Raw genomic sequence first — 115,343 nt, 5'->3', positions numbered from 1 at the left:
GGCAACTTCCTGGGCCGGCTGGATACCGTGGTGCGCGAACGTGAGCAGCAGCGCCCGGCCGGCAGTTACACCACGTCGTTGTTCGAGGGCGACATCCGCCGCATCGCGCAGAAGGTGGGCGAGGAGGGCGTCGAAACCGCGCTGGCCGGGGTCGTCCAGGACGATGACGCGCTGCTGGGTGAGTCGGCCGATCTGCTGTTCCATCTGACCGTGCTGCTGCGTGCGCGTGGCCTCTCGCTGGACGACGCGGTGGCAGTGCTGGCGGCGCGCCACGCGGGGTAAGCCCGGGCGGCACATCGTTTAACGTCGGTGAAACGCGGTGCAGGCGATGATGTGCGGCTCTACAATCCCCCACCCCCGATCGGACCGCCCTCGATGACCCGTACTGCCGCCTGGCTGGCTTGCCTGCTGTTGATGACTTCGCCTGCCTGGGCTGCCGGCACGACGATTACCGGCAAGGTCTATCAGGAGCGTGACGGCAAGCCGGGGCGCGGGCCGACCGATCCTGGCCTGGCCGGTGTGCAGGTGTCCAACGGCGAAACGATCGTGCGCACCGCCGCCGATGGCAGCTACAGCCTGCCAGTACGCGAGGGCCAGACCGTGTTCGTGATCAAGCCGGACGAGTACCGCTTCCCGGCCGCCGCCAATGGGCTGCCCTCGTACTGGCGCCACTATGCGCCGCAGGGCTCGCCGAAGCTGAAATACGACGGCATCCACGCCACCGGCGGCGCGACCCGCAACTGGGATTTCGCGCTGGAACCGGCCAAGGGCACGGACGCGGCGCGCAACGGCTTCGAGATGCTGGTCTTCACCGATTCGCAGACCGCCAGCCGCCAGGACATCGGCTACTACCAGCGCGCCATCGTCGATCCGATCATCGGCAAGCATCCGGCGCGGCTGGGCACCACCCTGGGCGATATCGTCAATGACGATCTGAGCCTTTACCCGGACATCAACAAGGTCACCGCGCAGCTGCAGGTGCCGTGGTTCCACGTGCCGGGCAACCACGACCTGGACATGGATGCCGGCAACGACGCGCATTCGCTGGACAGCTGGCGCGCTGTATACGGCCCGGATACCTACGCGGTGGAAGAGGGCGGGGCGAGCTTCGTCTTCCTCGATGACGTGGTCTACGACCCCAAGGCCAAGCCGAGCTATGTCGGCGGCCTGCGCGCGGACCAGTTCACCTTCCTCGGCAACTATCTGAAGGGCCTGCCACGCGATCGGCTGATCGTGCTCGGCATGCACATCCCGCTGTTCGATGCGTCGCCGGGCCGCGAGACGTTCCGCCATGCCGATCGCGCAAGGCTGTTCGCGCTGCTCAAGGACTTCCCGAACGTGCTGGTGCTCAGTGGCCACAGCCACACCCAGCAGCACTACTACCACGGTGCCGCCGAGGGCTGGCAGGGCAGCAGGCCGCTGCACGAGTACAACGTGGGCGCGGCCTGCGGCGCGTTCTGGTCGGGCGTGAAGGACAGCAGCGGCACCCCCGATGCAACCATGAGCGATGGCACCCCGAACGGCTATGCGGTGCTCTCGGTCAAGCCCGGTGGTGACTATGGCCTCCGCTATTACGTGGCGCGCGCACCCGACGATTACCAGATCGCCCTGCACGCGCCGAAGGTGCTGCGCCAGGGCGCGTACCCGGCCTGGGGCGTGTACGCCAATGTGTTCATGGGCCAGGCCGATTCGCTGGTGGAGTACCGCGTGGACGACGGCGCCTGGCAGCCGATGAAGCGCGTCGAACAGCCGGATCCGCGCCTGCTGCAGGAAAATGTCGCCGACGATACCGCCGAGCGCCTGCGTGGTTTCGACCGCTCGCCGGAAGCCACGCCGTCGCCGCACCTGTGGCGCGGCGCGCTCCCCACCCACCTTGCCGTGGGGGAGCACAAGGTGGAAGTGCGTGCGGTGCAGGGCGATGGCCCAACCGCGACGGCCAGCACCAGCTACCGCCTGCAGACCGCCAAGCCCTGATCGCGCCGCGGTCGTTTCAGTACGGCGCTGTATGGCAGGTGTGGCTTTGCATTCCCCCGGCGATGCCTGAGAATCGCCGGGATTCAATCGATTCAACCAAGGCAAGCGAGTGAGCGCAGCGGTACCGGTTCCGGCTCAACCTGAGGTGTCGCGGACGGCGGCTCCGCGGGATTCCCACTCTGACACGCTGATCGTGGCCGATGTTGGCGGCACGTTCGCCCGCGTCGCGCTGGCCACCGTGTGCGCGGGCGCTGCGCCACGGCTGAGCGGCCTGCGGCGTTATGCCTGCGCTGATCACCCCGGCCTGGCCGCGATCCTGGCCGACTTCATCGCCAGTCTGCCGGCAGCGCCGGACAGTGCGGTGGTCGCGATCGCCGGGCTGCTGGACGGTGATCATCTGGTCAACACCAATCTGCCGTGGCCGGTGTCGGTCGCGCAGACCCGTCACGATTCTGGGCTGGTGTCGCTGGCGCTCATCAACGATTTCGAAGCGGTCGCCTATGCGATCCCGCACGTAGCGCCGGAATCCATGGTGGCCCTCAACGGCGAACCCGACGTGGGCCCGCGATGGCCCGCGCTGGTGCTGGGCCCGGGCACTGGACTGGGCGCGGCGCTGCGTTTCGAGGGCGGCGAGCGTCCGGTGCTGGCCAGCGAAGCCGGCCACGCCGCGTTGAACGCCTGCAATCCGCTGGAACTGGAGGTGCTCTCGCGCCTGCTGCAGCGCTGGGAGCACGTGGACAACGAGCGCGTGCTGTCCGGGGGCGGCCTGATGAACCTGTATCCCTGCCTGTGCGATATCCGTGGCGCGACACCGCGCTGGACCAGCACGGAGGCCCTGATCGCGGCCGCGCACGAAGGCGACGATCCGGTGGCGGTGGAGACGCTGGAGGTGTTCTGCGCCTGGCTGGGCAGTCTGGCCGGCGATCTGGCCACCACCTTCGGCGCGCGCTCGGTCTATCTGGCCGGCGGCATCTCCACGCGCGTGGACCGCTTCCTGCGCGATGGCCGCTTCCGCGAGCGCTTCCTGGCCAAGGGCGTGATGCAGGAGGTGCTCCGCCAAGTGCCGATCTGGCGCGTGGACCACGGCGAACTCGGCGTGCTCGGCGCGGCGGTCTGGCATGCGGAGCATCGCTGTATCGTCGCGTAGTTCTTCCATTGTCCGATAACTGGAGACGTACCCATGACTGACCGCAGGCGATTTCTCCAGGCCAGTGCCCTGGCGGCCGGCGCCCTCGCGCTGCCGACGCTGCAGGCACGCACCGCCACCGGCGCGCGCGTCGTGTCCACCTGGGATTTCGGCGTAGGGGCCAACCAGGTGGCCTGGAAAACGCTGTCGGCCGGCGGGTCCGCGCTTGATGCGGTGGAAGCCGGCGCACGTTGGGCCGAGAGCGACCTGTGCAACCCCACGGTCGGGCGCTGTGGCAATCCGGATCGCGATGGGGTGCTGAGCCTGGACGCCAGCATCATGGACGGCGACGGCCGCTGTGGTTCGGTGGCAGCGCTCAGCGATATCGCGCATCCGGTCTCGGTGGCGCGCCGCGTGATGGAGCAGACCCCGCACGTGATGCTGGTAGGCGAGGGGGCGCAGCAGTTCGCGATGCAGCAGGGTTTCGAACGCAAGAAGCTGCTCACCCCGGAAGCCGAGAAGGCGTGGCGTGAGTGGCTCAAGACCGCGCAGTACACCCCCGAGATCAATGCCGAGCGACGCAGCCGCCCCGGCGACAGCAGCAACCACGACACGCTGGGCATGCTCGCCATCGATGCCCAAGGGCGCCTGGCCGGTGCCTGCACCACCAGTGGCATGGCGTGGAAGATGCACGGCCGCGTCGGCGACAGCCCCATCATCGGTGCGGGCCTGTACGTGGACAACGAGGTGGGTGCGGCGACGGCCTCGGGGGTGGGTGAGGAAATGATCCGCAATGCCGCCTCCTTCCTGGTGGTCGAGCTGATGCGCCAGGGCCGATCACCGGCCGAGGCCTGCCGCGAGGCGATCGCCCGGGTGGTGCGCAAGCGCCCGGAGGCAAGCAAGACGCTGCAGGTCTGCTTCCTCGCGTTGAACAAGCACGGTGAGGTCGGTGCCTATGCGCTGCATCGCGGCTTCGTCTATGCAGTCTGCGACAAGGACCGGCAGGACGATCTGCGCGATTCCGCTTCGGTGTACACGAGCGAGCAGACGTGAGCGCGCGGCGGCGGGTGCTGGAAATCGCCTCGAATTCGGTGGCCTCCGCATTGGCCGCGCAGCAGGGTGGCGCGGATCGGATCGAGCTGTTCGACAACCTCGCCGAGGGCGGTACCACGCCGTCGCAGGGCAGCATCGCGGTTGCTCGGGACCGCCTGCAGATTCCGTTGTTCGTGCTGATCCGGCCGCGTCCCGGCGATTTTCTTTACACCGGGCTGGAGACCGAGATCATGCTGCGCGACATCGCGTACTGCCGTGCGCTCGGCTGCGATGGCGTGGTGATCGGCGCCCTGGATGCCGACGGTGGCATCGACATGGCGTTGTGCCGTGAACTGGTGGCCGCGGCAGGCCCGCTCGGCATCACCTTCCACCGTGCGTTCGATGCCGCGCGTGATCTGCCGGCGGCGCTGGAGCAGATCGTGACGCTGGGCTGCCAGCGCATCCTGAGTTCGGGCGGGCAGGCCAGTGCCCTGGCCGGTGCGGATGTCCTGGGTGGGCTGGTCGCGCAGGCCGGTGACCGGATTTCGCTGATGGCCGGCGCGGGGATCACTGCGGACAACGTCATCGAGGTGGCCGACCGCAGTGGGTGCGTTGAACTGCACGCCTCCGCGAAGACGACGCAGCCGTCGGCAATGCGTCACCACAATCCCGCGTTGACCGGGTTGTCACCGGACTGGACCGTCACCGACACGGCGCAGGTCAGTGCACTGCGCGCGGCGCTTGATAATAGGGACGGAGGTAGTTAATCCGTGACGCACGGCCGCAATTAACTACCTCCGTCCCTGTTAAGAAAAGCGCCGTAAAAAAAACGGCAGCCGCCTGTAAGAGCGCAGCTGCCGTGGAGGACCGTTGCCCCGCCTGGAGGCGGGGCGGGTGATGCTTAGAACTTCCAGTTCACGCCGAAGTACAGCTGGCGGCCGGCGTAGATGTTGGACAGCAGGCGGGCTTCGCTGTCACCGCCGATGTAGCTCCGCAGCTCGGACTTGGTGGCGTTCAGCACCGAGGCGGTGACCGTCCAGTCCGGGGTGATGTTATACGCCACGTTGAGGTCGAGCTGGTCGTAGGGCTTGGTGTAGGTGGTCAGGCCGTTGTTCAGGCCGCCCACCACTTCGCCACGGCGGTTGTACGAAGCGCGGGCCAGGATCGTGTCGTTCTCGTAGAAGATCGTGACGTTGGCCTGGTTCTTGGCGCTGCCCACCAGCGGCGACGCGCCGATTTCTTCGCCATCCAGCACGATCGAGGCGAGGTTGGTGTCGTTGTAGGTGTAGTTGGCCTGTACGCCGAAGCCCATGTCGAAGGTGTACTGACCGTACACTTCCACGCCCTGCGAAACGCCATCACGACCGTTGGCTTCCGTGGCGTACTTCTGCACGGTGACCGTCTGGCCGCCGACCGTCATCTGCTGGTCGCGCACCACCGGTACCGTGAAGTTGTCCACGTTCTTGCGGAACAGCGCCACACCCGCGGCGGAGCCCGGCTTGAAGTACCACTCCACGCCGAGGTCGAACTGGATGGCTTCGAACGGTTCCAGGTTCTTGTTGCTGCCGGAACCGTACCAGCCCGGGGTGTCAGTACCGCCGGCGACGCGGCGGTCGTTGCTGTATTCCTCGCTGATGTAGTTCAGGCCGCCCGGGTAGGCGATGCTGGTATAGCCCGGACGTGCGATGACCTTCGACGCTGCACCGCGCAGCACCAGGCTGTCGGTGATGTCCCAGGCGATGTTGAAGCTCGGCAGGAAGTCGGTGTACGTCTTGTCGAGCGAGCTGAGCGTGTAGACCTTGTCGCGGACCTGGTTGTCCGGCAGGCGCACGAAGCCGCCCTGGCAGCGCAGGGTCGGATCCGCGGCCGGATCATCGCAGCTCATCGGCGAGCCGTTGGCGTTGTCGACGAAGTAATCGTTGAAGCGCTCGACCGAATCGCTGGACTGGGCGAACTGCTCGGTACGCACCACGCGCACGCCGACGTTGCCGCGCAGGCGTTCGGTACGGAAGTTGGCCTGGAAGTAGCCGGAGTAGATCTTCTCGTTGACGTCGTAGACGAAGTCTTCTTCGGTGCGGTTGTGCGAGCCGCCGTAGGTCTGGTTGAGGTAATTGATGTAGGCCGGGTAGTTGATGCCCGGGAACACGTTGGCGTTGAAGCCACCCGCGATGTTGCTGATCGGGTTGGACAGGAAGAAGCCCGGCTGCGCATCGCCGGCGGTCGAATCGCAGCCGGCCTGGTAGCGGTTGTTGTCGTAGTCGGACGGGTCCAGACCCTGGCACACCCAGTAGGTGTTGCCGGTGTTGCGGTGGACCTTGCCGTCACGGTACTTGGTGCCGAACTGGATCGAGTCGAGCCAGCCGGTCTCGAACAGCTTGGTGAAGTCGGCCTGGAAGTAGTTCTGCTCGACCTCGGTCTGCATCCACGACGAGTCGGTCGAGCCGGTGTCGACTTCGGCGATGCCGGCCATCAACTGCTGCTGCAGGTCCGGCGAGAACTGGACCGACGGTGTACCGGTCAGGTCCCATGCGGTGTACTGATTGCCCGACAGGTAGTCCGCACCGACCTTGCGGCGCGGCTTGGCCGACATGCGGAAGTTCATCGACGGGCCACCCTCGGACCACGTACGGCCACCGGTGAACGACGCCTTCCACAGCGGGCTGATGTCCCACTCGACGGACAGGTCGGCGGTCTGCGAAAGCGCCTTCTCCTTGCTGTAGCCACCGGTCAGCTGCGGGGTGGGCAGGGTGCAATCGTCCGGACCCCAGCCGCCCGGCGCCAGGCCGGCCGCTGCAGCCTGTTCTTCGCTGCAGATGTAGGCCTTGCCCGGCAGCTTCTCGAACTGTGCGCCGGTCACGATGCTGCCGCTGGGATCGAAGTCGAGCCCGTTGAGCAGCCGGCCGCCGGCCCAGTTACCGTCGCCGTTGTAGCGGGCCATGCTCCACTCCGGCACCTTGAGCATGTTCTGGGTGTAATCACCCTGCAGCTCGAAGCGGAAGTAGTTGGCGGTCAGGGTCAGGTTGTCCAGCGGCTTGAACTGGAAGGTCAGCTGGCCGCCCTTGCGCTCGCGCTTTTCTTCCTTCACGGCGAAGTTCACCGAGGTCGGCATGAAGAAGTCGCTGTAGTTGCCGCCGGTCTGGTTGTTGAAACCGGACTGCCCCCACCAGTAGTGGATGCCATCCTGCGGCAGCGCATTGCCGTTGGCATCACGCGCGTCGCCGGCGCCATACCACTGATAGTCCTCGGTGCTGGCTTCCATGGTGCGGCTGGTGCGCTTCTGCTGCGTCACGCCAACCAACACACCGAAGCGTTCGTCCTTGCTGTGCCAGGAGTAGAGCGCCGAGGCCTGCGGATCGATGTCGTGGCTGGTGTCCGACGAGGTGCCTTCCAGGTTCACGTACCCGGAGTTGGCTTCCATATCGAGCGGACGGCGGGTGTGCAGGATCACCGTGCCGCCGATGCCGCCTTCGTCGATGCGCGCTTCCGGCGATTTGAACAGTTCCGCGCTGGACAGCATGTTCGACGGCAGCAGCGTGTAATTGAACGAACGCGACGCCTCGTTGTTGGTTTCCGAGGTGGCGACGTAATTGCCGTTCAACTGGGTGAGGGTCAGGTCGGGCGCGAGGCCGCGCACGCTGACGCTCTTGCCTTCGCCGCCGCTGCGCGTGATCACCACGCCGGGCACGCGCTGCAGCGCGTCGGCAACGTTCTTGTCGGGGAACTTGCCCACGTCCTCAGCGGTGATCACTTCGACCACGGCGTTGGCGTCGCGCTTCTGCTGCAGGCTCTTTTCGATGGCGTAGCGGTAGCCGGTGACGGTCACGCTGTCGAGCGTGGTTGCATCAGGGGTCCCGGTCGCGGCCGGGGTCGCTTGTTGCGCGAACGCGCTGGCGGGCACGACGGCCGCGGCCAAGGCGCTTGCGATGGCCGCGGACAACGTAACGCGGCGGTGCATGCGTGACATCTTCATTCCACTCTCTCCCTCTCCTGGATTGAAACGGTGGCGATACGAATTCTTTGAATCGATCTAATGTTTGAAGCCCATGTTCCAGAGCGTCGAGTTGCCTGGCGCGTCCCGCATGCATCGCGTGGGGCAGTCCCCCGGCTCCCCACTTCCGGCAATCGTGACCGTTTTAAGTTGGATCGATCTAAACGATTGGCGGGGGATTTTTAGCACGACCGCGCGGGCGAAGCATGCTGCTCCGCAATATGGATTCCCGGGGCGCTTTCGCTTGGCGAGGGCACTATCCCCGGCGGCACAGGCCGGACCGCCCCAGCGCTGTGGGTGGGCCGCTGACCATGAATCGGAGTTCCCACCCGGGGTGCCCCGGGAAGAGTGCGCAACGGCATGGGCAGTGAATGGCCGCCCCGGGCAGGGTCATGTTGCAGCGCAGAATGCATCGCCTGAAATTCCCGTGCTTTACTTAAATCGATCTAAATTCACCGGGGTGTGGATTGGGTCGCCCAGTCCAGGGAACCCGCGGCGCCCACCGCCAAAGGTTCCCGCTGCCGCCACGTCCGCCAAGGAGTCCGTGTCCGTGACCCGTTTTTCCAACCGTCCTTCCGTTGTTCCCGCCGCCCATGCCGTCCCGGCCCGCCGCCGCCCGCTGGCCGGCCTGGCCTGCCTGCTGGCACTGAGCTGCGCGCCGCTGTTGCTGCAGGCCGCGCCCGCTGCACTGGAGCGCGAGGTCAACACCTTCATCGGCAGCAAGGACGATGGCAATACGTTCCCGGGCGCCTCGGCGCCATTCGGCCTGATCCAGGTCAGCCCGATCGGCGAGCACTACGCCGGCTGGCGCTATGACGATCCCAAGATCCGCGGCTTCGGCCACTCCTTCCTGTCCGGCGCGGGCTGCTGGGAGCAGGGCGGCCAGGTTTCGGTCCTGCCGGTGACCGGCAGCATCGGCCCGGGCGGTGACTTCAACACCGACGACGCCAAGAGCTTCGACCACAAGCGCTACGCTTCCAGCTACACCCATGACGGTGAAGTCGGCCAGGCCGGCTACTACAAGGTGCGCCTGACCAATTACGGCGGCATCGATGCCGAGGCCACCGCGCGCACCCGTGCCGCGGCCGAACGCTACACCTTCGCCGCCGACGCGACGACCGGTCATGTGCTGGTCAACCTTGGCCAGGCCAACGAGCGCCATTCGGTGATCGGCAGCGTGGTCGACGTGGTCGGCGACCGTGCCGTGGAAGGCAAGCTGGTCACCAAGAGCTTCTGCGGTGGGCATCAGTACACCACCTGGTTCCGCATCGAGTTCGATCGCCCGTTCAAGGCGTTCGGTACCTGGGGCGAGGGCGGCGGCCTGCCGGGCGCACGCCATGGCATGGAAGGCGAACTCAAACCCAGCGGCGCTTGGCTCAGCTTCGACCTGGCCAAGGGCCGCGCCGTGACCGCGGTCAGCGCGATCTCGCACGTGGATGCCGAAGGCGCGCGTGCCAACCTGCGCAGCGATGGCATGCAGGGCGAGCGCCTGCTCGGCTTCGATCAGATGCGCCAGCTGGCGCAGCAGCAGTGGCGCAGGGAACTGGCGGCGGTGCGCGTACAGGGCGGCAGCAACGATGACCGCACCGTGCTGTACACGGCGCTGTACCACGCGCTGCTGCAGCCGCTGACCGGCAGCGATGCCGATGGCCGCTACCGTGGCTACGACGACGCCATCCATCGTGCCGAAGGCTGGACCTACTACGAGTACTTCTCGCTGTGGGATACCTACCGCGCACAGAACCAGTGGCTGGCGCTGACCAAGCCGGAGGTCGCGCGCGATATCGGCCGGACCCTGCTGGCCATCGAAGCGCAGGGCGGCTGGCTGCCGCGTTGGGGCTATGCCAACTTCGAAACCAACATCATGACGGGTGATCCGGTCACGCCGTTCCTGGTGGACCTGTGGCGCTTCGGCGCGCTCGCCGGCCGAGAAGGCGAGGCTTATACCGCGCTGCGCAAGAACGCGTTCGAGGTGCCGCCGATGAACTCCCGTCATGCAGGCCGTTCGGGCAATCCGAGCTACCTGGCCAATGGCTACGTGCAGTACGACCGCGCCTTCCCCTCCAAGGGCATGGACGTGGATCCGCACCACGGCGGCTCGGCGACGCTGGAATACGCGCTGGCCGACTGCGCGCTGGCACAGATGGCCGATGGCCTCGGGCATGCCGCCGATGCCGGCGTGCTGCGCGAGCGCGGCCGCAACTGGCACAAGGTGTGGGACCCGTCGGTGCGGGACGAGGAGGGCGACTTCAACGGTTTCCCGCGTCCGCGCATGGAAGATGGCGCGTGGTACCTGCCCGCCGACGGCAAGTACAGCCCGCGCTCGCACCATGGTTTCCATGAAGGCACCGCGTGGCAGTACCAGTGGCTGGCGCAGCAGGACGTGCCCGGCCTGGTCCAGGCCATGCACGGTCGTGAGCAGGCGGCCCGCCGTCTGGATACGTTCTTCGCCTATGACGCACTCCTGAAGTCGCCGCTGACCGCCGCGCGCAAGGAATGGGTGGTCGGGCCCTACAGCTATTACAACCAGTACCGCTACAACCCCAACAACGAGCCGGACCTGCACGCGCCGTGGATGTACACCCTGATCGGCCAGCCGTGGAAGACCGCGACCGTGGTGCGCGCCGCGCAGCAGCTGTTCACCAACGCCCCCAACGGCGTGACCGGCAATGATGACCTGGGCACGATGTCGGCCTGGTACCTGTTCAGCGCGCTCGGCCTGTATCCCGCGGTGCCGGGCAGCGGCGAGTTCCTGCTGCATACGCCGCGCTTCGCCCGTGCCGAGATCGATCTGGGACAGGGCAAGACACTCACCTTGAAGGCACCGGGCGCCGATGGCCGCCAGCTGCAGTACGTCCAGAACGTCCAGGTCGACGGCCGCGCGCATGCACCGGTGTGGCTGGACTGGGCGCAGCTGCAGCGCGGTGGCACCATCTCGTTCGCGCTGGGCAGCACCGCCCCGGAGAACGGCTGGGGCACGCAGGCCGAGGCGCTGCCGGCCTCGTTCTGCGCCACCCCCGGCGCAGTGCTGGAATGAGCGGCGCACCCGCCTGCGCCGAGGTCGGCCCCCTGGGGCTGACCGCCGGCACGGGCGCGGACCGCTGGCCAATGCGATCGTTTAGGCTTGCACCTTGCTTGAGGAACCCGACGACCCGATGAAAGACAAGGCCACCCCCGCCGGCAAAGGCACGCGCGCGGTCACCGTGACCGACATCGCCGAAGCGATCGGCGTGTCGCGCGCGACCGTGTCGCTGGTGCTGCGTGGCAGTCCCCTGGTGAACGTCGACACCCGTGCCAAGGTGGAGGCCGAACTGCGGCGCCAGCGCTACGTGTACAACCGCGGCGCGGCCAACCTGCGTCGGCGCACGTCCTCGAGCGTGGCCCTGGTCATCAACGACCTGTCCAACCCGTTCTTCGCCGAATTCGCCTCCGGGGTGGACGAAGCGCTGGGCGGCAAGGGCTTCGTGACCCTGCTCGGCAGCACCGGTGAATCGCCGGAACGGCAGCAGGCCGTGCTGACCACCTTGATGGAGCACATGCCGGCCGGGCTGATCCTGTCGCCAGCCGAAGGCAGCGATACCGGGCAGCTGCGGCAGGTGCTCGGCCATGCCAACGTGCTGTTGTTCAACCGCGAACTGCCCGGCGCAGAGTGGGACTTCCTGACCCTGGACAACCAGCAGGGTGCCTACCTGGCCACCCGCCATCTGATCGAACAGGGCCACCGCCGCATCGCGTTCTATGGCGGCCATGCGGTGTCCAGTTCGTGCCATCAGCGTCGTACCGGGTATGCGCAGGCGCTGGTCGAGGCGGGCATGCCGGTGCAGCCGGCGTGGCTGATCGAAACCTCGCCCAGTCGCCTGGATGCGGCCGCGCGGACCGGCGAGCTGTTCGCGCTCGGTGACGTGCCGACCGCGGCGGTCTGCTACAACGACAGCGTCGCACTGGGCCTGATGCTGGGCCTGGCCTCGCGCGGCGTGCAGCCGGGCCGCGACTTCGCGGTGACCGGTTTCGATGACATTTCCGAGGCCTCGGTGGCATCGCCGCCGCTGACCACGCTGACCGTCAACCCGCGCGAGCGCGGGCGGCAGGCAGCCGAACTGCTGTTGCTGCGTCTGGACCATCCCGACGCTGCGCCGGCCCGTACCGTTGCACCGGTCCAGCTCCGCGTTCGCGAGAGCAGTGGCGCGATGACCGTCTGATGGTTCCCCCAATCACCTGCTCGCGCACTGAGGCGCGTACCTGAATGCCCATCTCTCCTACGCCCCGCCTCCCATCCTCATCCTCCGCTGCGCCCGTGGTGAACACGCGTGTCGCGCTGGCCGTGGCGACCACGATCTTCTTCATGTGGGGCTTCCTCACCTGCCTCAACGACATCCTGATCCCGCATCTGAAGGCGGTGTTCGAACTGAACTACGCCCGCGCGATGCTGGTGCAGTTCACCTTCTTCGGTGCGTACTTCCTGATGTCGCTCCCGGCCGGCCGGCTGGTCGCGCATCTGGGCTACAAGAAGGGCATCGTGGCCGGCCTGGCGATTGCCGCGGTCGGTGCGCTGGGCTTCTGGCCGGCCGCCGAACTGCGCGTGTATGAAGCCTTCCTGGGCGCCCTGTTCGTGCTGGCCACCGGCATCACCGTGCTGCAGGTCGCGGCCAACCCGTACGTGGCGCTGCTTGGCCCGGAGCAGACGGCCTCCAGCCGCCTGACCCTGGCCCAGGCGCTGAACTCGCTGGGTACCGCGATCGCGCCGATCTTCGGCGGGCTGCTGATCCTGGGCAACACGGTCAAGAGTGCCGACGAGATCGGCGCGCTGCCGGCCGCCGAGCAGATCGCTTACCGCGTGCAGGAAGCGCAGTCCGTGCAGGGCCCGTACGTGGGCCTGGCCGTGGCGCTGTTCCTGCTGGCGGTGTTCGTCTATCTGTTCCGCCTGCCGGCGCTGACCGAGACCACCGAGCAGGCCGATACCAGCAAGCACACCCTGATGGATGCGCTGCGCCATCGCCACGTGCTGTTCGGCGTGCTGGCGATCTTCTTCTACGTGGGTGCGGAAGTGTCGATCGGCAGCTTCCTGGTCAACTACCTGTCGCTGCCCAACATCGGCGGCTTCACCGAGAAGGAAGCCACCCATTACGTCTCGGCGTACTGGACGCTGGCGATGATCGGTCGGTTCGCCGGCTCGGCGATCATGACCCGGTTCTCGCCGCGCGTGCTGCTTACCCTGTTCGCGGGCATGAACGTCGCACTGCTGGCGCTGACCATGCTCAGCCAGGGGCAGGTCGCGTTGTACTCGATCGTGGCGGTGGGTCTGTTCAATTCCATCATGTTCCCGACCATCTTCGCGCTGAGCATCGAACGCTTGGGCACGCTGACCAACAAGGCCTCCAGCCTGCTGATCATGGCCATCGTCGGTGGCGCGGTGGTGCCGTACCTGCAGGGCCTGCTGGCCGACAGCATCGGGCTGCATGAGTCCTTCATCCTGCCGCTGCTCTGCTACGGCTACATCATCTTCTACGGCCTGTCCGGTTCGCGCCCGGCCGTCGGATTCCGCCAGGGAGCTTGAGGCCACGATGTCCAAGATTGTTTGTTTCGGCGAGATTTTGATCGATCTACTTGCCCAACCGCCGGCCACCCCGGACACCCCGCGTGCTTTCCTGCAGTACGCCGGTGGCGCACCGGCCAACGTCGCGGTAGCGGCTGCAAGGCTCGGTGCGGATACCCATTTCGCCGGCATGCTCGGCCAGGACATGTTCGGCGACTTCCTTGCCGAGAGCCTGGCCAGTGCCGGCGTGGCGACCGACTGCATCGTGCGCACCGACGCGGCCAAGACCGCGCTGGCGTTCGTCGCGCTGGATGCCAGCGGCGAGCGTAGTTTCAGTTTCTACCGCCCGCCGGCGGCTGACCTGCTGTTCCGCAGCGCGCACTTCCACCCGAACTGCTTCGACGGTACGCGCAGCTTCCACGTGTGCTCCAACAGCCTGACCGAGGCGGAGATCGCCGATGCCACGCTGGAGGGCATGCGTCGCGCCCGCCAGGCCGGTGCGATGGTCAGCCTCGATCTCAACCTGCGCCCGGCGCTGTGGCCGACCGGTGTCGACCCGCTGCCGCGGCTGTGGGAAGCGCTGTCGCTGGCCGACCTGGTCAAGCTCTCGCGTGAGGAACTGGAGTACCTGGCGGCCTCGGTGCCCGGCGGTGATGCCGCGGTGGTCGAGCGCCTGCTCGCCGCGCAGGCCCAGGCGGTGGTGATCACCGACGGCGCCGCACCGATCCGCTGGCATACCCGCCACGCCCACGGCGTGCTCACCGGCTTCCGCGTCACCACGGTCGATTCGACCGCGGCCGGCGATGCGTTCGTCGGCGGCCTGCTGTTCGGGATCGGCGAGCGCGGCGGTGACGGCGCCGGTTTCGCCGCGTTCTGCCAGGACCCCGCCGGGTTGGTGGAGGCGATCCGCTTCGGCGCGGCCGTCGGTGCATTGGCCGTGACCCGCAAGGGCGCTTTCGCCGCGATGCCCAGCCTCAATGAAGTCCAGCAACTGCTGCAGCAACAACAGGATGACGCCGCATGACCACGCCGGTTCCGCCGACCCCCGACTTCCGCTCGCCCGCGTTCCTGCGCGCCCACATCGCGCAGACGATGGCGTTCTACCAGCCGCATGAAATCGACCCTAAGGGCGGCTTCTTCCATTACTACCGTGACGATGGCAGCGTGTATGACGCCAGCCACCGTCATCTGGTCAGCAGCACCCGCTTCGTGTTCAACCATGCGATGGCCTACCGCGAATTCGGCAAGCCCGAGGACCTGGCGGCGGTCGAGCATGGTCTGCGCTACCTGCGCGAGGTGCATCGCAACCCGGCGACCGGCGGTTATGCGTGGACGCTGCGCGATGGCGTGGTCGAAGATGCCACCAACCACTGCTATGGCGTGGCCTTCGTGCTGCTGGCCTACAGCTGCGCGCTGAAGGCCGGGATCGGCGAAGCGAGGTCGTGGATGGACGAGACCTGGCAGCTGCTGGAAGCGCGCTTCTGGGAACCGGCGTTCGGCCTGTACAAGGACGAAGCCGACGCCGAATGGCACTTCAGCGACTACCGTGGCCAGAACGCCAACATGCATATGTGCGAGGCGATGCTGGCCGCGTTCGAGGCGAGCGGTGAGCAGCGCTATCTCGATCGCGCGCTGCTGCTGGCCGATCACATGACCCGTCGCCAGGCGGCGCAGGGCGATGGCCTGGTGTGGGAGCACTACGACCCCCAGTGGCAGATCGACTGGGACTACAACCGCGACGACCCCAAGCACCTGTTCCGCCCGTGGGGCTTCCAGCCGGGCCACCAGACCGAGTGGGCCAAGCTGCTGCTGATCCTGGATCGCCACGTGCAGGCCGACTGGCTGGTACCGACGGCGCGGCATCTGTTCGATGTCGCGGTGGAACGCAGCTGGGACGCCGGGCGCGGCGGGCTGTATTACGGCTTCGCGCCGGATGGCAGCGTCTGCGATGACGACAAGTATTTCTGGGTGCAGGCCGAATCGCTGGCCACCGCCGCGCTGCTGGCCAAGCGCACCGGCGACGCCGTGTACTGGGACTGGTATGACAGGTTGTGGGGCTACGCTTGGCAGCACATGATCGATCATCGCCATGGCGCCTGGTATCGCATCCTGGATGCGGACAACCGCAAGTACAGCGACGAGAAGAGCCCGGCGGGCAAGACCGATTACCACACCATGGGCGCCTGCTACGAAGTGCTCAACGTGGTGCGTTGATCGTCGGATCGCCAGTGGGTGTCTGAACGTGCCGGCCGAGAGCCGGCCGGCATAAGCGGGTCAACAACGAGGCAGGCTGCCATGCGTCATTTCCGTGTCGTCCGTGCGGCCTGCTGGCTGCTGTTGCTGCTGGTGGGATCGTGGGTGCTGCCGGTGACGGCAGCGCCGCTGCAGGCCCAGTGGAGCTTCCGCCTGTTGCCCGGCGATGCCCAGCTGCGCGCCCATCCACAGTTGGCCGGCTGGCGCACCGCGCAGGTGCCTGGCGCGGTGCATACCGACCTGCTGGCACAGGGACAGATTCCCGATCCGTACGTTGGCGCCCCCGAGGCCGGCCTGCAGTGGATCGGCCTGGCCGACTGGGAATACCGTGCGCAGTTCGATGTGGATGCGGCGACGCTGGCGCGCGCACATGCCGAGCTGGCGTTCGAAGGCCTGGATACGTTCGCGACCGTCACCCTCAACGGCCAGCCGCTGCTGCAGGCGAACAACAGCCATCGCACCTGGCGTGCACGGGTCGACGGCCGGTTGCGCGCCCGCGGCAATGAACTGCGCATCGTGCTGCGCTCGCCGATCCGCACGCTGCTGCCGGACGTGCAGGCGATGCCGCACAAGATCGCCGGCAACTATCCCTCGCCCTATGGCGATGAACCCAAAGACGCGATGGTGGGCAATTTCGTGCGCAAGCCGGGCTACCACTTCGGCTGGGATTGGGGCCCGCGTTACGTGACCGCCGGCATCTGGCGGCCGGTGCGGCTGGAGAGCTGGGACGCGCAGCGGCTGACCGCGGTGGCCGTGCAGACCCGTGCCCTGGATGCGGCCCGCGCGGACCTTGAGGTCGCGGTCGAGGTGGAGAGTGCGGCGGCGGGCACCGCCGCGGTGCAACTGGAGGTACTCGATCCGGACGGCAAGCGCGTGGCGCGCATCGACCGCAGGGCGATGCTGCAGGCGGGCGACAACCGCATCACGATCCCGGTGGCGCTGCAGAATCCGCGGCGCTGGTGGCCGGTCGGGCAGGGCGAGCAGGCGCGCTATACCGTGCGCGCCACCCTGGCATCGGGGACCGCCGATGCGTCCCGCATCGAGCAGCGCACCGGCCTGCGCACCGTCGAACTGCGGCGGGAGGCGGACCGCAACGGTGGCCAGAGCTTCGCGTTCGTGATCAACGGCGTGCCGATCTTCGCCAAGGGCGCCAACGTGATTCCGTTCGACATGTTCCCGGCGCGCGTGGACGAGGCTCGGATCCGGCGCGAGCTGACCGCGGCGCGCGATGCCAACATGAACATGCTGCGCAACTGGGGCGGTGGTTACTACGAAGACGACGTGTTCTTCGACATCGCCGACGAGCTGGGCCTGCTGGTCTGGCAGGACTTCATGTTCGGGGGCGGCATGCAGCCCGGCTACGATCCGGCGTTCCGCGCGAACGTGGTCGGCGAAGCGCGCGACAACGTGCGGCGCCTGCGCCATCACCCCAGCGTGGTACTGTGGTGCGGCAACAACGAAGAAGAGACCGCGTGGAAGGACTGGGGCCATGGCCGTGACCTGACGGCGGCGGATCCCGTGTTCGCCGCGAAGGTCTGGCAGGGCTACGTGGACCTGTTCGGCAATGATCTGCGCCAGGTGGTGGCCGAGGAGGGACTGGGCGTGCCGTACTGGTCGAGCTCACCGGGCAACGACCTGGACGAAAAGGCCAACGATTCCACCCGCGGCGACAAGCACTACTGGCAGGTGTGGGGCAATCCGGCGCTGCCGGTGACCGCCTACCTGCGCGAAACCCCGCGTTTCATGTCCGAGTATGGGCTGCAGGCCTGGCCGGTGTTGCGCACGCTGGACGGCGTCATTCCCGCCGACGAGCAGCAGGTCGACAGCCCGACGGTGCGCGCGCACCAGAAATTCATGGCGGGCGAGGGTAACCAGCGCCTGCTCAAGTACATCGAGGAGGAGTACGGCACGCCCCGTGATTTCCCGGCATTCGTGTACCTGAGCCAGGTGATGCAGGCCGACGGCATCCAGCTCGCAGCCCTGCATCACCGTGCCTCACGGCCGTACACGATGGGCTCGCTGTATTGGCAGCTCAACGATGTGTGGCCCGGGGCGTCGTGGTCGAGCATCGACTACGCTGGACGCTGGAAGGCGCTGCATTTCCACGCCCGGCGCTTCTTCGCCGACCACGCGGTGGCGGCGCTGCGCGACGACGGCACCACCCGGGTGAGTCTGCTCAATGATCGCCAGCAGGGCCTGCAGGCGACATGGCGGCTGCGCGTGATCGATCTCGATGGCACGCTGCGCAGTGAACAGCGGCATGCCGCGGCCCTGCCGCCGTTGTCCGCGTTGGAGGTGGGGCGATTTGCCGATGCCGACCTGTTGAAGGGGGCCGATCCGACCCGCACCGTGGCGGTGGTCGAGCTGTTCGACGGCGGGAAACGGCTGTCGCAGCAGGTGGTGTATTTCGTGCCGGCCAAGGCCTTGGCGCTGTCACGGCCGGCCATCGACAGCGCATTGCGCGCCGACGGCGACGGCTATGTGTTGACGCTGCGCTCGCCCACGCTGGTGCGTGCACTGTGGATCGCGTTCGATGGGCGGGATGCCACGCTCGACGACAACGCACTGGACCTGGTGCCAGGCAAGGTGGTGACGATCCGGCTGCGCGCCGATGCGGATCTGGCGACGCTGCAGAAGGCGCTGAGGCTCACCTCGTTGGTCGATACAACCGCCGCCCTGTAGCGGCGGGAGCTGGCCAGCGCGTGCGGCGCGTGAGCTATCCTCCAACGTATCGTTGACCAGGCCACGCACGTGTTTGCAGCAGACCAACGCATCATCCAGAGCAGGTGGCAGGAAGAAGCGTATCCCCGTCGGGATTCACTTGCTTTCGCGAATGGATTTTACTGCCTGTTCGAAACGTCCGAGCAGCACCCGGGGGTGATGGAGAAGACATGGATTCCGGCGTCGGATGCGTGGCAGGTGGGCGCCCATGGTTGTGAGGGGCTGGCAATACTGAGTGCCATCACGCTGTCGACAGACACGCTGATCACCTGTGGCGAGTGCTGCGCCGCAGGTGAAGATGGCTTCATCGCAGTGAGCGAGGCCGCGACCAATAGGTTGATCTGGCTGCTGGTACTGAGCCGAACGGACCCGTTCGTCGCCCTGGCGCTGGAGGAGGATTGCGTTCGAGCCACCTCGTCGGGCGGCACAACGGTCCTCATCCCGTTGGACCGCCCGGACCAGCTATCCATCGCTTGGGGATGAAGAGGCTGGGTGCCGCAATCGCGCGGAAGGCATCCACGCATGAATCATGCTACGTGCCCGGCGGCAGCCGCTCTCCACATGGCGATGCGTTCATTGGATTGGCGCCCCATGGAGCCGCGTGGATCTACCCGGTTACAGCGTGATCTGCTGGAAATTCTCGACGCGGTCGTGGCCGTGCGTGGCCTCACCACTGCGTGGCAGCGGGTAATCGTCCAGGCGGTCGATCAAACGTGTCTGCAGGCCGGCCTCGCGCGCAGCATCCAGCTCTTCCACCACATCGGACAGGAACAGGATCTGCGCGGCCGGCACGCCGATCGCCTCGACGATGTGGCGGTAGCTGTCCGCCTCGCGCTTGCCGCCGACTTCGGTGTCGAACCAGCCCGAGACCAGCCCCGTCAGGTCACCGGCCTCGCTGAAGCCGAAAAACAGCTTCTGCGACGGGACCGAACCGGACGAATACACGTACAGCGGCTTGCCCTCGGCATGCCAGCCCTTCAGCACGGCGGCCACTTCCGGATAGAAGTGCGCCTTGTAGTCGCCGTTGCGGTAACCGGCTTCCCAGATCATGCCCTGCAGCGCCTTGAGCGCGGTGTGCTTGCGGTCCTGGTCGATCCAGCCCTGCAGCGTTTCCACGATCAGGCTGTCCTGGCAGGCGCCGCCGATCTCGACCGCCACCGCGTCCAGCCAGCGGCGCACCTGCGGCTCCTGGCCATGCGCGGCGACGAATGCCGGCAGCGCCTTGCGCGCATACGGGAACAGCACGTTCTTGACGAACGAAATGCTGCTGGTGGTGCCCTCGATATCGGTGAGGATGACGGTCGGATGCGGCATGGATCAGTCGGCCTGGTGCTGTGCGGGGTGGTAACGCGGGAAGGTCTGGGCGATGTCGCTGCCGGTGAAATGGCCGACCCAGCCATCCGGCTCGGTGAAGAAGCGGATCGCCACGAAGCTCGGCTCCTCGCCCATGTCGAACCAATGGGTGATGCCATCGGGCACGGCGATCAGATCGTTCTTGACGCACTCGATCTCGTAGACCTTGCCGTCCACGTGCAGGGTGAACAGCCCGGAGCCGGCGACGAAGAAGCGGACCTCGTCTTCCTTGTGGAAGTGCTCGTCCAGGAACTTTTTGCGCAGCTCGGCGCGGTTCGGGTTGTCCGGTGCGATCGACGCGACGTCCACGCTCTTGAAGCCGTGCGTGGCAACCAGCCGGTCGATATCGACCTTGTACGCGGCGAAGACCTCGTCCTGGCTGGCACCCGGCGCGACCTCATGGGCCGCCTGCCAGCGCTCGAAGGTGACGCCGATCGGCTTGAGTTCGGCGGCGATCGCCTCGCCATCCCGGCTGTCGAACAGCGGGACATCCGGGGCGGTGTCATCAAATATGCGGAGTCGGCTCATGGCGGCGGCATCGAGGCGAAGAGGGGAAAGAAAGGGTACCAGTGCGGCGCCGGGGTGGGGGCGACGCACTGATGCCGAAGCGCGGAATACAGATTCTCTTCAGGAATCTGAGCGCGATCCGCCGCGCAGCTTGCGCAGTTCCAGCTCACAGTGCAGCAGGAATTCGAAGGCTTCCATGTGGCGGCGCGCCTCGGCCATGGTGCGGCCCCACGCGTACAGGCCGTGGCCGTCGATCAGGTAGCCCCACAGCGGCTGGGTGTCGAGCAGGGCATCGACCTGGGCCGAGAGCACGTCCATGTCCTGGGTGTTGGCGAACACCGGCACATCGACCGCCATCTCGTGGGTGCTGTTGCCGTGAAACGCCTTCAGCAGCTCGTAGCCTTCCAGCCGGATGTGGCCCTGCGGTGCATACAGGCGCGAGGCGATGGTCTGCACCGGCGAATGGGTGTGCAGCACGCAGCCGATCTCCGGGAAACGGCGGTACAGCTGGGTGTGCAGCAGGGTCTCGGCGGAGGGGCGCAGCGGGCGGCCGACGGCCTTGCCGTCGAAATCCACCACCATGATGTCGTCCTCCACCAGCCGGCCCTTGTCCTTGCCGGAGACGGTGATCGCGGCATGGCGGTCATCCAGCCGGTGGGAGAAGTTGCTGCTGGTGGCCGGGGTCCAGCCGGCGTGGGCCAGCTCGCGGATGTTGTCGATCAGCAGCTGGGCCAGTTCGCTCAGGCGCGCGGTGTCGTACGGGAAGGTGGGGGTGCTCATGGGGCTATTTTACGGCGCTTCCATCGATTTCGCGCGCTCGGCGGTAGTGCCGGCCGCTGGCCGGCTCCTCATGAGCGCTTTGGGTGCACGTGGAGCCGGCCAGCGGCCGGCACTACTTGCGCAAGCGGCTATGGCGATAACCGTAGCTGAAGTAGATCGCGAAACCACCCAGCGTCCAGAAGCCCATCAGCATCCAGTTATGCGCCGTCATCGCCGTCAGCAGCGCGATGCAGCTGAGCACGCCCAGGCTGCAGATCAGCCACGCCATCGGCATCCGGAACGGACGCGGCAGGTCCGGCTGGGTGCGGCGCAGGATCAGCACGCCCGCGCAGACCGCCGCGAACGCGATCAACGTGCCCATCGAAGTCAGCTCACCGAGGACGTCGAGCGGGAACACCGCTGCCAGCAACGCGATGCTGATGCCCGTGATCACCGTGTTGATGTGCGGCGTGCGGTACTTGGGGTGGATCTTGGTGAACAGCGGCGGCAGCAGCCCGTCGCGGCCCATGATCATGAAGATGCGCGGCTGCGCGATCACCATCACCAGCACCACCGAGGACAGCCCGATCAGCGCGCCGATTTCCACGACCACGCGCAGCCAGCCCAGTTGCGGATGCGCCGCGACCGCGGTCACGACCGGCTCGTCCGTGCCCAGCAGCTGGTACGGCACCAGCCCGGTCATCACCGCCGCCATGGCGATGTACAGCACCGTGCAGATCACCAGCGAGAGCATCATGCCGATCGGCATGTCGCGCTGCGGTTTGTGCGATTCCTGCGCGGCCACCGAGACCGCCTCGAAACCGATGTAGGCGAAGAACACCATCGCCGCACCGCGCAGCACGCCATCGAAGCCGTACTTGCCCGGGCCTTCGTTCTCCGGAATGAACGGCGTCCAGTTGGCCGGATCCACGTATTTCCAGCCCACCACGATCACCAGCAGGATCAGCGCGGTCTTGAGCACCACCATCGCCATGTTCATGGCCGAGGATTTGCTGATGCCCACGTAGCACAGCCAGGTCAGCAGCAGCACCAGCACGGCGGCCGGGATGTTGGCGATGGCGCCGGTCGGGCGCAGCTGGCCATCGAGTGGCGCACTGACCAGCGCGGCCGGCAGATGGATGTCGAAGTGACTGAGCAGGCTCAGGAAATAGCCGGTCCAGCTGACCGCCACCGCCGAGGCGGAAACGCCGTATTCGAGCACCAGCATCCAGCCGATGAACCAGGCCGAGAGCTCGCCGAACGTGGCATAGGTATAGGTGTAGGCACTGCCGGAGACCGGCACCATCGCCGCGAACTCGGCATAGGCCATCGCGCAGAACGCGCAGCAGATCGCGGCCAGTACGAACGACAGCATGATCGCCGGGCCGGCATGGTTGGCCGCGGCCTGGCCGGTGATCACGAAGATGCCGCCGCCGATGACCGCGCCGATGCCCAGCGCGGTCAGGCCCCAGGGGCCGAGGGTACGGCGCAGGCTCAGGCCGTTGGCGTCTTCATGGGCGGCGTGCGGATGCTTGGTGGCCCACAGTTGCTTGAACATGGTTTGGAATTCTTCTCAGGCGCGACGTATCAAACGACCGGGCCGGCACTGGGCCGGCCCGGCAGCATTCAGGCGGACTTCTTGTTCAGCTTGCTGTGGCGGATGCCGTAGCCGAAGTAGATGCACAGGCCCAGCAGGGTCCAGGCCACGAACAGGTGCCAATGCACCACGAACGCCTGGTAGAACAGGAACAGACAGGCGAGCGCGCCTACCGGGCAGATGATCCACACCAGCGGCACACGGAACGGCCGTTCCAGCTCCGGGCGCGTGTAGCGCAGGATCAGCACGCCGATGCATACCGTGGCGAACGCCAGCAGGGTGCCCATCGAGACCAGCTCGCCGAGCACGTTCAGCGGCACGGTGCCCGCCAGGGTGGCGGCGATGGCACCCACCACGATCGTGCTCCAGTACGGGGTGCGGAAGCGCTTGTGCACCTTGCCGAAGATCTTCGGCAGCAGGCCGTCGCGGGAGATCGTGTAGGCGATGCGGGTCTGGCCCATCATCATCACCAGCACCACCGAGGACAGGCCGGCGATCGCGCCGATTTCCACCGCGGTCTTGAGCCAGGACAGGGTCGGGTAGGGCTCCAGCGCGGTGGCGACCGGCTTGTCGGTGCCCAGCAGGTGGTACGGCATCATGCCGGTCAGTACGGCGCAGACGATGATGTAGACGATGGTGCACACGGCCAGCGAGCCGAGCAGGCCGATCGGCATGTTGCGCTGCGGATCCTTGGTTTCGCCGGCAGCGGTGGAGACCGCATCGAAGCCGATGTAGGCGAAGAACACGATGGTCGCCGCACGGAACACGCCGCTCCAGCCGAACTCACCCGGCACGCCGGTGTTCTCCGGAATGAACGGGGTCCAGTTGGCCGGGTCCAGATGCGCCGCACCGAAACCGATGAACAGACAGATCACGGTGACCTTGATCGCCACGATGATCGCGTTGACGAAGGCCGACTGGGTCACGCCGACGTACAGCAGGCCGGAGACGGCCGCCACGATCAGCACCGCCGGCAGGTTGAACAGCTTGCCGGAGGAGATGAATTCATGGCCGGTCCAGGCGATGGGCGCGGCGCTCAGCGCATCCGGGAACGGCATGTTGAGCGTGGTGGTAATGAAGCTGATCAGGTACGCCGACCAGCCCACCGCGACCGAGGCCGAGGCGAACAGGTACTCCAGCACCAGGCACCAGCCGATGAACCAGGCCATGCCCTCACCGAGAGTGGCGTAAGAGTAGGAGTAGGCGCTGCCGGAGACCGGCATCATCGCCGCGAACTCCGCGTAGCACAGGCCGGCCAGTGCGCAGGCGAAGCCGGCAAACACGAACGACAGCATCACTGCAGGGCCGGCGTGGTTCGCCGCGGCCTGGCCGGTGAGCACGAAGATGCCGGCACCGATCACCGCACCGATGCCGAGCAGGATGAGGTGTTTCGCTGTGAGGGTCCGTTTCAGTGTGGGCTCGCCGTCCAGGCTGCCTTCGATGGGCTCGCCGGCATCGACGTGCGGTGCCGGTGCGACCGGTTTGACCCTCAACAGAGACTTCAGCATGCAGTGCTTCCCTAAATGAACAAAGGTGAGGCGCGCGGTACATTGCCGCACGCCCTGATGGCGACTGGGCGCCCCAGCGGTGCGGGGCCCGCTGTACCTTAGCCAAAGCTGAAGCCGCTGTACAAGCACAAATGCAGCATGGCCGAGCGATAATCGGCCAAATCCGCACGATGCCCGCGCCTGCCATGTCGTTGAACCCCGAATCCATTGCCATTCCTGACGCTGCCCTGCGCAGTCAGCTTGACGCCTACGCCCGCCGACACCCCGGGGACGCGGCGCTCGCTGACGAATTCAGCACATTGCTGGACGATCCGGAAAACCCGTTCCTGCGCGAGCGCCTGGCCGGGCACTTCACCGGCAGCGCATGGCTGGTCAGTGCCGACGGGCAGCGCGTGCTGCTGACTCACCACCGCAAGCTGGACCGCTGGCTGCAGCTGGGCGGCCATGCCGACGGCGAGCGCGATCTGGCCCAGGTCGCGCTGAAGGAGGCCGAGGAAGAGTCCGGGCTGACCGCGCTGGTGCTGGAGGATGGCGAACTGTTCGACATCGACAAGCACTGGATCCCCGAACGCAGGGACGTGCCCGGGCATTGGCATTACGACGCCCGCTACGTGGTGCGGGCGCTGGGCAGTGAGCAGTTCGCGGTCAGCGAAGAGTCGCTCGCGCTGGCTTGGCGCGATATCCGTGACGTGGCCAACGCAGCGATCGAGACCCCGGATGGCGACGATTCCCTCCCGCGCATGGCCAAACGCTGGCTGGCGGGGTGATTTAACAGGGACGGGGGTAGTTATTAACTACCTCCGTCCCTGTTAATAAAGAACGCGGGTGCGCAGCGTGCCCGGGATCGCCGCCAGCTCGTCGCGCACGGCGCCGGCCTGGGCTTCGCTGGCGGTGATGTCGATCACCACGTAGCCGACCTTCGGATCGGTGCGCAGGAACTGGCCGTCGATGTTGACGTTGTGGCGCGAGAAGATCTCGTTGACCCTGGACAGCACGCCCGGCACGTTCTGGTGGATGTGCAGCAGGCGCAGGCTCTCGGCGTGCTCGGGCAGGGTCACTTCCGGGAAGTTGACCGCCGAGAGGGTGCTGCCGTTGTCGCTGTAGCGCACCAGTTTGGCCGCCACTTCCACGCCGATGTTGTCCTGCGCTTCCAGCGTGCTGCCGCCCACGTGCGGGGTCAGGATCACGTTGTCGTGGGCGGTCAGCGGGGAGACGAAGGCATCGCCGTTGCCCTTGGGCTCGACCGGGAACACGTCCAGCGCCGCGCCGCCGAGATGGTCCGAGCGCAGCGCCGCATCCAGCGCATCGATGTCGACCACGGTGCCGCGCGCGGCATTGATCAGGTGCGCGCCGGGGCGCATCCGCGCCAGTTCATCGGCGCCGATCATCCACTGCGTGGCCGGGGTTTCGGGCACGTGCACGGTCACGATGTCGGCGCGCGCCAGCAGGTCGTCCAGGCTGATCGCCGCCCGGGCATTGCCCAGCGACAGCTTGGTTTCCACGTCGTGGAAGATCACCTGCATGCCCATCGCCTCGGCCATCACGCCGACCTGGGTGCCGATGTGGCCATAGCCGATGATGCCCAGCGTCTTGCCGCGTACTTCATGGCTGCCGGCCGCTGACTTGGACCAGCCACCGCGATGGCACTCGGCGTTCTTCTGCGGGATGCCGCGGGTCAGCATGATCGCCTCGGCGATCACCAGCTCGGCCACGCTGCGGGTGTTGGAGTAGGGCGCGTTGAACACCGGGATGCCGGCCAGTTCCGCCGCCTCCAGGTCGACCTGATTGGTGCCGATGCAGAAACAGCCGACCGCCATCAGGCGCTTGGCATGCACCAGCACATCCGCGCTCAGCTGCGTGCGCGAGCGGATGCCGACGATGTGGGCCTCGGCGATCCGGGCCTTGAGTTCGTCTTCGGGCAGCGCCTTGCTGTGCAGTTCGATCTGCGAATAGCCGGCCGCGGTGAACACGTCGATCGCGGTCTGGCTGACCCCCTCGAGCAACAGTACGCGGATATCCTGCTTCGGGAACGAGGTCTTTTTCGGCGACATGGGCGGCGTGCGACGTGTGGCGGCGGGAGCCCCCAACTATGCCAGAAGCCGACGTCGATGGTGCGGTGCGCCAATCGACGCCCAGACAGTTTCAGATGCACCTATCTGGGTAGGGCTGGCGAGGGCGATCGACGCCCTGGCGACTGGACGCGGCCGGTAGCGGCTGGCAGGCTTGCGGGCTCCCCCGGCACTGCCAGACGCCCCATGACCGATCCGCGCCTTGATTCGCTGTTGCACGATTGCCCCGGGCTGCGCCTGAAGACCGATCCGGCCGATCTGGAGCACTACGGCCGCGACTGGACCCGCCGCTGGACGCCGGCGCCACTGGCGATCGCGCTGCCGGGCACGGTCGAGGAGGTGCAGGCGATCCTGCGCTGGGCCAGTGCCCGCAACGTGGCGGTAGTGCCTTCCGGCGGCCGGACCGGCCTGTCCGGTGGCGCCGTCGCAGCCCATGGGGAACTGGTGCTAAGCCTGGAACGGATGAACAAGCCGTTGGCCTTCGATGCTGTCGACCGCACCCTGACCGTGCAGGCCGGCATGCCGCTGGAGGCGGTGCACAACACGGCGCTCGAGCACGGGCTGATCTACCCGGTGGATTTCGCCGCGCGCGGGTCGTGCTCGATCGGCGGCAACATCGCCACCAACGCCGGCGGCATCCGCGTGATCCGTTACGGCAATACCCGTGAGTGGATCGCCGGGCTGACGGTGGTGACCATGGCCGGGGAGCGGGTCGAGCTCAACAAGGGCCTGATCAAGAATTCCAGCGGCTACGACTTCCGCCAGTTGCTGATCGGCTCGGAAGGCACGCTCGGCGTCATCGTGGAAGCGACGCTGAAGCTCACCGACCCGCCGCCGGCCAGCAACGTGATGTTGCTTGCGCTGCCCTCGTTCGAGGTGCTGATGCAGGTGTTTGCCGCATTCCGCGAACGGCTGCAGCTGCAGGCGTTCGAATTCTTCACCGACCGCGCGCTCGAGCACGTGCTGGCGCACGGTGCGCAGGCACCGTTCGATGAGGTCCATCCGTATTACGTGGTGACCGAGTTCGCTGTGGGCGATGAGGCCCAGGAAGCCGCCGCGATGGCCGCCTTCGAAGACTGCATGACGCACGGCTGGGTCAGCGATGGCGTGGTCAGCCAGAGCGATGCGCAGGCCGCGCAGCTGTGGCGGTTGCGCGAAGGCATCACCGAGGCCGTGGCGCGCTACAAACCCTACAAGAACGATGTTTCGGTGCGGATCTCGGCGATGCCGGCGTTTCTCGCCGAAACCCAGGCGCTGATCGGGCAGGCGTACCCGCAGTTCGACGTGGTCTGGTTCGGACACATCGGCGACGGCAACCTGCACATCAACGTGCTCAAGCCGGACGGCACCGCGGATGCCGAGTTCCTGACCCAGTGCGAGCATGTCACCAAGCTCCTGGCCGGCGTGCTGAGCCGGTTCGACGGCAGCATTTCGGCCGAGCACGGGATCGGCCTGGTCAAGAAGGGCTATCTGGACAGCACCCGCAGCGTCGCGGAAATCGCCTTGATGAAGGCGGTCAAACGCGCGTTTGATCCCCAAGCGCTGCTGAATCCCGGCAAGGTCTTCGACCTCTGAGACAAGACAGGATTTCACGCAGCCTATACGCTCTGTGCTTTCCACCACGAACGACACCCTGATGATGCGTCCGATCCTGCTTCTTGCCGCGCTTGCCCTGCCGCTGTCTGCGATGGCGTCCAGTTTTGCCGGCAGCTCCGCCGGCTCCGCATCCGGCGCGTCCTCGGCCGGTTCGTCCAGCTCGGGCGATGACAAGATCGTGCTCGATGCGCGTGATGACGCCGCGGCCTTCGTGGCCAGCGACGGCGCCATCCGTGGCGCACGCCTGGAAGCGGCGCTGCTGCACCTGCGCGAGCAGGGTGCCGCGCAGCAGGCCAGTGACATGGCGCTGGCCAGGACCCTGCTGGCACGCTGATGCAACCCGCCGGTCAGGTCCGCCGCTGGCGCTGGGCGGTCCTGATCGCGTGGCTGGCCGCGCCTTGGGCGCACGCCGCGCTGCAGCTGGAACTGCAGCCGCAGGGATTGAACACGGCGCAGATCGTCGCCGCCGAGCGCGCCCTGCAGCAGGTGCGCACGCGCCTTCCTTCCGGGTGGCAGGCACGGTTCCAGCAGCCGGTCCTGGTCCGCTGGTCGGACGCGCTGCCGGCCCATGTGCACGGCCGTGCCCGCAACGGCACGATCACCCTGCAGCGCGCACTGCTCGACAGCGTGCAGGAGGATCAACCATTGCCGCGCCCGCTCGAGGCGGCACTGATCCATGAACTGACCCACGTGCTGGACCGTTCGCCGCAGGGCGGCTGGTCACGCGACGCGCGCCTGCGCGATCTGGCCGGCTGGCAACGACGCCCGTGGAAACTCGGCCGCACCGGCAACGCCTTCAGCGGACGCAGCCCCGATGATTACGAGCGTGCCAGCCCGGCCGAGTTCCTGGCGGTCAACGCCGAGCACCTGGTGCTCGATCCCGGGTACGCCTGCCGTCGACCGGCCGTCGCCGCGTGGTTCGCCGACCATCTGGGGCCGACCGCGCACACGGTCGACTGCGACACCCGTCTGCCGTTGATGCAGGCCGAAGAGGAGGCGGGCGCTGCGACGCTGCTCGAGCTGGATCCGGCGCGGGTTTACGGCGTCGACTACCTGCTCGCCGAAGGCAATGACCAGCTGATGAGCCGCTGGGGCCACAGCATGCTGCGGCTGGTGATCTGCGCGCCGGGACGACCACGCGGGCCGGCCTGCCGGATGGACCTGTCCCATCACCGCGTGCTGTCCTACCGCGCTTTCGTCGGCGATGTGCAGATTTCCAGCTGGCGCGGGCTGACCGGTGCCTATCCCTCGCGTCTGTTCGTGCTGCCGCTCAACCAGGTCATCAACGAATACACCCAGCTCGAGCTGCGGGGGCTGTCCTCGGTGCCCTTGGCGATGGATCAGCAGGACATCGCCAGCCTGCTCGAGCGTGTCGCGCAGGTGCACTGGAGCTACGACGGGCGCTATCTGTTCGTCAGCAACAACTGCGCGGTGGAGACCGGCAAGCTGCTGCAGGAAGGCGTGCCGCGCCTGGCGTCGCCCGGTTTGAACCGGCTCACCCCGCGCGGCCTGCTGACCCGCCTGGAGCGCCTGGGCGTGGCGGATGCCAGCGTGCTGAACGATCGGGGGCAGGCGACCCGGCAGGGCTATTACTTTGCGTCGGCGGAAGCGCATTACCAGCAGCTGTTCGATGTCGCCCGCCGGCAGCTGCCGCTGGGCACGGCGAACGTCGGCGACTGGTTGCGGCAGCCGGCCAGTGAGCGGGCACGCTGGGTGGAGCAGGGCGATCTGCGCGTCACGGCGGCCCTGTTGTTGCTGGAACAGGCGGCACTGCGCCGCGAGGAACTGCGTGCGCGCGATGTCCTGAAGCGGCTGCTCGGCGATCCGGACGCGGGCGATGCCGCGGCGCGCGACACGCTGCGCGCGTTGCTCGAGGACACCGGCCAACTGGTCAGCCCGGCGGCCCTGGTGAAGGGTGGGGGCTACGGCCTGCCCTCCGCCGGTGAGCGCGCGATGGCCGCCGAGGCCGCCGTGCAGCTGAGTGCGCAGGGCGCGCCGGCCTGGAAGGCGCTGCAACGGCAGTTGAAGCAACGCCTGCCGGTGCGGCAGCAACGCGAGCTGGCCACGATCGACAGCTCGCTGGTCCGGCTTGGCGCGCGGATGCGCGAACTGGCCCGGGAAGACGGCGTTACTGCCGCGGCAGCTCGATGACGAAGCGCGCGCCGCCCAGCGTGCTGGCTGCGCAGGCCACATGGCCGCCATGCGCATCGGCGATTGCCTTGACCACCGCCAGCCCCAGCCCGCTGCCACCGCGCTGACGCGAGCGCGAGCCATCACCGCGCAGGAAGGGATCGAAGATCTGCTCACGCAGCACTGCATCGATGCCGGGACCTTCGTCGTCGATGGCGATCTGTACGTGGGTGGCGGTGTCGTGCACGGCGATGCGGACCCTGCCGGGCGTGGCGTAGCGCCGCGCATTCTCCAGCAGCGCCATCAGCGCCTGGCGGACCCGGGTCGGGTCGCAATGCGCCGGATGCTCCTCGCGTGAGGTTTCCAGCTCCAGCACGAAGCCGCTGCTGCGGAAGCCCGGGTCGACCAGGGTCATCACCGACTGCACTTCCTGCACCACATCGTTGCGGGCGCGGCGGACATCCAGGCGGGCGCTGTCGGCCAGGCTCAGCACCCGCAGGTCCTCGATCAGCCGCGACAGCCCTTCGACCTGGGCCAGCAGGCTGCGGAACTGGCCTTCATCCGGGGCGAACACCCCTTCGGCCAAGCCCTGCAGGCGGCCGCGCAGGATGGTGACCGGCGTGCGCAACTCGTGCGCGATCGCCGCGTGCCACATCACCCGGTCCGCCTCGATGTTCTGCAGCCGGCGCGCCATCGCGTTGAAGTCGTCCACCAGCAGCGCCACTTCGCCGAGCGAGCGATCACTGATCGCGGCGCGCGCGCCCAGGTCGCCATCGGCAAGCCGGCCGATGCTGTCCACCACCGCATTGAGCGGGGTCAGGATGCGCTGGGACAAGCGCACCGAGGCAGCGACGGCCAGGGTCAGTCCGATCAGGGTCACGCCCACCATCCAGACCAGCTCGGGGCCGCTGGGCACCCAGCTGACCGGCTCCGCGGCGCCACCGGGGTAGAACGCCACCAGCACGGCATACAGCAGGTAGGAGCTGAGGATCACCATCACGATGACCGCCAGCACCATCATCGACATCGACAGCACGATGTGCCGGCTCAGGCCCGAGCGGCGCATCAATGGTCCGCCGCCAGCCGGTAACCGACGCCGCGCACGCTGGCCGGCACGTTGGCCAGGCCGACATCATCGAGTTTGCGCCGCAGCTTGCTGACGTGGCTGTCCACGGTGCGCTCCAGCGCTTCGCTTTCCGGCAGGCACGCGTGCATGAGTTCGCTGCGGCTGAAGATGCGCATCGGTGCCAGCGCCATGCAGTGCAGCAGTTTGTATTCGGTCAGGGTGAGCAGCAGTTCGTGGCTGTAGCCATCGCCTTCGACATGCACAGCGTGGTGCTCCGGATCGATCACCAGGCTGCCCACGCGCAGGATCTCCGGTGCGCTCGGGCGCGGCGCATTCAAAGTGCGGCGCAACACTGCGCGCACCCGCGCGGCGACTTCGGCCGGGTTGAAGGGCTTGACCACGTAATCGTCCGCGCCCATCCGCAGCGCGGTGAGCTTGTCCAGGTCCTGGTCCAGCGCGGTCAACATGATCACCGGCGTATCGCCGCGCTGGCGCAGCGTGTTGAGCACGGTCCAGCCGTCCATGCCCGGCATCTGCACGTCGAGCAGGACCAGGTCCGGCCGCGCGCTGCGATGCAGGGCGAGGGCGCCGAGGCCGTCCTGCGCGCGCAGCGTGCGCAGGCCTTCGCGCGCGAGGTAGGCTGCGACGATGTCGGCGATCTCGGGTTCGTCCTCGACAATCAGGACCAGGGCGTTGAGCGAATGATCCCAGCGCGCGGTGGGTGCGCCGGGTGAATCGGAGGCGGGCATGCAGGGCAGGGCCGGAAGGTGCTTGTGCTCCATCGTATCTCCACACTTCCTCCATCGAAACCCCACCGAGCCCGCGCAGACTGCCGCCATCGTGATTTCAGCCGGTGTTCCGGCCCTGTGCTGCGGATGAAGAACTCCAGATGGATGCCCGCCCTTGGGGCGGCGAACGAGACACGGCGCGTGCGCGGTGGGCGCATGACGCTGCGACGATGGCGGGTGCACACATGAACGCGCTCCTGCAACCGGCACACGTCGAGGCAGCCGAGGCGCGGCTCTGGGATGCGCTGGTCCAGTGGCAGCCGCAGCAGGTGCGTGCGCTGCTGTCGCCGGCGCTGTTCCTGACCGACCACGCTGGCCAGCGCCAGGATGCGTCCCCGCTGCTGGCCGGCTGGAACGCGCGGCGCATCCGCATCGCCGCGATCGAGCGGCAGCAGACCGAGCACCTCGCCTGCGGCGCGATGGTGCTGGTCACCGGCGAGCTGCGCATCCACCTCGATGGCGAGCACGGCAGGCGCCTGCACACGATGCGCCTGCTACGGGTCTGGACGCGCAGCAGCGCCGCGCCGGGCGTGCATCTGCTGTCGATGTGCGTGCTCCCTGCATCGCCACCGCTGCACTGAACCGCGCGTTCAGCAGGGCGGTTGGGGTCAGCGCCGCTTCACCTGTTCTCACGGCGCGGCAGGTACGATCAAGTGTTGTCGACGTTATCGCAAGGAGTTCCTCATGCGCGCATCTCCCTGGTTGTTGAGCCTGGCCGTTACCGGCGTACTCGCCGCCTGCCAACCGGCCACCGAGAGCAGCCCCGCCGCCGACGGCAGCGAAGCGCCGCCCCCCCTCGATGCCTCCACGGCCGATGAGCGCAGCTACGCGTTCCGCTGTGGCGAGCTGGAAGTGCATGCCACCTACCGCGGCCAGGATTCGGCGACGGTGGTGGTGGGTGACCGTACCTTCGCGATGTCGTCGCAGCCGGCCGCGTCCGGTGCCAAGTACGGCGATGGGCAGGGCAACGAATTCTGGACCAAGGGCACCACCGACGGGATCCTGATCCTCAAGGGCGAACCGGATCGCACCTGCACCGGCACCGGCGAGCAGGGCGGCGAAGCGCCGCCGGCCAATGCCACGGCCACTGCGGATGCCGATGCGGCGGGCGGGTTCCGCGCGACCGGGAACGAGCCCGGCTGGCTGGCCCAGGTCGGTGCGGGTGCGACGCCGGCGCTGCACATCGAGATGGATTACGGCGAGCGCAAGCTCGAGATTCCGAGCCCCACGCAGGGCCGTGATGGCTGGTCCGGTACCGCCGCGGATGGCACCCCGGTCAAGCTGACCTTCCAGCGCACCGTGTGCCAGGACGATATGAGCGGCCAAGCCTTCGGGGCCACGGCGATGCTGACGGTCGGTGCGCGCCAGTACCATGGGTGTGGCGATTTTGCCGGTGCGCCGTCGCTGGCCGCCAAGCCCTGATCGATCCGTTGCCACCGGATGCGCGCGTGCGCGTCCGGTGAGGCGTCACATGCCGCGCGGGCAGGGATTGGGCAGCGCGCGGCTGCGGGTATCCAGGACCAGTTCGTTGCGGGTGCCGAGCAGCATCAGTTCGGTGTGCACCAGGCAATTGTCCGCATGGCGCTGCAGAAGCTGGTTGAACAGCCTGGCGCGGTCGTCGCAGTACTCGTGGATCGCATACGCCAGTTCGCGGGCGCGGTCCTCGTCGTAGGCTTCTTCGCCGGCGAAGTGCTGGCACGCGCTTTCGCGGCCCAGGAACGCCTGCACGTCGCCCGGCATCGCGCAGTACATGCGGATGTCTTCGGCCACGAACAGCTCGGCAGGCACGTCGCAGCGTGCATTGCCGGTGGTATCGACCGCTGCCGCGGCGGCCGTGGTGTCGGGGTCCAGCGTCTCGCTCTCCACTGCCCGCGGCGAGCACGCCGCGAGCAGCAGGAGCAGGACGGTCGGTGCGGACCGCTTAGTCGGCACGGCCGGCGAATTCACCGGTGGTGGTGTTGACCAGCACGCGCTCGCCGTTGGCGATGTACTCCGGCACCATGATCTCGATGCCGGTGCTGAGCTTGGCCGGCTTCGGGCGCTTGGTGGCGGTGCCGCCCTTGAGCTCCGGCGGGGTCTCGACCACTTCCAGCACCACGCTGGTCGGCAGCTGTACGCCCACCGGGGTCTCGTCGATCACCTGCACGTAGATGCCGGTCAGGCCATCGGTGATGTAGCCGGCGTCATCGCCGAGCACGTCCGCGTCGACCATGTACGGGGTGTAGTCCTCGTCGTCCAGGAAGACGAAGGCGTCGCCATCCATGTACGAGTAGGTCGCCTGGCGGCGCAGCAGTTCGACTTCCGGCAGGTTGTCGTCGGCATCGAAGCTGGAATCGAGCTTGTTGCCGCCGGGCACGCTGTACATGATGAAACGGAAGCGGACATTGCCGCCGCGGCCCTGCGGGGAGCTGCGTTCGATGTCGCGGATCTGGTAGACGCCGTTGTTGAATTCGACGACGTTGCCTTTCTTGATGTCGCTGGCTTTCATGGGAATGAAGGTCGGTTCGTGGAGGTGGCGGGTGCCGGAACCGGGCACCCAGCGGGTTGCGTGCTCGCTTACTTCGGCGCCAGACGCACGGCGCCGTCAAGGCGGATGGTCTCGCCGTTGAGATAGGTGTTGCCCAGGATGTAGGCGACCAGGCCGGCGAAATCGTCCGGCTTGCCCAGGCGCGGCGGGAACGGGATGGAGGCGGCCAGCGATTCCTGCACGGCCGGCGGCATGCCGTCGACCATCGGGGTCCAGAAGATGCCCGGGGCGATGGTCATCACGCGGATGCCGAAGCGCGACAGCTCGCGGGCCATCGGCAGGGTCATGCTGACCACGCCGCCCTTGGAGGCGGCATAGGCGGCCTGGCCGATCTGGCCCTCATAGGCAGCCACGCTGGCGGTGTGGATGATCACGCCGCGCTCGCCGTCCTCGCCCGGGGTGTTGTGCTGCATGCGGTTGGCGGCGGCTTTGGCGACGTTGAAGCTGCCGACCAGGTTGACCATCACCGTGCCCTGGAAGTTGGCCAGCGGCATCGGCGCTTCCTTGCCGAGCACGCGGCCGGCGCCGAGGATGCCGGCGCAGTTGACCGCCACGTTCAGCCCGCCCAGGAAGTCGCCGGCGGCCTCGATCTGCGCGGCCACGGCGGCTTCATCGCTGACGTTGGTGCTGTAGTAGCGCGCATTGGCCTGGCCCAGTTCGGCCACGGCGGCGGCACCCTTCTCGTCATTGAGATCGAACAGGGCCACCTTGGCGCCGTGGGCGACCAGGTGCTGGGCCACGGACAAGCCGAGGCCGGAGACACCGCCGGTGATGACGGCGCGGACAGAAGACAGCTGCATTGCACGATCCCGCTGGTTCAAGAACCGCCGATTCTAACGGAAGCGGTCGCGATCACTGTTGTGCACTGCCCACGGCGACCCTCGCGCGCAACGCCAGCCGCCGGGCGAACTCATCCGGTGCCAGTCCCGGCGCGAACAGGAAGCCCTGGCCGACCGAGACCCCCAGTGTCTGCAGGAACTGGCGCTGGGCCTCCGATTCGATGCCCTCGGCCACCAGTCCCAGCCCGAGGCTGCGGGCGATCCCGCACACGGCTTCGCAGACGGCGACATCCGAGCGGTTGCCTGGGACCCCCTCCACGAACAACTGGCTCAGTTTGAGTCCGTGGATCGGCAGCCGGCGCAGGTAGTTCAGCGCGCTGTAGCCTTCGCCGAAGTCGTCGATGGTGAGCAGCACGCCCATCTCACGCAGCTGCGCGAAGGTGCGCAGGGTGTCCGGCGCGTCCTCGATCAAGACCCGTTCGGTGAATTCCAGCTCCAGCGCGCTGCCGGGCAGGTGGAACTCATCCAGCACCGCGCGCACGTGCCGGGCCAGATCTTCGCCGACGAACTGCCGGTAGGACACGTTGACCGCCACCCGTACGATGCCGAGCCCGTCGTCCTGCCAGCGGCGTACCTGCCGGCAGGCCTCGCGCAGCACCCACAGGCCGATCCGGACGATGTCGCCGGTGTTCTCGGCATGGCCGATGAAGATATCCGGGCGCAGCTCGCCCAGCTGGGTGTTGCGCCAGCGGATCAGTGCCTCGGCGGCGATCAGCTGGCCGCTGTGCAGGTTGACCTGCGGCTGGTACACCAGATGGAACTCATCGTCGTCCAGCGCGCGGTGCAGGCGGCTCTCGATCTGCAGGCGATCGTGCTGGCGCTGGGCCAGCTCGGGCGAGAATACCTGCCAACCGTTGCGGCTGCGCCGCTTGCAGTCGTACATGGCGATGTCGGCGTTCTGGATGAGCTGCTGCGGGCGCAGTCCGTCCTGCGGCGCGCGCGCGATGCCGATGCTGGTGGTCACCGGAAACTCGTCGGCGCCGAAACGGAACGGCGTGCTGAAGGCGCGGGTGATGGCCTCGGCCAGCTGCTCGGGCTGGTCGGCCTGGTCGCGGGTATCGCAGACCACCAGGAACTCGTCGCCGCCGAACCGCGCCAGCAATCCTTCGGTACCGATCGCGGTGGCGATGCGGCGGGTGGCATCGATCAGCAGTTCATCGCCGGCGTTGTGGCCGAGCAGATCGTTGACGATCTTGAAGCGGTCCAGATCGATGTAGAGCACGGCGACCCGGCAGTGCGTCGGGTTGGCCATGCGCGTGGCCAGGTCATTGAGCACCGCGTCGCGGTTCATGATCCCGGTGAGGGGATCGGTACGCGCCTGGATGCGCAGTGTCTCCTCGGCCTGCTTGCGCGCGGTGATGTCCTGCACGGTGCCGGCGATGCGCGCGGCATCCACATCCCCGGCCTCGGCCTCGCCGATCATGCGCACCCAGAACGAGTGACCGTCGCTGCGCTGGCCCTGCAGTTCCAGCTCGAAGGAGACCTGTTTGTCGATCACGTCCAGCAGGGCCTGCTGCAGCTGCGAACGGTCATCCAGGCGCAGGCATTCAAGCAGTTCGGCCATGTCGCGCATCGGCAGCGCCTGGCCGAGGATGCGGGTCGCCTCGTCGGTCAGGTACAGGCGCTGCAGGCCACGGTCCCACTCCCAGCCGCCGATGTGCGCCAGTGACTGCGCGCGGTCGAACAGGGTGTTGTTCCGTTTGAGTTCGGTGATGTCACTGAACAGCGCGAACACATGGTCCGGTGCATCGCGTCCGTTACCGTACACCGGCACGTTGGTGGTGGAGATCCAGATCATCCGTCCGCGCGGGCGGTGGTACAGGCCGACGATGGTGCTGCGCACGATGCGGCCGCTCTGCAGCGAAACACTGGCCGGCCACTGCTCGCGGGTGAGCGGATGCCCGTGCTCGTCCACGCTGATCCAGTCTTCCGGTGCCAGCATCGCCTGCAGGCTGCCGCCATTGCCGGCCGTGCCGAGGATGCGGTGCGCGGCGGGGTTGGCGGACACGACGCGCAGCTGGCGGTCGAACAGGATCACGCCCTTGTCGATCGACTCCATCAGCAGCCGGTAGCGCGATTCGGCCTGCCAGCGGCTGCTCAGATCCCGGGCCACCGCCACGATGCAGTGCTCGCCCTGGTGTTCGAAGCCGGCCGAATGCACCTCGACGGGAAACCGGCTGCCGTCGCCGCGCATGTTGGTGACTTCGATGACATAGGTTTCGCCCCGGTGCAGGGCCTCCCAGACCGGGTCCAGATGGTCGCCGGGCAGGTCGGGGTTCAACAGCTCGATCGGCTGCCCGACGATCTCCTCGCGGGGGCGGCCGTAGGCGCGCACGCCGGCCTTGTTGAGGTCCAGCACCACGCCGCTTTCGCTGAGGATGCTGACCGGGTCCGGGACCGCATCGAACAGCGCGGCATAGCGACGCAGGGCCAGCTGGCGCTCGTCCATGGCTTCCTGCAGAGCCTGCTGGACATTCTCCAGCAGGCCGCGCAGCTCACCGGGCGAGCGGGCCAGTGCATGTTCCAGGGCGGCCAGCGCGTGGACGTGGGCGGTGAGGTGATCACCGACCGCAGCGTCCTTGCGCCGGCCGCCGCTTTTCATGTCGCCGCCAGCGCCTTGCCAGCCTTGCTGCCGGTCTCGCGCCCGAGGCGCGCGGCCAGCCAGCGCCCCGTGGCGGCCAGCGCCGGCAGATCGATGCCGGTGCGCATGCCGATGCCGTGCAGCATGTAGACCACATCCTCGCTGGCGACGTTGCCGCTGGCGCCCTTGGCATACGGGCAGCCGCCCGCACCGGAGACGGCCGAGTCGACCACGCGCACGCCTTCTTCCAGGCAGGCATCGATGTTGGCCAGCGCCTGGCCATAGGTGTCGTGGAAATGCACGGCCAGCGCGGCCATCGGCAGCTCGCTGGCGACGGCCTTGAGCATCGCGCGTGCCTTGCGCGGCGTGCCGACGCCGATCGTGTCGCCGAGCGAGATTTCGTAACAGCCCATGTCGTGCAGCGCACGGGCGACGCGCACCACCTCGCTCACCGCGACCTCGCCCTGGTACGGGCAACCGAGCACGGTGGACACGTAGCCACGCACCTTGACCCCGTCCGCCTTGGCCCGCTCCAGGATCGGCGCGAAGCGCGCCAGCGACTCTTCGATGCCGGCGTTGGTATTGGTCCGGTTGAACGTCTCCGAGGCGGCGGTGAACACCGCCACTTCCTGGACGCCCACCGCGCGGGCCCGGTCGTAGCCCTGTTCGTTGGGCACCAACACCGGGTAGTCGATGCCGGGACGGTGGTCGATCCCGGTGTAGACCTCGGCGGCGTCGGCCAACTGCGGCACCCAGCGCGGGCTGACGAAGCTGGTGGCCTCGATGGTGCGCAGCCCGGTAAGCGAGAGCTGGTGGATCAGCTCGATCTTGTCGGCGGTGGCGACCGGCTGGGCTTCATTCTGCAGCCCGTCGCGCGGGCCGACCTCGACGATGCGGACGAAATCATCCATGGGCCAGTCCTCCGCGAACGGAGCGACGGACGACCAGCAGGGGGCGGGGCGGGGTAGAGGTCACGGAGATTCCTGTCAGACGAAAGGCGGCCCACGGTCCCCGGCAGGCCACGAAAAGGGGATACGCGGGATGGGCGGCAAAGCGGCCATCCCGCCGGCGTGGGGCGGTCAGCCGGGGTGGTGGCAGACCGCTTCGATGTTGTTGCCGTCCGGGTCGAGCACGAACGCCCCGTAGTAATCGGGGTGGTAGTGCTCGCGGATGCCGGGGGCGCCATTGTCGGTGCCGCCGGCCGCCAGTGCGGCGCGGTGGAAGGCGTCCACGTCGGCGCGGCGGCCGGCGCTGAAGGCCACGTGCACGCCCCCGTGGGCACCGGGCGCGTTGCCGATCCAGAAGTCCGGCTTGCCCGTGCGGCCGAAGCCGGCATGGTCGTGATCGCCGGTCTGGGCGGCCGACACCTGCATCACCACCGAGATGCCCAGCGGGGCCAGGGCCTGCTGGAAGAACGCCAGGCTGCGCGCGAAATCGGCGCAGCGGATGCCAACGTGGTCGAGCATGACGCTTTCCTCAGTCCTGGGTGACCCAATGCGGGGCGCGTTTGTCGAGGAAGGCCCCAAGGCCCTCCTGGCCTTCGGCCGAGACCCGCAGGCGGGCGATCAGGGCCGCGTTGTCGCGGTCGGTGGCATCGCGGTCGCGGCCCAGCGCGACCCGGCGGACCAGGTCCTTGGCCGAGGACGAGGCCACCGGGCCGGCCTTGTCGAGCAGGCCAAGCTGGCGCTGGACGGCCTCGTCGATCCGTTCCGGCTCGATCAGCTGGTGGACCAGGCCGATGCGCAGGGCGGTCTCGGCATCGAAATGCTCGCCGGTGGCGAACCAGCGACGCGCCTGGCGGGGCCCGATCGCATCGATGACATAGGGCGAAATCACCGCGGGCAGCAGGCCCAGGCGGCTTTCGGTCAGCCCGAAGCGGGCGCTGGTGCTGGCGATGGCAATGTCGCAGCAGGCGACCAGGCCGACCCCGCCACCGAAGGCGGCGCCCTGGACGCGGGCAATGGTCGGCTTCGGCAGCTCGTCCAGGGTCCGCATCAGGCGGGCCAGGGCCAGCGAGTCCTGGCGGTTGTCTTCCTCGCTGGCGGCGGCCATGCCACGCATCCACTGCATGTCCGCGCCCGCCGAGAACGAGGCGCCTTCACCGGCCAGCACCACCGCGCGGACGTGGTCGTCGCGGCCGGCGGCCTCCAGGGCGGCCGTCAGCTGGGCGATCAACGAGGCGTCGAAGGCGTTGTGCAGGGCCGGGCGGTTCAGCCACAGGGTCAGCACCGAGGCGCTGCGTTCAATCCGTAGTGCATCACTCATGGGTCGGCTTGCTCCGTTACATGTACAGATCATAGCGGGCCATGGGTCACGGGCAATGCCGCGGCGCGTCGATGGTAGAATTGATAACCATTCCTATCATCGAGAAGGCGCTCCGTGACGTTGTCCGATCTGGCGCTGTACAGCTCCGCCGTGGTGGAGTCCGTGCAGGAACTACACGCAAACGATGCGATCGCCCGCCGACTGAAGGAGCTTGGCTTCGTCAAAGGGGAAGAGGTGCGTCTGGTCGCCCGTGGTCCGGTCGGCGCCGAGCCGCTGCTGGTGCAGGTCGGGTTCACGCGCTTCGCGCTGCGCCGCAGTGAGGCCGCCCGCATCGTGGTCACCGCCCTGCAGGCGCGGGAGGCCCACGCATGAGCGCCGCGACCAACGCCCTGCGCATCGCCCTGGTCGGCAACCCCAACAGTGGCAAGACGGCGCTGTTCAACCAGCTGACCGGCAGCCGCCAGAAAGTGGCCAATTACACCGGCGTGACCGTCGAGCGCAAGGAAGGCCGCCTGCGCGCACCGTCAGGCCGTGAGTTCGCCGTGCTCGATCTGCCCGGCGCCTACAGCCTGCAGCCGGCCAGCCTGGACGAGGCGATCACCCGTGATCTGTGCCGGGGCTTCTACCCCGGCGAGGCTGCCCCGGACGTGCTGCTGTGCGTGATCGATGCGACCAACCTGCGCCTGCATCTGCGCTTCGCGCTGGAGCTGCGTGAGCTGGGCAAGCCGATGATCGTGGCGCTGAACATGGTGGATGCGGCCGAGCGCCGCGGCATCAAGATCGACGTGCAGGCGCTGGAACAGGCGCTGGGCGTGCCCGTGGTGGAGACCGTGGCGGTGCGTCGCAATGGCGCGGCCAGGCTGGTCGAGCGCCTGGATGCGATGGTGCCGCACCTGCAGGCGCCGGTGGCAGTGCCCGCGGCCGACACCGATTACCACGCCCAGGTGCGCGACATCCTCTCCGCCTCGGTGAGCATGCCGACGCGTACGGCGAAGATCGACGACGCGCTGGACCGCTGGCTGCTGCACCCGGTGTTCGGGCTGCTGACCCTGGCGGTGGTGATGTTCCTGATCTTCCAGGCCGTCTACGCCTGGGCCACCCCGGTCATGGACCTCATCGAGGCCGGCACCGCCGCGCTGGGTGGGTGGATCGGGGGCGCGCTGCCGGAAGGCCCGCTCAACAGCCTGCTCACCGACGGCATCATCGCCGGCGTGGGTGGCGTGATCGTGTTCCTGCCGCAGATCCTGATCCTGTTCGCCTTCATCCTGGCGCTGGAGGAGTCGGGCTATCTGCCGCGCGCGGCCTTCCTGCTGGACCGCATGATGGCCGCGGCCGGCCTGTCCGGGCGCTCGTTCATCCCGCTGCTGTCCAGCTTCGCCTGCGCGGTGCCGGGCATCATGTCCACCCGCAGCATCCAGGACCCGCGCGACCGGCTCGCCACGATCCTGGTCGCTCCGCTGATGACCTGTTCGGCGCGCCTGCCGGTGTATGCGCTGCTGATCGGTGCCTTCATCCCGCAGAAGCAGATCTGGGGCGTGTTCAACCAGCAGGGCCTGGTCCTGTTCGGGCTGTATGCGGCCGGCATCGTCAGCGCGCTGCTGATGTCGTGGACGATGAAGAAGTGGCGCCGCGACAAGAGCGAGCATCCGCTGATGCTGGAACTGCCGTCCTACCGCATCCCGCACCCGCGCGATCTGGCGGTCGGGCTGTACGAGCGCGGCATGATCTTCCTCAAGCGCGTGGGCGGCATCATCCTGGCGCTGACCATCCTGCTGTGGGTCCTGCTGTCGTTCCCGGGGGCGCCGGAGAACGCCACGATGCCGGCGATCGACTACAGCTTCGCCGGCCAGATCGGTCACGCGATGGCGGTGTTCTTCGCGCCGCTGGGCTTCAACTGGCAGATCTGCATCGCACTGATCCCGGGCCTGGCCGCGCGCGAAGTGGCGGTGGCTTCTCTGGCCACGGTGTACGCACTGTCGGCCGCTGATGACGATGCAGCCAGCCAGGCACTGACGCCTCTGATCAGCGATGGCTGGTCGCTGGCCACCGCGCTGTCGCTGCTGGTCTGGTACATCTACGCCCCGATGTGCATCTCCACGCTGGCCACGATCAAGCGCGAGACCAACTCGTGGAAGCAGATGGGCTTTGCCACGTTCTACCTGTTCGCGGCCGCCTACATCGCCTCGCTGATCACCTACCAGGTGACCGTGGCCCTGGGCGGCGGCTGATGGAGACCGGCCTGCTGCTGCAGTACGCCGTGATCGCGCTGGCCGTGCTGGTCAGCGCGTGGGTGGTGATGAAGAAGCAGTTCCCGGGCACCGTGCGCCGGGCGCGCGGGGCGATCGCGCTGGGGCTCGTCAAGCCGCAGCGTGCCGCCTGGCTGCAGGCGCTGGGCCGCAGGATCGCGCCACCGGCCACGGGTGGCGGTGGTGCGTGTGGCGGCTGCGACAGTTGTGGGCCGACGCCGCCGAAGCAGCACTGAGGGGCGGGATCCACGCCTTGCGTGGATTCCCTGCAGGAACACAGTCAGCGGCCCTGGTTGCCCAGTCGCTCCACCTGCCGCAACCAGGCCTCACGCTGCGCCAGCGTGGTGCTGCGCACCGGGCCAAATCCGCTGATCCTGACCGGCTTGATCCCGCAGAATTCCAGGATCGTGCGGCGGATCTGCTGATAGCCCGGCATGCGGTACACCCAACGGTAGTACCAGGGCGGGGTGTCGAGGGTAGTGATCACCCGCGCGCTGCGCCCACTGAGCAGCCGGTCCCACCACACCGAATCCTTGCGATAGCGGAACGCGACGCCAGGCAGGAAGGCACGGTCAAAGAAGCCCTTCAACAGTGCCGGCATGCCGCCCCACCAGGTCGGGTAGACCAGCACCAGGTGGTTGCACTGGGCAATGGCGGCCATGATCTCCTGCAGGTCCGGCTCCAGCGGCTGGATCTGCCGGTAGCCATGGCGCAGGACAGGATCGAAATCGGCCTCGCCCAGGGCGAACAGGTGGACGCAGTGCCCGGCCGCCTGCGCGGCGTCCCGGTAGCGCTCGGCCATTGCGCCGCACAGGCTGTCACGGTCGGGGTGGCCAAGCAGGATGACGATGGAGCGGGACATGGGCGAACTCGCAGGAGGGGAGCGCAAGCCTGCGGTCTGCCCCATGGGGCAGAGTCAAGCGGCCCGGCAGTCGCCAGCAGCCATGCAGCTTTCCAGTGCGCCGGTATCCCCGTGGACGACGAGTTCGGCCACCTCATCGCGTAGAACGCTGAGTGCCTGGTCAAGCTGGTGGAGGCGCTCCATGTCTGCGCGCACCGCCAGTTGGCGCGTGACCAGCAGTGTCTGCACGCGGGGCCAATCGATGCCGCCATCGGCACGACGCAGGCAGGCCACGTCGGCAAGGCGGAACCCCAGCGTCAGCGCCTGGCGGATCAGCTGGACCAGGTGGAGATCCTGTTCGCTGTAGTCGCGGTAGCGATTCACCCGCGGGATCGGCGCCAGCAGGCCCCGTGCTTCATACAGGCGGATGGCCTTCTGGCTCGCGCCGCTGCGTCGGGCGATGTCGGAGATGCGCATGGATCAATCCCGCATCCGACCGCCATGCACCGCCAGGTGATGGCCGAGGTCGGGTGCGCTGCGGGTGACGGGAAGGCGCTGCGAACGCTGCATGGAGAGGCTGCCAGAGGGACCGGTCGGCCAGCGTAGCAAGCCGCGGGTGGTTTTCCTCTTGTACATCGTCGTTGCCACCCGCTAGCCTGCGGGCATGACTACCACTCCCCTACGTTTGCTCGTCCACGGTGCGTCCGGCCGCATGGGCCAGGCACTGCTCCGCCTTGCCGCCGACACTCCCGCCCTGCAGGTCGTGGCAGCGGTCACCCGCCGCTCGCCGGCCCAGCGCGTGGTCGAGGGCGTGCCGCATTTCGCCAGCAGTGAGCTGGCCGGTGCGCCCCAGTTCGACGTCGCCATCGATTTCAGCCTGCCCGAGGGGTTCGATCCGGTGCTGGCGCTGTGCGTGGAGCGCGGTGCCGGCTTCGTCTCCGGTACCACGGGCATCAGCGAGGCGCAGCGCCAGGCGCTGATCCAGGCGGCAGGCCGGATTCCGCTGGTCTGGGCCTCCAACTTCAGCCTGGGCGTGGCGGTGCTGGACGAGCTGGTCGAGCGTGCGGCCGCCGCCCTGAAGGGCTGGGACTGCGACATCGTCGAATCCCACCACACCCAGAAGAAGGACGCGCCCTCGGGCACTGCCCTGACCCTGGGCGCAGCGGCGGAGAAGGGCGGGGCCGAGCCGCACTACGCCAGCCTGCGCGCCGGCGACATCGTCGGTGAGCACCTGGTCCAGTTCACCGGGCTGGGCGAGCGCATCGAGCTGACCCACCGGGCGACCAACCGCGACATTTTCGCCCGAGGGGCGCTGTTTGCCGCCCGCCAGCTGCCGGGCCGTGCGCCGGGCAGCTACCGCGTGCGCGACCTGGTGGATGGGGCCACGCCGCCGCCTGCCGTCTGAATGGGGCCCGGGGGGGCCAGCGGGGCGCGCGCCTGAACCGGCGCTGCGCCCTTTGTCGGCCTGAACAGGGCAATTGCACGCGGATACTGGCGTCGCACCCGGCTTCCCTTTACAATTCCCGCTCGCCGAATCACGACAGCCGGACCGGTCCAGAACCGCAGTCCGCGCTTTTTTGCAGCCGCTTTTTCGTGAAGCGCAGGCGTGACTTCGGCGACCCCTCGGTAGCCAAAGTGAGATTTCCGTGACCCAAGCCGCAATCCTCGTCCTCGAAGACGGCACCGTATTCGAGGGCGAATCCGTAGGCGCGCCCGGCCTGTCCGTCGGTGAGGTGGTGTTCAACACCGCCATGACCGGCTATCAGGAAGTGTTGACCGATCCTTCCTACGCCCGGCAGATGGTCACGCTGACCTACCCGCATATCGGCAACACCGGCATGACCGACCAGGACGATGAAGCGGCCAAGGTATGGTCGGCCGGCCTGATCGTGCGCGATGTCCCGCGCCGCCCGAGCAATTGGCGCAGCCAGGTGTCGCTGCAGGATTGGCTGCTCCAGCGCGGCGTGGTCGCCATCTCCGGCATCGATACCCGCAAGCTGACCCGCATCCTGCGCGAGCGCGGCGCCCAGAACGGTGCGCTGATGGCCGGCGAGGGGCTGAACGTGGACACGGCGCTGGAAGCGGCGCGCAAGTTCCCGGGCCTGAAGGGCATGGACCTGGCCAAGGTGGTCAGCACCGACAAGAGCTACACCTGGACCGAGGGCCAGCTGGATCTGGACAGCAACGCCTTCGTCAACGCGGCGCCGCGCTTCAAGGTGGTCGCCTATGACTTCGGCGCCAAGCTGAACATCCTGCGCATGCTGGCCGAGCGCGGCTGCGAGCTCACCGTGGTGCCGGCGCAGACCCCGGCCGCCGAAGTGCTGGCGATGCATCCGGACGGCGTGTTCCTGTCCAACGGCCCGGGCGATCCGGAACCGTGCGATTACGCGATCGGCGCGATCAAGACCTTCCTGGAAAAGAAGGTGCCGACCTTCGGTATCTGCCTGGGCCACCAGCTGCTGGCGCTGGCCTCCGGCGCGAAGACGGTCAAGATGGGTCACGGCCATCACGGCGCCAACCACCCGGTCCAGGATCTGGACAGTGGTCGCGTCATGATCACCTCGCAGAACCACGGTTTCGCGGTCGATGAAGCCTCGCTGCCGGCGACCCTGCGCGTGACCCACCGCTCGCTGTTCGACGGCACCAACCAGGGCATCGCGCGCACCGACGTGCCGGCGTTCTCGTTCCAGGGCCATCCGGAAGCCTCGCCGGGCCCGCACGATGTCGGTCCGCTGTTCGACCGCTTCGTGGCACTGATGGCCGAGGCGAAAGCTTGATGCGCAGCCTCGCGCTGCTGCCGTTGCTGTGGTGTGTCACGGGTGTGGCGCAGGCTGCGCCCGCCGCCGATGCCGACGTGGCGGCGGTGGTGAAGACGCTGGGCCTCGGCACGCTGGGCGCCACCCTGTCCAGCCTGGTGATCGACACCACGCCGGCGCTGAAGGCGCTGCCGGAGGCTGATCAGCAGTGCGCGCAGGTACCCGTGCGCGATCTGCTGGATGCGCAGTTCCGTGGTTCCATCATCACGGGTCTGGGCAGCGATGGCGACGCCGTGATCGCCGAGTGGGCGCGCTTCCTGGCCACGCCGGCGGGCAAGGCGCTGGCGGGCGGCTTCGCCAATTCCACGCCCGAGAACACCGAGGCCAAGGCCGCTGCCGGCCTGGCCGGGCCGGACCGCGCACAGCTTGCCGCCTTCATCGGCAGCCCGGCCTATCGCCGGCTGGTGGCGTCGTTCGAGAGCGGGCCGGCGATGCCGGACAATCTGGGCGCGCAGTTGGCCAAGCCGCTGCAGGACCAGTGCCGGATCGTGCTGAACCCCGACGATATTTCCTGATCGACAGCGTGCGATCACCCCCATCTGCCTCGCTGTCCAGACTTAGAGAAGACAATGCCCAAGCGCACTGACCTTAAAACCATCCTCATCATCGGTGCCGGCCCGATCGTCATCGGCCAGGCCTGTGAGTTCGACTACTCCGGCGCGCAGGCCTGCAAGGCGCTGCGCGACGAGGGTTACCGCGTGGTGCTGGTCAACAGCAATCCGGCCACGATCATGACCGACCCGGAGATGGCCGACGCCGTCTACATCGAGCCGATCAACTGGCAGACGGTCGAGAAGATCATCGCCAAGGAAAAGCCCGATGCGTTGCTGCCGACCATGGGTGGCCAGACCGCGCTGAACTGCGCGCTGGACCTGGCCGACAACGGCGTGCTGGAGAAGTACAACGTCGAGCTGATCGGTGCCAAGCGCGATGCCATCCGCATGGCCGAAGACCGCGAGCTGTTCCGCGTGGCCATGGGGGAGATCGGCCTGGAGTGCCCGTCGGCCGCGGTCGCGCACACGCTGGAAGAAGCGATCGATATCCAGACCCGCGTCGGCTACCCGACCATCATCCGCCCCAGCTTCACCCTGGGCGGCAGCGGTGGCGGCATCGCCTACAACCGCGAAGAGCTGGTCGATATCGTGACCCGCGGCCTGGAGCTGTCGCCGACCACCGAAGTGCTGGTGGAAGAGTCGGTGCTGGGCTGGAAGGAATTCGAGATGGAGGTGGTGCGCGACACCGCCGACAACTGCATCATCGTCTGCTCGATCGAGAACCTGGACCCGATGGGCGTGCACACCGGTGACTCGATCACCGTGGCCCCGGCCCAGACCCTGACCGACAAGGAATACCAGCGCCTGCGCGATGCCTCCATCGCCGTGCTGCGCAAGATCGGCGTGGATACCGGCGGTTCGAACGTGCAGTTCGGTATCAGCCCGACCACCGGCCGCGTGGTCGTGATCGAAATGAACCCGCGCGTGTCGCGTTCCTCGGCGCTGGCCTCCAAGGCCACCGGCTTCCCGATCGCCAAGGTCGCGGCCAAGCTGGCCGTGGGTTACACCCTGGATGAATTGAAGAACGAAATCACCGGCGGCCTGACCCCGGCCTCGTTCGAGCCGTCCATCGATTATGTCGTCACCAAGATCCCGCGCTTCGCCTTCGAGAAGTTCCCGGCGGCCGATGCGCGCCTGACCACCCAGATGAAGTCGGTGGGCGAGGTGATGGCGATGGGCCGCACCTTCCAGGAGTCGCTGCAGAAGGCGCTGCGTGGCCTGGAAACCGGCAAGATCGGCCTGGACCCGACCGGCCTGGACCTGTCCAACGAAGACGACATCACCACGATCAAGCGCGAGCTCAAGGCCCCGGGCCCGGAGCGCCTGTTCTTCGTCGGTGATGCGTTCCGCGCCGGTTTCAGCGTGGAAGACGTGTTCGCGCTGTCGCACATCGACCCGTGGTTCCTGGACCAGATCGAAGAGATCATCCAGGCCGAGGCCGGGGTGGCCGCCGATGGCATCGATGCGCTGGACGCCGCGCGCCTGCGCAAGCTCAAGCGCGCCGGTTTCTCCGATGCTCGCCTGGCCGAGCTGACCGGCACCAACGAAGCGGCCGTGCGTGCGCTGCGTCGTGCCCACAAGGTGCGCCCGGTATACAAGCGCGTGGATTCCTGTGCCGCCGAGTTCGCCACCAGCACCGCGTACCTGTACTCGACCTACGAGGACGAGTGCGAAGCGGCGCCGAGCAACCGCGACAAGATCATGATCCTGGGCGGCGGTCCGAACCGCATCGGCCAGGGCATCGAGTTCGACTACTGCTGCGTGCACGCGGCACTGGCGCTGCGCGAGGATGGCTTCGAAACCATCATGGTCAACTGCAACCCGGAAACCGTCTCCACCGATTACGACACCTCCGACCGCCTGTACTTCGAGCCGCTGACGCTGGAAGACGTGCTGGAGATCGTCGAGCTGGAACAGCCGAAGGGCGTGATCGTGCAGTACGGCGGGCAGACCCCGCTGAAGCTGGCGCGCGCGCTGGAAGCCAATGGCGTGCCGGTGATCGGCACCTCGCCGGACTCCATCGATCTGGCCGAAGACCGTGAGCGTTTCCAGCAGCTGGTCGACAAGCTCGGCCTGAAGCAGCCGCCGAACCGCATCGCCCGCAACGACCAGGAAGCCCTGCTGCTGGCCCGCGAGATCGGCTACCCGCTGGTGGTGCGCCCGAGCTACGTGCTGGGCGGCCGTGCGATGGAGATCGTCTACGGTGAATCCGATCTGGCCCGCTACGTCCGCGACGCGGTGAAGGTCTCCAACGATTCGCCGGTGCTGCTGGACCGCTTCCTCGACAACGCCGTGGAAGTGGACGTGGACATCATTGCCGACAAGGACGGCAACGTGCTGATCGGCGGCGTCATGGAGCACATCGAAGAAGCCGGCGTGCATTCGGGCGATTCGTCCTGCTCGCTGCCGCCGTACTCGCTGTCCGCCGAAACCCAGGCCGAGCTGCGTCGCCAGGTCGTCGAGCTGGCCAAGGCCCTGAACGTGGTCGGCCTGATGAACACCCAGTTCGCGATCCAGGCGGGCGAGAACGGCGAAGACATCGTCTACCTGCTGGAAGTGAACCCGCGTGCCTCGCGCACCGTGCCGTTCGTCTCCAAGGCCACCGGCATGCCGCTGGCCAAGATCGGTGCGCGCTGCATGGCCGGCAAGACCCTGGCCGAGCAGGGCGCGACCAAGGAAATCGTGCCGGGCTACTACTCGGTCAAGGAAGCGATCTTCCCGTTCGCCAAGTTCCAGGGCGTCGATCCGATCCTCGGGCCGGAGATGCGCTCCACCGGTGAGGTGATGGGCGTGGGCCGCAGCTTCAGCGCCGCCTTCGCGCGTGCGCAGGAAGCCGGCGGCATCAAGGCGCCGCCGCTGGGCAAGGCCTTCGTCTCGGTGCGTGATCCGGACAAGAAGCGCGTGCTGCCGGTGGCCAAGGCCCTGATCGAGCGTGGCTACACCCTGGTTGCCACCCGTGGCACCGGCGCGTGGCTGCAGGAGCACGGCATGGACTGCGAGATCGTCAACAAGGTTGTCGAAGGCCGTCCGCACATCGTCGATTCGATCAAGAACGGCGAGATCGTCTACATCGTCAACACGACCGAAGGTCGCGCGGCGATCAACGACTCGTTCTCGATCCGTCGCGAAGCCCTGCAGCATCGCGTGACCTATTCGACCACCATCGCCGGCGCCATGGCGCTGGTGCAATCACTGGAATTCCGCGGGACCGGCCCGGTCTGGTCGCTGCAGGAACTGCACAAGGAGTTGAACGCATGAGAGCACCGATCACCCTGAAGGGCGCGCAGCGTCTGCGCGAAGAGCTTGACCACCTGAAGTCGGTCAAGCGCCCGAAGGTCATCGCGGCGATCGCCGAGGCACGCGAGCACGGCGATCTCAAGGAGAACGCCGAGTACCACGCCGCGCGCGAAGAGCAGGGTTTCATCGAAGGCCGCATCAAGCAGCTGGAAGGCGAGCTTTCGCATGCCGAGATCATCGACATCACCAAGCTCAACGCCGGCAGCAAGGTGGTGTTCGGCGCCACCGTCGAGCTGTCGGACGTGGAAAGCGATGAAGAGAAGCGCTACCAGATCGTGGGTGACCTGGAAGCGGACATCAAGCTGGGCCTGATCGCGATCTCCTCGCCGCTGGCGCGTGCCTTGATCGGCAAGCTGGAAGGCGATGCGGTCACCATCGACGCACCGGCCGGCCAGCGCGAGTACGAAATCGTCAGCGTCCAGTACCTGGACTGACGGCGATGGCCACGGCGACGTTGTTGCTGCCGGCGCGCAGCCGGTTTCCGGCGGCGCCGCTGCCCGATGACGTCGCCAAGGCGCTGGGGCGTGCGGAACGCCGCAGCGCCGAGGCGGGCGAGCGCGCCCAGCTGCGTCGGCACTTCCAGACGCAGCCGGACGCGTGGTCGGCCGCAGCCCTGACCCGCCAGCTGGATGTCGGCGACGCCGACGGGGCGGTATGGCTGCGGGCCGATCCGGCCAACGTGGTGCCGGACATGCATGGCGCACGCCTGATGGGGCACGGGGATACCCTGCGGCCCGATCTCGCCGATGTGATGCATCTGCTGCCGGCCTTGCAGCCATTGTTTGCCGGCTACGGTTTCGTGCTGGATGCCCCGGTGCCGTCGCGGTGGTACCTGCGCCTGCCGCCCGGCACCACGCTGCCGGTATTCGCCGAGCCCGATGAAGTGCTCGGCGATGATCTGTTCGCCCATCTCCCCGAAGGCGATGCGGGCCGCCGCTGGCGCGCCCTGCTGACCGAGGCGCAGGTGGTATTGCATCAGCACGCGTGGACCCAGCAGCGCGTGGCCGATGGCAAGCGGGCGATCAACTCGTTGTGGTTCTGGGGCGGCGGTGCGCTGCCCGAACGCGTGACCACCGCGCATGCCCAGGTCCGCAGCCGCGATGCGCTGCTGCAGGCGCTGGCCAAGGCGGCAGGCCTGCAGGCCGATGGCGAGCAGACCGTGGATGCCCTGGTGGACCTGCGCCAGCTGCGTTCGCTGGAGCAGTTGGGCAACGATGCGATCCGGCCGCTGTTGGCGGCGATCGCGCGCGGGGAATTGACGCGGCTGGTCCTGGATTTCGAGGACGGCACGTGCGTGGAGATCGACAAAGGCCAGCGCTGGCGGTTCTGGAAGAAGCCGGTGCAGCTGCACGACCTCTGAGTCCGTCGAAGGACAGCCGGCCAGTGGCCGGCTCCACCGGACAGGCTGCGCCATCCACGCATGGCTTGGATCTACCTCGTGCTGCTGGTATCCACGCATGGCGTGGATCTACCGTTGTGATGCCCGTATTCCGGGGTAGATCCACGCCATGCGTGGATGCGTTCCCCGGGCAGTATCATGGTCGCGCACGTCATTGATCGAGCCCGTTTTGACCCAGTCTGAAGCACCCCGTATCCAGCGCCGTCCTGCCGCCGCCGTCAGTGAGTGGCCGTCATCCATGTTGCCGTTGCTGCAGCGGTTGTACGCCGCGCGCGGGGTTACCGATGCCGCGCAGGCACAGCCGAAGCTGGCCCAGCTGCACGCGCCGGATCTGCTGGGCAGCATGCAGGCCGCGGTAACGCTGCTGGCCGATGCGATCGCCAACAACGAACGCATCCTGATCGTCGGTGATTTCGACTGTGATGGCGCCACCGCCTGTGCGGTCGGCGTACGCGGCCTGCGCATGCTCGGCGCACACGACGTGGTGCACGCGGTGCCCAACCGCATGCTGCACGGCTATGGGCTGTCGCCATCGCTGGTGGCCGAACTGGCTCCGCTCAATCCCGGCCTGCTGGTCACGGTCGATCACGGGATCGCCTGCCACGCCGGCGTCAACGCGGCCAAGGCACTGGGCTGGAAAGTACTGGTCACCGATCACCATCTGCCCGGCGAACACCTGCCGCCCGCGGATGCGATCGTGGACCCCAACATCAGCGGCGATGCCTTCCCGAGCAAGGCACTGGCCGGCGTCGGGGTGATCTTCTACGTGTTGATGGCGCTGCGTCGCCATTTGCGCGAGCAGGGCGCATTTGCCGCGACGCCGGAGCCGGACCTGCTGACCCTGCTGGATCTGGTCGCGGTGGGGACGGTCGCCGATCTGGTCGCACTGGATGACAACAACCGCGCCCTGGTCTCGGCCGGCCTGCGCCGGCTGCGCAGCGGCAAGGGCTGCGTCGGCCTGCAGGCGCTGATCGAGGCCAGCGGACGCGATGCCTCGCGCCTCACCGGCAGCGACATCGGTTTTGCGCTCGGCCCACGTTTGAATGCGGCCGGCCGGCTGGAAGACATGGCGCTGGGCATCGAACTGCTGCTCACCGAAGACCGCGCCCACGCGCGTGAGATCGCCACGACGCTGGAGTCGATCAACACCGAGCGCCGTGCGGTCCAGCAGTTGATGACCGACGACGCGGAGCTGGCGGTGTCCCGTGCGGTGCTCAGTGCCGAGGGTGTGCGCCCGGTCGCGGCCTGCCTGTTCGATGCCGAGTGGCATCCGGGTGTGGTCGGGCTGGTCGCCTCCAAGATGAAGGATCGCCTGCATCGCCCGGTGATCGCCTTCGCGCCGTCCGAGCCGGGCGGCGATTCGCTGCGTGGCTCGGCGCGCTCGATTCCCGGCTTCCACATCCGTGATGCGCTGGCGCTGGTCAACGCCGCGCACCCGGGCCTGATCGACAAGTTCGGTGGCCACGCCATGGCCGCGGGCCTGAGCCTGCCGCACGCGAAGCTGCCCGCGTTCGAGCAGGCCTTCGTGGACGTGGTGGAGCGCACGCTGGATCCGCTCTCGCTGCAGCAGCTGCTGCTCACCGACGGCGAGCTGTTGCCGCAGGAGCTGGATTTCGCCCATGCCGAGGCGCTGCGCCTGGCTGGGCCATGGGGGCAGGGCTTTCCCGAGCCGCTGTTCGATGGTCACTTCCAGGTGGCGCGCTGGCAGGTGCTCAAAGAAAAGCACCTCAAGCTGAGCCTGCGCGTGCCGGGCCGCCCCGAGCCGGTCAGCGCGATCCACTTCAGCGGCTGGACCGGCAATGCGCCGGCCAACCACGTCCACATCGCTTACCGGCTGGTCAGTGATGACTACCGGGGAGGCGGCGCGATCCAGCTGATCATCGAGCACTGCGCGGATGCCTGACAGGCTCCCATCGCCCACCGAACGTTTCGACCTGCAGAGCCGCATCGTGCTGCAGGGTGACGAGACCGCACGCACCGAACTCTCCGCCCGCGAGGGCTTCGAATTCCCGGACCTGGACGGCTCGCGCCAGAGCGTGGCGTGGCTGCTGCGGCACGAACTGGCCGCACGGATCGAGGGCGGAGACGGCGCGTCCACCGGTCCGATCACCGTCGACGACGCGGTTGCCGCGGTGATGGCGCGGCTGAGCAGGACCCGCTGCGTGGCCACGGACTACCAGCCATCGGACGACCCGGACGATTACCGGGATGCGGACGATCAGTCCGGCGCGCTGGCGTACACCTGCCAGCTGCCCGATCCCGCAACGCTGCGCCCCGTGCATGCAGCGCTGCGTGCGGCGCAGGAAGGGAAGGATCGCCAACAGGCCGCGCAACGCCTGCTGGCCGCCTACGTTGAACACCTCTCCAGCGCACCGGACCGGCCCGTGCACGCCCACCACGCCGTATTCTCGCGCCCGTACTCGGCCGACCACGCCGTCATGCAGAGCATGGCGATCATGGAAACGATCCTTCCCGCGCTGTTCCCCTTCGACGGCTGGGAAGACGACGACGGCTGAGCATCGCCGCGCGTGGCAGCGTAATGGCTTACTCCTGGACCTCGGTCACCAGCGTAGGCATCTCCCAGGCGCCACCGGCGGCCACCAGCCGGCACAGGCCAGTGCTGCTGTCAGCGGTCCTCACGAACTCCGTGCCGGTCCAGCCCCAGGTGGTGGAGTACCAGCAATCGCCGAGGCCACGGCCCTTGTGCGCCTCCTGGATGGTGCGTACGTCATCACCTACGGCTGCCGTGGTGACCAGCCGCGGCTGGTACGGCGCGCGGTCGTTGATCACCCAGTAACCATCACCGGTGTTGTACGCGGCGCGCCAGCAGCTCAGCGACACCAGCAGTTTGTCGGCGCTGAGCCGCTGCACCGTCAGTGCCTCGGGTTCGCCATCCGGCGACAGGCTGCCGCCGGGTCCGAGCGCTTCGCAATCGTCGGCCGAGGTCACCGCGGCGAGGGCGGCGCGCAGCGCAGGTGATGCGGCCAGCGCCTCGTCTGCCGGGCGGGTCGCCACCGGCTTGCCCAGCCGCACGACCGGCACCGGCAGTGCGGGCGGCACCGAGGACTCGGCGAGGGTGCCTTTGCGCATCAGTGCGCCCGGCGTGCCCAGGCGGCCCTGGAATGCATCCATCTTCAACAGCACGGCCGACGCCCCTTTATCGGACACCGTCCAGCGTGCGCCGTCGTCGCCGATCAGCTCGATCCGGCTGTTGCGTGCCAGCGAAGCGAGCAGGGCCGCGAGCTGCTTCGCGGAAAACGTGGCGGTGCCCTCGGCGGCATCGAACTGCATCGGGCCCAGCGAAGCGCCATTGATCTGCAGGCTGAGCCGCTGGGTGGAGGTGTTGTCGTCGTACTGGCCAAGCATCAGTTCGGCATGCACCGGCTGGTCCGGCCCGCCCGCGCGGGTCAGCAGGATCGAGACCGGGTCGCCACCATTCTCATCGGCCTGGTAACCGGCGGCGCGGCAGGTGCGGGTGTTGTCGCAGGCCAGCATCCAGTCGCGGTGGCCGAACGTCACGCCCTCAACGGGGGCGGCGGCGTAGCCGGGCAGGGCAAGCCCCATCAACAGCGGGGCGGTCAACAACAGGCGCATGCGGCATCCTTGGTCCATCAATCCGTGGAGGGCGATCTTGGCCCAGCACGGATGAGGCGTCCATGACCGGAACGGGCGGTTGCCAGCGCTCAACCCCGTTGTGGATCGCCATGCGTTCAAGGAAGTGTCATCGGATCAGGAGCGTCACATGGGACTCGCACTGCGCAGTATCGGTCTGCTCGCTCTTCTGTGCTGGCAGCTGCCCAGCGTCCACGCCGAGGCGCGGCGTTTCCCGCCGCCACGGCCGCCCATCCTGCAGGTGGCGGGCGCCGAAGTGCCGGTCCGGCTGACCGAGGCGCGTATCGACAGCCGTGTCATGGCGGGACTGGGCGAAACCACGATCGAGTTGACCTTCCACAATCCCAATGCCCGGGTGCTGGAAGGGCAGCTGGCGTTCCCACTGGCCGCGGGCCAACAGGTGGCCGGGTTCGCACTGGATATCGGTGGTGAGCTGCGCGACGCGGTGCCGGTCCCCAAGGCGCAGGGCCGCCAGGTCTTCGAGGCGATCGAGCGTCGCCAGGTCGATCCGGGGCTTCTGGAGCAGACCGCCGGCAATCAGTTCCGGCTGCGGCTCTATCCCATCCCGGCCCGCGGTGAGCGTCGCGTCCGTCTAGTGCTGCGCGACAGCCTGCCGACCGTACCGCAGGGCCTGCAGTGGTCACTGCCCGTGTTCTTCGCACGGCAGGCGGAGCAGGTGACGGTCCGGCTGGAGGCCAGCGGGACGGGCCAGCCGGTCGCCGTGGGCGTCAATCCCCTCGGGTTCACGTTGAAGACCGGCGCCTATGCGGCGCAGTGGCAAGGGCGCGGCGCGGATCTGCCTGCACACCTGCAGTGGAGCCTTCCGCTCGCGCGCAGCACGGACGTGGTCACTGGCCTGCATGAGGGGCAGCGCTATCTGCTGGCCAGCGTGCCGGTTCGCACGTCCACCGCTGCGCGTGTCCTGCCTCGGCGCATCGGCCTGCTGTGGGATGCATCGGGCTCGGCCGGTACACGCAACGGTGCGGCTGAACGCGCTGTGCTGGATCGCTACTTCCAGGCCTTCGGCAGCGGCCAGGTCCAGTTGACCGTGCTGCGTGACCGCAGCGAAACGCCGCGGGAGTTCACCATCAACAAGGGCGACTGGTCGGCACTGCGCGAGTACCTGCGGGCGCTGCCCAACGATGGCGCCAGTGCGCTGGGCGACTGGACCCCCAACCCCGCCATTGGCGAGTACCTGCTGGTCAGCGATGGCCTGGCCAACTACGGCAGCCAGACGCTGCCCACGCTGTCGCGCGATCAACGCCTGTATGCGCTGAGCAGCGCCGGTGCGAAGACCGACACACCGCGCCTGCGCGCTTGGACCAGCGCCCATCATGGCCAGCTGCTGCAGGTGAGCAGCGAGGCGGAGGTGCCAGGCGTGATGCCGCTGCTGCTTCAGCAGCCGGTCGAGGTCGGCGAGGTGCGGGCACGTGGCGTGGAGGACGTGAACGTGGATGCCTCCAGCGCCACGCAGGGGTGGATCCGCGTTACCGGCCGCGTGCTGCGTCCCGATGCGACGGTGCTGCTGTCTCTGCGCGGTGGCGGCAGCGAGCCGCAGCCGATCACCCTCGACGTCGCGGACGCACGCGTGGCGGAAGGCGGCCTGGTCGCCCACGCGTGGGCGAATGCCCGGTTGGGCGCACTGGCGGCGGACCCGGCCGGGGCGCCGGCGGCCAAGGCGCTGTCGCAGCAGTTCGGAGTGGTGACCGCCGATACCTCGCTGCTGGTTCTTGAAACGTTGGAGGATTACCTGCGCTACGGCATCCGTCCGCCGGCCCCGTTGCGCGCAGCCTACGACCAGCGCCATGCAGTGACGGTGGCGGATGTGGCAAGCGAGCGGAAGCGCCGCCTGGATGGCATCGCCCGCCAGTTCGCCGAGCGCGAGCAGTGGTGGAATACCCGCTGGCCCAAGGATGCGCCACCGCGGCCCAAGCCGGACGTGCACGCCGTCGCCGCGCCAGTCGCCATGGCGATGGCCGCGCCACCGCCGGCACCTGCGGCGCCGATGGCGCCGGACCGTGTCGAGCTGACTGCGTCGGCGGTTGCCGATGAGGCAGAGGCCACCACTGAACGTCGCGCCAAGTCGGCACCGAAGGCCAACAACGGGCAGATCACCCTGACCCTGGCACCGTGGGCACCGGATTCGGCCTATGCACGCCGCCTGCGCGATGCCAAGCCGGCGCAGCTGTATCCGCTGTATCTGCAGGAGCGCGAACAGCACGCCGGCAGCAGCGCCTTCTATCTGGACGTGGCCGATCTGCTGCTGGCCAGCGGACAGCGCGACCTGGCCCTGCGCGTGCTCTCCAACCTGGCCGAGATGGAACTGGAAAACCGCCACGTACTGCGCGTGCTCGGCTATCGCCTGATGCAGGCCAAGGCGCCGGCACTGGCCGTGCCGGTGTTCCGCCAAGTGCTGGCGATGGGCGAGGAGGAGCCGCAGAGTTTCCGTGACCTGGGTCTGGCGCTCGAAGCGGCGGGTGAGTACCAGGCGGCGGTGGCATCGCTGTATGAAGTGGTGGTGCGCCCGTGGGATGGCCGCTTCGACGGCATCTCGCTGATCGCGCTGGATGAGCTGACCCGGCTGATCGCCCGCGAGCGCGTCGACGCCTCGGCCATCGATCCGCGCCTGCGCCGTGCGATGCCGCTGGACCTGCGCGTGGTGCTGAGCTGGGACAGCGACAACAGCGACATGGACCTGTGGGTCACCGATCCCAATGGCGAGCGCGCGTATTACGGCAACCGGCTGACCTACCAGGGCGGGCAGATGTCGCAGGACTTCACCGGCGGCTATGGCCCGGAGCAGTTCTCGTTGCGTGATGCCAAGCCCGGCATCTACAAGATCGAAGCGAACTACTTCGGCAGCCGCGAGCAGCTGGTCACCGGGCCCACCACCTTGATGCTGCGCCTGAGCACCAAATGGGGCAGCCGCGACCAGCGTGACCAGCAGGTCACGCTGCGGTTGAAGGACCGGGCGGAGACGGTGCTGGTCGGGGAGTTCGAGGTGAAGTAGCTGCTCAGCTCGTTTCCGGTGATCCCGCCGCTGCACCACGGGCGGCGGGACGGATCGACGGCAACCGCTGCCGGCGCAGCCCGAACAGCGGGCGCAGCCAACCAACGCGCCGGATCAGCCCTTCGTGCAGCAGCAGGCAAGCCGCCACCGTCCCGGCCACGACCAGCAGCGGCTCCCACCACGGCCCCAGCTGCAGCGGCTTGAGCCAGAACAGCAGCGCGATGATCAGGCTCTGGTGCAGGATGTACCAGGGATACACCGCCTCGGTGCAGTACGGCAGCCAGCGGAACGGGCGATCCAGATACACCTTGGCCCAGCCGAGCAGGGTCAGCAGTACGGCCCACAGGTACAGCGACTGGCTGGCCATCACCTGCAGCGTCCAGACGCTCTCCGGCCATTGCCGCAGCAGCGAATCGGCAGGCAACACCCGCCCCAGGATACGGATGCCGAAGTACCAGCCCGCCGCGATGATCGCCACCCACAGGGTGATCCGGCGCAGTTCAACCACGCGTGCCCAGAACGGCGTGGCGCGGCCAAACAGGTAGCCCGCCAGGAACACCGTGCCGTACTTGGCGTGCTGATACCAATCGCCGAACAGCAGGTTGGTCGAGGGAAACCGGGGATCGAGCCAGGCCACCCAGCCGAAGGAGAGCAGCGTGGGCAGCCCGATCAGGATCGGCGCGGGTGCCCGGGCATAGCGCTCCACCGCGCGGCGCACCGCAGGGGTATCCAGTACCGGCATCAGCAGCGCCAGCACCAGTGTGTAGACCCATAGGTAGGCCAGGTACCACAGGTGGTTCCAGGTGATGCGCAGCTGCCAGCCGGCAAACGTGTCCTGCGGCCAGGCCGGCATCAGCCAGTAGCGCAGCAGGAAGGCGCCGAAGCCGGGCTCGATATGCCCGTTGGTCACTGCCTCGCAGTACGGCTGGATCGGCACCACCAGGGCCATGCCGAACAGCAGCGGCAGCAGCAACCGCCACGTGCGCAGCACGGCAAAGCGCGTGATGTGCGCCTCGGGCCGCATCAGGGCGATGGCGATCCCGGAGAGCAGGAACAACAACGGCATCCGCCAGCGGTTCACCAGCAGCATCGGCCACTGCAGCCACTCGGCGGTGTACTCGCTCTTGAGATGGAAGCCCCAGCCATCCACGTAGGCCATGGCGGTGTGATAGAGGATGAGCAGGGCGAAGGCGAGCACGCGCAGGGCGTCGATGTCGTGGCGGCGTGGCATGGACGGGGCAGGCAGGAAAGGAGACTGCACGGTGCGCAGTCGCCGCGCGGTCCGCCATGGCGGAGGGGCCTGCCGCCGGGGGCAAGTGACGAATGGCGGTCGCCAAGGGACGGGTGGGGCGCACTACCATGGCGGGATGAGTCAGGCTGACGACCCTTTGCGAATGGATGATTCAATGGCGAACGGACGTGCCGCGCGGTGGCGGCCGGGTGCGCGGATGCTGGTGTGGTCGGTGATCCTGCTGACCACGGCGGTGGCGAATGCGCTGGTGGAAGTGATGGATGCGGGTCGCCGTGGCGAAGACCTGGGCCTGTGGCAGCCGATGATCTGGGAGCTGAGCAGCGTCACGATGATCCTGCTGACGCTGCCGGTCCTGTGGTGGGGCTGCCAGCGCTGGCCGCTGCACGCCGATACCTGGAAGCGGCGGCTGCCGCTGTACCTGCTGGCCAGCGTGGCGTGGTCGCTGGTGCATGTCACCGGGATGATGGGGCTGCGCCATCTCGCCTATGCCGCGCTCGGCTACCACTACCAGGACGATGCCACCTGGCCGGTGCGCCTGATGTACGAGTACCTCAAGGATGTCCGTGCGTTCTTCACCTTCGTGGCGATCGAGCACTTCTTCAGCTGGTTCGGGCGGCGCCGGCAGGGCGAGGCGCATCTGCTGGCCGCGCCGGACGATGCTCCGCCGGTGGACGCCGTGGAGCGTCCAGAACGGTTCCTGGTGCGCAAGCTGGGCCGCGACTTCCTGGTCGCCACCGGTGATATCGAGTACGCCCAGGCGGCCGGCAACTACGTCAACCTGCGGGTGCGCGGGCACGATTACCCGCTGCGCAGCACCATGGCGGCGCTGGAAGAACGATTGGATCCGGCGCTGTTCGTGCGTGCCCACCGCAGTTGGCTGGTGAACGTGCGGCACCTGGTCTCGATCGAGCCGCTGGACGGGGGCGAGGCACTGCTGCACATGGACGATGGCGGCCGGGTACCGTGCAGTCGCCGGCAGCTGCCCTCGTTCCGGCAGGCGCTGGCCGTGCAGCCACCGGCCTGATCCTGCCGGGCTTGACCGGCACCCTGGCGGAGCAGGGTGCCGGCAGGGAACTCAGCGCTTGCTGTCTTTCTTGATCATCGCGTCGATGCGCCCGGCGCGGGCTTCCGAGCCCGGGTGCGAGGACATCAGGCCGCCATCGCTGGACAGCTTGCGGAACATGCTGGCCAGTGCGGCGGGATCGTACTGGTGGCGCTTCATGAAGCGGTAGCCGTACTCGTCGGCGGCGCTTTCTTCCTTCTGCGAGAACTGCGCGTTGACGAAGCCTTCGGCCAAGGCGCCGAGCTGGCCCTGGGTCAGGGTGGCGACGTTGGCATTGCCCGAGGCGGCCAGCGTGTCGCGACCGGCCGAGGCCAGCAGCGCGGTACGCATCTTGGTCTTGGAGTGGCCCAGCTTCACGTGGCCGATCTCGTGGCCGATCACGCCGCGCACTTCGTCGTCCGAGGCCATGTCCATCAGGCCGGAGTACACGCGCACGCAGCCGTTGGCCATGGCCCAGGCGTTGACGTCTTCGGTCAGGTAGACCTTGAAGCTCAGGCTCATGCCGTCTTCATTGGCCAGGCCCTGGGTGATCTTGGCCAGACGCTGGGCGTACGGATTGTTGGCGGGGGCGACCTTGTTCTGCTGGTCCATGTAGACGCAGGCTTCGTCGGCGGCCTTGGCCACGTCCTGGTCGGACAGGGTGAGCGCCTGGCCGGCTTTCAGGCCGGTGCTGGTCAGCTGCTTGAGGTCCAGGGCCGAGGCGGTGGTGGAAGCGGTCAGGCAGGCGAGAGCCAGCAGCAGGGCGGAGGATGACGTCCTCATCGGGGTGGTGCTCCATGTAGTGCGTTGGGGGAACCGCAGGGCAGGGCGCCGCGCGGCGGGGCGGAAGTCTACCGCCTGGCCGGCCGTCCGTGTTCAGTGAAGTCGTTTTTACCCAGCCCCACGCGACGCCCGGCGCCCCGGCCACCGCCGGAAAGCCCCGGATAGGCTATGATGGACAGTCTTTTCGCACGCATTAATCGCCGACATGATCGAGCTCAATCCTGTCCGCCAGCGCATCACCGATCTCACCGATCGCGTGCTCTCGCTCAGGGGGTATCTTTGACTACGACGCCAAGAAAGAGCGTCTGGAAGAAGTAACCCGGGAACTGGAAAACCCGGATATCTGGAACAACGCCGAGTACGCCCAGAACCTTGGCCGCGAACGCGCCAATCTGGAGAAGACCGTCGGCGGCATCGCCACGATCCTCGACGGCCTGGCCGAGTCGGGCGAACTGCTGGAACTGGCTGAAAGCGAACAGGACGAAGAAACCGCCCTGGCCGTGGTCAGCGACCTGGACAAGTACCAGAAGCACGTCGAACAGCTGGAATTCCAGCGCATGTTCTCCGGGCAGATGGATACCGCGGCGGCCTTCGTCGACATCCAGGCCGGTGCCGGCGGTACCGAAGCCCAGGACTGGGCCGAAATCCTGCTGCGCATGTACCTGCGCTGGTGCGAATCGCGCGGCTGGAAGACCGAGCTGATGGAAGTCTCCGGCGGCGACGTCGCCGGCATCAAGTCGGCCACGCTACGCGTGGAAGGCGATTACGCGTATGGCTGGCTGAAGACCGAGACCGGCGTGCACCGCCTGGTGCGCAAGTCGCCGTTCGATTCGGACAACCGCCGCCACACCAGCTTCACCTCGGTGTTCGTGTCGCCGGAAGTCGATGACAACATCGAGATCGACATCAACCCGGCCGACCTGCGTACCGACGTGTACCGCTCCTCCGGCGCGGGTGGCCAGCACGTCAACAAGACCGAATCGGCGGTGCGTATCACGCACATCCCGACCAATACGGTCGTGGCCTGCCAGACCGGTCGCAGCCAGCACCAGAACCGCGACAACGCGATGAAGATGCTGGCCGCCAAGCTGTACGAGCTGGAAATCCAGAAGCGCAACGCCGAGCGCGACGCGGTGGAAGCCACCAAGTCCGACATCGGCTGGGGCAGCCAGATCCGCAACTACGTGCTCGACCAGAGCCGTATCAAGGACCTGCGCACCGGCATCGAACGCTCCGATACGCAGAAGGTGCTGGATGGCGATCTCGACGAATTCGTCGAAGCCAGCCTGAAGTCCGGCCTGGCCGTGGGTGCCAAACGCACCGACGCCTGACCGTCGGGGCCGCCACGCGCGGCCCCGATCCGTTGTGCCCGGGCACGCCCGGTTTCGCAATCCGCCCCGACCATCGGCATGATGGCGGGGACCGTACCTCCCCCCGACATACATAGACCCACGCCATGAACGATCAGACCGCCGCGCCGCAGCCCCCCGTCGACGAGAACAGCCTCATCGCCGAGCGCCGCGCGAAACTGACCGCCCTGCGCGGGCAGGGCATCGCCTACCCGAACGATTTCCGCCGCGAGCACTTCGCCGGCACCCTGCAGGCCGAGTTCGCCGACGCCGAACAGTGGACTGCCGAAGCACTGGAAGCCAGCGGCCGCCAGGTCAAAATGGCTGGCCGCCTGATGGCCAAGCGCGTGATGGGCAAGGCCAGCTTCGCCCAGATCCAGGACGAGTCCGGCCGCATCCAGCTGTTCCTGCAGGGCAGCACCCTGGGCGATGCCTACACCGCCTTCAAGGGCTGGGACGTGGGCGACATCATCGCCGTCGAGGGCGGGCTGACCCGGACCAAGACCGGCGAGCTGTCGGTCAAGGCCACCAGCCTGCGCCTGCTGACCAAGTCGCTGCGCCCGCTGCCGGACAAGTGGCACGGCCTGGCCGACGTGGAGCAGCGCTACCGCCAGCGCTATGTCGACCTGATCGTGACCCCGGAGTCGCGCGAGGTGTTCATCAAGCGCTCGCGGATCATCCGCGCCATGCGCGCCTGGCTGGACAACCGCGACTTCCTGGAAGTCGAAACGCCGATGATGCATTACATCCCCGGCGGCGCCACGGCCAAGCCGTTCACCACCCACCACAACGCGCTGGACCTGGACCTGTACCTGCGCGTGGCCCCGGAGCTGTACCTCAAGCGCCTGGTCGTGGGTGGGCTGGAGCGCGTGTACGAGATCAACCGCAACTTCCGCAATGAAGGCGTCAGCACCCGCCACAACCCGGAATTCACCATGATGGAGCTGTACGAGGCCTACGCCACGTACACCGAAGTGATGGACCTGACCGAAGGCGTGATCCGTGACGTGGCCAGCAAGGTGCTGGGCACCACCACGGTGGAGTGGGATGGCGCCACCATCGACCTGGCCCCGGCCTTCCGCCGCTGGCGCATGGACGAGGCGGTGCGCCACCACAACCCGGAGATCAGCGCGGCCGACTGCACCGACCGCGATGCGCTGGTCGCCCATTGCGAGCGCCTGAAGATCCGCATCAAGCCGTCCTACGGCTGGGGCAAGCTGCTGCTGGAGATCTTCGAGGCCACCGTCGAGAACACCCTGATCCAGCCGACCTTCATTACCGACCACCCGGTGGAAGTCTCGCCGCTGGCCCGTGCCAACGATGACCAGCCGGGCTATACCGACCGCTTCGAGCTGTTCATCAACGGCAAGGAGCTGGCCAACGGCTTCTCCGAGCTGAACGACCCGGAAGACCAGGCGGCCCGGTTCCAGGCCCAGGTCACGGCGAAGGAAGGCGGCGACGACGAGGCCATGCACTACGACGCTGATTACATCCGCGCGCTGGAATACGGCATGGCCCCGACCGGCGGCCTGGGCATCGGCATCGACCGCCTGGTGATGCTGCTGACCGGCAGCAGCTCGATCCGTGACGTGCTGCTGTTCCCGTATATGCGTCCCGAAAACTGAGACCTGCGTCCGGGCGTGCTTGGGGCACGTCCGGATGGGGGTTCCGCTCCCGTGGCCGCGCGAGTATGGTTTCTGCGTGGCCTTAACAGGCGCTATGGCGTGATGGCCACAGACCATGACGGGTCGCAGGGGGATGCCCACATCGGCATCACACTGTGACGACGATCATGAACTGGGGTGTTCATGACGGGAGGCGGACCCATGCAAGGTGCCAGTGTGCTGAGCGGCGGAGTATCCTCTCCGCAGCATGTTCCAGTGTGGTCAAGGAAGAAGGCAGAAGCAGCCTTGAATATTGTCATCGTTGACGACCAGACGTCCGCGCGTACCATGCTGCGCCATGTCATCGAGGACATCGCGCCGGAACTGTCCGTGCACGACTTCGGCGATCCGCTGACGGCGCTGGCCTGGTGCGAGTCGCACGCCGTGGACCTGCTGCTGCTGGATTACCGGATGCCGGAGATGGACGGGCTGGAGTTCGCCCGCCGCTTCCGTCGCCTGCCCAAGCACCGCGACATCCCCGTGATCCTGATCACCGTGGTCGGCGACGAGCCGATCCGCCAGGCCGCGCTGGAAGCGGGGGTGATCGATTTCCTGGTCAAGCCGATCCGCCCGCGCGAACTGCGCGCGCGTTGCTACAACCTGTTGCAGCTGCGCCAGCAGTCGGAGAACGTCAAGCAGCGCGCGCTGTCGCTGGAGCAGCGGCTGCTGGCCAGCATGCACGAGGTCGAGGAGCGCGAGCGCGAGACGCTGTCGCGGCTGGCGCGGGCGATCGAGTTCCGTGATGCCGGCACCAGCGCCTACCTGGAGCGCATGGCGCATGTCGCCGGCCTGATCGCCGAGCAGCTCGGGCTGCCGGAAGAGGAGGTGAAGCTGATCGAGATGGCCGCGCCCCTGCACGACATGGGCAAGATCGCCATTCCCGATGCCGTGCTGCTCAAGCAGGGCAAGTTGAACGACGAGGAGCAGGCGATCATGCGCCGGCACCCGCGGATCGGCTATGAACTGCTGAGCGGCAGCCAGAACCGTTTCATCCAGGTCGGTGCGCTGATCGCGCTGCGCCATCACGAGCGTTACGACGGCAGCGGCTACCCCGATGGCCTGGTCGGTGATGCCATTCCGCTGGAAGCGCGGATCGTGGCGGTGGCCGACGTGTTCGATGCCCTGATCTCACCCCGTCCGTACAAGGAAGCATGGACCATGGAAGCCACGCTGGCTTATCTGTACGCCCAGCGTGGTCGGTTGTTTGATCCGCGCTGCGTCGATGCCCTGCTGCGCGGCCGCCTCCAGCTTGACGAGATCTGCGCACAGCACTCCACTGCGTCATCCCGCCCGGGGATGTGATATGCGTCGTCTGTACCCGCGCCTGAAGCAACGTCTGGCGCAGCGCCCGGACACCGAGCACGGTCAGGCGATCGTGCGCATCGTGCTGATCACCCTGATCCTGCTGTATGTCCTGATGCCAGGGCCCCGCCACGACCTGCCGCCGGAGCAGTACCACGGCGTGCTGGCGATCGTGCTGACCGGCCTGACGCTGTCGCTGGGCCTGTTCGGCTGGCTGCTGTGGCGGCCGGGGCGCTCGGATCCGCGCCGCGTGGCCGGCATGCTCGCCGACTACGGTCTCATCGCCGCCGGCATGGTGCAGATGGGCGAGCCGCTGGCCTGGGTCTACATCGTGGTGATGTGGGTGACCGTCGGCAACGGCATGCGCTACGGCAACAACTATCTGTACGTGGCCGTGGCGATGGCCATGGTCAGCTTCGGCAGCACCGCGCTGCTCACGCCGTACTGGGAGCAGAATGCCCGGCTGGCGTTCGGCCTGTGGCTGGGCCTGGCGGCGGTGCCGCTGTATTTCTCCACGCTGCTGCGCCAGTTGACCCGGGCGATGGCCGAGGCCCGTCGTGCGAGCGAGGCCAAGAGCCGCTTCCTGGCCAACATGAGCCATGAGTTCCGCACCCCTCTCAACGGTCTGTCGGGCATGACCGAGCTGCTGGCCACGACCAAGCTCGACGACGAGCAGCGTGAGTGCGTCAACACCATCCAGGCGTCCTCGCGCAGCCTGTTGGCGCTGGTCGAGGAAGTGCTCGACATCTCCGCGATCGAAGCCGGCAAGCTGCGCGTCAACGCCGAGGATTTCGCGCTGGCCGATGTGATCCAGGCGATCGGGCTGATCCTGCTGCCGCAGGCCAAGGCCAAGCGGTTGGACTACCGGGTCAAGGTCGCCGATACCGTGCCGCCGCTGTTGCGCGGCGATCTCGGTCACCTGCGCCAGATCCTGCTCAATATCGCCGGCAACGCGGTCAAGTTCACCGACCACGGCCGGGTCGAGATCCGCGTCGCGGTGCTGCATGCCGAATCCAACGGCGGGGTGCGCCTTCGCTTCGACATCCTCGATACCGGTATCGGCGTCGCGCCGGAGATGCGCCCGCGACTGTTCGAGGCATTCGAGCAGGCCGACGTCAGCATGGCGCGCCGCCACGAAGGCACCGGCCTGGGCACGACCATCGCCAAGGGCCTGGTCGAGGCGATGGGCGGTGACATCGGCTACGAAGAGAATCCGCCGCAGGGCAGCCATTTCTGGTTCGAGCTGCCGTTCGCGCCGCCGCGCGTGCCGCTGGGCACGGTCACCCCGGCCCTGGTCGGCGACGGGCTGCCGGACCGCAACGGCAATGTCATCGCCTTCGCCGATCCCTTCCTGCGTCATCGCGCGCGCGTGCGCAGCATGCACATCCTGGTCGCCGATGATCACGAGGCCAACCGGATGGTGCTGCAGCGGCTGCTGCAGAAGGCCGGCCACAAGGTGCTGTGCGTCAACGGCGGCGAAGCGGTGCTGGATGCGATGGCCGAGAGCGATTTCGATGCGGCGATCGTCGATCTGCACATGCCCGGGATGAGCGGCCTGGACATGCTCAAGGAGCTGCGCGTGATGCAGGCCGGCGGCGGTCCGCGCACGCCGGTGCTGGTGCTCAGCGCCGATGTCACCCCCGAGGCGATCCAGCGCTGCACCCAGGCTGGTGCGCATACCTTCCTGGCCAAGCCCGTGGTCGCGGTGCGGCTGCTGGACGTGCTGGCCGACATCGCCTCCAATGGCCAGCTCAAGGCCAGTGCGCCGATCGTGCGCACTGCCACCGTACTCGATGGCGTGCTGGATCCGGGCGTGCTCGACGAGCTGGCCTCGCTCGGCATGGGCGATGGCTTCGAACGCGAGTTCATCCGCCAATGCCTGGCCGATGCCGAGCAGTGCGTCGGCGTGGCACTGGCCGATGGCGAGCGCAGCGACTGGGTGCATTTCCGTGAGCAGGCGCATGCGATCAAGGGCGTAGCCAGCAATCTCGGCCTGGTCCGCGTCGCCAATCGTGCCGGCGACCTGATGCGCATGGCCGACTGGCAGCTCAAGAGTGAATGGCGGCAGCGCGTGACCCTGCTGCAGGCGGGGATCAAGGAAGGCCGGCAGGCACTGGAGGCGCGTGCGCAGCGCCGGACCCAGGGCCAGGCGGACGACGGCGGCGACATGCGCTGAAAAAAAGCCCGGCGGCCGCCGGGCTTGAACAACACAGGGGAGGGGGTGACTCAGGCGACGTCGAGGGTGGCGCGGCGGGTCTGGGCCTTGATCAGGCGATCCATGGTGCGCAGCGACTTGTCGCCCAGCGCGAGCGCGGAGTCCACCCACACCTTGGTGATTTCCAGCAGCTCGTCGTAACGCACGGCCTGGGCCAGGTTGCGCGCGGCATTCATCGCCAGGTAGGAATGCGGAATGCGCTGGTGCTGACGGATCAGGTCTTCGACCGCCTTGACGCCCTGGCCCTTCGGCACCAGCACGTCGACCACGCCCATCGCATGCATCTCCTCGGACGAATACACGCGGCCGTCGAGGATGATCTTCTCGGCCAGCTGCGGCGCCACGCGCTTGCACAGGAACGAGTAGGCCCCCATGCCCGGGAACAGCCCGAACAGGACTTCCGGCAGGCCCATGCCGCAGCCTTCCTCGGCCACGATGGTGTGGCAGGCCAGGGCCATCTCCAGGCCGCCGCCCAGCGCGTCGCCCTGGATCAGCGCGATCGAACGCACGTCGCCACCGAAGCCGGTGTGCAGGTGGTGCACGCCTTCCACGCAGCGCTGCGCGTAGGTCAGCAGGCGGTCGCGGTTGCCTTCGCGGATCAGGCGGGTGAACAGGTCCAGGTCACCGCCCAGGTTGTACGCGTTCGCATCGGAGGCGAGCACGAAATGGCGCAGCTTGCCGCTGTTGCGCTCGGCCGGGGTGCGGGTGATGGCGCTCATGAAATTCCACATTTCATCGAGCATGTCCTTGCGGCAGCACGGGCGGATGCCGCTGCCGGCATCGGCATGCATGTACAGCCAATGGGCGTCGTCGTTCCCCGTGGTCTCGGTGCGGATGGTGGCGTAGCGGCGGTTGACGGGCAGCTTTTCAATGGTGCTCATGGCGATTTCCTCGGAGGCTGGCCCGCTGGGAGGACGGTGGGCGGCGGGCCTGACGGGTCCACACGCCGCGATCCTACACCCCCGGCATCTCAGGCAATGCAAAAGGCCCCCGCCGTTGCCGGCAGGGGCCCTGTGAAGATGCCGCCGTTGGGGAACCGTTACGGCGCGGGCGTATCGCGCAGTTCGCGGCGCAGGATCTTGCCCACGTTGGTCTTCGGCAGCTCCTTGCGGAACTCCACGATCCGCGGGTGCTTGTAGCCGGTCAGGTTGGCACGCGCGTGCTCCTTGACCATCTCGGCGGTGAGGTTGGGGTCCTTCTTGACGATGACCACCTTGACCACTTCGCCGGACTTTTCATCGGGCACGCCGACCGCCGCGACCTCGAGCACGCCGGGCATCATCGCGATGACGTCTTCGACCTCATTGGGGTACACGTTGAAGCCGGACACCAGGATCATGTCCTTCTTGCGGTCCACGATGAAGAAGAAGCCCTGTTCGTCCATCCGCGCCATGTCGCCGGTGTGCAGCCAGCCCTCGGCATCGACCGCCTGGGCGGTGTCCTCCGGGCGCTGCCAGTAGCCCTTCATGACCTGCGGGCCCTTGATGCACAGCTCGCCGACTTCGCCGACGGCCAGGGTCTTGCCGGCGTCATCCTTCACGCAGGCATCGGTGGACGGAATCGGCAGGCCGATGGCGCCGTTGTACTCGGCCAGGTCCAGCGGGTTGATGCAGGCGGCCGGCGAGGTCTCGGTCAGGCCATAGGCCTCGACGAGGGTGACGCCGGTGACCTTCTTCCAGCGCTCGGCGACGGCGCGCTGCACCGCCATGCCGCCGCCCAGGGTGACCTTCAGCGAGGAGAAATCGATCTCGTCGAAGCCGGGGGTGTTGAGCAGGCCGTTGAACAGCGTGTTGACGCCGGTGATCGCGGTGAAGCGGGTCGCCTTGAGCTCCTTGACGAAGCCCTTCATGTCGCGCGGGTTGGTGATCAGGTAGTTGCAGCCACCGAACTTCATGAAGACCAGGCCGTTCGCCGTCAACGCGAAGATGTGGTACAGCGGCAGGGCGGTGATGATCACCTCCTTGCCCATCTCGATCCCCGAGGCGGAGATCCAGGCCGAGGCCTGCTGCATGTTGGCCACCAGGTTGCGGTTGGTCAGCATCGCGCCCTTGGCCACGCCCGTGGTGCCGCCGGTGTACTGCAGGAAGGCGACGTCGTCGTGGTCGATCTCGACCTTGGGCAGGGTGTGGCGGCTGCCCAGCTTGAGTGCCTGGTTGAAGCGGATCGCGCCGCGCAGGCTGTAGTTGGGCACCATCTTCTTGATGTACTTCAGCACGAAGTTCACCACGATGCCCTTGGCGCCGAGCATGTCGCCCAGGCCGGTGGTCACCACCTGCTTGATCGGCGTATCGGCGATGACCTGCTGCACGGTGTCGCAGAAGTTGTCGACCACCACCAGCACGGCTGCGCCGGAATCCACCAGCTGATGCTTGAGCTCGCGGGCGGTGTACAGCGGATTGACGTTGACCACGGTCAGGCCGGCACGCAGCACGCCGAAGGTGGCGATCGGGTACTGCAGGCAGTTGGGCATCATCAGGGCGACGCGGTCGCCCTTCTTGAGCTGCAGCTCACCGAGCAGGTAGGCGGCGAACTGTTCGACCAGCGCGTCCGTTTCCCCGTAGGTGAGGACCTTGCCGAAACTGGAGTAGGCGGGGCGGTCGCGGAACTTGGCCACCGAGGTGTCGAAGACGGCCGAAACCGAATGGAACTCGTTGACGTCGATCTCGGCGGGTACGCCTTTGGGATAACTCTGCAGCCAGGGTCGTTCCAGACTCATATTCCCCCTCCAGGAAACGTGGATGATGTGATGCGGTGACGGAGAGTATCCGTCGTTTCATGCCTCGGCAGCATACCGTCCCGAATGGAAAACGCGAAGGGCCGGTGAAGAAAGGTGGCGGAGGGGCAGCGGGGCGCGCTGTTTGCGACATGCGCGGTGCCTGCCCACGACCAACGGTCGTGGGCTACCGGGAGGTCACGACCGCGCGGGGGCGTGACCCGGTGCCGCCTGAAACGCGGCGGCTGGCTTACTTCTTGCCCGCCAGCTGGCGCAGCACGTACTGCAGCAGGCCGCCGTGCTTGAAGTACTCCACTTCCTTCGGCGTCAGCAGCATCACATGGGCCTCGAAGGTCTTCTTCGTGCCGTCGGCCCGGGTCGCGGTGAGGGTGGCCGACTTGCTGGCGCCATCCTGCAGGCCGGTGATGTCCACCACTTCCGAGCCGTCCAGGCCCAGGCTCTGCGCGTTGTCGCCATTCTTGAACTGCAGCGGCAGCACGCCCATGCCGACCAGGTTGGAGCGGTGGATGCGCTCGAAGCTCTCGGCGATCACCGCCTTGACACCCAGCAGGTTGGTGCCCTTGGCCGCCCAGTCGCGCGAGGAGCCGGTGCCGTATTCCTTGCCGGCGAACACGACCAGCGGGATGCCCTCGGCCTTGTACTTGACGGCCGCATCGTAGATCGCCAGCTTCTGCGGCTTGCCCCCGTCCTTCGGGAAGTACAGGGTGTTGCCGCCTTCTTCGCCGCCGAACATCAGGTTCTTGATGCGGATGTTGGCGAAGGTGCCGCGCACCATCACGTCATCGTTGCCACGACGGCTGCCGTAGCTGTTGAAGTCGGCCGGCTGCACGCCACGTTCCTGCAGGAAGCGGCCTGCCGGGGAATCCTTCTTGATGTTGCCGGCCGGGGAGATGTGGTCGGTGGTGATCGAGTCGCCGAACAGGCCCATCACGCGGGCGCCATGCACGTCGTCGATGTGGCCGACGTCCATCGTCATGCCCTCGAAATAGGGCGGGTTCTTGATGTAGGTCGAACTGCCATCCCACTCATACAGATCGCCGTCGGGCGACTTGATGGTGTTCCAGCGGGTGTCGCCCTTGAACACGTCGGCGTAGTTCTTCTTGAACATCTCCGGCCCGATGGTCGCGGCGATCACATCGCCGATTTCCTTGTTGCTCGGCCAGATGTCACGCAGGTACACCGGCTGGCCATCGCTGCCCGTGCCCAGCGGCTCGGTGGTCAGGTCGATGTCGGTAGTGCCGGCGATGGCGTAGGCGACGACCAGCGGCGGGCTGGCCAGGTAGTTCATTTTGACTTCCGGGTGCACGCGGCCTTCGAAGTTGCGGTTGCCCGACAGCACCGAGGCCACCACCAGGTCACCGGCGGCGATGCCGGCACTCACTTCGGTCGGCAGCGGGCCGGAGTTGCCGATGCAGGTGGTGCAGCCATAGCCGACCACGTAGAAACCGATCTTCTCCAGCTCGGTGAGCACACCGGCCTTTTCCAGGTAATCGGTGACCACGCGCGAGCCCGGGCCGAGCGAGGTCTTGACCCATGGCTTGCGGTCCAGGCCCTTGGCCGCCGCGTTGCGGGCGAGCAGGCCGGCACCGATCATCACCGCCGGGTTGGAGGTGTTGGTGCACGAGGTGATCGCGGCGATGACCACCGCGCCGTCCTTCAGGCGGAACTTCCTGCCCTCCAGCTCCACGTCGCTGTAACCCTTGGCCAGCTGTTCGTTGCCGACCGCCGCGCCGCCGCCTTCGTTGACGAACTTGGACACGTCATCGTTGCGCTTGTCGCGGTTGGTGGTCAGGCCGACCAGGTTCTCGCGGTAGTTCTGCTTGACGTCTTCGAGCAGCACGCGGTCCTGCGGGCGCTTCGGGCCGGCCAGCGACGGCTTGACCTGGCCCATGTCCAGTTCCAGCGTGGCGCTGTAGCTGGCATGTGCGGTGTTGGCGTCGTGCCACAGGCCCTGGGCCTTGGCATAGGCTTCGACCAGGTCGATCTGCGCTTCGCTGCGGCCGGACAGGCGCAGGTACGTCAGCGACTCTTCATCGATCGGGAAGATGCCGCAGGTGGCGCCATACTCCGGGGCCATGTTGCCGATCGTGGCGCGGTCGGCCAGCGGCAGGTGCTGCAGGCCTTCGCCGAAGAACTCGACGAACTTGCCGACCACGCCGTGCTTGCGCAGCATCTGGGTGACGGTCAGCACCAGGTCGGTGGCGGTGGCGCCTTCGGGCATGCGCCCGGTCAGCTTGAAGCCGACCACCTGCGGGATCAGCATCGACGACGGCTGGCCGAGCATGGCGGCCTCGGCTTCGATGCCGCCGACGCCCCAGCCCAGCACGCCGATGCCGTTGATCATGGTGGTGTGGCTGTCGGTGCCGAACACGGTGTCCGGATAGGCCACTGCCTTGCCGTCCTTGTCCGCAGTCATGACGACGCGGGCCAGGTTCTCCAGGTTCACCTGGTGGACGATGCCGGTATTGGGCGGCACCACCTTGAAATTATCGAAGGCCTTCTGGCCCCAGCGCAGGAAGCCATAGCGTTCCTCGTTGCGCTGGAATTCGATCTTGCCGTTGAGGTCGAGCGCGTCCGGCGTGCCGAACACATCGACCTGCACCGAATGGTCGATCACCAGCTCGGAGGGAATCTGCGGATTGATCTGCTCCGGCCGACCGCCGAGCTTGACCACCGCATCGCGCATCGCGGCCAGGTCGACCACGCAGGGCACGCCGGTGAAATCCTGCAGCACCACGCGGGCCGGCATGAAGGCGATCTCGATGTCCGGCTCGGCCTTGGGGTCCCACTGGGCGACGGCCTGGATGTGGTCCTTGCCGACGGTGACACCGCCATCCTCATGCCGGAGCAGGTTCTCCAGCAGGATCTTCATCGAGTAGGGCAGGTGGGAGATGTCGAACGTCTGTCCGAGCTTGGGCAGGCTGAAGTAGTCGTAGGTGGTGCCGCCGACGTCCAGCTGGCTGCGGGTGGAGAACGAATCGCTCATTGCGGGTGACTCCTCTTGCGGATGGCTTGCATTGGCCCGCCCGAGGCAGACCTGCTTGCGTTCGCCGCTGACCGGTAGGCCGGCGACCGTTCCGAGTATGAACGATTCAGCCGGATGCCACCTGCGGCAGTTGGTCTCAGGCTACACGGAGATATGTATCCCTCGTGTCATGGATGAGACAGATCCTTTCTGTGCCAACGGTCTCGCCGGCCAGATCAGTACTCCAGTGGAAGTATGCCTGTGGAAGTATGTATAATTTGTGCATACTTTGGAGGGCGTACCGATGGAAGCTACCGTTGCAGAGCGCGGGCAGATCACCCTGCCCAAGGCGGTCCGTGATGCGCTGGGCCTGACCAAGGGCACGCAGCTGAAGGTGGAGCTCGAAGGCAGCCGGATCATCCTGCGCAAGAGCGTGGACGATGCGATCTCCCGTGCCCGCGGCAAGTTCGCGCTGGATGGTTTCGATTCGGCCGAAGCGGCCGTGCGCGCGGTCCGCGACGAGGAATGAGCGCGTGATGATCGCCGTCGATTCACCGGTCCTGATCGAACTGCTCAGCAATGGTCCGCAGGCCGACGCGGTCGAAGCCGGCCTGCGCCAGAGCCTGGTCGGCGGCCGCGTGGTGATCTGCGGGGTGACCCTGGCCGAGATCTGCGCATCGCTGCGCGGCGGTGCCGAAGTGCAGGAGGCACTCGAGGAAATGGGCGTCCACTTCAGTCCACTGGAGGCCAAATCGGCCCTGCGCGCCGGCGAGATGCATCGCCGCCACCGGCAGCGCGGCGCCAAGCCACGCGGGCTGGATGAATTCATGGTCGGGTCGCATGCACTGCTGCAGTGCGACGGTCTGATCACCTGGAACGACAAATTTTACCGCGACTACTTCAAGGGCCTGAAGCTGATCGTGCCGCACGCCTGAGCCCATACTTTTAAACCGCATTCTTTCAAAGAATCACCCGGGAGTTGTCATGTTGGAAGCCTACCGCCACCACGTAGCCGAGCGCGCCGCGCTTGGCATCCCGCCGCTGCCGCTGAGCGCCCAGCAGACGGCCGACGTCATCGAACTGCTCAAGAACCCGCCCGCCGGCGAGGCCGAGTTCCTGCTGGAACTGCTGACCCACCGCGTGCCGGCCGGCGTCGATGACGCTGCCAAGGTCAAGGCCTCGTACCTGGCCGCGATCGCCCTGGGCAGCGAAGTCAATCCGCTGATCACGCGCGAGCGCGCCACCGAACTGCTGGGCACCATGCTTGGTGGTTACAACGTCGCGCCGCTGGTCCAGCTGCTGGACGACGCCGCCGTCGGTGCGATCGCCGCCGATGCGCTGAAGAACACCCTGCTGGTGTTCGACGCCTTCCACGATGTGCAGGAAAAGGCCAAGGCCGGCAATGCGAACGCCCAGGGCGTGCTGCAGAGCTGGGCCGATGCGGAATGGTTCACCAGCCGTCCGCAGGTGCCGGAAAGCCTGACCATCACCGTGCTCAAGGTGACCGGCGAAACCAACACCGACGACCTGTCGCCGGCCCCGGACGCCACCACCCGCCCGGACATCCCGCTGCACGCCCTGGCGATGCTGAAGAACAAGCGTGATGGCATCGAGCCGGAAGAAGACGGCAAGCGCGGCCCGGTGAAGTTCATTGAATCGCTGAAGGACAAGGGCCACCTGGTCGCCTATGTGGGCGACGTGGTCGGTACCGGTTCCAGCCGCAAGTCGGCCACCAACTCGGTGCTGTGGTTCACCGGTGAAGATATTCCGTTCATTCCGAACAAGCGCTTCGGCGGCGTGTGCCTGGGCTCGAAGATCGCGCCGATTTTCTACAACACGATGGAAGACGCCGGCGCGCTGCCGATCGAACTCGACGTGTCGCAGATGAACATGGGCGATGTGATCGAGCTGCGCCCGTACGACGGCAAGGCCCTGAAGGACGGCGCGGTGATCGCCGAGTTCAAGGTCAAGTCCGACGTGCTGTTCGACGAAGTGCGCGCCGGTGGCCGCATTCCGCTGATCATCGGCCGCGGCCTGACCGCCAAGGCGCGTGAAGCGCTGGGCCTGGCCCCGACCGATCTGTTCCGCCTGCCGATGGACCCGCCGGATACCGGCAAGGGCTTCTCGCTGGCGCAGAAGATGGTCGGCCGCGCCTGTGGCCTGCCGGAAGGCCAGGGCATGCGCCCGGGCACCTACTGCGAACCGAAGATGACCTCGGTGGGCTCGCAGGACACCACCGGTCCGATGACCCGTGACGAACTGAAGGATCTGGCCTGCCTGGGCTTCTCGGCCGACCTGGTGATGCAGTCGTTCTGCCACACCGCGGCGTACCCGAAGCCGGTGGACGTCAAGACCCACCACACCCTGCCGGAGTTCATCTCCACCCGTGGCGGCATCTCGCTGCGCCCGGGCGACGGCGTGATCCACAGCTGGCTCAACCGCATGCTGCTGCCCGACACCGTCGGCACCGGCGGCGACTCGCACACCCGCTTCCCGGTGGGCATTTCGTTCCCGGCCGGCTCGGGCCTGGTCGCCTTCGCGGCTGCCACCGGCGTGATGCCGCTGGACATGCCGGAGTCGGTGCTGGTCCGCTTCAAGGGCAAGATGCAGCCGGGCGTGACCCTGCGTGACCTGGTCAACGCGATCCCGCTGTACGCGATCAAGTCCGGTCTGCTGACCGTGGCCAAGGCCGGCAAGAAGAACATCTTCTCCGGCCGCATCCTGGAAATCGAAGGTCTGCCGGAGCTGAAGGTCGAGCAGGCGTTCGAACTGTCCGATGCCTCGGCCGAACGTTCGGCCGCCGGTTGCTCGGTGCACCTGAACAAGGAGCCGATCATCGAGTACCTCACCAGCAACATCACGCTGCTGAAGTGGATGATCGCCGAGGGTTACCAGGACGCCCGTTCGCTGGCACGCCGCATCGAGAAGATGGAAGCCTGGCTGGCCAACCCGGAGCTGCTGGCCCCGGATGCCGACGCCGAATACGCCGCCGTCATCGAGATCGACCTGGCCGACATCCACGAGCCGATCGTGGCCTGCCCGAACGACCCGGACGACGTCAAGACGCTGTCCGACGTGGCCGGTGCGGCGATCGACGAAGTGTTCATCGGTTCGTGCATGACCAACATCGGTCACTTCCGTGCGGCGGCCAAGCTGCTGGAAGGCAAGCGCGACATCCCGACCAAGCTGTGGGTGGCTCCGCCGACCAAGATGGATGCTTCGGAGCTGACCAAGGAAGGCCATTACGGCACCTTCGGCACCGCCGGCGCACGCATGGAAATGCCGGGCTGCTCGCTGTGCATGGGCAACCAGGCGCAGGTGCGCGAGGGCGCAACGGTGTTCTCGACCTCGACCCGCAACTTCCCGAACCGTCTGGGCCGCAACTCCAACGTGTACCTGGGTTCGGCCGAACTGGCCGCGATCTGCTCGCGTCTGGGTCGCATCCCGACCAGGGAAGAGTACATGGCCGACATCGGCGTGCTGGATGCCAGCAGCAAGGACATCTACCGCTACATGAACTTCGACCAGATCGAGGATTACCAGGAAGTGGCCGGTACGGTCGCTGCCTGATCCGGTAATGCCGGGCGCTGCCCGGCAGCCCGTTGAAACGAAGAACCCCCGGTGAGAGCCGGGGTTTTTTTGTTTTCACCGCGCTAGACTTCTCGCTTGGTCTGTAGGAGAACAGGGATGTTGCGGGATCGATTGAAGGGATGCGGCGCTGGCTGCTGGCGCTGGTCTGGGCATGCAGCCGTGCTGGCCACATTGATGATGGCGCACGGCGCGATGGCACAGCAGGCGGTACAGAAGACAATTGTCGAGAGCGTTCGAACCGCGCACGTGCCGGCTTCGATCGTGATGGAGAGCAAGCACAACAACCCGCCGCGTTATCCATCGCAGGCATTTCGCGATGACAAAGAGGGTGAAGCGATCCTGATGGTGCAGGTGACTGCCGACGGACAGTGGCTCGGTGCGACCGTGCTGCAGAGCACTGGCTCGCCGGAGCTGGACGAGGCCGCGCAGGTGGCGACACGCAAGTGGCAGTACCTGCCGGCCAGCGAAGACGGTGTACCGGTGCCCGGAGAAATCCGTGTGCCGGTGTCGTTCGAGCTGTGATGCTGCGCGCAGCCGCAAGCCTGGGGCGAGTGACGATGCTGCTGGCAGCTTCGATGCCGGCCTGGGCCAATGAACCCGTGCCGCCGGCAACGCAGGCGAGCGACGAGGCCGACGCTGATACCCGGATGAGTGCCGCCGAACGCCGCGTGTATACGCTGCAGGAGCAGTTTCTGGAGATCGCCCGTGCCAACGCGGCGCGGTCAGAGGCCGCCGAAAAGGTGGAAATCTACGCCTCGGTCGATGCGAACTCGCAACGCCAGCATCCGGTGCAGCTTGAGAGCTACCAGAAGCCTGAGCGCGGTGATGGCGCGACCACCCTGCTGGTGGACGTAGACGAGCAGGGTCGCCCGGTTGCCGTGGAAGTTGCGCGCGGCAGCGGATCGGCGGTGCTGGATACGGCGGCTGTGGAGGCGGCGTATCGATGGAGCTACAACGCCGCCAGCAGGGACGGAGTACCGGTGCGTGGAAAGGTGCGGATCACGGTGTGGGGACCGTAACTGCGCCTGCGTGATGCAGTGGTGCCGCGCATTGCCCGGCAGGCAGTTGAAGCGGAGAACCCCTCGGGCGCATTCCTGGGTTATCGGCTACTGGATGATCCAGTCGGCAGTGCCCTGAAGGCGCTTCCCGGCAAAGAGCACATTGCCCGCCGCCAGCCAGCGGCCGGCACTACCAGTATCGGGTGAGCAGGGCCAGCGCTGGCCTGCACCCGCTGGATGCGATCAACCCCGCGCCAACGCCATCAACCGCTCGGCAATCCGTTCCAGCGGCACCATTTCCTCCGCCGCGCCGAGCTTGTACGCCGCACCCGGCATGCCCCAGACCACGCTGGTCGCTTCGTCCTGCACCAAGGTGGGCGCGCCCGCGTTCTTCAGTTCCAGCAGGCCGCGGGCACCGTCGTCGCCCATGCCGGTGAGGATCGCGCCGATCGCGTTCGCCCCGGCGCTTTCTGCCACCGAACGGAACAGCACGTCCACCGCCGGCTTGTGCCGGTTCACGGCCGGGCCGTCATCCACACGGCAGCGCCAGCGCGCACCGTCGCGGATGATCCGCAGGTGCTTGCCGCCCGGCGGCAGGTACGCGTGGCCGGGCAACACCGCTTCACCATCGCTGGCCTCGCGCACCGACATCGCCGAATGGCGGTCCAGGCGCTCGGCGAACGGGGTGCTGAAGGTGGCGGGGAGGTGCTGGGTCAACACGACGGCCGGGGCGTCGGCCGGCATGCCTTCGAGCACCACGCGCAGGGCCTCCGTGCCGCCGGCGGAGGCGCCGATGGCGATCAGGCGGTCGGTGGTGCGGAACTGGATGCTGCGCGGGGGCGCCTTCGGTGCCACCGCATCCAGGGTGATGCGCGGCGTGGGGGGACGCGCGAGCGTACGTACCCTCGAGCGGGCCGCCATCTTGACCTTGCCGATGATTTCTTCGGCGTACGCCTGCAGGCCACGGGCGACGTCGAACTTCGGCTTGGAGACGAAGTCCACCGCGCCCAGCGCCAGCGCCTGCAGGGTGGTGTCGGCGCCGCGCTCGGTCAGCGAGGAGATCATCACCACCGGCAGCGGATGCAGGCGCATCAGGTTTTCCAGGAAGGCCAGGCCGTCCATGCGCGGCATTTCCACGTCCAGCGTGATCACGTCCGGGGCCAGGCGCTTGATCTTCTCGCGCGCCAGCAGCGGGTCGGCGGCGGTGCCGACCACTTCGATACCGGGGTCGCTGTCGAGGATTTCGCTCAGCATCTGACGCACGACCGCGGAGTCGTCGACGATCAGGACTTTGCAGGGTGCACCGTGGGTCATTCGAACAGCTCCACGCCGCCGGTGACCGGGGCCTTGGACAGGCGGGCACGCACGGCCGATTCGGTCGCGGCCACTTCTGCTTCATGGGCATGCGGCAGGCGCTGCACCACGACGCGGCCGGTATCGGCGAAGAACCACACCTTGCGCGGATGGATGCCGCAGAGGTCCTCGGCGATGATCGGGATGTGCTCGGCCTGCAGGTACTGGCGCACGAACTCGGCATTGCGGGTGCCGACCGGGTTGCTGGTGAAGCCCTTGAGTACGTTGGCACCGCCGAACACCTTGGCTTCCAGGCGCTTGCGGTGGGCGCCGCGTTTGAGCAGGTCGTTGATCAGCAGTTCCATCGCGTAGCTGCCGTAGCGCGCGGGCGCGCCATCGCCGACGTTGCCTTCGGGCAGCAGGAAGTGGTTCATGCCGCCGATCTTGAGCACCGGATCGCGCAGGCAGGCGGCCACGCAGGAGCCCAGCGTGGTGGTCAGCGCGGTGTTGTCGTCCACCGCCAGGTACTGGGTCGGCAGCAGCTTGGCGGCGGTGACCTGGAAGCGGCTGTCGAAATAACGCATCACTTCGTCGTTGCGGATCGGCAGACTCATACCGGCGCTCCGGGCGCACGTTTGTACAGGGTCCGGCCGCAGGGCTGGATCAGGTCGGCGGCGTGCAGGTAGTTCTCCGAATGGCCGGTATAGAGCAGGCCGTCATCGCCCATGTGCTGGATCAGCCGCGACAGGATGCCGCGCTGGGTCGGTTTGTCGAAATAGATCATCACGTTGCGGCAGAACAGGGCATCGAACGGGCCGCCGACGTCGTAACGGTTGGCAAGCAGGTTGAGCGGGCGGTAGTCGATGAGGTCGCGCAGTGCGGGATTGACCCGGCAGTGGCCTTCATTCGGGCCGGTGCCGCGCTGGAAGTAGCGCTTGCGGATGGCGGGATCCAGCCCGGCGACGCGGTCGATCGCATAGACCCCACGACTGGCGGTGGCCAGCACCTGGGTGTCGACATCGGTGGCCAGGATGCGCACCGGCGGTTTGAGCGTGCCGAAGGTCTCGCAGGCGGTGATCGCCATCGAGTAGGGTTCCTCGCCGGTCGAGGCCGCGCACGACCACAGCTGCAGGGTGCCGTGGCCGGCGCGCAGACGCAGTTCGTCGGCCAGCTTCTCGAAGTGGTGGGGCTCGCGGAAGAACGCGGTGAGGTTGGTGGTCAGCGCATTGGTGAACGCCTGCCATTCGTCGCCGCCATGGGACTCGAGCTGGTCCAGGTAGTCGCTGAAGCTGCGCATGCCGAGCGCACGCAGCCGCCGCGACAGCCTTCCATAGACCATGTCGCGCTTGGCCGGCGCCAGCGAAATGCCGACGCGCTGGTAGATCAGCTCGCAGACGCGGCGGAAATCACGATCGGCGAACTCGAATTCGCGAGCATTCGGTGAAGCGGCGTTGGCTGGGGGCGTGGACACGGGCGGACTCGCAGGGAAAGGGGGTGCGGCGATCACGGATCGCCGCGGGAACTCAGAACTCTTGCCAGTTGCCGTCATCGGCCGGCGTGCTGCGCGGTGTGCGCACCGGGGCGGCGGCACGCAGGGCAGGGGATGCCGGCGGCGCCGGGCGGCTGGCCGGGCGTACCGGCCCCATCGCGGCGACGGCGCGCGCGGTGACCGCGCTCACGGCCTGGGCGATCTGGTTGTCGAGGCGGAAGATCGCCACGGCGTCGGCCAGCTGGGTGGCCTGTTCCTCCATCGCGCGGGCGGCAGCGGTGGCTTCTTCCACCAGCGCAGCATTCTGCTGGGTCGTCTCGTCCATCTGCACCACGGTCTGGTTGACCTGGTCGATGCCGGCGGACTGCTCCTGCGAGGCGGCGGAAATCTCGGCCATGATGTCGGTCACGCGCTGCACCGAGGCGACGATCTCGCCCATGGTGGCGCCGGCCTGGTTGACCAGCTGCGAGCCCTCGGCGACCTTCCCGACCGAGTCATCGATCAGCCCCTTGATCTCCTTGGCCGCGCCGGCCGAGCGCTGGGCGAGGGTGCGCACTTCGGAGGCCACGACCGCGAAGCCGCGGCCCTGCTCACCGGCGCGTGCGGCTTCCACCGCGGCGTTCAGTGCCAGGATGTTGGTCTGGAACGCGATGCCGTCGATGACCGAGATGATCTCGGCGATCTTCTTCGAGGAGGTCTGGATCGCTGCCATGGTGGTGACCACTTCGCCAACCACGTTGCCGCCCTGCGAGGCGACGGAGTGCGCGCCGATCGCGAGCTGGTTGGCCTGGCGTGCGTGCTCGGCGTTCTGGCGCACGGTGGAGGTCAGTTCCTCCATCGAGGCGGCGGTCTCTTCCAGGTTGGCAGCCTGCTGCTCGGTACGGCGCGACAGATCGCTGTTGCCGGTGGCGATTTCGCCGGCGGCCAGGTTGATGCTGCCGGCGGCCTCCTGGATCTGGCCGACGATCTGGGTCAGCTGGGCCACGGTGGCATTGGCATCGTCACGCATGGTAGCGAACACGCCCTGGAAGTCGCCCTGCATGCGTGCGGTCAGATCGCCCTCGGCGATCGCCGACAGCAACTGCGAGAGCTTGCCCAGGTTCTCGTCGCTGACCTGCATCATCGCGTTGAGGTGGCCGATCATCCGGCGGAAATCGTGGTCGAAGCGGGTCGTGTCGCCGCGCTGGCTGAAATCGCCGGCGGCGGCGGCCGCGGCCAGGCGCTGGATTTCGCCGTTGATGCTGCCCAGGTTCTGCTTGACCGCATCGACCGTACGGGTGATCGCGGCCTTCTCGCCCGGGTAGCGCGCGATGTCCGCGCCGAGGTCGCCCTGGGCATAGCGCTGCACCACGGCCAGCACATCGTCCATGGTCTGCACGTGCGCGCCGACCAGGGCATTGGTTTCATGCACCATCAGGCCGTACTCGCCGGGGAAGGCGGTCTCGTCCATGCGGTAGCCGGTATTGCCCGCGTCGTGGCGACTGGCCATCTCGCGCTGGCCACTGATCACGGCGTGCAGCTGTTCCTGCATGCGGGCCATGCTTTCCAGCAGGCGGCCGGGCTCATCGTGGGCCTGCTCGCCAATGCGGCTGTCCAGCTTGCCGCGGGCGATGCTCTCGGCCACGTGGGTAGCCTGGCGCAGCGGCAGGGTGATGCGGTTGCCGATCAGCCAGCTCAGCGCCAGCACGATCAGCACCAGTGCGCCACCACTGGCGGTCATGACGGCAGTGAAGGCCAGTGCATCGGACTGCACATCGTCCATGTAGACGCCACTGGTGATGACCCATCGCCACGGGGCATACAGGGCGGCATAGGTGACCTTCTCGATCAGTGCATCGTTGCCCGGCTTGGTGGTGCGGTAGTAGGTATAACCGCCACCGGTTTTCGCCATGTCCACCTGCTGCAGGTAGATCGGTACGCCATCCTTGGAGGTGTAGTCCTTCTGCACCTTGCCGACGCGGTCACGTGCGAACGGATGCATCAGCAGGGTGTAGTCGGTGCCGAGCACGTTGTAGTACGCGCTGTCATTGTCGGCGCGCATGACCTCGAGGGCCTGCAGTGCCGCGGCCTTGGCCGCCGCTTCGGTGAGTTCGCCGGACTCGGCCAGCCGGGTGTAGTGCGCCAGGATGCCGTAGCTGAGTTCGACCTGGGTCTTCAGCGCCTCCTTGCGGGTTTCGGCGAGATCCAGGTACTGCATGCGCGCGGCGATGATCGCCAGCGCGATCACGCCGACGGCGATGAGTGCGGTCAGCAGGTTGAGCTTGCGCCTGACGGACAGGTTGGAGAAGGACTGGTTCCAGCGGCTGAGTAGATTCATGGGCAGGGGTCTTTGATCGACAAACATGTCGCGGCAATGCTGTTATCGGCCGCAGGTCGCCACGATTGAGCCCGGGCGGCTGAGCGTATTCAGGTTTTGGTGGGCACAAACAAAAAGGCCCCGATGCAGGTGCATCGGGGCCTTTGAACGAAACGCCCGGCAGGGCCTAGAACTCCTGCCAGTCGCCGTCGGCCGGTTCGGTGGCCACCGGGCGCGAGGCCGGGCGACGCACGGCCGCCTGCGCCAGCGGCGCACGCGCGGCACGCGGCGCGGCGGCCACGACCGGAGCGGGCGCGAGCTCCTGCTCGTCCAGCTTGAAGATCGACACGGCATCGGTCAGCTGGCCGGCCTGTTCTTCCATGGCACGGGCGGCGGCGGTGGCTTCTTCCACCAGCGCGGCGTTCTGCTGGGTGGTTTCATCCATCTGCACGACGGTCTGGTTGACCTGCTCGATACCGGCCGACTGTTCCTGCGAGGCGGCGGAAATCTCGGCCATGATGTCGGTCACGCGCTGCACCGAGGCGACGATCTCGCCCATGGTGGCGCCGGCCTTCTGCACCAGCGCCGAGCCGTCGTTGACCTTGCCGACGGAGTCGTCGATCAGGCCCTTGATCTCCTTGGCTGCACCGGCCGAACGCTGGGCCAGGGTGCGCACTTCGGAGGCGACGACGGCAAAGCCGCGACCCTGCTCGCCGGCACGTGCCGCTTCGACCGCGGCATTCAGCGCCAGGATGTTGGTCTGGAACGCGATGCCGTCGATCACCGAGATGATCTCGGCGATCTTCTTCGACGAGGTCTGGATCGCACTCATGGTCGTGACCACTTGGCCGACCACGTCACCGCCCTGCGAGGCGACGGTGTGCGCGCCGATCGCGAGCTGGTTGGCCTGGCGGGCATGCTCGGCGTTCTGGCGCACGGTGGAGGTCAGTTCCTCCATCGAGGCGGCGGTTTCTTCCAGGTTGGCGGCCTGCTGCTCGGTGCGGCGCGACAGGTCGCTGTTGCCGGTGGCGATCTCGCTGGCGGCCGAGTTGATCTGCTGGCTGGAGTGCTTGATCCGGGTGACGATGCCGCTGAGCTGCTCGGCGGTAGCGTTGGCGTCGTCGCGCATCCGGGCGAACACGCCCTGGAAGTCGCCGTGCATGCGCACCGTCAGGTCGCCCTGCGACAGCGCGGCCAGCAGGTTGGACACCTGTTCGATGCTGGCCGAGTTGGCGTCCAGCAGGCCGTTGAGCTGCTGGGCCAGCTGCAGGAAGAAGCCGTCCTTGCCGTCGCTGTCGATGCGGCCGGACAGATCGCCAGCGGCGGCCTGGGCGATCACGCGGGCCACTTCGGCTTCCACCAGCGCTTCGGGGGTGCGGTCGCGCCATTCGATGACGTGGCCGACGGTCTCACCCTGCTCGTTGGCGATCGAGGAGACGACCTGCGCGAACTGCGCTTCGCCGAACTGCATCGGGCGACGGCTGACGCCGTGCTGCTGCAGCTGGGCGAGGGTCTTGGCATCCATCTCGCTGCCGTGTTCAAGCGTGGCGGCCGACTTGCCGATCAGCGAGGCGGCGGCATCGAAGTCCGGCAGGTCCTTGCGGATGTCGGCTTCGTACTGGCTCAGGGTCTGCTGCAGCGCGCGGTTGCTGTAGACGATGGTGTGCTGGGCATCGGTCAGGTAGACGCCGGTCGAGCTGTAGTCCAGCGCGGTCCGGATGCGCAGGTTCTCGCGGGCGATCGCCTGGTCGGTTTCGGTGCGTTCGCGCAGGTCGCGCTGCATGCGCTGCATGGCCTGCAGCAGGTCGCCGACTTCATCCTTGCGGCTGACGTCGATGTGGCCGTCCAGCTTGCCGCTGGCGACATCATTGGCGACCGATACGGCGCCGCGCATGCTGCCCACCAGCGAGCGGGCGAACAGATACACCAGCACCAGGCCCAGGGCGGCGCCGGCGAGCAGGGTGATGACGGTCAGCGTGGCCGAGGCGGCATAGGTGGACTCGGCTTCTTCGCGCGAGGCGCGCGAGAGGCGGTTGTCTTCCGCGATCAGCGCCTCGAGGGCGGCGGAGGCCTTGCGATGCTTGGCGCGGGTTTCACCCACGAAGGTGTCCACGGCATCGTCAGGCAGGTCCAGTTCGAGCATTTCGGTAACGGCGTCGTAGGACGCCAGCGAGTCGGTCCAATCCTTGGCGAAGGTGTCGAACAGCTTCTTCTGCTGGGGATTGTCGATCAGCGCGGGGTATTTTTTGATCGAGGCGTCGATCTGGGTGCGAAGCTCTGCAGCGCGGGACTTGGCTTCGGCCTTGACGTCATCGCTGGCGCGGATGAGGCCCTGGTAGGCGGAGTTGCGGTACTCGCCGACCATGCCACGCAGTTCGCCGGCCATGCGGATGCTGTCCATCCGGGGCCCGGCCAGTTCGGTGGTGACGTTGTTGAGTGAGTGCAGGCCACGATAGGCCACGATGCCCTGCAGCAGCATTACCAGCAGGAGGACGCCGAAAGTCAGCATCAACTTGGGCATCAGTTTGAGGTTGTTGATCCACGGCATGGCAGGTGCGGTCTCCAGTGGCAAACGCGTCCGGCCGTCGGGGCCGGTTGCAGCGACCACGCCGGCCAACGCCGGCGTGGCAGGGCGTACGGGGATTACTTGATGTTGGCGAGCTTGAGGCCGGCCGGCGAGCTGACTTCGATTTCAGCGCGCGAGGCATCGCGGGCGATCTTGCCGATCACGCAGACGGTCTTGCCTTCCAGCGATTCCAGCGGGAAGCTGAACTTGTCGCGGTTGGCGCCGGCGATGCGGGCCGAGAAGGTGTGGCGCGGGAACGCGCCGCCCATGTACAGGAAGGTCGGCTGACCTTCGGAGCCTTCGGCGTAGCGGGCCTTCTCGACCTTGCCGCAGACCATGCCGTCCTTGCCGACCGAGCGCGGGGCCAGTTCCGGCGGAATCATTTCACCGGACTGGGCGAATGCGGTGGAAGCGGAGGCGGCGATCACGGCGACCGAGAACAGGGCAAGCAGGGACTTCATCGGGAACATTCTCCGGGGATAAGGGCAGTTGGCCCGGCCATGGGCGATCCAGTGCAGCCGGGTTCTGAAACCAGCTATCGGCCGGACCGGGCGGAACTGAAGCGTGTTTTTTCTTCAGTGGCTGTCACGGTACGTACCGGGCGCAGTCCACGGGTTGTTCTGTGACGGATGTCTCAGGCTGCGACGTCGTCGATGACCGGGGCCTGGCCCATGTCGGCGCTGTCGAGGAGGGTTTCGATATCCAGCAGGATGAGCATGCGATCGTCCTGGGTGCCGATGCCGGAGATGAAGCGGGTATCGACGGCGGCGCCGAATTCGGGCGTCGGGCGGATCTGGTCGGCGGCCAGCGGGATGACGTCGGAGACGCTGTCGACGACGATGCCGACGACGCGGTCTTCGACGTTGAGCACGATCATGACGGTGAAGGCGTCATAGGTGGCATTTTCCAGGCGCAGTTTGAGGCGCAGGTCGATGACGGGGACGATGGTGCCGCGCAGGTTGATGACGCCCTTGATGTAGTCGGGGGCATCGGGGACGCGGGTGACGGAGTCGTAGCCGCGGATTTCCTGGACTTTGAGGATGTCCACGCCGTAGTGCTCGGCACCGAGGGTGAAGCTGAGGTATTCGCCGCCGTCGCTGGTGGCGTTGCTGTTCTTGTCGTTCATCGAGGGGTCCTGGATCGGGCGTGGCGGTCGAATAACCGGGGGTCACGCTGGATATCGGCCTGGCCGGGGGCGACTTTAGGGGTGCTGGACTCTGGAGACTCGGCGTTGCGTTCAACTGCAGGTGCAGGAGCAACGGCGTTGGCGGTGCTGTGTTCGGCGGCTGGGCTGGTGTGGATGGGTTGGCGGGACACGCCGTGAATCCGTCCATGGAGGCTCATGTCGCGCCATCCATGGCGCTCATGGTCCCGCCAACCCACCCACACCAGCCCCTCGACAGTGCGTCGGTGTGTCAGCAGCAGCAATGGCAACAGCGACAACAAGGCCAACAGCCGCTGCCTTCAACTCGGGCCCAGCCAACCCACCCGCGCCGACCCAGTCACGCAGCATCAAACCGCCACGCAGTTGAAGCAGCCATCAACTCTCCCCATTCTTCCTCGCGCTCCGCTGCCGGTCGATGCGGAAGATGTAGCGCTGGATCGCGCTGTCGCCGCCGCGCGGGAGGTCGTCGAAGCGCATGCCGATGCGTTTCATTTCGACGCCGTTCGGCAGCTTGACCGCCAACTGGTTGCACACGATCAGCGAGACATGCAGCGGGCTGCCATCGGGCAGGTCCAGCTGGGCCGCGTAGCGTTTCTGCAGCGAGAACACGTTGCAGTCCACCGGTACCGTGACGGCCAGGCCGCCGCCGCTGATGTCCACCACGCGCAGCTGCAGGATCTCGCTGCGGTCTTCGTTGACCGGGAACTGCAGGTGCGGTGAATCGGTGATCGGCGTCTCCAGCCGATACAGCTCGCGGCGCTGCAGGTGCACCAGCTCCTCGGGGAAGGGCACGCGGAAGGCGACGTGGCCTTCGTTGCGCACGCGCTCCAGGCCGTCCAGGCGGAAGCGCACCATCACCCGGTCCAGCTGCGCAAAGCAGAGCAGATGGCCAGCCTCTCCGGCAGCGCGGTTGGAGGTCTCGGAGGGGCTGCCGTCCAGCAACAGCCAATCCTCGTCGTCGTCCAGTTCCAGCACCGCGGTCGGGAAGGACTGGTCGCGGCCGCCCAGATGGGCGTTGATCAACGAACGCTGGTCGATCAGCGCCTGCAGCAACTGCCGGATCTGGCGGGGGTTGCGGACCAGGTACCGGTCATCCGTGCCATCGTCGTGGGTGGCATGGGGTCGGTCGTGTGCGTCGTGGCTGCCTTCGGACATGGAATCTGCTGGGTTGGGCGGGTGCCGGCACGCGTAGATACCGGGGCTCTGTCCGTTTATCGGCAGTAGTTCACATTTATGTAGGGGGAATTGTGTCGCCCCGCGAAGAAGACAGGCCACGGTTCCGGCGTGCGGTGCCGGCGGTGGGCCGGTGAAACGACGACACCCCGCCGGGGCGGGGTGTCGTCAGGGTCAGTTGATCACGCGACGCGCGCGCTCAGAACTCCTGCCACTCGGCGTCGTTGGCCAGTGCCGGTTCCCGGGTCATTGCCCGGCGCGGAGCGGCGACAACACTGCGCGGCTTGGCCGGGGCCGCGGCTCGCGCTGCGGCAGGCGAACGCACCACTGCGGCGGGTGCGGCCGCCGGGGCCGCGTAGGCCTGCCCGTCCAGCTTGAACAGCGAGACGGCGTCGGTCAGGTGGCCGGCCTGCTCTTCCATGGCGCGGGCGGCGGCAGTGGCTTCTTCCACCAGTGCGGCATTCTGCTGGGTGGTTTCGTCCATCTGCACCACGGTGGTGTTGACCTGCTCGATGCCGGCCGACTGTTCCTGCGAGGCCGCGGAGATCTCGGCCATGATGTCGGTCACGCGCTGCACCGAGGCGACGATTTCGCCCATGGTGGCACCGGCTTGGTTGACCAGCTGCGAGCCCTCGGCCACCTTGCCGACGGACTCGTCGATCAACCCCTTGATCTCCTTCGCCGCGCCCGCCGAGCGCTGGGCCAGGGTGCGCACTTCGGAGGCGACGACGGCAAAGCCGCGTCCCTGTTCGCCAGCACGTGCCGCCTCGACCGCGGCGTTCAGCGCCAGGATGTTGGTCTGGAAGGCGATGCCGTCGATGACCGTGATGATGTCGGCGATGCGGCGCGAGGAGGCGTCGATTTCGTGCATGGTGCTGACCACGCGGCCGACCACTTCGCCGCCCTGCGAGGCCACCGAGTGCGCGCCGATGGCGAGCTGGTTGGCCTGGCGGGCATGCTCGGCGTTCTGGCGCACGGTGGAGGTCAGTTCCTCCATCGAGGCGGCGGTTTCTTCCAGGTTGGCGGCCTGCTGCTCGGTGCGGCGCGACAGGTCGTTGTTGCCCGAGGCGATCTCGCCGGCCGCGGTGCTGATGCTGGAGGAGGCCTGCTGGATGCGGCCGACGATCTGGGTCAGCTGGGCGACCGTGGTGTTGGCATCGTCGCGCATCGCGGCGAAGACACCGTGGAATTCGCCCTGCATGCGCGCGGTCAGGTCGCCGGCGGCGATCGACTGCAGCAGATGCGAGAGCTGGGACAGGTTGCCGTCGGCGACCTGCATCATGGTGTTGAGGTTCTCGATCATGACCCGGAAGTCGTGCTCGAACCGCAGCGCATCGCCGCGCTGGGTGAAGTCACCGGCCGCCGCGGCCTGGGCCAGCGACTGGATCTGGGTGTTGATCGCCAGCAGGCTGGCCTTGGCCGCATCCATCGATTCGTGCAGGATCGCGCGGGTGCCGGGCAGGCGGCGGGCGTTCGGCGAGAGGTCGCCGGCGGCGTACTGGTTCAGGACGTTGATGGCGTCCTTGATCGAATCCAGGTGCTCGAAGATCACCGTGTTCACGCCGACGGCCAGCTGGCCGTACACGCCCGGGAAATCTTCCGGGATGCGGTGGCTGATGTCCGGGCCGGCATGCATCTCGACCATCTGCTGGGTCTGCTCGGAGAAGCGACGCAGCATCACCGTCATGTCGCGGGTCGCGGCCAGCATCTTGCCGGCTTCATCCTTGCTGGTGGCCTGGATGTTGACCGACAGATCGCCACGCGCCACCGACTGGATGGCGTGCACGGCCTGGCCCAGCGGGCGGGTGATGGCGCGCGAGATCACCACGCCCATCACGGCGGCCAGCAGCGAGAGCAGCACGATGCAGCCGATGATCGCGTAGACGCTGTTGCGGTGGGTGGCGTTGGCGCTTTCGATGCGGCTGGCGACGACCCCGTTGCTGAACTCGCCCAGCTCCTTGAGCGCGGCGAACAGTGCGCGGCGTGCCGGGCGCGACTGCTCATCGGAGATCTGCTGGGCAGTGACGCCATCGCCGGCGGCGATCGCGGCCTTGATCAGGCCGTTGGCCTTGAAGTAGTCGGCGGTGCGGGCGGCGACCACCTCGTAGAGCTGGCGCTCCTTGTCGCCGGCCGGCAGCGCGGCGTAGGCGGCCAGCTCCGCGTTGACGATCTTGCCGGTGTCGGCCATGCGCTTGTCGTAGTCGGCGACCGACTCCGGCTTGTCGAGCACGGTCAGCTGCGCCATCTCGTAGGTACGGAATTCGCCGAGCTGCGCGCGCACCTCACCCAGGTGCTGGACCGAAGGAATGTCGTTGGTGCTCATCGCGCGCAGCTGGTCGTTGGCTTGGCCCAGACGGACCAGCGCGAAGCTGCCGAGGGCCAGCGTCATCAACGTGGTGAGGGTGAAGCCTACCGCCAGCTTGCGGGCGATGGGCAGGTCGTGGAACCACTTCATGATTGGAACTCCGGGCAGGGCAGTGGCGCACAGCCGTGGGGTGCTGGGCGGAATCAGCGGGATGGGGAGAGACGGGAGCGGAGGAGCGCGCGACGGTTGCCGTGGTCGCTACTTCGGATAGCGGCGTTGATCGGCCGCAACTTGATAGTGCGGCGTCACATTTTTTTCACGGACGTGGCCAACGTTCAGCGGGCCGGGATGGTTGCTGCTGCAAGGGTTTGCCGGGCGTTGACCGTACGCAGGCGGAGGGTGGGGGCCGGTGCTTTGCGCCGCGGCCCTCGATGGAGTTCACAGTTCGGTCTGTGCCGCCTGCCGTCGTCCACCCACGAACGAACGCCGCCGCTCCCGGGGGAGCGGCGGCGTCGGGGACAGCGTGAGGGCGGTCGCGTTACGCGGCCTGCGGCACCTTGAGCGAGCGCACCAGGCCGCCGATGTCGACGATCAGCGCGACCCGGCCATCGCCGAGGATGGTGGCGCCGGAGACACCGCTGATGCGGCGGTAGTTGTTCTCGATGTTTTTGACCACGACCTGCTGCTGGCCGACCAGTTCGTCCACTTCCAGCGCGATCTTCTGGCCATCGCCTTCAACGACCACCACCAGTGGATCATCCAGCGCACGCCCGCCGTAGCCGTAGTACTCGCTGAGCGAGAGGATCGGCAGGTACTCGCCACGCACCCGCAGCACGCGGCCTTCGCCGGCCATGGTGCGCACATCGTCGGCCTGCGGCTGCAGGGCCTCCAGCACGTAGGCCAGCGGCAGGATCAGTGTTTCGCCGGCGACCGAGACGGTCATGCCGTCCAGGATCGCCAGGGTCAGCGGCAGGCGGATCAGCACGCGGGTGCCGTTGCCGGCCTGGCTCTCCAGCTGGACTTCGCCACCCAGTGCCTGGATGTTGCGGCGGACCACGTCCATGCCGACGCCACGCCCCGACAGATCCGTGACGGCATCGGCGGTGGAGAAGCCCGGCTGGAAGATCAGGTCCCACACCTGCGAATCGGTGGGGTTGTCCGGCACGCTCAGGCCACGCTCGAGCGCCTTGGACAGGATCTTGTCACGGTTCAGGCCGCGACCGTCGTCGCTGACTTCGATCACGATGTGGCCGCCCTGGTGCGAGGCGGCGAGCGTGATCGTGCCGGTTTCGTCCTTGCCCGCCTCGCGACGCACGTCCGGCATTTCCAGGCCGTGGTCGATCGAATTGCGGACCAGGTGCACGAGCGGATCGGCGATCTTCTCGATCAGGCCCTTGTCCAGCTCGGTGCCTTCGCCGATGGTGCGCAGGCGCACGTGCTTGCCCAGGCGTGAGGACAGATCGCGGACCAGGCGCGGGAAGCGGCGGAACACCGCGTCCACCGGCAGCATGCGCACGCCGATGACCGCTTCCTGCAGATCGCGGGTGTTGCGTTCCAGCAGGTCCAGGCCGGTCAGCAGCTGCTCGGCCTGCGCCGGATCCAGCGCGTGCGAGACCTGCTTGAGCATGGCCTGGGTGATGACCAGTTCGCCGACCAGGTTGATCAGTGCATCGACCTTGTCGACGCTGACGCGGATCGAGGTCTCGGCTTCATGTGCAGCGGTGGCCGGTGCGGCAGCGGCCGGTGCAGCGGCGACGGCGGCGGCCGGCTTGGCCTCGACCGGCGTGCTGGTAGCCAGGCTCGGCGGTGCGGCCGGACGGATGTCCAGTTCGCAGTCGTCCACGACCCAGGCGAAGGTGTCTTCGATCTTGCTGCGCGGCACCTTGCCGACCAGGCCAAGATCCCACGCCAGGTGGGCCTCGAGCGGATCGAGCTGATCGAAGCCGGGCAGGCGGTCCAGGCGCGCGGCGACCTGCAGCGAACCCAGGTGCTCGAGCTCGCGGATGATGCGCAGCGGGTCGTTGCCGCTCATGAACAGCGACGGTGCCGGCACGAAGCCGATCTGCCACGCCTCGGGGGTGTCATCGACCTTGGCGGCGGCGACCGGCGCAGCGGCGGTGGCCTGGCCGGACAGCACCGCTTCCAGCCGCGCCTTGACGTCGGCGACCGCCTGCGGATCGGCGGCCTGGCCGTGTTCGGCTTCACGCAGCAGGGCACGCAGCACGTCCACCGAGGCCAGCATCGCGTCGACTGCGGCCGGCTCCAGCGCCCGCTTGCCAGCGCGCAGTTCGTCCAGCAGCGTTTCCAGCACGTGGGTCAGGGCAGCGATCGCGTCGAAGCCGAACGTGCCGGCGCCCCCCTTGATCGAGTGCGCGGCGCGGAAGACCGAGTTGATGATTTCCGGGTCCTGCTGGCCCGATTCGAGCGCCAGCAGGCCAGCTTCCATCGCATCCAGCCCCTCGCGGCTTTCTTCGAAGAAGGTGGCGTGGAAACGTTGCAGATCCATGCTCATGGTGCGGGGTGTCCAGTTGCGAGGGGAGGGAAGGGTGAAGCGGGATCAGCCCAGGACTTTCTGGACGGTGGCGACCAGCTGTTCCGGATTGAACGGCTTGACCAGCCAGCCGGTCGCACCGGCGGCCTTGCCTTCGGACTTCTTGTCGGCGGCCGATTCGGTGGTCAGCATCAGCATCGGCGTGAACTTGTAGTCCGGCAGCTGGCGCAGCTCACGGATCAGCGCGATGCCATCCATGTTGGGCATGTTGACGTCGGTGACCACCGCGTTGAAGCGTTGGCCCTTGGCACGACCGAGGGCGACCGCGCCGTCTTCGGCTTCCTCGACGGAAAAGCCGGCCGAGGTGAGGGCGAAAGAGACCATCTGGCGCATCGACGCCGAATCGTCCACCACCAAGATACGTGCGCTCATGCAGCGTTCTCCACAGATTTCAGGTTGTCATGGGGTGCATCCAGGCCGAGGGCCTGGGTGACGCCGAGCAGACGCGCGGCATCACGGAAGGTTGCGGTGCAACCGTGGAATCCGGTGGGATGCCCGGCCTTGCGGCGGGCCTCGACGAATGCGCACAGCACCTGCACCGAGGCGGTATGGATACGGCCGATCTGGCTGGCATCCAGCGTCAGATCGCCGGCCTGATCCACCAAGGGGGCCAAACGGGTTTTCAGCTCGGTGCTGGTCTCGATTCCGAGATCATCACCCAAGGCCACAGTGCTCATCATTGCTCCGGACAAACGGTTCCGAGGTCTATAACGGCCCAAACCAACAAAGCTTTAGCGGAGACCGCGCGCAGCGCGGCACCGGCCTCCGCCACTACGTCAGTTCAGCAGCTGGGTCGCGTCCAGCAGGATCATCGGTTGCGCGCCGCCACGGGCCACGCCGCGGAACAGATCATTGGAGATCTGGCAGATCCGGGCGGTGTCCGGCGGCTCGATCTGGGAGTCGGTGAGGTTGGCGACATCTTCCACCGCCGACACGCGCAGGCCCATCGTCTCGCCATTCTCTTCCAGCACCACGATGCGGGTATTGGCATCGTTGCCGGCCGCGCTGCTGCCCAGGTGGATGCCAAGGTCCATCACCGGCACCACCTGGCCACGCAGGTTCATGATGCCCAGCATCGCCGGCGAGGTGCCGCGCAGCGGCAGCAGCGGTACCGGCAGGACCACTTCCTGGACCTTGAGCAGCTCCAGCGCGTAGGCCTGGGCGCCACACCGCAGGCGCAGCCAGCGCGAGGTCCGTTCGGCGGCGCGGCGGTTCTCGCGTGGGCTCGAGGCCGGGTCGCGTGCCTGCCGCTGCAGCTCCTCCCAGCTGCCGGGTCGGCTCGTTGCCAGCGAGGGCGCGTTGGCACGGGCGCTTGTGGCGGCCAGCATGGGCGCCATGGCCGGCATCGAGCGCGCTGCCGGCGCACGAGCGGCGGCCACGACGGGGACGGCTGCAGGGGCTGGGGCAGGTGCCGGAGCCGGTGTGGGCGCGACGACCGGTGCGGGGGCCGCAACGGGTGGGGCGATGGCAGCCACGGGACCGGTTTCGTAGACGACCTCGGGTGGCAGGTCGTCCCAGCTCGGGCGGGCCTCGTCCGCGGGCGCGGGCATGGCGCCGCTGAGGAGCGGGTCGTTGCGGAGTTCGTCGAGCAGGTCGTTGAAGCCAGGGGTCGGGCCCACCGTCTCCGCGGGCAGCGTCATCGATCCGCTGAGGAGGGGGTCATTGCGCAGTTCATCGAGCAGATCATCGAAGCCAGGTGCTGCGACGGGGGCCGCCGCGATCGCAGCATCCGTTTCAACCGCCGCCTCGACCACCGCAGGGGCGGCGGACAGGGTCATCGCGCCACTCAGCAGCGGATCGTTGCGCAGTTCATCCAGCAGGTCATCGAAGCCTGGGGTGATGACCTCTTCAGCCGCGGCGGGCGCCGCTGCAGTGATGATCGCATCGACCGTTGCAGGTTCAGCCTCGAGTGCTTCGACAGCTTCGACAGCTTCGACAGCTTCGACAGCGTCGACAGCTTCGACAGCTTCGACAGTTTCCACAGCGTCGGCAGCTGCAACGGGCATCGAAGCCTCCGCCGGCGCCGGCATCGCGTCGCCCAGCAGCTGCTCCAGGTAGTCGTCGAGTACGCCGGCGGTGTTCATGCCGCGCGCTCCATCTGCTGCGCGTCGTCGGCCAGGATCCATTCCAGCGCGCGGCGATAGGCGGCCAGGCCGCGGCCGGGGTAATCCCCGGACTGCGCCGGCACGGTCAGGCTGGCGGCGTTGCAGATGCGGGTATCGACCGGGATCGCATCTTCCCAGACGCGGTGGCCGTGTTTGTCCTGCATCTGCTTGACGGTTTCGTTGCCGGCACGCGTGCGGCGGTCGAACAAGGTGGGCAGGATCGACATCGGCAGGGGGCGGCGGCGCGAGCGCTCGACCATCTCGCCGGTACGGACCATGCCGTCCAGTCCGTGCAGTGCCAGCGGCTCGGCCTGGGTCGGGATGATCAGGCGGTCGGCCGCGGCCAGTGCGTTGATCATCAACAGGCCCAGGGTCGGCGCGCAGTCGAGCAGGATGTAGTCATGCTGACCCTGGTGGCGGCCGAGCGCATTCTGCAGGGCCAGGCCGAGACCGGGCTGGTTGGCGCTGCGGCGTTCCAGGGTGGCCAGGGCCGCCTGTGCGCACACGTAGTCCAGGCCCGGAATGTCGCTGGGGTGGGCGAGGGTGGAGAGCTCGGCCGGCGGCGCGCCGAACAGTTCCAGCACGCCCTGCGGCGGCGGATCCAGCGCGACGCCGAAAGCGCGGGTCAGCGACGAATGCGGATCCAGATCGATCAGCAGCACGCGGTGGCCCTGCGCGGCCAGGCCGCGGCCGAGCGCGAGCGTCGTGGTGGTCTTGCCCACGCCGCCTTTCTGATTGGCAACAGCCCAGATACGCATGCGGTTCACTCCTTCATTGCGGGCGGAACGGCGGCGCCAACGCGGCTGCCGGCCGGCACCGGTGGCAACTGCACCGGTGCGATGGGGGTAACAGAGGCGCCAGCGGCGGGTGCCTTGGTGGCATCGGTGGCGTCGGCATCGGCACTGAGCCGGTCGGTGATCGGGTCGATGCCCTGCGCGGTATCGGCCAGGATGATCACCATCACCCGCCGGTTGCGGTTGCGGCCTTCGGCGCTGGCGTTGTCTTCGCGGGGGCGGAACTGGCCATAGCCGACCATCGCCAGCCGTGCCGGCTGCAGGCCCTGGTCGGCGAACAGATGCACCACGCTGGCCGCACGCCCGGCCGAGAGTTCCCAGTTGGACGGGAACAGCGAGGTGGCGATCGGGATGTTGTCGGTGTGGCCTTCCACGCGCACGCCATTGGGCGCATCGCGCAGCACGTCGGCCAGTTTGGAGAGGGTGTCGCGTGCATGCACGTCCAGCGTGGCCGAACCGGTCGGGAACAGGATGTCGCTGTTGATCTCGACCTCGATCCACAGCTCGGTGCGGCGCACGGTGATCATCCCGCGCTCGATCAGCGGCGCCAGCGTGGCGGTGAGCTTGTCGGCGATGCCGTTGAGCTGGCGCTCGGCACGCTGCAGCTGTTCCTGGTTGCGGATCGAGACCGGCATGCGCATCTGCGAGGCCATCGCCGGCAGCAGGGTCGGGTCGTTGGTCGGCGCCGGTGCGGAAGGGCCGATCTTGGTGCCGGCCCTGATCACCGAGGGGCTGTCCCAGCCGCCGCCCTGGACCTGCTGGTTGCCGACCTGGACCGGGTTGATCGTGCGCGGCGCGCCGCCGAACGCGGTGGTCAGCGCATCGGCCATGATCCGGTACTTGCCTTCGTTGAGCGAGGAGATGGCGTACATCACCACGAAGAAGGCGAGCAGCAGCGTCATGAGGTCGGCATAGGGGATCGCCCAGGCCTCATGGTTGGCATGTTCTTCGTGGTGCTTGCGACGGGCCATGTCAGTGCAGGAACCCGGACAGGTTGGTTTCGATGTTGCGCGGGTTCTCACCCTGGGCGATCGAGATCAGGCCTTCGATGATCATTTCGCGGTCGCGGCTGTTGTGGTGGATCACGCTCTTGAGCTTGGCCGACACCGGCAGGAACAGCAGGTTGGCCGAGGCGATGCCGTAGATGGTGGCGGTGAACGCCGCCGCGATGCCGTGGCCGAGCTTGCTCGGGTCGGCGAGGTTCTTCATCACCGCGATCAGGCCGAGCACGGCGCCGATGATGCCCAGGGTCGGCGCATAGATGCCCATGCCCTCGAACACCTTGGAGGCGGCCAGATCCTGGCTCTCCTGGCTGCTCAGCTCGATTTCCATCATGTGCCGGATGGTCTCCGGCTCCACGCCGTCGACCAGCAGCTGCAGGCCTTTGCGCAGGAACGGATCGTCCTGGGCGTCGACCTGGGCTTCCAGGCCGAGCAGGCCCTGGCGGCGGGCGATGTTGCTCCACTCCACGATCTGCTGGATCAGCTCGCGGCGGTCGCTGCTCGGCGGCAGGATCACCCAGCGCACGATCTTGAAGGCGTGCTTGAACACGGCCGGCGAGGTATGCAGCAGGATCGAGGCGATGGTGCCGACGATGACGATCACGAAGGCGGCCGGCGACCACAGCGACGCCAGACCGGCCCCCTTGAGGATGCTGCCGCCGACCAGCGAGGCCAAGGCGAGGAAAAGTCCAATGAGGCTGAGTCTGTCCATGGGTCCGTTATCGGCTTGTGTGAATGGGACTTGAGACGCCGAAGGAATCCAGTGATGCGGCGGTCACACTTTCACAGGGTCAATCGTGGTGGGTGCGCAGCCCGTCCACGTCCAGGATCAGTGCCATCCGACCGTCGCCGATCAGGGTGGCACCGGCATAGCCGCGCAACCCGCGCAGGGCCTTGGGCAGTGGCTTGATCACCACTTCCTCGCGGCCACGCACCTGGTCGACCACCAGGCCGAAGCGGGCTTCGCCGGCCTGCAGCACCACGATGGTCAGCAGCGAGGACGGCATCGGCTCCACATCGAGCCAATGGCGCAGGTCGACCAGGGCCAGCGTGTGCGACTTGCGGTCCAGCACGGCACGGCCGTCGAACCAGCCCAGCGAGGTGTTGGGGGCATGCAGCACCTCCATCACGCGGGCCAGGGGCAGGGCGTAGACGTCCTCGCCGGCCTGCACCAGCAGGGTCGGCAGGATCGCCAGGGTGAGTGGCACGCGGATCATGAAGCGGCTGCCACGGCCGAGTTCGGACTGGATCTGGATCTGGCCGCTCAGCTCGCGGATGCGCGACTGGACCACGTCCATGCCCACGCCGCGGCCGGAGATGTCGGTGACCTGCTGCTTGGTCGAGAAGCCGGGCAGGAACACCAGGTGCAGGCACTCCTCGCTGCTGAGGCGGGCGGCGGCTTCCGGGTCGATCAAGCCCTTCTCGCGGGCCTTCTGGCGCAGGCGTTCGGGATCGATGCCGGCACCGTCGTCCTGCACTTCGATGCTGACGTAGTCGCCTTCCTGCTGGGCCGAGAGCCGTACATGGCCGCTGCGCGGCTTGCCCTGTGCCTCGCGCAGGTCCGGCATTTCCACGCCGTGGTCGATCGCGTTGCGGACCAGGTGCACCAGCGGATCGGCCAGCGCCTCGACCAGGTTGCGGTCGAGTTCGGTTTCCGCGCCGATCAGCTCCAGCTCGACTTCCTTCTTGAGCGAACGCGCGACATCGCGGGCCACCTTGGGGAAGCGCGAGAACACCTTGCCGACCGGCTGCATGCGGGTGCGCATGACCGCCGACTGCAGGCGCGCGGTGGCGATGTCCAGCGTGGACACGGCGCGGTCGAGTTCTTCATCGTGCAGGCGTGCGCGCAGGGTCTTGAGCCGGTTGCGCGACAGCACGAGCTCGCCGATCAGGTTGACGATGGCATCCAGACGCTTGGTATCCACGCGCACGGTGTGCTCGGCTTCGGCAACCGGTTTGGCCGGCGCCGGCTTGGCCATCGGCGCCGCCGGGGCGGCCACGGCACGCGGAGCCGGTGCGGCGGCGACGGCCTTGGCACCGGGAACGGCGCCACCGTGGAGCTGGTCGAGCAGGGCTTCGAACTCGTCCTCGCCGATCAGGCCGTCATCCTTCTTCGGGGCCGCGATGGCGGTCGGTGCGGCCCCGCCATGCAACTGGTCGAGCAACGCTTCGAACTCATCATCGGTGATCATCTCGCCGCCGCTGCTGGCCGTGGTGGCGGCCGCCGGCGCCGGCGTGGCCGGCCCGTTGACATCGAACTGGGCGATCAGCTCCGGCGGAGCATAGCCCGGCTCGGTGCCGGCCGAGACCGAATCGAGCATCGACTGCAGGTAATCCAGCGACTGCTGGGCCGCATCGAAGTGGTGGGCCTGCAGCGTGGCCTGGCCGGAGCGTGCCATGCCGAGGGTTTCCTCGGCGGCGTGGCACAGCTCGACCATCGCCTGGATGCCGAGGAAGCCGGCACCGCCCTTGAGCGTGTGGAAGCCCCGGAACACGGCGTTGAGCTGGTCGGTGTCCTGGGGCGCCTGCTCCAGCGACACCAGCTGTTCGCCGAGGCGGTCCAGGATTTCCTGGGCCTCGAGAATGAAGTCGGCAGCGATATCGTCTGGAACAGCACTCATGAGCGTTACAGTCCCAGGTCCGAAAGCAGGTCGTCGGCGTCGTTCTGTGACACCGCGTGGCGATCCAGGCCGTTCACGGCCGGGCCGGCCAGGCCGTTGTTGTCGCGCTTCTTTTCGTCGTCCTGCGGCGGCAGGCCGAGCGCGCCGAAGCCCTCGTGCACGCGACGCACGATCCCGACCACGCGGCGGATGATCTGCCCGGTGAGGTCCTGATAGCTCTGCGTCAGCGCGATTTCGGTGAGGTTGTGGCGGATCCGGTCCAGCTGCTGGCCCTGGTCGGGCGTCAACCCGTTGGCACGCAGCTGCTCGGTGAGCGAGCGGCATTCCTCGGCCAGGTCCAGGGTGCGGTGGGTGGCCTGTTCGGTCATCGCCACCACGTGGTCCAGGCGCGCGCAGGCGTCATCCAGCTCGCCGGCTTCGCTGGGCAGGCTGGGCAGCTCGCCCAGGGCCTGGCCGAGCTCGCGGGCCAGGCGGTTCAGGCCGGCCATCATCGGCTGCGTGCGCAGCGCGGCGAGGGCGTCGATTTCCCGGCGCCAACCGGCTTCGTCACCACTTTCCAGTGCGGCCAGGGCGTCCTGCAGGCGCTGCACCAGCGCGGATTTGTCGCTCAGGGTCTCCATCAGGCGCTCGCCGCCAGGCGTTCGAAGATCTTGCCGAGCTTTTCTTCCAGGGTCTGGGCGGTGAACGGTTTGATGATGTAGCCGTTGACGCCGGCCTGCGCCGCTTCGATGATCTGCTCGCGCTTGGCTTCAGCGGTCACCATCAGCACCGGCAGGGTCTTGAGCTTGGCGTCGGCACGCACGGCCTTGAGCAGGTCGATGCCGGTCATCACCGGCATGTTCCAGTCGGTGACCACGAAATCGAACGGCTGGCTCTGCAACATCGCCAGCGCGGCATGCCCGTCCTCGGCTTCGGCCGTATTGGTGAAGCCCAGATCGCCCAGCAGGTTCTTGACGATACGACGCATGGTCGAGAAGTCGTCGACGATCAGGATACGCATGTTCTTGTTCAAAGCACTTTCCTCGATTTCAATGGTTCTCGAGGCCGGCGTCTGCCGCCTCGAAGATCTTCAGCCGGCCCCGCAGGCGCAGCACGGCCTGGCCATGGATCTGGCACACGCGCGATTCGCTGACACCCAACACGGCGCCGATCTCTTTCAGGTTCAGTTCCTGCTCGTAGTACAGCGAGAGCACCAGCTGTTCGCGCTCGGGCAGCAGGCCGATCGCGTTGCCCAGCTCGCGCCCGAACTCACCGCGCTCCAGTACCTGCTGCGGGGTCGGGCCGCCCTGGGCGACGGTATCCAGCTCGCCCTGGTCTTCGATCCGCGATTCCAGGCTCAGCACCTGGCCGCGCGAGGCGTCCTCCATCAGGCGCAGGTAGTCGGGCAACGGCATGTCCATCGCGGCCGCCACTTCGGTGGCGCTGGCGGCGCGGCCGGTGCTCTGCTCCAGCCGGCGGATGGTCGCGGCAGCATCGCGGGCACGGCGGTGCACCGAGCGCGGTACCCAGTCGCCGCGGCGGATCTCGTCGATCATCGAGCCGCGGATGCGGATCGAGGCATAGGTCTCGAACGAGGCGCCCTGATCCGCGTCGTAGCTGCGCGAGGCCTCGATCAGGCCCATCATGCCGGCCTGGATCAGGTCATCGACCTCCACGCTGGCCGGCAGGCGCGCCGCCAGATGGTGGGCGATGCGGCGGACCAGGTCGGAGTGCTGGGCAATGCACTCGTTGGCCGCGGTCCGCTGGACTTCTTTGTATTGTGCTGCGCCCTTCATGCCGTCACCCCGCGTTGCTTGAGGATGCGTTCCAGGAAGAACTCGACCCCGCCACGCGGCTCGGTCGGGGCCTGCCAGCGCGCGGTACGGCGCGCGATTTCGGTCAATGCCAGGGCCGACGGGCTGGACGGATAGGCTTTCACCACCGGCTGCTGGCGCTGCACCGACAGGCGCAGCCAGTCATCCTGCGGCACGCAGCCCAGGTAGTTCAGCGAGACATCGGCGAGGAACTTGTCGCAGACGCGGGTCAGCTTTTCGTAGAGCACGCGACCTTCGTTCGGATCGCGGACCATGTTGGCCACGACCTGGATCCGATCCACGCCGCGTTCGCGCGAGAGCACCTTGATCAGCGCGTAGGCATCGGTGATCGAGGCCGGCTCATCGCAGACCACCACCACGGTGTCCTGCGCGGCCTGGCAGAAGGTCAGCACGCCATCGGTGATGCCGGCGGCGGTGTCCACGATCATGATGTCCAGCTCGCGTTCGAGCTCGGAGAACACGTTGACCAGGCCGACGTGCTCGGCCGGCTGCAGTTCGGCCATGTGGCGGCGGCCGGACGCGGCCGGGACCACCAGCACGCCACCGGGGCCTTCCATGATCACTTCTTCCAGGGTGCAGCGCCCGGCGACGAGGTCGGCCAGGGTCACCTTCGGCTGCAGGCCCAGGATCACGTCGATGTTGGCCAGGCCGAGGTCGGCGTCCAGCAGCAGCGTGCGTTTGCCCATGTCCGCCAGCGCCACGGCCAGATTGGCCGAAACGTTCGTTTTGCCCACGCCGCCCTTGCCGCCGGTGACGGCGATGGTGCGGACCGGGCCCAGCGGCTGGCTTCGGGTAGCCGACAACGGGAAGGTCTTGGTCAGCTTGGCGTACTCACGCGACGGCATGGTTCAACTCCGGGTTGCAGGGCATATCGGCCGCGCGGCGCAAATCTTCAAGGCGAAGTACAAGATTGGCCGCACTGGCACGGTGCAGGTCTTCGGGAACGTCCTGGCCATCGGTGACCCAGGTGATCGGCAGGCGGTGATCCACGGCCACCGACAGGGCGCTGCCAAAGCGGCCGGTCTCGTCCAGCTTGCTCAGCACCACGCCCTGCGGGTTGGCGGCGCTGAAGCGACGGACGACCTCGTCCATGTCACCGAAACTGGTGTTGGCCGGCAGCACCAGCAGGGTGCGGATCTGCTCGGCAGCGCGCAGCCACTGCAGCTGGGCGGCCAGGGCGCGGTCGCGCGGGCCCAGCCCGGCGGTGTCGATCAGGACCAGCTTGTAGTCCTTCAGGCGCTCCAGCAGCTGGTTCAGATCGCTGCCGCTGCTGGCCTCATGGACCGCGATGCCGAGCTGGCGGCCGAAGCCGTACAGCTGCTCGCGGGCGCCGATGCGGCCGGTATCGGTGGTGACCAGGGCGACGTCGCGGGCGGCATGCGCTTCGGCGAAGCGCGAGGCCAGCTTGGCGATGGTGGTGGTCTTGCCGGCGCCGGTGGGGCCGACCAGGGCGATCACGCCGCCGGCTTCGAGCGGGTCGACCGGGGCGATCGGCAGCTTCTTGGAGAGCAGGCCCAGCATCAGGCCACGGCCGCGATGGGCTTCGGTATCCAGCGGAATCTGCATGGCCACGTCGCGGCTGATGCCGGCGTCGAAGCCATACTCGTCCATCAGGTCCAGCGCGGCGGCACGGACCGGCGAGCCACGCAGACGCTCGTCGGTGAAGCGGTGCATCTCGCGCTCGATGACGTGGCGCATGCCGGCCACTTCGTGGCGCAGCTGGCGGATCTCTTCGTCGTCGCGCGGGACCACGATCAGTTCCGGCACGCTGGCCACGACCGGTGCCGCTTCATTGGCGGCGGTTGCGACGGTCACGGCGATCGGCAGCGCCGGCGGCAGGGCCGCGGCCACGACCGGCAGCGGCGCGAGGGCGGCGGCGGCCGGCACGGCGGTCTCGTCCATCTCCTCCAGCGGCGGATCGATGACGAAGCGGGCGCGGTTGATCGGGGCCGGTGCCGCGACCTCGTGCGGCAGGGCCGGCGAAGCGGCGGCGGCCTGTTCCACATTGAACGGCGCGAAGATCTGCTCCGGCAGCGACGGTTCGTTGACGGCAGGGCTGACGCTGGCGCGGGCCAGGGTGGCGGCGAAGCCATCGCTGCCGCGCTGCGGGACGCTTTCGTTGGCGGTATCGAGCGTACGGCCGGTCGCGCCGACGGCGGCGCGCGCCAGCGCGGCCACGGCCGAGGTGGTGGCGGCCACCGGTTCCGGCGTGGCGACCGGGACCTTGCGGCGGGTCACGGCGGCGATCACGGCATCGGCGGCGCTGCGGGGGCGCGGTGCCGGCGCCGGGGCGACGTCCTTGCGGGCCGCTTCCAGTGCACGCTGCACGGCGCTTTCGTCATAGTTGGCCGCCGCCACGATCTCGACGCCTTCCTCGATCCGGCGGTTGGACAGGATCACTGCGTCCGGACCGTGTTCCTTGCGCACCAGGTTCATGGCCGAGCGCATATCGGAGGCGACGAAGCGTTTGATTTTCATGCTGTGGTACCGGGACTGGGGCGGCGGAGTGGTGGAAGGGAAACGCTGGTTGTCGGTGGTCTGCACGGTCAGGGAGTCCCTTTATTTCCTGCTGCGGTGAAATCGAATGAGGTGTCTGTTTTCTGTCGCGGTGCCGTCGGAGGTCCGGCTCAACTGATCGTGCCGACCAGCTTCAACCGTTTGTCCTCGGGCACTTCGCTGTAGGCGAGTACGGACAGCGAGGGGACGCTGTGGCGTACCAGCCGTGCCAGCGCGGCACGTACCGGGCCGGGCACCAGCACGACCGCGGGCTCGTTCTTCGCTTCCTGCTTGCCGACACATTCGGCCAGGCTTTGATGCAGTCGCTCGGCGAGTCCGGGTTCCAGCGCGGCGCCGTTGCCCTGTGTGGACTCCTGCAAGACGCGTTCCAGTTGCGGGTTGAGGGTGAAGACCGGCAGCTCGGGCGACATCCCGGCGATCTCCTGCACGATGAAACGGCCCAGCGCGTTGCGCACCGCGGCGGTCAGCACGGCCGGGTCCTGGCTGGTCGGCGCGCTTTCCACCAGCGATTCGACGATCTTGCGCAGCTGGCGGATCGGAATGCGCTCGATCAGCAGGTTCTGCAGCACCCGCACCACCGCCGACAGCGGCAGCGACTTCGGCGTCAGATCTTCGACCAGCTTCGGTGCGCTCTTGGCCAGGTTGGCCAGCAGCTGCTGCACTTCCTCATGGCCGAGCAGTTCCGGGGCGTGCTCGCGGATCAGGTGCGACAGATGGGTGGCGACCACGGTGGCCGGGTCGACCACGGTGTAGCCCATCGATTCGGCATTGGCGCGCTGGTGCGGCTGGATCCAGGTGGCATCCAGGCCGAAGGCGGGATCCTTGCCGGCGATGCCTTCCAGCGTGCCCAGGGCACTGCCCGGGTCCAGCGCGAGTTCGCGGTCCGGATGGATCTCGGCGGTGGCCACCGGCACGCCGTGGATCAGCAGGCGATACGCGCTCGCCGGCAGTTCCAGGTTGTCGCGGATGTGGACGGAGGGAATCAGGAAGCCGATGTCGTGGGTGAGCTTGCGGCGCACGCCCTTGATCCGGGCCATCAGTTCGCCGCCCTGGTTCTTGTCCACCAGCGGGATCAACCGGTAGCCGACTTCCAGGCCGAGCGGATCGACCGGGCGCAGTTCGTCCCAGGTCAGCTCGGCGGTGGGCGAGGGCGCGGCACCGGGCAGGCCGAGGGTGTCGGGGCGGTTGGCCGCCGGCGATTCGGCCGCGCGGGCTTCGGCCGTGCTCTTCTTCCAGGCCTTCCAGGCGATGAAGCCGAGGATGGCGGCCAGCGTCAAGAAGGCGACGTTGGGCATGCCCGGCACCAGGCCGACCACCGCCAGAATCGCGGCGGCGATGGTGAGCGCGCGGTACTGGCCGAAGACCTGGCCCATCATGGCCTGGGCCATGTCCTGCGAGCGCGAGGCGCGGGTGACCAGCATGGCCACCGCCGAGGAGACCAGCAGCGCCGGCAGCTGGGCGACCAGGCCGTCACCGATGGAGAGCAGGGTGTAGGTCGCCGCGGCATCGCCGAACGGCATGCCGTGCTGGAGCACGCCGACCGCCAGGCCGCCGACCAGGTTGATGAACAGGATCAGGATGCCGGCGATCGCATCGCCCCGGATGAACTTGCTGGCGCCGTCCATCGCGCCGTAGAAGTCGGCTTCCTCGCGGACCTCCTCGCGGCGCGCCTTGGCCTCTTCACGCGTCAGCAAACCGGCGTTGAGATCGGCGTCGATCGCCATCTGCTTGCCGGGCATGGCGTCCAGGATGAAGCGGGCGGTCACTTCGGAGACACGGCCGGCACCCTTGGTGATCACCACGAAGTTGATGATGGTCAGGATCGCGAAGACCACGATGCCGACCGCGTAGTTGCCGCCGATGACGAACTCGCCGAACGAGGCGATCACCTTGCCGGCCGCCTCGTGGCCGTTCTGGCCGTTGAGCAGGATCACGCGGGTGGAGGCTACGTTCAGCGCCAGCCGCAGCATCGTGGTGATCAGCAGCACGATCGGGAAGATGGTGAAGTCCAGCGGGCGCTTCACGTACACCACCGCCAGCAGCACCATCAGCGAGATGGCGATGTTGAAGGTGAACAGTGCATCGAGCACCGCCGGCGCCAGCGGCACCACCACCATGGCCAGCAGCGCCAGCACGATCAGCGGGGCACCGAGCCCGTGGCGGATCATGTCCAGTGCGCGGCGCACGTTCATTCCGGCAGGCTGGGCGCTCATGGGCGGCCTCCCTTGCCGAACTCATCGATATCGATGCTGGGCGAGGCCGGCATCGGGCCGGTCCGCCAGCTGCGCAGCTGGTAGACGTAGGAGAGCACCTGGGCCACGGCCGAATACAGTCTCACGGGAATTTCCTTTCCAAGTTGACCTTCCCGATACAAGGCGCGTGCCAAAGGCGGGGCGGAGACGATGGCGACCTTGTTGCCGTCGGCCACTTCACGGATGCGCAGGGCGGTTTCATCCACGCCCAGGGCGACCACGGTGGGCGCGCCCATCTTTCCGCCCTCGTACTTCAGGGCGACCGCGTAGTGGGTCGGGTTGACCACCACGACGTCGGCGGTGGGCACCGCTTCCATCATCCGGCGGTTGGACATCTGCTGTTGCAACTGGCGGATGCGGCCCTTGACCTCGGGGCTGCCCTCGCTTTCCTTCATCTCCCGGCGCAGTTCTTCACGGGTCATCTTCAGCTTGCGCATCCAGTTCCAGCGCTGGTACGGCGCATCGATGGCGGCCAGCAGCATCATCGCGCCGCCGGTGGCCAGCATCAGCTTCAGGGTGAACCCCAGGCCGTGGACCATGGCGGCCTCCAGCGGCTGGTTGAGCAGGTCGCGCAGCGGGCGGATGCCGTGCCAGACCACCAGTCCGGCCGCGGTGCCGACGAAGGCGATGCGCAGCAGGGACTTGGTGAACTCGGCGATGGCTTCCGGGCCGTACAGCCGCTTCATGCCCGCCATCGGGCTCATGCGCTTGAAGTCCGGCATCATCGCCTTGCCCGACCAGCGCAGCCCGCCCATCACCACCGGCGACAGGAAGCTGGCCAGTAGGCAGATCACGATCAGCGGCCACATGCCCAGCAGCAGGCGCAGCAGCAGCTCGCCGAAGTGGCCGAACAGCGCCTGCGGATGCAGCCGCAGGCCCGGCTCCGGGCTCAGCGCGAACTGCATCCAGGTCTTGGCGTTGCGCGCGATGGTGCCGGAGAACGCCATCAGTGCCAGCACACCGGCACCGAACACGGCCGCCGTCGCCAGCTCCCGCGAGCGCGGGATGTTGCCCTGTTCCCGGGCATCGCGCAGGCGTTTTTCGGTGGGTAATTCGGTTTTTTCGCCGGCTTGTTCGTTCTCGGACATCGGGGCGCGATACGGGAGGAGATACTTGGGTCCGTGCAAGAACCATTCCGTGAGCCGCGAGCCAAGGTAGTGCGGGCGGAGGGCCGTATATTGGTTTTGCGTGGTGTTTTTCGAGGCGCCGGCCCGCGGCCGGCACTACCTCACTGACCCTGCATCAGCCGGCCGAGGCCCCTGGCCGCGCCTGCGCCTTCCAGCCGGCCGCCACCTCCACCCGCGGCCGGGGCAGGTCATGCAGCTGCATGAAGCGCTGGGCATCCACCGGACGCCCCAGCAGATACCCCTGCAGGTAATCGCAGCCCAGTCGTTCCAGGTAGGCCCGCTGGCCGACCGTCTCCACGCCCTCGGCGACGATGTCCATGTCCAGGGCATGCCCCAGCGCCACGATCGCCGAGACGATCACCACGTCCTCGGAGCTGTTTTCCAGATCGCGCACGAAGGCGTGGTCGATCTTGATCTCGGTGGCCGGCAGGCGCTTGAGGTACAGCAGGCTGGAGTAGCCGGTGCCGAAATCATCGATGGAGATGCCCACGCCCAGCGCGGCCATGGCCTGCAGCAGGGTAAGGCTGGCCTCGGTATCACGCATCACCGTGTTTTCCGTGATCTCCAGGATCAGCCGGCGTGGTTCGATGCGGTGGGTCTGCAGCGCCTCGCGGACCTCCTGCAGCAGGTTGGGCGAGGCGAACTGGATCGGCGAGAGATTCACCGACACCGTCCAGCCGTCATGCCCGGCGTCGTGCCAGACACGCAGTTGGCGGCAGGCCTCATCCAGCGCCCAGCGCCCGATCTCGTTGATCACGCCGCTGCGCTCGGCCAGGCGGATGAAGCGGTCCGGTGGAATCAGCCCCTGCTGCGGATGCCGCCAGCGGATCAGCGCCTCGGCGCCGCTGACCGACTGCCCGGCCACGCGGGTCTTGGGCTGGTAGTGCAGGAACAGCTGTTCGGTCCCGATCGCGCGGCGCAGGTCGGCCAGCAGCTGGAACTGCTGCTCGGCGCTGTCATTCATCCAGTCCGCAAACAGCACGTAGGCGTTGCGGCCGGCTTCCTTGGCCTGGTACATCGCCGCATCGGCGAAGGCCATCAGCTGGCGTTCGCTGGCGGCATGGTCCGGGCAGATCGCGATGCCGATGCTGGCGGTCACCTGCAGATCGTGGCGCGGCAGCAGCGGCTCGCCGCCGACGGTCTGGATGATGCGGCTGGCCAGTGTCGCCACGTCCTCGTCGTTCTCGATAGGGACCACCAGCACGAACTCGTCGCCGCCCAGCCGCGCCATCATGTCCGCCGGCCGCAGCAGTTTGCGGGTGCGGTCGGCGACGGCCACCAGCAGGGCGTCGCCGGTCTGATGGCCGTAGGCGTCGTTGACCTGCTTGAAGCCGTCCAGATCCATGAACATCACCGCGAAGCGGCTGCCACGCTGTTCGGCCTCGGCCAACGATTGCTCGATGCGCTGCTGCAGCAGCCGGCGATTGGGCAGGCGGGTCAGCGGATCGTGCAGCGCCGCCTGGGTCAGCTCGGCGTGGGCGTCGTCCAGCGAACTGCTCAGGTCGGTGTTGCGCAGCCGCAGCAGCTGCGCCTCCATGCGCTGGTCGAGCCAGGAGACGATCAACACCACCGCCAGGATCGCGATGGTCAGCACCAGGACCACCAGTGCCAGCCATTGCGCCTGCAGGCCGTCACCGGCCGCCGCGCCGCAGATGCTGCCGGCCGGGAAGCGCGCCGCGGCCATGCCGGTGTAGTGCATGCCTACGATCGCGGTACCCAGAACCAGCGCCGGTGCGGCGCGGTCGCGCAGCCGACGGTGCGTGCTGCGCAGGCGGAAGGCGATGAACAGCGCGGTCCATGAAGCGACCACCGCGATCACCAGCGACAGCGCCACCCAGCCGGCGTGGTAGTCGATCCCGGGCTGCATGTGCAGCGCAGCCATGCCCAGGTAATGCATCGAGGCGATGCCGCTGCCCATGAGCACGGCGCCGAGCGCGAGGCGGCCGTGCGGCAGGGTGGGTTGCGATACCAGCCACAGGGCGAAGATCGAAGACGCCATGGCGGCCAGCAGCGAGACCGTGGTCAGGCCGAGCGCGTAGCCGAGCGGGATCGGCAGCCGGAAGGCGAGCATCCCGATGAAGTGCATGGACCAGATGCCCAGCCCCATCGCGCAGCCGCCCCCGACCAGCCACAGCCAGGTGGTGCGGGGCGTGGCCGCGGTGGTGACCCGGCTGGCCATGTCCAGCGCAGTGAATGAGGCCAGCACGGCGACCAGGAACGAAACGACCACCAACCACGGGGTGTAACTGCCGATCAGCATGGATGACGCTCTCCCTGGTCAACATCTGAGCGATACGACAGAACGCGGCGCCATCACCGCAGAGTACCGGTGAAGGCCTCGTCTCCAGCCAAGACTAACGCCACGCCCGGGGGGGATCGCAAGGGGCAGGCGCGCGGCGCCGCGGAGCGCTGGCGTGGTTGTCCCGGCGTGTCCCGGGTCAGCGGCTGACGCTGTCGGCGGCATCGAACGCCGCGTCGAACAGGCGCTGCACCGGTGGGCCCATTTCGCCGGCCAGCACCGTGAGCAGGAACAGCCCCAGCAACAACGCCACCGGCAGGCCCAGCTGGATCGGGTTCAAGGCCGGCGCCGCACGGGCCAGCACGCCGAAGGCCAGGTTGATCGCCAGCATTGCCACGGTCAGCGGCAGCGCCAGGGTCAGCGCGCCACGGAAGACCTGCAGCAGGAAGGTCGGGGCAATGCTCAGGAACGCCTGTGGATCGGGCAGCGAGGTGCCGATCGGCAAGGCCTTGTAGCTGTCCATCAGCAGTGAGATCAGCGCCAGGTGCCCGTTGACGGTGAAGAACAGCAGGCCGAACAGCAGATAGAACCACTGCCCGATCACGCCGGAGCTGCCGCCGCGCAGCGGATCGCTCATCTGCGCGAACGCCAGGCCGGTGCCCTGGGCCACCAGCTCGCCGGCCATCGCGCCGGCCTCGAACACCAGCCGCAGCAGGAACCCGATCGAGACACCGATCGCCAGCTCGCGGGCGATGGTCAATACCGTGGCTGCATCGAAGCCGGTCCATTCCGGCACCGGCGGCAGCATCGGCGACAGCGCGATCGCCAGCGCACCGGCCAGCAGCACGCGGATCCGCGACGGCACCGCGCGGGTGCCGATCAGCGGCATGGCCATCAGCATCGCGCCGATGCGCAGCATGGTCCACAGGATCGTGCCGATCATGCCGAAGGCCTGCAGGCCATCGGCTGCCATCTGGGTCGCGGAATCCACGGCGGCGGGCCTCAGCCGATCAGGTGGGGAATGCGCTGGAACAGCAGCGTGGTGTATTCGACCAGGTGGCCGATCAACAGGCTGCCCAGCGCGAACAACACTACGGTCAGCGCGGCCGCCTTAGCCACGAAGGCGATGGTGGGTTCGTTGAGCTGGGTCGCGGCCTGGACCACGCCGACCACCACGCCGACGATCAGCACGGTGAGCAGCAGCGGGCCGGCGACCCACAGCACGGTGATCAGGCCACCACGCAGTTCGGTCAGGGCAAGTTCGGGCGTCATGTCGGTCTCGGGTCCGTATCGGTCAACAGGGCGGGGCGGTCAGACCGCATTGAAACTGGCAGCCAAGGTGCCAACCACGAGAACCCAGCCATCCACCAGCACGAACAACAGGATCTTGAAGGGGGCGGAGACCAGCATCGGCGAGAGCATCATCATGCCCATCGACATCAGCACGCTGGCCACGACCAGATCGATGATCACGAACGGGATGAAGATCAGGAAGCCGATCTCGAACGCGGTCTTCAGCTCGCTGGTGACGAACGAGGCGACCAGGATCGGGAAAGGGATGGCATCCGGGCTGGAGTAGGTGCCATGCCCGGCCATGCCGGCGAAGGTCATCAGGTCCGTCTCGCGGATCTGGGCCAGCATGAAGGCGCGCAGCGGCTGGGTGGTCAGCGTCCAAGCGGTCTGGAAGTCGATCTCGCCGTTGAGGTAGGGCGCCATGCCGCTGCCCCACGCCTTCTGCCAGACCGGCAGCATCACCATCGCGGTGAGGAACAGGGCCAGGCCGAGCAGCACCTGGTTGGACGGTGTCTGGCCGGTGCCCAGCGCCTGGCGCAGCAGGCCGAGCACGATGATGATGCGGGTGAAGGCGGTCAGCACCAGCAGCATCGACGGGATCAGGGTGATCGCCGTCATCAGCAGCAGCGTCTGCAGCGGCAGGCTGACCGGCTGGCCGCCGATCTTGCCGACATTCACGTCCGGCAGCGCCGGTACGCCCGGCACGCCGGGCGCGGCCCAGGCCAGGGCCGGCAGCGCGCACAGCAGGGCGGTCAGCAGCAGCGGCAGGTAACGGGTCCAGGAGGTACGGGGGCCACGCATGATCAGGATTCCTTGCGCAGCCGCTGTTGCAGCAGCTGGGCGAAATTCGGGAGGTGTTTGAAATCGGGAAGGCGCGCCGGCGGCGGGGTCGGCAGTGGTTCGGGCAGCTGATGCAGCGTGTTGATGCCGCCGGCGGTGACACCCAGCAGCAGCTGGGTGCCATTGACCTCGACCACCACCACGCGCTCCTTGGCGCCGACGGTCAGGCTGGCGACCACGCGCAGGCCTTCGGCCGGGCGGAAGCCGCTACCGGGCATGCGCTTGAGCAGCCAGCCGAGGCCGACGATCAGTGCCAGCACGCCCAGCAACGCCAGCACCGCACCGAACATGCCCGGTGCGGCGGCGGCATGCTGGCCGACCTTGACGGTCGAGGCGCCGGCCGCGATCAGCAGCCCGGCACTCAACGCAGTCTCCGGATCCGTTCGCTCGGGCTGACCACGTCGGTCAGGCGCACGCCGAAGCGGTCGTTGATCACTACCACCTCGCCATGGGCGATAAGGGTGCCGTTGACGAACACGTCCAGCGATTCGCCGGCACCGCGTTCCAGTTCCACCACCGAGCCCTGGTTGAGCTGCAGCAGGTTGCGGATCGGCAGGCGGGCGCGGCCGACTTCCAGCGACAGGGTCACCGGTACATCCAGGATCACATCCAGGTTCAGCTCGGGACCGAGGTTCTCATCGGACTGCAGCGTGGTGAACTGCGCGGGCGTCGGTTCCACCGGGGACAGCGGTTCGTTGGATTCGATATCGTTCATTTCGAGACTTCCTGGAGTACGGGAACGCGTGGGCGGGTGCCCGGGGGATGGGTGGCGGTGATCTTGACGGCGTTGCACCCGTTGGCGATGCCGAACTCGCCGGTGAACACCGGGATGTTCTCCACGCACAACGGCACCTGCGCCGGCATGTCGATCGACAGGATGTCGCCGACCTTCAGGCCGGTCAGTTCACGCAGGGTCATGCGCTTGCTGGCCAGCACACTGGAGAGCGTGACTTCGGCGATGTTGAGCTGTTCGCGCAGCATCACGCCCCAGCTCGCGTCGCGGTCGTTGCGATCGCTCTGGATGCCGGCATCGAGCAGCTCGCGGATCGGCTCGAGCATCGAGTAGGGCAGGGTGACGTGGATGTCGCCGCCACCGCCGTCGAGCTCGACGTGCAGGCGGCAGACCACCACGTACTCGCGCGGCGTCACGATGTTGGCGAAGTGCGGGTTGATCTCGGAGTTGATGTACTCCAGCTCCACGTCCATCACCGGCGCCCAGGCTTCCTGCAGGTCGGCGAAGGTCTGCTTGAGCAGCAGGTGGATGACGCGCATTTCGGTGGCGGTGAACTCACGGCCTTCGATGCGGGTCGGGTAGCGCCCATCACCGCCGAAGAAGTTGTCCACGATCGCGAACACCAGCGTCGGCTCGAACACGATCAGCCCGGTGCCGCGCAGCGGCTTGAAGCGGATCAGGTTGAGGTTGGTCGGCACGTACAGCGAGTGCATGTAGTCGTTGAACTTGATCAGCTCGATGCCACGCACGGAGAGTTCGGCCGAGCGCCGGATCAGGTTGAACAGGCCGATGCGCCACAGGCGCGCGAAGCGCTCGTTGACCATTTCCAGGGTCGGCATGCGACCGCGGATGATGCGGTCCTGGCTGGCGAAATCGTACGAGCGCGCCTCGCCGGGCGTGGGCGCATCGATGTCGGTCTCGACCGCACCGGAGTCCACGCCATGCAGCAGGGCATCGATCTCGTCCTGGGAAAGCAGGTCATTCATGGTCGCCCTTACTGGGTCACGAAACTGGTGAACAGCAATTCGTCGGCACCGGGCTTGCCGGTCTCGGCCTTGAGCAGCTTCTGCACTTCGGCCAGGGAACTGGCCTGCAGGCGCTCTTTGCCGGCGCGGTCGGCGATGTCGGTCGGTTCGACCTGCGAGAACAGCATCAGCAGCTTGGCGCGGATGGCCGGCGCATGCAGCTTGATCGCTTCCATCGCGGCCGGGTCGCGGCTCACCAGCTGCACTTCGACCTGCAGGTAGCGCGGGCCGTCGAAGCTGCTGTTGAGGTTGACCACGAACGGCGGTTCCAGGCCGAAGTACTGCGCCGGGGCAGGCACGGCGGTTTTGCTGGTGGCCGGCTTGGCAGCCTTGTCGTCGTGCTTGGACTGGGTGAAGTACCAGACGCCGCCACCGGCGGCGCCGGCGGCGAGCACCGCGACCAGGGCGGTGACCAGGAGCGGACTGCGCGGCTTGGCGGTCTTGTCCTTGTCGGCGGATTTCTTGGTTTTATCGGCGGCTGCGGCCACGAGGGGAAGCTCCAGAGGATTGCTTCCTGCCTACATGCAAAGCGCGTGCCTGAATGCTGGAGATGGCGTGCGTCGGGTTTCTGGCGGGGTGGTTGAGGCCGCGCCGCCGCGTGCGATCACGCGTAGGCGTCGACCAGGCCGCGCTGGCGGATCAACTGGGACGGGGACAGGGTGGTGTCGGCCAGCGCCGGCTCTCCGTCGTCGCCGGTCATCCCGCCGCTGCCATCGCCACGTCCGCCGTCGGGCGCGGTCTGCTGCTGGCCCACGTCGGCGTTGCCGAGCTGGAAGCCCTGCTCGCCGAGCAGCTCACGCAGGCGCGGCAGACTGCTTTCCAGCGCGTGACGCACATCGGCGTGGGCGCTGGTGAAGGTGGCATGGACCTTGTCGCCGTCCAGCTGCAGGCGCACCTCGATGGGGCCCAGGTCGTTCGGGGTGATCTTGATATGCGCGTGGCCGATCTTCTGGTCCGCCAGCCAACCGACGCGGGCGCCGACGGCATCGTCAAAGTCTTCGCCGCCCAGATGCGGGGTGGCGGTCGGCGAGCCGGTGAACAGGCTGGCGACCACCGGCTTGGCCTCGGTCATGCCCTGCAGCGCATGCAGCAATGGGCTGGCGGGGGCATCGGGGCCGTCGTTGGTGGCCGCGTTCAAGGCGTCCGTGAAGGTCTTCAGCAGCAGGGCATCGTCGGCCGGCGCGGCCTCGGCGGCCAAGCCGGGCAGTGCGATGCTGCCGTCGGTGGACGGCGCGGCGGCCAGCGCTGGCGTGGTGGCGTTCGCATCCGGGGCGGCAGTCGCCAGGGCTGGCAGTGCCGCATTGGTGCCCGCGGCGGCACCGGTCGCCACGGGTGTGACCGGCGTGGGCGCCGGTACCGGCAGCCCGTTCAATGCCAGCCCGGCCAGCCCCAGCGGCGGCCATGCGGCTTCGGTGTCGTCGGCCGGTTCGGCGGCCGGCTTCTCCGCCGTGGCCGGTGCTTTGCCCGTGGCATCGGTGGCGGCGACCGTGTCGTCCGCCTTCTTGGCGCCGGGCCTGGCGGGGCGCGTCGTTGCGTCCTTGTCCGGGCCGGGGGTGTTGGTGGAGGCGCTCTTGCCCGTGTCGCGGCTGCTGCCGGATCTGCGCGGGGTGTCGTTGCGCGGTGGCTCATTGCCCGGCTTGAGCAGCGCGTCAAAGTCCCGACGGTCGGTGCCGCTGGCGCTGTCCGCGCGGGGGCTGGACGAAGTCCCGCCCGTATTCTGTGCGGATGCGGCGCCGCCGAGCAGGGCGGGGGGCATCACGGGGTGCCTCCGTTCTCGCTGTCTTCGCGCTGTGCCTGGCGCGAGCGCCGGGCCCCGAGGTCGTCCATCTCGCGCTGGTCGCGGCGGTCGGTGACCACCTTTTCCTGCGCGCGGTAACTGGCGGCCAGCTGTTCCAGCACCTGCTTGTCGCGGCTGGCCAGCAACAGGCGGGCGCGCTCCGCGTCGACCTTCTCGCGGTTGTTGTCCACGGTCTGCCGCTGCTGGGCGACCGCACTGTCCAGGCGATCCAGGAAGGCGCGGCGGTTCATCAGCTGGGCCGGGCTGGTGGCCGACATCTGTGCGCCGGCGTACTCCTCGGCGTAGCGGCGCAGCTCATCCAGGCGCGACACATGCGTGTCGAGCGCGCGCTGGCGCTCGGCCAGGTCGCGGGCGACCTCGTCTTCGTGGTCCTGGGCTCGTTTCAGCAAGGGGTCGAAGCGCTTGGATTGGATCATGGCTTAAGTCTCTGGTTCCACCAGCCGCTTGAGGGCGGCTTGACTGTG

Annotated in this window: 98 protein-coding genes and 1 pseudogene (2 of these 99 cut by a window edge); 40 read left to right on the top strand and 59 right to left on the bottom strand. The window is 67.5% G+C overall.

Annotated elements, in window-relative coordinates; genetic code table 11:
* From hisIE to ABE424_RS06490, 5 genes are all read left to right on the top strand, one after another.
* A protein-coding gene (gene hisIE / locus ABE424_RS06510) for a bifunctional phosphoribosyl-AMP cyclohydrolase/phosphoribosyl-ATP diphosphatase HisIE (RefSeq protein WP_346490949.1) crosses the window boundary here: on the top strand, positions 1-282 show its 3' portion. The gene continues 357 nt to the left of window position 1, outside the view; the window shows 282 of its 639 coding nt (coding positions 358-639); the start codon falls outside the window, past its left edge; it ends in the stop codon at positions 280-282.
* A gap of 93 nt (positions 283-375) precedes the next feature.
* Complete coding sequence (locus ABE424_RS06505) at positions 376-1,974, top strand: calcineurin-like phosphoesterase family protein (RefSeq protein ID WP_346490950.1); 1,599 nt, start codon at positions 376-378, stop codon at positions 1,972-1,974.
* A gap of 145 nt (positions 1,975-2,119) precedes the next feature.
* The gene (locus ABE424_RS06500) at positions 2,120-3,121 is read left to right on the top strand and encodes a glucokinase (RefSeq protein ID WP_346490951.1); all 1,002 of its coding nucleotides are present in this window, start codon (positions 2,120-2,122) and stop codon (positions 3,119-3,121) included.
* A 33-nt stretch (positions 3,122-3,154) separates the two neighbouring features.
* Positions 3,155-4,153: a N(4)-(beta-N-acetylglucosaminyl)-L-asparaginase gene (locus ABE424_RS06495; RefSeq protein WP_346490952.1), complete on the top strand. Its 999-nt coding sequence runs from the start codon at positions 3,155-3,157 to the stop codon at positions 4,151-4,153.
* The gene (locus ABE424_RS06490; protein ID WP_346490953.1) at positions 4,150-4,899 is read left to right on the top strand and encodes a copper homeostasis protein CutC; all 750 of its coding nucleotides are present in this window, start codon (positions 4,150-4,152) and stop codon (positions 4,897-4,899) included. Before ABE424_RS06495 ends, ABE424_RS06490 begins: the two co-directional genes overlap by 4 nt.
* 134 nt (positions 4,900-5,033) lie before the next feature.
* Here ABE424_RS06490 and ABE424_RS06485 read toward each other — a convergent pair whose 3' ends face one another.
* Entirely contained in the window at positions 5,034-8,102 is a 3,069-nt protein-coding gene (locus tag ABE424_RS06485) for a TonB-dependent receptor (protein WP_346490954.1), read from the bottom strand.
* Positions 8,103-8,757: 655 nt separating this feature from the next.
* Here ABE424_RS06485 and ABE424_RS06480 point away from each other — a divergent pair.
* The 7 genes from ABE424_RS06480 (at position 8,758) to ABE424_RS06450 (ending at position 19,110) form a co-directional block, all read left to right on the top strand.
* Entirely contained in the window at positions 8,758-11,157 is a 2,400-nt protein-coding gene (locus ABE424_RS06480; RefSeq protein WP_346490970.1) for a GH92 family glycosyl hydrolase, read from the top strand.
* A gap of 118 nt (positions 11,158-11,275) precedes the next feature.
* Positions 11,276-12,319, top strand: coding sequence for a LacI family DNA-binding transcriptional regulator (locus ABE424_RS06475; RefSeq protein ID WP_176989885.1), 1,044 nt, complete (start codon positions 11,276-11,278; stop codon positions 12,317-12,319).
* A 44-nt stretch (positions 12,320-12,363) separates the two neighbouring features.
* A complete protein-coding gene (gene fucP / locus ABE424_RS06470) occupies positions 12,364-13,674 on the top strand; it encodes an L-fucose:H+ symporter permease (protein WP_346478072.1) in 1,311 nt (436 codons plus the stop codon).
* A 7-nt stretch (positions 13,675-13,681) separates the two neighbouring features.
* Complete coding sequence (locus ABE424_RS06465) at positions 13,682-14,677, top strand: carbohydrate kinase (RefSeq protein WP_346490955.1); 996 nt, start codon at positions 13,682-13,684, stop codon at positions 14,675-14,677.
* The gene (locus tag ABE424_RS06460) at positions 14,674-15,867 is read left to right on the top strand and encodes an AGE family epimerase/isomerase (RefSeq protein ID WP_346490956.1); all 1,194 of its coding nucleotides are present in this window, start codon (positions 14,674-14,676) and stop codon (positions 15,865-15,867) included. The genes ABE424_RS06465 and ABE424_RS06460 overlap by 4 nt, the downstream gene beginning before the upstream one ends.
* A gap of 81 nt (positions 15,868-15,948) precedes the next feature.
* Positions 15,949-18,588: a glycoside hydrolase family 2 protein gene (locus ABE424_RS06455; protein ID WP_346490957.1), complete on the top strand. Its 2,640-nt coding sequence runs from the start codon at positions 15,949-15,951 to the stop codon at positions 18,586-18,588.
* Between the two features lie 69 nt (positions 18,589-18,657).
* Positions 18,658-19,110, top strand: a complete 453-nt coding sequence (locus tag ABE424_RS06450; RefSeq protein ID WP_346490958.1) for a hypothetical protein — start codon at positions 18,658-18,660, stop codon at positions 19,108-19,110.
* 132 nt (positions 19,111-19,242) lie between these two features.
* On the opposite strand, the gene mtnC is transcribed toward ABE424_RS06450, so the two are convergent.
* From mtnC to ABE424_RS06425, 5 genes are all read right to left on the bottom strand, one after another.
* Positions 19,243-19,941, bottom strand: coding sequence for an acireductone synthase (gene mtnC, locus ABE424_RS06445; RefSeq protein WP_346490959.1), 699 nt, complete (start codon positions 19,939-19,941; stop codon positions 19,243-19,245).
* A gap of 3 nt (positions 19,942-19,944) precedes the next feature.
* Complete coding sequence (locus ABE424_RS06440; protein WP_346470538.1) at positions 19,945-20,508, bottom strand: acireductone dioxygenase; 564 nt, start codon at positions 20,506-20,508, stop codon at positions 19,945-19,947.
* A gap of 99 nt (positions 20,509-20,607) precedes the next feature.
* Entirely contained in the window at positions 20,608-21,267 is a 660-nt protein-coding gene (locus ABE424_RS06435; protein ID WP_346490960.1) for a methylthioribulose 1-phosphate dehydratase, read from the bottom strand.
* A 112-nt stretch (positions 21,268-21,379) separates the two neighbouring features.
* Positions 21,380-22,804 carry an amino acid permease gene (locus ABE424_RS06430; protein WP_346492114.1) on the bottom strand — a complete coding sequence of 475 codons (1,425 nt, stop codon included), beginning with the start codon at positions 22,802-22,804 and terminating at the stop codon, positions 21,380-21,382.
* A 68-nt stretch (positions 22,805-22,872) separates the two neighbouring features.
* Positions 22,873-24,351 (bottom strand): amino acid permease, encoded by a 1,479-nt coding sequence (locus ABE424_RS06425; protein ID WP_346492115.1) that lies wholly within the window; start codon positions 24,349-24,351, stop codon positions 22,873-22,875.
* A 185-nt stretch (positions 24,352-24,536) separates the two neighbouring features.
* On the opposite strand from ABE424_RS06425, the gene ABE424_RS06420 reads away from it, so the two are divergent.
* On the top strand, positions 24,537-25,118 hold the full coding sequence (locus ABE424_RS06420) for an NUDIX hydrolase (RefSeq protein WP_346492116.1): 582 nt from the start codon (positions 24,537-24,539) through the stop codon (positions 25,116-25,118).
* 42 nt (positions 25,119-25,160) lie between these two features.
* On the opposite strand, the gene serA is transcribed toward ABE424_RS06420, so the two are convergent.
* Complete coding sequence (serA, locus tag ABE424_RS06415; protein ID WP_346492117.1) at positions 25,161-26,402, bottom strand: phosphoglycerate dehydrogenase; 1,242 nt, start codon at positions 26,400-26,402, stop codon at positions 25,161-25,163.
* Positions 26,403-26,606: 204 nt separating this feature from the next.
* Between serA and ABE424_RS06410 the strand changes: the two genes are divergently transcribed.
* From ABE424_RS06410 to ABE424_RS06400, 3 genes are all read left to right on the top strand, one after another.
* Positions 26,607-27,995, top strand: coding sequence for an FAD-binding oxidoreductase (locus tag ABE424_RS06410; RefSeq protein ID WP_346492118.1), 1,389 nt, complete (start codon positions 26,607-26,609; stop codon positions 27,993-27,995).
* Positions 27,996-28,056: 61 nt separating this feature from the next.
* Positions 28,057-28,350, top strand: a complete 294-nt coding sequence (locus ABE424_RS06405; RefSeq protein ID WP_346492119.1) for a DUF2388 domain-containing protein — start codon at positions 28,057-28,059, stop codon at positions 28,348-28,350.
* Positions 28,350-30,167: a DUF4105 domain-containing protein gene (locus ABE424_RS06400; protein ID WP_346492120.1), complete on the top strand. Its 1,818-nt coding sequence runs from the start codon at positions 28,350-28,352 to the stop codon at positions 30,165-30,167. The genes ABE424_RS06405 and ABE424_RS06400 overlap by 1 nt, the downstream gene beginning before the upstream one ends.
* Here ABE424_RS06400 and ABE424_RS06395 read toward each other — a convergent pair.
* Both ABE424_RS06395 and ABE424_RS06390 read right to left on the bottom strand, forming a co-directional pair.
* Positions 30,145-31,212 carry an ATP-binding protein gene (locus tag ABE424_RS06395; RefSeq protein ID WP_346492121.1) on the bottom strand — a complete coding sequence of 356 codons (1,068 nt, stop codon included), beginning with the start codon at positions 31,210-31,212 and terminating at the stop codon, positions 30,145-30,147. The genes ABE424_RS06400 and ABE424_RS06395 overlap by 23 nt on opposite strands.
* The gene (locus ABE424_RS06390; RefSeq protein ID WP_346489004.1) at positions 31,212-31,961 is read right to left on the bottom strand and encodes a response regulator; all 750 of its coding nucleotides are present in this window, start codon (positions 31,959-31,961) and stop codon (positions 31,212-31,214) included. Before ABE424_RS06390 ends, ABE424_RS06395 begins: the two co-directional genes overlap by 1 nt.
* A 224-nt stretch (positions 31,962-32,185) precedes the next feature.
* Here ABE424_RS06390 and ABE424_RS06385 point away from each other — a divergent pair, with 224 nt between their 5' ends.
* Positions 32,186-32,581, top strand: coding sequence for a nuclear transport factor 2 family protein (locus tag ABE424_RS06385; protein ID WP_346492122.1), 396 nt, complete (start codon positions 32,186-32,188; stop codon positions 32,579-32,581).
* A gap of 103 nt (positions 32,582-32,684) precedes the next feature.
* Positions 32,685-33,422 carry an MliC family protein gene (locus ABE424_RS06380; protein ID WP_346479429.1) on the top strand — a complete coding sequence of 246 codons (738 nt, stop codon included), beginning with the start codon at positions 32,685-32,687 and terminating at the stop codon, positions 33,420-33,422.
* A 45-nt stretch (positions 33,423-33,467) separates the two neighbouring features.
* Here ABE424_RS06380 and ABE424_RS06375 read toward each other — a convergent pair whose 3' ends face one another.
* The 7 genes from ABE424_RS06375 to ABE424_RS06345 form a co-directional block, all read right to left on the bottom strand.
* Entirely contained in the window at positions 33,468-33,932 is a 465-nt protein-coding gene (locus ABE424_RS06375) for a hypothetical protein (protein WP_346492123.1), read from the bottom strand.
* A complete protein-coding gene (gene yeiP / locus ABE424_RS06370; RefSeq protein ID WP_121036675.1) occupies positions 33,922-34,488 on the bottom strand; it encodes an elongation factor P-like protein YeiP in 567 nt (188 codons plus the stop codon). Before yeiP ends, ABE424_RS06375 begins: the two co-directional genes overlap by 11 nt.
* A 68-nt stretch (positions 34,489-34,556) precedes the next feature.
* Complete coding sequence (locus tag ABE424_RS06365) at positions 34,557-35,327, bottom strand: SDR family NAD(P)-dependent oxidoreductase (RefSeq protein ID WP_346492124.1); 771 nt, start codon at positions 35,325-35,327, stop codon at positions 34,557-34,559.
* Positions 35,328-35,379: 52 nt separating this feature from the next.
* Positions 35,380-37,968 (bottom strand): EAL domain-containing protein, encoded by a 2,589-nt coding sequence (locus tag ABE424_RS06360; protein ID WP_346479426.1) that lies wholly within the window; start codon positions 37,966-37,968, stop codon positions 35,380-35,382.
* The gene (locus ABE424_RS06355; RefSeq protein WP_346492125.1) at positions 37,965-38,858 is read right to left on the bottom strand and encodes a hydroxymethylglutaryl-CoA lyase; all 894 of its coding nucleotides are present in this window, start codon (positions 38,856-38,858) and stop codon (positions 37,965-37,967) included. Before ABE424_RS06355 ends, ABE424_RS06360 begins: the two co-directional genes overlap by 4 nt.
* A 168-nt stretch (positions 38,859-39,026) precedes the next feature.
* Positions 39,027-39,413: a VOC family protein gene (locus tag ABE424_RS06350; protein WP_319208086.1), complete on the bottom strand. Its 387-nt coding sequence runs from the start codon at positions 39,411-39,413 to the stop codon at positions 39,027-39,029.
* A 10-nt stretch (positions 39,414-39,423) separates the two neighbouring features.
* The gene (locus ABE424_RS06345) at positions 39,424-40,212 is read right to left on the bottom strand and encodes an enoyl-CoA hydratase-related protein (RefSeq protein WP_319208088.1); all 789 of its coding nucleotides are present in this window, start codon (positions 40,210-40,212) and stop codon (positions 39,424-39,426) included.
* 114 nt (positions 40,213-40,326) lie between these two features.
* Between ABE424_RS06345 and ABE424_RS06340 the strand changes: the two genes are divergently transcribed.
* The 3 genes from ABE424_RS06340 to ABE424_RS06330 are packed head-to-tail and all read left to right on the top strand — an operon-like array spanning position 40,327 to position 42,694.
* Complete coding sequence (locus ABE424_RS06340; protein ID WP_346479423.1) at positions 40,327-40,584, top strand: FeoA family protein; 258 nt, start codon at positions 40,327-40,329, stop codon at positions 40,582-40,584.
* Entirely contained in the window at positions 40,581-42,440 is a 1,860-nt protein-coding gene (locus ABE424_RS06335; RefSeq protein ID WP_346492126.1) for a ferrous iron transporter B, read from the top strand. Before ABE424_RS06340 ends, ABE424_RS06335 begins: the two co-directional genes overlap by 4 nt.
* Positions 42,440-42,694, top strand: a complete 255-nt coding sequence (locus ABE424_RS06330) for a DUF6587 family protein (protein WP_176989092.1) — start codon at positions 42,440-42,442, stop codon at positions 42,692-42,694. Before ABE424_RS06335 ends, ABE424_RS06330 begins: the two co-directional genes overlap by 1 nt.
* Before the next feature lie 44 nt (positions 42,695-42,738).
* On the opposite strand, the gene ABE424_RS06325 is transcribed toward ABE424_RS06330, so the two are convergent.
* Together ABE424_RS06325 and ABE424_RS06320 are read right to left on the bottom strand one after the other, a co-directional pair.
* Complete coding sequence (locus ABE424_RS06325; protein ID WP_346492127.1) at positions 42,739-43,320, bottom strand: NAD(P)H-dependent oxidoreductase; 582 nt, start codon at positions 43,318-43,320, stop codon at positions 42,739-42,741.
* A gap of 54 nt (positions 43,321-43,374) precedes the next feature.
* Positions 43,375-43,776, bottom strand: coding sequence for a MerR family transcriptional regulator (locus ABE424_RS06320; RefSeq protein WP_346492128.1), 402 nt, complete (start codon positions 43,774-43,776; stop codon positions 43,375-43,377).
* A gap of 187 nt (positions 43,777-43,963) precedes the next feature.
* On the opposite strand from ABE424_RS06320, the gene dapB reads away from it, so the two are divergent.
* From dapB to ABE424_RS06280, 8 genes are all read left to right on the top strand, one after another.
* Positions 43,964-44,704, top strand: coding sequence for a 4-hydroxy-tetrahydrodipicolinate reductase (gene dapB, locus ABE424_RS06315; RefSeq protein ID WP_346492129.1), 741 nt, complete (start codon positions 43,964-43,966; stop codon positions 44,702-44,704).
* A 241-nt stretch (positions 44,705-44,945) separates the two neighbouring features.
* Complete coding sequence (gene carA, locus ABE424_RS06310; protein ID WP_176989086.1) at positions 44,946-46,076, top strand: glutamine-hydrolyzing carbamoyl-phosphate synthase small subunit; 1,131 nt, start codon at positions 44,946-44,948, stop codon at positions 46,074-46,076.
* Complete coding sequence (locus ABE424_RS06305; protein ID WP_346492130.1) at positions 46,076-46,630, top strand: hypothetical protein; 555 nt, start codon at positions 46,076-46,078, stop codon at positions 46,628-46,630. Before carA ends, ABE424_RS06305 begins: the two co-directional genes overlap by 1 nt.
* A gap of 54 nt (positions 46,631-46,684) precedes the next feature.
* Entirely contained in the window at positions 46,685-49,927 is a 3,243-nt protein-coding gene (carB, locus tag ABE424_RS06300; RefSeq protein WP_346492131.1) for a carbamoyl-phosphate synthase large subunit, read from the top strand.
* Positions 49,928-49,935: 8 nt separating this feature from the next.
* Positions 49,936-50,400: a transcription elongation factor GreA gene (gene greA, locus ABE424_RS06295; RefSeq protein WP_026069738.1), complete on the top strand. Its 465-nt coding sequence runs from the start codon at positions 49,936-49,938 to the stop codon at positions 50,398-50,400.
* Positions 50,401-50,405: 5 nt separating this feature from the next.
* On the top strand, positions 50,406-51,326 hold the full coding sequence (locus tag ABE424_RS06290; RefSeq protein WP_346492132.1) for a phosphoglycerate mutase: 921 nt from the start codon (positions 50,406-50,408) through the stop codon (positions 51,324-51,326).
* A 277-nt stretch (positions 51,327-51,603) separates the two neighbouring features.
* The gene (recJ, locus tag ABE424_RS06285) at positions 51,604-53,268 is read left to right on the top strand and encodes a single-stranded-DNA-specific exonuclease RecJ (protein ID WP_346492133.1); all 1,665 of its coding nucleotides are present in this window, start codon (positions 51,604-51,606) and stop codon (positions 53,266-53,268) included.
* Positions 53,261-53,881 carry a hypothetical protein gene (locus ABE424_RS06280; protein WP_346492134.1) on the top strand — a complete coding sequence of 207 codons (621 nt, stop codon included), beginning with the start codon at positions 53,261-53,263 and terminating at the stop codon, positions 53,879-53,881. Before recJ ends, ABE424_RS06280 begins: the two co-directional genes overlap by 8 nt.
* Positions 53,882-53,909: 28 nt before the next feature.
* Here the strand turns inward: ABE424_RS06280 and ABE424_RS06275 are convergent, their stop codons facing one another.
* On the bottom strand, positions 53,910-54,959 hold the full coding sequence (locus ABE424_RS06275; RefSeq protein ID WP_346492135.1) for a DUF1176 domain-containing protein: 1,050 nt from the start codon (positions 54,957-54,959) through the stop codon (positions 53,910-53,912).
* Between the two features lie 148 nt (positions 54,960-55,107).
* Between ABE424_RS06275 and ABE424_RS06270 the strand changes: the two genes are divergently transcribed.
* Entirely contained in the window at positions 55,108-57,987 is a 2,880-nt protein-coding gene (locus tag ABE424_RS06270) for a VIT domain-containing protein (RefSeq protein ID WP_346492136.1), read from the top strand.
* Positions 57,988-57,991: 4 nt separating this feature from the next.
* On the opposite strand, the gene ABE424_RS06265 is transcribed toward ABE424_RS06270, so the two are convergent.
* On the bottom strand, positions 57,992-59,218 hold the full coding sequence (locus ABE424_RS06265) for an acyltransferase (RefSeq protein ID WP_346492137.1): 1,227 nt from the start codon (positions 59,216-59,218) through the stop codon (positions 57,992-57,994).
* A gap of 175 nt (positions 59,219-59,393) precedes the next feature.
* Here ABE424_RS06265 and ABE424_RS06260 point away from each other — a divergent pair, with 175 nt between their 5' ends.
* Entirely contained in the window at positions 59,394-60,263 is an 870-nt protein-coding gene (locus tag ABE424_RS06260) for a LytTR family DNA-binding domain-containing protein (protein ID WP_346492138.1), read from the top strand.
* Positions 60,264-60,314: 51 nt separating this feature from the next.
* Here the strand turns inward: ABE424_RS06260 and ABE424_RS06255 are convergent, their stop codons facing one another.
* A complete protein-coding gene (locus ABE424_RS06255) occupies positions 60,315-61,064 on the bottom strand; it encodes a M48 family metallopeptidase (RefSeq protein ID WP_346492139.1) in 750 nt (249 codons plus the stop codon).
* Positions 61,065-61,269: 205 nt separating this feature from the next.
* Here ABE424_RS06255 and prfB point away from each other — a divergent pair.
* From prfB to ABE424_RS06235, 4 genes are all read left to right on the top strand, one after another.
* A protein-coding gene (gene prfB, locus ABE424_RS06250) for a peptide chain release factor 2 (protein WP_121036696.1) occupies positions 61,270-62,395 on the top strand; the annotation gives its coding sequence in 2 pieces (ribosomal slippage) (positions 61,270-61,344 and positions 61,346-62,395; 1,125 coding nt in all).
* A 125-nt stretch (positions 62,396-62,520) separates the two neighbouring features.
* Positions 62,521-64,038 carry a lysine--tRNA ligase gene (gene lysS / locus ABE424_RS06245; RefSeq protein ID WP_346492140.1) on the top strand — a complete coding sequence of 506 codons (1,518 nt, stop codon included), beginning with the start codon at positions 62,521-62,523 and terminating at the stop codon, positions 64,036-64,038.
* A gap of 201 nt (positions 64,039-64,239) precedes the next feature.
* Positions 64,240-65,379 (top strand): two-component system response regulator, encoded by a 1,140-nt coding sequence (locus ABE424_RS06240; protein ID WP_313212483.1) that lies wholly within the window; start codon positions 64,240-64,242, stop codon positions 65,377-65,379.
* A gap of 1 nt (position 65,380) precedes the next feature.
* A complete protein-coding gene (locus ABE424_RS06235) occupies positions 65,381-67,555 on the top strand; it encodes an ATP-binding protein (protein WP_346492141.1) in 2,175 nt (724 codons plus the stop codon).
* A 50-nt stretch (positions 67,556-67,605) separates the two neighbouring features.
* Here ABE424_RS06235 and ABE424_RS06230 read toward each other — a convergent pair whose 3' ends face one another.
* From ABE424_RS06230 to acnA, 3 genes are all read right to left on the bottom strand, one after another.
* Positions 67,606-68,475, bottom strand: a complete 870-nt coding sequence (locus ABE424_RS06230) for a crotonase/enoyl-CoA hydratase family protein (protein WP_346492142.1) — start codon at positions 68,473-68,475, stop codon at positions 67,606-67,608.
* A 158-nt stretch (positions 68,476-68,633) separates the two neighbouring features.
* Complete coding sequence (locus ABE424_RS06225) at positions 68,634-70,310, bottom strand: long-chain fatty acid--CoA ligase (RefSeq protein ID WP_346479403.1); 1,677 nt, start codon at positions 70,308-70,310, stop codon at positions 68,634-68,636.
* Between the two features lie 247 nt (positions 70,311-70,557).
* The gene (gene acnA / locus ABE424_RS06220) at positions 70,558-73,314 is read right to left on the bottom strand and encodes an aconitate hydratase AcnA (protein ID WP_346492143.1); all 2,757 of its coding nucleotides are present in this window, start codon (positions 73,312-73,314) and stop codon (positions 70,558-70,560) included.
* Positions 73,315-73,597: 283 nt separating this feature from the next.
* On the opposite strand from acnA, the gene ABE424_RS06215 reads away from it, so the two are divergent.
* The 5 genes from ABE424_RS06215 (at position 73,598) to ABE424_RS06195 (ending at position 77,903) form a co-directional block, all read left to right on the top strand.
* Positions 73,598-73,822 carry an AbrB/MazE/SpoVT family DNA-binding domain-containing protein gene (locus tag ABE424_RS06215; RefSeq protein ID WP_019182937.1) on the top strand — a complete coding sequence of 75 codons (225 nt, stop codon included), beginning with the start codon at positions 73,598-73,600 and terminating at the stop codon, positions 73,820-73,822.
* 7 nt (positions 73,823-73,829) lie between these two features.
* Positions 73,830-74,228, top strand: coding sequence for a type II toxin-antitoxin system VapC family toxin (locus tag ABE424_RS06210; protein ID WP_176989067.1), 399 nt, complete (start codon positions 73,830-73,832; stop codon positions 74,226-74,228).
* 49 nt (positions 74,229-74,277) lie between these two features.
* Positions 74,278-76,863, top strand: coding sequence for a bifunctional aconitate hydratase 2/2-methylisocitrate dehydratase (gene acnB / locus ABE424_RS06205; protein WP_346492144.1), 2,586 nt, complete (start codon positions 74,278-74,280; stop codon positions 76,861-76,863).
* A 117-nt stretch (positions 76,864-76,980) separates the two neighbouring features.
* Complete coding sequence (locus ABE424_RS06200; protein WP_346492145.1) at positions 76,981-77,406, top strand: energy transducer TonB; 426 nt, start codon at positions 76,981-76,983, stop codon at positions 77,404-77,406.
* Between the two features lie 35 nt (positions 77,407-77,441).
* Positions 77,442-77,903: a TonB family protein gene (locus tag ABE424_RS06195; RefSeq protein ID WP_346492170.1), complete on the top strand. Its 462-nt coding sequence runs from the start codon at positions 77,442-77,444 to the stop codon at positions 77,901-77,903.
* A 222-nt stretch (positions 77,904-78,125) separates the two neighbouring features.
* On the opposite strand, the gene ABE424_RS06190 is transcribed toward ABE424_RS06195, so the two are convergent.
* The 35 genes and pseudogenes from ABE424_RS06190 to ABE424_RS06020 all read right to left on the bottom strand — a co-directional run.
* Positions 78,126-79,196 carry a chemotaxis response regulator protein-glutamate methylesterase gene (locus tag ABE424_RS06190; RefSeq protein ID WP_346492146.1) on the bottom strand — a complete coding sequence of 357 codons (1,071 nt, stop codon included), beginning with the start codon at positions 79,194-79,196 and terminating at the stop codon, positions 78,126-78,128.
* Positions 79,193-79,789 carry a chemoreceptor glutamine deamidase CheD gene (cheD, locus tag ABE424_RS06185; protein WP_121036713.1) on the bottom strand — a complete coding sequence of 199 codons (597 nt, stop codon included), beginning with the start codon at positions 79,787-79,789 and terminating at the stop codon, positions 79,193-79,195. The genes ABE424_RS06190 and cheD overlap by 4 nt, the downstream gene beginning before the upstream one ends.
* Positions 79,786-80,646: a CheR family methyltransferase gene (locus ABE424_RS06180; protein ID WP_176989057.1), complete on the bottom strand. Its 861-nt coding sequence runs from the start codon at positions 80,644-80,646 to the stop codon at positions 79,786-79,788. The genes cheD and ABE424_RS06180 overlap by 4 nt, the downstream gene beginning before the upstream one ends.
* 52 nt (positions 80,647-80,698) lie before the next feature.
* Positions 80,699-82,981, bottom strand: coding sequence for a methyl-accepting chemotaxis protein (locus tag ABE424_RS06175; protein ID WP_346492147.1), 2,283 nt, complete (start codon positions 82,979-82,981; stop codon positions 80,699-80,701).
* A gap of 166 nt (positions 82,982-83,147) precedes the next feature.
* On the bottom strand, positions 83,148-85,508 hold the full coding sequence (locus tag ABE424_RS06170) for a methyl-accepting chemotaxis protein (RefSeq protein ID WP_346501862.1): 2,361 nt from the start codon (positions 85,506-85,508) through the stop codon (positions 83,148-83,150).
* 95 nt (positions 85,509-85,603) lie between these two features.
* Positions 85,604-85,987 carry a hypothetical protein gene (locus ABE424_RS06165; protein ID WP_319209492.1) on the bottom strand — a complete coding sequence of 128 codons (384 nt, stop codon included), beginning with the start codon at positions 85,985-85,987 and terminating at the stop codon, positions 85,604-85,606.
* 173 nt (positions 85,988-86,160) lie between these two features.
* A complete protein-coding gene (locus tag ABE424_RS06160) occupies positions 86,161-86,652 on the bottom strand; it encodes a chemotaxis protein CheW (protein WP_176989053.1) in 492 nt (163 codons plus the stop codon).
* A 414-nt stretch (positions 86,653-87,066) separates the two neighbouring features.
* Positions 87,067-87,846, bottom strand: coding sequence for a flagellar regulator YcgR PilZN domain-containing protein (locus ABE424_RS06155; protein WP_346492149.1), 780 nt, complete (start codon positions 87,844-87,846; stop codon positions 87,067-87,069).
* A gap of 217 nt (positions 87,847-88,063) precedes the next feature.
* The gene (locus ABE424_RS06150; protein ID WP_346492150.1) at positions 88,064-90,319 is read right to left on the bottom strand and encodes a methyl-accepting chemotaxis protein; all 2,256 of its coding nucleotides are present in this window, start codon (positions 90,317-90,319) and stop codon (positions 88,064-88,066) included.
* Between the two features lie 388 nt (positions 90,320-90,707).
* Positions 90,708-92,681 (bottom strand): chemotaxis protein CheA, encoded by a 1,974-nt coding sequence (locus ABE424_RS06145; RefSeq protein WP_346492151.1) that lies wholly within the window; start codon positions 92,679-92,681, stop codon positions 90,708-90,710.
* Positions 92,682-92,726: 45 nt separating this feature from the next.
* Positions 92,727-93,092, bottom strand: a complete 366-nt coding sequence (locus tag ABE424_RS06140; RefSeq protein ID WP_088435039.1) for a response regulator — start codon at positions 93,090-93,092, stop codon at positions 92,727-92,729.
* Positions 93,089-93,397, bottom strand: a complete 309-nt coding sequence (locus ABE424_RS06135; protein ID WP_019182915.1) for an STAS domain-containing protein — start codon at positions 93,395-93,397, stop codon at positions 93,089-93,091. The genes ABE424_RS06140 and ABE424_RS06135 overlap by 4 nt, the downstream gene beginning before the upstream one ends.
* 99 nt (positions 93,398-93,496) lie before the next feature.
* On the bottom strand, positions 93,497-94,804 hold the full coding sequence (locus ABE424_RS06130) for a chemotaxis protein CheW (protein ID WP_346492152.1): 1,308 nt from the start codon (positions 94,802-94,804) through the stop codon (positions 93,497-93,499).
* Positions 94,801-95,583 (bottom strand): ParA family protein, encoded by a 783-nt coding sequence (locus ABE424_RS06125; RefSeq protein WP_176989048.1) that lies wholly within the window; start codon positions 95,581-95,583, stop codon positions 94,801-94,803. The genes ABE424_RS06130 and ABE424_RS06125 overlap by 4 nt, the downstream gene beginning before the upstream one ends.
* Positions 95,584-95,759: 176 nt before the next feature.
* Positions 95,760-96,590, bottom strand: a pseudogene (motD, locus tag ABE424_RS06120) (flagellar motor protein MotD); the annotation flags it as partial.
* Position 96,591: 1 nt separating this feature from the next.
* Positions 96,592-97,332, bottom strand: a complete 741-nt coding sequence (locus ABE424_RS06115; protein WP_176989046.1) for a flagellar motor protein — start codon at positions 97,330-97,332, stop codon at positions 96,592-96,594.
* Between the two features lie 79 nt (positions 97,333-97,411).
* Positions 97,412-99,241 carry a chemotaxis protein CheA gene (locus ABE424_RS06110; protein WP_346492153.1) on the bottom strand — a complete coding sequence of 610 codons (1,830 nt, stop codon included), beginning with the start codon at positions 99,239-99,241 and terminating at the stop codon, positions 97,412-97,414.
* A gap of 5 nt (positions 99,242-99,246) precedes the next feature.
* Entirely contained in the window at positions 99,247-99,861 is a 615-nt protein-coding gene (locus tag ABE424_RS06105; RefSeq protein ID WP_346479391.1) for a protein phosphatase CheZ, read from the bottom strand.
* Complete coding sequence (gene cheY, locus ABE424_RS06100; protein ID WP_019182908.1) at positions 99,861-100,253, bottom strand: chemotaxis response regulator CheY; 393 nt, start codon at positions 100,251-100,253, stop codon at positions 99,861-99,863. The genes ABE424_RS06105 and cheY overlap by 1 nt, the downstream gene beginning before the upstream one ends.
* Positions 100,254-100,269: 16 nt before the next feature.
* Positions 100,270-101,016, bottom strand: a complete 747-nt coding sequence (locus tag ABE424_RS06095; RefSeq protein WP_019182907.1) for an RNA polymerase sigma factor FliA — start codon at positions 101,014-101,016, stop codon at positions 100,270-100,272.
* Complete coding sequence (locus ABE424_RS06090; protein ID WP_346490433.1) at positions 101,013-101,900, bottom strand: MinD/ParA family protein; 888 nt, start codon at positions 101,898-101,900, stop codon at positions 101,013-101,015. The genes ABE424_RS06095 and ABE424_RS06090 overlap by 4 nt, the downstream gene beginning before the upstream one ends.
* Positions 101,887-103,533, bottom strand: a complete 1,647-nt coding sequence (flhF, locus tag ABE424_RS06085) for a flagellar biosynthesis protein FlhF (RefSeq protein WP_346492154.1) — start codon at positions 103,531-103,533, stop codon at positions 101,887-101,889. Before flhF ends, ABE424_RS06090 begins: the two co-directional genes overlap by 14 nt.
* Positions 103,534-103,682: 149 nt before the next feature.
* The gene (gene flhA / locus ABE424_RS06080; RefSeq protein WP_346479436.1) at positions 103,683-105,764 is read right to left on the bottom strand and encodes a flagellar biosynthesis protein FlhA; all 2,082 of its coding nucleotides are present in this window, start codon (positions 105,762-105,764) and stop codon (positions 103,683-103,685) included.
* A gap of 17 nt (positions 105,765-105,781) precedes the next feature.
* Positions 105,782-106,912 (bottom strand): flagellar biosynthesis protein FlhB, encoded by a 1,131-nt coding sequence (flhB, locus tag ABE424_RS06075; protein WP_176989041.1) that lies wholly within the window; start codon positions 106,910-106,912, stop codon positions 105,782-105,784.
* Between the two features lie 154 nt (positions 106,913-107,066).
* Positions 107,067-109,211 (bottom strand): EAL domain-containing protein, encoded by a 2,145-nt coding sequence (locus tag ABE424_RS06070; protein WP_346492155.1) that lies wholly within the window; start codon positions 109,209-109,211, stop codon positions 107,067-107,069.
* Between the two features lie 178 nt (positions 109,212-109,389).
* Positions 109,390-110,181 (bottom strand): flagellar biosynthetic protein FliR, encoded by a 792-nt coding sequence (fliR, locus tag ABE424_RS06065; RefSeq protein WP_313211871.1) that lies wholly within the window; start codon positions 110,179-110,181, stop codon positions 109,390-109,392.
* An 11-nt stretch (positions 110,182-110,192) separates the two neighbouring features.
* On the bottom strand, positions 110,193-110,462 hold the full coding sequence (locus ABE424_RS06060) for a flagellar biosynthetic protein FliQ (RefSeq protein ID WP_019184809.1): 270 nt from the start codon (positions 110,460-110,462) through the stop codon (positions 110,193-110,195).
* Positions 110,463-110,501: 39 nt separating this feature from the next.
* Positions 110,502-111,284 (bottom strand): flagellar type III secretion system pore protein FliP, encoded by a 783-nt coding sequence (gene fliP, locus ABE424_RS06055; protein WP_019184808.1) that lies wholly within the window; start codon positions 111,282-111,284, stop codon positions 110,502-110,504.
* 2 nt (positions 111,285-111,286) lie between these two features.
* Positions 111,287-111,688, bottom strand: coding sequence for a flagellar biosynthetic protein FliO (gene fliO, locus ABE424_RS06050; RefSeq protein WP_176989038.1), 402 nt, complete (start codon positions 111,686-111,688; stop codon positions 111,287-111,289).
* Positions 111,685-112,038 carry a flagellar motor switch protein FliN gene (gene fliN, locus ABE424_RS06045; protein WP_176989037.1) on the bottom strand — a complete coding sequence of 118 codons (354 nt, stop codon included), beginning with the start codon at positions 112,036-112,038 and terminating at the stop codon, positions 111,685-111,687. The genes fliO and fliN overlap by 4 nt, the downstream gene beginning before the upstream one ends.
* Positions 112,035-113,042 (bottom strand): flagellar motor switch protein FliM, encoded by a 1,008-nt coding sequence (fliM, locus tag ABE424_RS06040; protein ID WP_176989036.1) that lies wholly within the window; start codon positions 113,040-113,042, stop codon positions 112,035-112,037. Before fliM ends, fliN begins: the two co-directional genes overlap by 4 nt.
* An 8-nt stretch (positions 113,043-113,050) precedes the next feature.
* The gene (locus ABE424_RS06035; RefSeq protein ID WP_346492156.1) at positions 113,051-113,569 is read right to left on the bottom strand and encodes a flagellar basal body-associated FliL family protein; all 519 of its coding nucleotides are present in this window, start codon (positions 113,567-113,569) and stop codon (positions 113,051-113,053) included.
* A gap of 116 nt (positions 113,570-113,685) precedes the next feature.
* A complete protein-coding gene (locus ABE424_RS06030; RefSeq protein ID WP_346492171.1) occupies positions 113,686-114,837 on the bottom strand; it encodes a flagellar hook-length control protein FliK in 1,152 nt (383 codons plus the stop codon).
* Positions 114,837-115,295, bottom strand: a complete 459-nt coding sequence (gene fliJ / locus ABE424_RS06025) for a flagellar export protein FliJ (RefSeq protein WP_179458999.1) — start codon at positions 115,293-115,295, stop codon at positions 114,837-114,839. The genes ABE424_RS06030 and fliJ overlap by 1 nt, the downstream gene beginning before the upstream one ends.
* Before the next feature lie 3 nt (positions 115,296-115,298).
* Positions 115,299-115,343 carry the final stretch of a FliI/YscN family ATPase gene (locus tag ABE424_RS06020; RefSeq protein WP_179458998.1) on the bottom strand. The gene runs 1,335 nt beyond the window's last position, so only the last 45 of its 1,380 coding nucleotides appear in the window; its start codon lies beyond the right edge, outside the window — the gene reads right to left on this strand; the stop codon is at positions 115,299-115,301.

Origin of the sequence: Stenotrophomonas sp. TWI1149 (genome assembly GCF_039673155.1) — a bacterium.
Taxonomy (GTDB): domain Bacteria; phylum Pseudomonadota; class Gammaproteobacteria; order Xanthomonadales; family Xanthomonadaceae; genus Stenotrophomonas; species Stenotrophomonas maltophilia_AA.
Note: the sequence above shows the minus strand (reverse complement) of the source record. Positions and strands in the feature narration are given on the sequence as shown.

Coding starts and splice junctions, on each gene's coding strand:
- ABE424_RS06505 (WP_346490950.1), top strand. CDS start 376: ATGACCCGTACTGCCGCCTGGCTGGCTTGCCTGCTGTTGATGACTTCG.
- ABE424_RS06495 (WP_346490952.1), top strand. CDS start 3,155: ATGACTGACCGCAGGCGATTTCTCCAGGCCAGTGCCCTGGCGGCCGGC.
- ABE424_RS06485 (WP_346490954.1), bottom strand. CDS start 8,102: ATGAAGATGTCACGCATGCACCGCCGCGTTACGTTGTCCGCGGCCATC.
- ABE424_RS06475 (WP_176989885.1), top strand. CDS start 11,276: ATGAAAGACAAGGCCACCCCCGCCGGCAAAGGCACGCGCGCGGTCACC.
- fucP (WP_346478072.1), top strand. CDS start 12,364: ATGCCCATCTCTCCTACGCCCCGCCTCCCATCCTCATCCTCCGCTGCG.
- ABE424_RS06465 (WP_346490955.1), top strand. CDS start 13,682: ATGTCCAAGATTGTTTGTTTCGGCGAGATTTTGATCGATCTACTTGCC.
- ABE424_RS06460 (WP_346490956.1), top strand. CDS start 14,674: ATGACCACGCCGGTTCCGCCGACCCCCGACTTCCGCTCGCCCGCGTTC.
- ABE424_RS06455 (WP_346490957.1), top strand. CDS start 15,949: ATGCGTCATTTCCGTGTCGTCCGTGCGGCCTGCTGGCTGCTGTTGCTG.
- mtnC (WP_346490959.1), bottom strand. CDS start 19,941: ATGCCGCATCCGACCGTCATCCTCACCGATATCGAGGGCACCACCAGC.
- ABE424_RS06440 (WP_346470538.1), bottom strand. CDS start 20,508: ATGAGCCGACTCCGCATATTTGATGACACCGCCCCGGATGTCCCGCTG.
- ABE424_RS06435 (WP_346490960.1), bottom strand. CDS start 21,267: ATGAGCACCCCCACCTTCCCGTACGACACCGCGCGCCTGAGCGAACTG.
- ABE424_RS06430 (WP_346492114.1), bottom strand. CDS start 22,804: ATGTTCAAGCAACTGTGGGCCACCAAGCATCCGCACGCCGCCCATGAA.
- ABE424_RS06425 (WP_346492115.1), bottom strand. CDS start 24,351: ATGCTGAAGTCTCTGTTGAGGGTCAAACCGGTCGCACCGGCACCGCAC.
- ABE424_RS06420 (WP_346492116.1), top strand. CDS start 24,537: ATGTCGTTGAACCCCGAATCCATTGCCATTCCTGACGCTGCCCTGCGC.
- serA (WP_346492117.1), bottom strand. CDS start 26,402: ATGTCGCCGAAAAAGACCTCGTTCCCGAAGCAGGATATCCGCGTACTG.
- ABE424_RS06410 (WP_346492118.1), top strand. CDS start 26,607: ATGACCGATCCGCGCCTTGATTCGCTGTTGCACGATTGCCCCGGGCTG.
- ABE424_RS06405 (WP_346492119.1), top strand. CDS start 28,057: ATGATGCGTCCGATCCTGCTTCTTGCCGCGCTTGCCCTGCCGCTGTCT.
- ABE424_RS06400 (WP_346492120.1), top strand. CDS start 28,350: ATGCAACCCGCCGGTCAGGTCCGCCGCTGGCGCTGGGCGGTCCTGATC.
- ABE424_RS06395 (WP_346492121.1), bottom strand. CDS start 31,212: ATGCGCCGCTCGGGCCTGAGCCGGCACATCGTGCTGTCGATGTCGATG.
- ABE424_RS06390 (WP_346489004.1), bottom strand. CDS start 31,961: ATGCCCGCCTCCGATTCACCCGGCGCACCCACCGCGCGCTGGGATCAT.
- ABE424_RS06385 (WP_346492122.1), top strand. CDS start 32,186: ATGAACGCGCTCCTGCAACCGGCACACGTCGAGGCAGCCGAGGCGCGG.
- ABE424_RS06380 (WP_346479429.1), top strand. CDS start 32,685: ATGCGCGCATCTCCCTGGTTGTTGAGCCTGGCCGTTACCGGCGTACTC.
- yeiP (WP_121036675.1), bottom strand. CDS start 34,488: ATGAAAGCCAGCGACATCAAGAAAGGCAACGTCGTCGAATTCAACAAC.
- ABE424_RS06365 (WP_346492124.1), bottom strand. CDS start 35,327: ATGCAGCTGTCTTCTGTCCGCGCCGTCATCACCGGCGGTGTCTCCGGC.
- ABE424_RS06360 (WP_346479426.1), bottom strand. CDS start 37,968: ATGAAAAGCGGCGGCCGGCGCAAGGACGCTGCGGTCGGTGATCACCTC.
- ABE424_RS06355 (WP_346492125.1), bottom strand. CDS start 38,858: ATGGATGATTTCGTCCGCATCGTCGAGGTCGGCCCGCGCGACGGGCTG.
- ABE424_RS06350 (WP_319208086.1), bottom strand. CDS start 39,413: ATGCTCGACCACGTTGGCATCCGCTGCGCCGATTTCGCGCGCAGCCTG.
- ABE424_RS06345 (WP_319208088.1), bottom strand. CDS start 40,212: ATGAGTGATGCACTACGGATTGAACGCAGCGCCTCGGTGCTGACCCTG.
- ABE424_RS06335 (WP_346492126.1), top strand. CDS start 40,581: ATGAGCGCCGCGACCAACGCCCTGCGCATCGCCCTGGTCGGCAACCCC.
- ABE424_RS06330 (WP_176989092.1), top strand. CDS start 42,440: ATGGAGACCGGCCTGCTGCTGCAGTACGCCGTGATCGCGCTGGCCGTG.
- ABE424_RS06325 (WP_346492127.1), bottom strand. CDS start 43,320: ATGTCCCGCTCCATCGTCATCCTGCTTGGCCACCCCGACCGTGACAGC.
- ABE424_RS06320 (WP_346492128.1), bottom strand. CDS start 43,776: ATGCGCATCTCCGACATCGCCCGACGCAGCGGCGCGAGCCAGAAGGCC.
- dapB (WP_346492129.1), top strand. CDS start 43,964: ATGACTACCACTCCCCTACGTTTGCTCGTCCACGGTGCGTCCGGCCGC.
- ABE424_RS06305 (WP_346492130.1), top strand. CDS start 46,076: ATGCGCAGCCTCGCGCTGCTGCCGTTGCTGTGGTGTGTCACGGGTGTG.
- carB (WP_346492131.1), top strand. CDS start 46,685: ATGCCCAAGCGCACTGACCTTAAAACCATCCTCATCATCGGTGCCGGC.
- ABE424_RS06290 (WP_346492132.1), top strand. CDS start 50,406: ATGGCCACGGCGACGTTGTTGCTGCCGGCGCGCAGCCGGTTTCCGGCG.
- recJ (WP_346492133.1), top strand. CDS start 51,604: ATGTTGCCGTTGCTGCAGCGGTTGTACGCCGCGCGCGGGGTTACCGAT.
- ABE424_RS06280 (WP_346492134.1), top strand. CDS start 53,261: ATGCCTGACAGGCTCCCATCGCCCACCGAACGTTTCGACCTGCAGAGC.
- ABE424_RS06275 (WP_346492135.1), bottom strand. CDS start 54,959: ATGCGCCTGTTGTTGACCGCCCCGCTGTTGATGGGGCTTGCCCTGCCC.
- ABE424_RS06270 (WP_346492136.1), top strand. CDS start 55,108: ATGGGACTCGCACTGCGCAGTATCGGTCTGCTCGCTCTTCTGTGCTGG.
- ABE424_RS06265 (WP_346492137.1), bottom strand. CDS start 59,218: ATGCCACGCCGCCACGACATCGACGCCCTGCGCGTGCTCGCCTTCGCC.
- ABE424_RS06260 (WP_346492138.1), top strand. CDS start 59,394: ATGGCGAACGGACGTGCCGCGCGGTGGCGGCCGGGTGCGCGGATGCTG.
- ABE424_RS06255 (WP_346492139.1), bottom strand. CDS start 61,064: ATGAGGACGTCATCCTCCGCCCTGCTGCTGGCTCTCGCCTGCCTGACC.
- lysS (WP_346492140.1), top strand. CDS start 62,521: ATGAACGATCAGACCGCCGCGCCGCAGCCCCCCGTCGACGAGAACAGC.
- ABE424_RS06240 (WP_313212483.1), top strand. CDS start 64,240: ATGCAAGGTGCCAGTGTGCTGAGCGGCGGAGTATCCTCTCCGCAGCAT.
- ABE424_RS06235 (WP_346492141.1), top strand. CDS start 65,381: ATGCGTCGTCTGTACCCGCGCCTGAAGCAACGTCTGGCGCAGCGCCCG.
- ABE424_RS06230 (WP_346492142.1), bottom strand. CDS start 68,475: ATGAGCACCATTGAAAAGCTGCCCGTCAACCGCCGCTACGCCACCATC.
- ABE424_RS06225 (WP_346479403.1), bottom strand. CDS start 70,310: ATGAGTCTGGAACGACCCTGGCTGCAGAGTTATCCCAAAGGCGTACCC.
- acnA (WP_346492143.1), bottom strand. CDS start 73,314: ATGAGCGATTCGTTCTCCACCCGCAGCCAGCTGGACGTCGGCGGCACC.
- ABE424_RS06215 (WP_019182937.1), top strand. CDS start 73,598: ATGGAAGCTACCGTTGCAGAGCGCGGGCAGATCACCCTGCCCAAGGCG.
- ABE424_RS06210 (WP_176989067.1), top strand. CDS start 73,830: ATGATCGCCGTCGATTCACCGGTCCTGATCGAACTGCTCAGCAATGGT.
- acnB (WP_346492144.1), top strand. CDS start 74,278: ATGTTGGAAGCCTACCGCCACCACGTAGCCGAGCGCGCCGCGCTTGGC.
- ABE424_RS06200 (WP_346492145.1), top strand. CDS start 76,981: ATGTTGCGGGATCGATTGAAGGGATGCGGCGCTGGCTGCTGGCGCTGG.
- ABE424_RS06195 (WP_346492170.1), top strand. CDS start 77,442: ATGCTGCTGGCAGCTTCGATGCCGGCCTGGGCCAATGAACCCGTGCCG.
- ABE424_RS06190 (WP_346492146.1), bottom strand. CDS start 79,196: ATGACCCACGGTGCACCCTGCAAAGTCCTGATCGTCGACGACTCCGCG.
- cheD (WP_121036713.1), bottom strand. CDS start 79,789: ATGAGTCTGCCGATCCGCAACGACGAAGTGATGCGTTATTTCGACAGC.
- ABE424_RS06175 (WP_346492147.1), bottom strand. CDS start 82,981: ATGAATCTACTCAGCCGCTGGAACCAGTCCTTCTCCAACCTGTCCGTC.
- ABE424_RS06170 (WP_346501862.1), bottom strand. CDS start 85,508: ATGCCGTGGATCAACAACCTCAAACTGATGCCCAAGTTGATGCTGACT.
- ABE424_RS06165 (WP_319209492.1), bottom strand. CDS start 85,987: ATGAAGTCCCTGCTTGCCCTGTTCTCGGTCGCCGTGATCGCCGCCTCC.
- ABE424_RS06160 (WP_176989053.1), bottom strand. CDS start 86,652: ATGAACGACAAGAACAGCAACGCCACCAGCGACGGCGGCGAATACCTC.
- ABE424_RS06155 (WP_346492149.1), bottom strand. CDS start 87,846: ATGTCCGAAGGCAGCCACGACGCACACGACCGACCCCATGCCACCCAC.
- ABE424_RS06150 (WP_346492150.1), bottom strand. CDS start 90,319: ATGAAGTGGTTCCACGACCTGCCCATCGCCCGCAAGCTGGCGGTAGGC.
- ABE424_RS06145 (WP_346492151.1), bottom strand. CDS start 92,681: ATGAGCATGGATCTGCAACGTTTCCACGCCACCTTCTTCGAAGAAAGC.
- ABE424_RS06140 (WP_088435039.1), bottom strand. CDS start 93,092: ATGAGCGCACGTATCTTGGTGGTGGACGATTCGGCGTCGATGCGCCAG.
- ABE424_RS06135 (WP_019182915.1), bottom strand. CDS start 93,397: ATGAGCACTGTGGCCTTGGGTGATGATCTCGGAATCGAGACCAGCACC.
- ABE424_RS06130 (WP_346492152.1), bottom strand. CDS start 94,804: ATGAACACCGCCGGCGTACTCGACGACTACCTGGAGCAGCTGCTGGGC.
- ABE424_RS06125 (WP_176989048.1), bottom strand. CDS start 95,583: ATGCGTATCTGGGCTGTTGCCAATCAGAAAGGCGGCGTGGGCAAGACC.
- ABE424_RS06115 (WP_176989046.1), bottom strand. CDS start 97,332: ATGGACAGACTCAGCCTCATTGGACTTTTCCTCGCCTTGGCCTCGCTG.
- ABE424_RS06110 (WP_346492153.1), bottom strand. CDS start 99,241: ATGAGTGCTGTTCCAGACGATATCGCTGCCGACTTCATTCTCGAGGCC.
- ABE424_RS06105 (WP_346479391.1), bottom strand. CDS start 99,861: ATGGAGACCCTGAGCGACAAATCCGCGCTGGTGCAGCGCCTGCAGGAC.
- ABE424_RS06095 (WP_019182907.1), bottom strand. CDS start 101,016: ATGAAGGGCGCAGCACAATACAAAGAAGTCCAGCGGACCGCGGCCAAC.
- ABE424_RS06090 (WP_346490433.1), bottom strand. CDS start 101,900: ATGCCGTCGCGTGAGTACGCCAAGCTGACCAAGACCTTCCCGTTGTCG.
- flhF (WP_346492154.1), bottom strand. CDS start 103,533: ATGAAAATCAAACGCTTCGTCGCCTCCGATATGCGCTCGGCCATGAAC.
- flhA (WP_346479436.1), bottom strand. CDS start 105,764: ATGAACGTGCGCCGCGCACTGGACATGATCCGCCACGGGCTCGGTGCC.
- flhB (WP_176989041.1), bottom strand. CDS start 106,912: ATGTCCGAGAACGAACAAGCCGGCGAAAAAACCGAATTACCCACCGAA.
- ABE424_RS06070 (WP_346492155.1), bottom strand. CDS start 109,211: ATGCTGATCGGCAGTTACACCCCGTGGTTGGTGGTCGTTTCGTTCCTG.
- ABE424_RS06060 (WP_019184809.1), bottom strand. CDS start 110,462: ATGACGCCCGAACTTGCCCTGACCGAACTGCGTGGTGGCCTGATCACC.
- fliP (WP_019184808.1), bottom strand. CDS start 111,284: ATGCGTGGCCCCCGTACCTCCTGGACCCGTTACCTGCCGCTGCTGCTG.
- fliN (WP_176989037.1), bottom strand. CDS start 112,038: ATGAACGATATCGAATCCAACGAACCGCTGTCCCCGGTGGAACCGACG.
- fliM (WP_176989036.1), bottom strand. CDS start 113,042: ATGAATGACCTGCTTTCCCAGGACGAGATCGATGCCCTGCTGCATGGC.
- ABE424_RS06030 (WP_346492171.1), bottom strand. CDS start 114,837: ATGCCCCCCGCCCTGCTCGGCGGCGCCGCATCCGCACAGAATACGGGC.
- fliJ (WP_179458999.1), bottom strand. CDS start 115,295: ATGATCCAATCCAAGCGCTTCGACCCCTTGCTGAAACGAGCCCAGGAC.